The sequence below is a fragment of the Halonotius roseus genome (genome assembly GCF_006861655.1).
GTDB classification, from domain to species: Archaea; Halobacteriota; Halobacteria; order Halobacteriales; family Haloferacaceae; genus Halonotius; species Halonotius roseus.
Genome location: NZ_SESI01000004.1, coordinates 108,809 through 222,254 on the forward strand (window position 1 = coordinate 108,809; position 113,446 = coordinate 222,254).

110 protein-coding genes and 1 pseudogene (1 of these 111 only partly in view) are annotated in these 113,446 nt (G+C 63.1%); 69 read left to right on the top strand and 42 right to left on the bottom strand.

Going from position 1 to position 113,446, the window contains the following annotated elements; translation table 11 throughout:
- Positions 1-102: 102 nt before the first annotated feature.
- The gene (locus tag EWF95_RS12595; RefSeq protein WP_142444439.1) at positions 103-285 is read left to right on the top strand and encodes a hypothetical protein; all 183 of its coding nucleotides are present in this window, start codon (positions 103-105) and stop codon (positions 283-285) included.
- Here EWF95_RS12595 and EWF95_RS12600 read toward each other — a convergent pair.
- The 5 genes from EWF95_RS12600 to aspS all read right to left on the bottom strand — a co-directional run bounded on the left by EWF95_RS12600 (position 266) and on the right by aspS (position 6,134).
- Entirely contained in the window at positions 266-1,012 is a 747-nt protein-coding gene (locus EWF95_RS12600) for a 4-phosphopantoate--beta-alanine ligase (RefSeq protein ID WP_142444440.1), read from the bottom strand. The genes EWF95_RS12595 and EWF95_RS12600 overlap by 20 nt on opposite strands.
- An 81-nt stretch (positions 1,013-1,093) precedes the next feature.
- On the bottom strand, positions 1,094-3,301 hold the full coding sequence (locus EWF95_RS12605; RefSeq protein WP_142444441.1) for a hypothetical protein: 2,208 nt from the start codon (positions 3,299-3,301) through the stop codon (positions 1,094-1,096).
- Positions 3,302-3,412: 111 nt separating this feature from the next.
- Positions 3,413-4,249, bottom strand: a complete 837-nt coding sequence (locus EWF95_RS12610; protein ID WP_142444442.1) for a pantoate kinase — start codon at positions 4,247-4,249, stop codon at positions 3,413-3,415.
- A 41-nt stretch (positions 4,250-4,290) separates the two neighbouring features.
- Positions 4,291-4,692, bottom strand: coding sequence for an SHOCT domain-containing protein (locus EWF95_RS12615; protein WP_142444443.1), 402 nt, complete (start codon positions 4,690-4,692; stop codon positions 4,291-4,293).
- 137 nt (positions 4,693-4,829) lie between these two features.
- Complete coding sequence (gene aspS / locus EWF95_RS12620) at positions 4,830-6,134, bottom strand: aspartate--tRNA(Asn) ligase (RefSeq protein ID WP_142444444.1); 1,305 nt, start codon at positions 6,132-6,134, stop codon at positions 4,830-4,832.
- 115 nt (positions 6,135-6,249) lie between these two features.
- Between aspS and EWF95_RS12625 the strand changes: the two genes are divergently transcribed.
- Both EWF95_RS12625 and EWF95_RS12630 read left to right on the top strand, forming a co-directional pair.
- Entirely contained in the window at positions 6,250-7,815 is a 1,566-nt protein-coding gene (locus tag EWF95_RS12625) for a DUF790 family protein (protein ID WP_142444445.1), read from the top strand.
- 37 nt (positions 7,816-7,852) lie between these two features.
- Positions 7,853-8,086: a hypothetical protein gene (locus tag EWF95_RS12630; protein WP_142444446.1), complete on the top strand. Its 234-nt coding sequence runs from the start codon at positions 7,853-7,855 to the stop codon at positions 8,084-8,086.
- On the opposite strand, the gene EWF95_RS12635 is transcribed toward EWF95_RS12630, so the two are convergent.
- Together EWF95_RS12635 and EWF95_RS12640 are read right to left on the bottom strand one after the other, a co-directional pair.
- Entirely contained in the window at positions 8,083-8,664 is a 582-nt protein-coding gene (locus EWF95_RS12635; RefSeq protein ID WP_142444447.1) for a DUF7122 family protein, read from the bottom strand. The two genes, EWF95_RS12630 and EWF95_RS12635, sit on opposite strands and share 4 nt — an antisense overlap.
- Positions 8,661-9,569 carry an RsmB/NOP family class I SAM-dependent RNA methyltransferase gene (locus tag EWF95_RS12640; RefSeq protein WP_142444448.1) on the bottom strand — a complete coding sequence of 303 codons (909 nt, stop codon included), beginning with the start codon at positions 9,567-9,569 and terminating at the stop codon, positions 8,661-8,663. Before EWF95_RS12640 ends, EWF95_RS12635 begins: the two co-directional genes overlap by 4 nt.
- A gap of 105 nt (positions 9,570-9,674) precedes the next feature.
- On the opposite strand from EWF95_RS12640, the gene EWF95_RS12645 reads away from it, so the two are divergent.
- From EWF95_RS12645 to EWF95_RS12665, 5 genes are all read left to right on the top strand, one after another.
- A complete protein-coding gene (locus tag EWF95_RS12645) occupies positions 9,675-10,412 on the top strand; it encodes a proteasome assembly chaperone family protein (protein WP_142444449.1) in 738 nt (245 codons plus the stop codon).
- A gap of 41 nt (positions 10,413-10,453) precedes the next feature.
- On the top strand, positions 10,454-11,098 hold the full coding sequence (locus EWF95_RS12650) for a nucleotide exchange factor GrpE (RefSeq protein WP_142444450.1): 645 nt from the start codon (positions 10,454-10,456) through the stop codon (positions 11,096-11,098).
- 169 nt (positions 11,099-11,267) lie between these two features.
- Positions 11,268-13,193, top strand: a complete 1,926-nt coding sequence (dnaK, locus tag EWF95_RS12655; RefSeq protein ID WP_142444451.1) for a molecular chaperone DnaK — start codon at positions 11,268-11,270, stop codon at positions 13,191-13,193.
- A gap of 117 nt (positions 13,194-13,310) precedes the next feature.
- On the top strand, positions 13,311-13,751 hold the full coding sequence (locus tag EWF95_RS12660; protein WP_142444452.1) for a MarR family transcriptional regulator: 441 nt from the start codon (positions 13,311-13,313) through the stop codon (positions 13,749-13,751).
- A 3-nt stretch (positions 13,752-13,754) separates the two neighbouring features.
- A complete protein-coding gene (locus EWF95_RS12665) occupies positions 13,755-14,096 on the top strand; it encodes a type II toxin-antitoxin system PemK/MazF family toxin (RefSeq protein WP_142444453.1) in 342 nt (113 codons plus the stop codon).
- 21 nt (positions 14,097-14,117) lie between these two features.
- On the opposite strand, the gene EWF95_RS12670 is transcribed toward EWF95_RS12665, so the two are convergent.
- Positions 14,118-16,511, bottom strand: coding sequence for a DEAD/DEAH box helicase (locus EWF95_RS12670; protein WP_142444454.1), 2,394 nt, complete (start codon positions 16,509-16,511; stop codon positions 14,118-14,120).
- Between the two features lie 114 nt (positions 16,512-16,625).
- On the opposite strand from EWF95_RS12670, the gene EWF95_RS12675 reads away from it, so the two are divergent.
- Both EWF95_RS12675 and artA read left to right on the top strand, forming a co-directional pair.
- Complete coding sequence (locus EWF95_RS12675; RefSeq protein WP_185911786.1) at positions 16,626-17,063, top strand: universal stress protein; 438 nt, start codon at positions 16,626-16,628, stop codon at positions 17,061-17,063.
- 111 nt (positions 17,064-17,174) lie between these two features.
- Complete coding sequence (gene artA / locus EWF95_RS12680; RefSeq protein ID WP_142444583.1) at positions 17,175-18,149, top strand: archaeosortase A; 975 nt, start codon at positions 17,175-17,177, stop codon at positions 18,147-18,149.
- Between the two features lie 14 nt (positions 18,150-18,163).
- On the opposite strand, the gene EWF95_RS12685 is transcribed toward artA, so the two are convergent.
- The 5 genes from EWF95_RS12685 to tmcA all read right to left on the bottom strand — a co-directional run bounded on the left by EWF95_RS12685 (position 18,164) and on the right by tmcA (position 22,685).
- Positions 18,164-18,505, bottom strand: a complete 342-nt coding sequence (locus EWF95_RS12685; protein ID WP_142444456.1) for a type II toxin-antitoxin system PemK/MazF family toxin — start codon at positions 18,503-18,505, stop codon at positions 18,164-18,166.
- Between the two features lie 2 nt (positions 18,506-18,507).
- Positions 18,508-18,906, bottom strand: a complete 399-nt coding sequence (locus EWF95_RS13650) for a MarR family transcriptional regulator (protein ID WP_185911787.1) — start codon at positions 18,904-18,906, stop codon at positions 18,508-18,510.
- Positions 18,907-18,953: 47 nt separating this feature from the next.
- Complete coding sequence (dph5, locus tag EWF95_RS12695; protein ID WP_142444457.1) at positions 18,954-19,760, bottom strand: diphthine synthase; 807 nt, start codon at positions 19,758-19,760, stop codon at positions 18,954-18,956.
- Positions 19,761-19,826: 66 nt separating this feature from the next.
- Complete coding sequence (locus EWF95_RS12700; protein ID WP_142444458.1) at positions 19,827-20,309, bottom strand: DUF456 domain-containing protein; 483 nt, start codon at positions 20,307-20,309, stop codon at positions 19,827-19,829.
- Between the two features lie 57 nt (positions 20,310-20,366).
- Entirely contained in the window at positions 20,367-22,685 is a 2,319-nt protein-coding gene (gene tmcA / locus EWF95_RS12705; protein ID WP_142444459.1) for a tRNA(Met) cytidine acetyltransferase TmcA, read from the bottom strand.
- A 77-nt stretch (positions 22,686-22,762) separates the two neighbouring features.
- On the opposite strand from tmcA, the gene mobA reads away from it, so the two are divergent.
- A complete protein-coding gene (gene mobA / locus EWF95_RS12710) occupies positions 22,763-23,428 on the top strand; it encodes a molybdenum cofactor guanylyltransferase (RefSeq protein WP_142444460.1) in 666 nt (221 codons plus the stop codon).
- 60 nt (positions 23,429-23,488) lie between these two features.
- On the opposite strand, the gene EWF95_RS12715 is transcribed toward mobA, so the two are convergent.
- The gene (locus tag EWF95_RS12715) at positions 23,489-24,307 is read right to left on the bottom strand and encodes an RNA methyltransferase (protein ID WP_142444461.1); all 819 of its coding nucleotides are present in this window, start codon (positions 24,305-24,307) and stop codon (positions 23,489-23,491) included.
- Positions 24,304-24,891: a hypothetical protein gene (locus EWF95_RS12720; RefSeq protein ID WP_142444462.1), complete on the bottom strand. Its 588-nt coding sequence runs from the start codon at positions 24,889-24,891 to the stop codon at positions 24,304-24,306. The genes EWF95_RS12715 and EWF95_RS12720 overlap by 4 nt, the downstream gene beginning before the upstream one ends.
- A gap of 113 nt (positions 24,892-25,004) precedes the next feature.
- Here EWF95_RS12720 and folP point away from each other — a divergent pair, with 113 nt between their 5' ends.
- From folP to EWF95_RS12740, 4 genes are all read left to right on the top strand, one after another.
- Positions 25,005-26,153 (top strand): dihydropteroate synthase, encoded by a 1,149-nt coding sequence (folP, locus tag EWF95_RS12725; RefSeq protein ID WP_142444463.1) that lies wholly within the window; start codon positions 25,005-25,007, stop codon positions 26,151-26,153.
- Between the two features lie 141 nt (positions 26,154-26,294).
- Positions 26,295-27,011 carry a 6-hydroxymethylpterin diphosphokinase MptE-like protein gene (locus tag EWF95_RS12730; protein WP_142444464.1) on the top strand — a complete coding sequence of 239 codons (717 nt, stop codon included), beginning with the start codon at positions 26,295-26,297 and terminating at the stop codon, positions 27,009-27,011.
- A 56-nt stretch (positions 27,012-27,067) separates the two neighbouring features.
- Positions 27,068-28,507 (top strand): cryptochrome/photolyase family protein, encoded by a 1,440-nt coding sequence (locus EWF95_RS12735; RefSeq protein ID WP_142444465.1) that lies wholly within the window; start codon positions 27,068-27,070, stop codon positions 28,505-28,507.
- An 82-nt stretch (positions 28,508-28,589) separates the two neighbouring features.
- Positions 28,590-29,147 (top strand): hypothetical protein, encoded by a 558-nt coding sequence (locus EWF95_RS12740; RefSeq protein ID WP_142444466.1) that lies wholly within the window; start codon positions 28,590-28,592, stop codon positions 29,145-29,147.
- Between the two features lie 3 nt (positions 29,148-29,150).
- Here EWF95_RS12740 and EWF95_RS13785 read toward each other — a convergent pair whose 3' ends face one another.
- The 7 genes from EWF95_RS13785 to EWF95_RS12775 form a co-directional block, all read right to left on the bottom strand.
- Positions 29,151-32,369, bottom strand: coding sequence for a SpoVR family protein (locus EWF95_RS13785; protein WP_142444467.1), 3,219 nt, complete (start codon positions 32,367-32,369; stop codon positions 29,151-29,153).
- A 16-nt stretch (positions 32,370-32,385) separates the two neighbouring features.
- Complete coding sequence (locus EWF95_RS12750; RefSeq protein WP_142444468.1) at positions 32,386-33,714, bottom strand: DUF444 family protein; 1,329 nt, start codon at positions 33,712-33,714, stop codon at positions 32,386-32,388.
- Entirely contained in the window at positions 33,714-36,119 is a 2,406-nt protein-coding gene (locus tag EWF95_RS12755) for a kinase anchor protein (protein WP_142444469.1), read from the bottom strand. The genes EWF95_RS12750 and EWF95_RS12755 overlap by 1 nt, the downstream gene beginning before the upstream one ends.
- A 2-nt stretch (positions 36,120-36,121) precedes the next feature.
- Positions 36,122-38,197, bottom strand: coding sequence for a PrkA family serine protein kinase (locus EWF95_RS12760; protein ID WP_142444470.1), 2,076 nt, complete (start codon positions 38,195-38,197; stop codon positions 36,122-36,124).
- Between the two features lie 407 nt (positions 38,198-38,604).
- Positions 38,605-41,280, bottom strand: a complete 2,676-nt coding sequence (locus EWF95_RS12765) for a heavy metal translocating P-type ATPase (RefSeq protein WP_142444471.1) — start codon at positions 41,278-41,280, stop codon at positions 38,605-38,607.
- A 90-nt stretch (positions 41,281-41,370) separates the two neighbouring features.
- The gene (locus tag EWF95_RS12770) at positions 41,371-41,961 is read right to left on the bottom strand and encodes an AsnC family transcriptional regulator (RefSeq protein ID WP_142444472.1); all 591 of its coding nucleotides are present in this window, start codon (positions 41,959-41,961) and stop codon (positions 41,371-41,373) included.
- 184 nt (positions 41,962-42,145) lie between these two features.
- Positions 42,146-43,789 (bottom strand): DUF1508 domain-containing protein, encoded by a 1,644-nt coding sequence (locus EWF95_RS12775; RefSeq protein WP_142444473.1) that lies wholly within the window; start codon positions 43,787-43,789, stop codon positions 42,146-42,148.
- Between the two features lie 449 nt (positions 43,790-44,238).
- On the opposite strand from EWF95_RS12775, the gene EWF95_RS12785 reads away from it, so the two are divergent.
- From EWF95_RS12785 to EWF95_RS12830, 10 genes are all read left to right on the top strand, one after another.
- Positions 44,239-44,373: a heavy-metal-associated domain-containing protein gene (locus EWF95_RS12785; protein ID WP_394348588.1), complete on the top strand. Its 135-nt coding sequence runs from the start codon at positions 44,239-44,241 to the stop codon at positions 44,371-44,373.
- Positions 44,374-44,580: 207 nt separating this feature from the next.
- The gene (gene sod, locus EWF95_RS12790) at positions 44,581-45,180 is read left to right on the top strand and encodes a superoxide dismutase (protein ID WP_142444475.1); all 600 of its coding nucleotides are present in this window, start codon (positions 44,581-44,583) and stop codon (positions 45,178-45,180) included.
- Positions 45,181-45,460: 280 nt separating this feature from the next.
- The gene (gene glpK, locus EWF95_RS12795; RefSeq protein ID WP_142444476.1) at positions 45,461-47,008 is read left to right on the top strand and encodes a glycerol kinase GlpK; all 1,548 of its coding nucleotides are present in this window, start codon (positions 45,461-45,463) and stop codon (positions 47,006-47,008) included.
- Complete coding sequence (locus tag EWF95_RS12800) at positions 47,008-48,024, top strand: hypothetical protein (protein ID WP_142444477.1); 1,017 nt, start codon at positions 47,008-47,010, stop codon at positions 48,022-48,024. Before glpK ends, EWF95_RS12800 begins: the two co-directional genes overlap by 1 nt.
- A gap of 154 nt (positions 48,025-48,178) precedes the next feature.
- Positions 48,179-49,360, top strand: a complete 1,182-nt coding sequence (locus tag EWF95_RS12805; RefSeq protein WP_142444478.1) for a Cdc6/Cdc18 family protein — start codon at positions 48,179-48,181, stop codon at positions 49,358-49,360.
- A gap of 167 nt (positions 49,361-49,527) precedes the next feature.
- Positions 49,528-50,205 (top strand): TetR/AcrR family transcriptional regulator, encoded by a 678-nt coding sequence (locus EWF95_RS12810; protein ID WP_142444479.1) that lies wholly within the window; start codon positions 49,528-49,530, stop codon positions 50,203-50,205.
- A 155-nt stretch (positions 50,206-50,360) separates the two neighbouring features.
- Positions 50,361-50,690: a DUF5827 family protein gene (locus tag EWF95_RS12815; protein WP_142444480.1), complete on the top strand. Its 330-nt coding sequence runs from the start codon at positions 50,361-50,363 to the stop codon at positions 50,688-50,690.
- A 3-nt stretch (positions 50,691-50,693) separates the two neighbouring features.
- Positions 50,694-51,545, top strand: a complete 852-nt coding sequence (locus EWF95_RS12820; RefSeq protein ID WP_142444481.1) for an ATPase — start codon at positions 50,694-50,696, stop codon at positions 51,543-51,545.
- A gap of 44 nt (positions 51,546-51,589) precedes the next feature.
- Positions 51,590-52,588 (top strand): thymidylate synthase, encoded by a 999-nt coding sequence (thyA, locus tag EWF95_RS12825; RefSeq protein ID WP_142444482.1) that lies wholly within the window; start codon positions 51,590-51,592, stop codon positions 52,586-52,588.
- Between the two features lie 2 nt (positions 52,589-52,590).
- The gene (locus EWF95_RS12830; protein WP_394348589.1) at positions 52,591-53,118 is read left to right on the top strand and encodes a dihydrofolate reductase; all 528 of its coding nucleotides are present in this window, start codon (positions 52,591-52,593) and stop codon (positions 53,116-53,118) included.
- A 41-nt stretch (positions 53,119-53,159) separates the two neighbouring features.
- On the opposite strand, the gene EWF95_RS12835 is transcribed toward EWF95_RS12830, so the two are convergent.
- On the bottom strand, positions 53,160-54,710 hold the full coding sequence (locus EWF95_RS12835; RefSeq protein ID WP_142444484.1) for a sensor histidine kinase: 1,551 nt from the start codon (positions 54,708-54,710) through the stop codon (positions 53,160-53,162).
- A gap of 275 nt (positions 54,711-54,985) precedes the next feature.
- On the opposite strand from EWF95_RS12835, the gene EWF95_RS12840 reads away from it, so the two are divergent.
- Positions 54,986-55,789 carry an RIO1 family regulatory kinase/ATPase domain-containing protein gene (locus tag EWF95_RS12840; protein ID WP_142444485.1) on the top strand — a complete coding sequence of 268 codons (804 nt, stop codon included), beginning with the start codon at positions 54,986-54,988 and terminating at the stop codon, positions 55,787-55,789.
- 73 nt (positions 55,790-55,862) lie between these two features.
- Here the strand turns inward: EWF95_RS12840 and EWF95_RS12845 are convergent, their stop codons facing one another.
- A complete protein-coding gene (locus tag EWF95_RS12845; protein WP_142444486.1) occupies positions 55,863-56,312 on the bottom strand; it encodes a hypothetical protein in 450 nt (149 codons plus the stop codon).
- A gap of 103 nt (positions 56,313-56,415) precedes the next feature.
- Here EWF95_RS12845 and EWF95_RS12850 point away from each other — a divergent pair, with 103 nt between their 5' ends.
- Positions 56,416-57,195 carry a methyltransferase domain-containing protein gene (locus EWF95_RS12850; RefSeq protein ID WP_142444487.1) on the top strand — a complete coding sequence of 260 codons (780 nt, stop codon included), beginning with the start codon at positions 56,416-56,418 and terminating at the stop codon, positions 57,193-57,195.
- A 13-nt stretch (positions 57,196-57,208) separates the two neighbouring features.
- On the opposite strand, the gene EWF95_RS12855 is transcribed toward EWF95_RS12850, so the two are convergent.
- On the bottom strand, positions 57,209-57,982 hold the full coding sequence (locus tag EWF95_RS12855) for a DUF429 domain-containing protein (protein ID WP_185911788.1): 774 nt from the start codon (positions 57,980-57,982) through the stop codon (positions 57,209-57,211).
- 235 nt (positions 57,983-58,217) lie between these two features.
- Positions 58,218-58,412, bottom strand: a complete 195-nt coding sequence (locus tag EWF95_RS12860) for a hypothetical protein (protein ID WP_142444489.1) — start codon at positions 58,410-58,412, stop codon at positions 58,218-58,220.
- Between the two features lie 160 nt (positions 58,413-58,572).
- On the opposite strand from EWF95_RS12860, the gene EWF95_RS12865 reads away from it, so the two are divergent.
- From EWF95_RS12865 to EWF95_RS12890, 6 genes are all read left to right on the top strand, one after another.
- Entirely contained in the window at positions 58,573-58,893 is a 321-nt protein-coding gene (locus tag EWF95_RS12865) for a cupin domain-containing protein (protein WP_142444490.1), read from the top strand.
- Positions 58,894-59,487, top strand: a complete 594-nt coding sequence (locus EWF95_RS12870; protein ID WP_142444491.1) for a flavin reductase family protein — start codon at positions 58,894-58,896, stop codon at positions 59,485-59,487.
- Positions 59,488-59,589: 102 nt separating this feature from the next.
- A complete protein-coding gene (locus EWF95_RS12875; protein WP_142444492.1) occupies positions 59,590-60,540 on the top strand; it encodes an ABC transporter ATP-binding protein in 951 nt (316 codons plus the stop codon).
- The gene (locus EWF95_RS12880) at positions 60,537-62,489 is read left to right on the top strand and encodes an ABC transporter permease subunit (RefSeq protein WP_142444493.1); all 1,953 of its coding nucleotides are present in this window, start codon (positions 60,537-60,539) and stop codon (positions 62,487-62,489) included. Before EWF95_RS12875 ends, EWF95_RS12880 begins: the two co-directional genes overlap by 4 nt.
- Positions 62,482-63,579, top strand: coding sequence for an ABC transporter permease (locus tag EWF95_RS12885; protein ID WP_142444494.1), 1,098 nt, complete (start codon positions 62,482-62,484; stop codon positions 63,577-63,579). Before EWF95_RS12880 ends, EWF95_RS12885 begins: the two co-directional genes overlap by 8 nt.
- A 119-nt stretch (positions 63,580-63,698) precedes the next feature.
- Positions 63,699-63,959, top strand: coding sequence for an MTH865 family protein (locus tag EWF95_RS12890; protein WP_142444495.1), 261 nt, complete (start codon positions 63,699-63,701; stop codon positions 63,957-63,959).
- 104 nt (positions 63,960-64,063) lie between these two features.
- Here the strand turns inward: EWF95_RS12890 and EWF95_RS12895 are convergent, their stop codons facing one another.
- Both EWF95_RS12895 and EWF95_RS12900 read right to left on the bottom strand, forming a co-directional pair.
- A complete protein-coding gene (locus EWF95_RS12895; protein ID WP_142444496.1) occupies positions 64,064-64,573 on the bottom strand; it encodes a hypothetical protein in 510 nt (169 codons plus the stop codon).
- A 159-nt stretch (positions 64,574-64,732) separates the two neighbouring features.
- Positions 64,733-64,978, bottom strand: a complete 246-nt coding sequence (locus EWF95_RS12900) for a YhbY family RNA-binding protein (RefSeq protein WP_142444497.1) — start codon at positions 64,976-64,978, stop codon at positions 64,733-64,735.
- A gap of 236 nt (positions 64,979-65,214) precedes the next feature.
- On the opposite strand from EWF95_RS12900, the gene EWF95_RS12905 reads away from it, so the two are divergent.
- From EWF95_RS12905 to EWF95_RS12975, 15 genes are all read left to right on the top strand, one after another.
- On the top strand, positions 65,215-66,387 hold the full coding sequence (locus EWF95_RS12905) for a tubulin/FtsZ family protein (RefSeq protein ID WP_142444498.1): 1,173 nt from the start codon (positions 65,215-65,217) through the stop codon (positions 66,385-66,387).
- A 48-nt stretch (positions 66,388-66,435) separates the two neighbouring features.
- Positions 66,436-68,037, top strand: a complete 1,602-nt coding sequence (locus EWF95_RS12910; protein WP_142444499.1) for a tubulin/FtsZ family protein — start codon at positions 66,436-66,438, stop codon at positions 68,035-68,037.
- Positions 68,038-68,125: 88 nt separating this feature from the next.
- Positions 68,126-69,463: a 3-phosphoshikimate 1-carboxyvinyltransferase gene (aroA, locus tag EWF95_RS12915; RefSeq protein WP_142444500.1), complete on the top strand. Its 1,338-nt coding sequence runs from the start codon at positions 68,126-68,128 to the stop codon at positions 69,461-69,463.
- A 42-nt stretch (positions 69,464-69,505) separates the two neighbouring features.
- Positions 69,506-70,120 (top strand): hypothetical protein, encoded by a 615-nt coding sequence (locus EWF95_RS12920; protein ID WP_142444501.1) that lies wholly within the window; start codon positions 69,506-69,508, stop codon positions 70,118-70,120.
- 54 nt (positions 70,121-70,174) lie between these two features.
- The gene (aroC, locus tag EWF95_RS12925; RefSeq protein ID WP_142444502.1) at positions 70,175-71,365 is read left to right on the top strand and encodes a chorismate synthase; all 1,191 of its coding nucleotides are present in this window, start codon (positions 70,175-70,177) and stop codon (positions 71,363-71,365) included.
- A 377-nt stretch (positions 71,366-71,742) separates the two neighbouring features.
- The gene (locus EWF95_RS12930) at positions 71,743-73,641 is read left to right on the top strand and encodes a 2-oxoacid:acceptor oxidoreductase subunit alpha (RefSeq protein WP_142444503.1); all 1,899 of its coding nucleotides are present in this window, start codon (positions 71,743-71,745) and stop codon (positions 73,639-73,641) included.
- Positions 73,642-73,643: 2 nt separating this feature from the next.
- Positions 73,644-74,582 carry a thiamine pyrophosphate-dependent enzyme gene (locus EWF95_RS12935; RefSeq protein WP_142444504.1) on the top strand — a complete coding sequence of 313 codons (939 nt, stop codon included), beginning with the start codon at positions 73,644-73,646 and terminating at the stop codon, positions 74,580-74,582.
- A gap of 91 nt (positions 74,583-74,673) precedes the next feature.
- Positions 74,674-75,102 carry an HTH-type transcriptional regulator LrpA1 gene (gene lrpA1, locus EWF95_RS12940; protein WP_142444505.1) on the top strand — a complete coding sequence of 143 codons (429 nt, stop codon included), beginning with the start codon at positions 74,674-74,676 and terminating at the stop codon, positions 75,100-75,102.
- Between the two features lie 912 nt (positions 75,103-76,014).
- Complete coding sequence (locus tag EWF95_RS12945) at positions 76,015-76,404, top strand: DUF5805 domain-containing protein (protein WP_142444506.1); 390 nt, start codon at positions 76,015-76,017, stop codon at positions 76,402-76,404.
- Entirely contained in the window at positions 76,401-77,459 is a 1,059-nt protein-coding gene (locus tag EWF95_RS12950; RefSeq protein ID WP_142444507.1) for a tyrosine-type recombinase/integrase, read from the top strand. The genes EWF95_RS12945 and EWF95_RS12950 overlap by 4 nt, the downstream gene beginning before the upstream one ends.
- A gap of 195 nt (positions 77,460-77,654) precedes the next feature.
- On the top strand, positions 77,655-78,551 hold the full coding sequence (locus tag EWF95_RS12955) for a hypothetical protein (protein WP_142444508.1): 897 nt from the start codon (positions 77,655-77,657) through the stop codon (positions 78,549-78,551).
- A complete protein-coding gene (locus EWF95_RS12960; RefSeq protein ID WP_142444509.1) occupies positions 78,548-79,906 on the top strand; it encodes a YcaO-like family protein in 1,359 nt (452 codons plus the stop codon). Before EWF95_RS12955 ends, EWF95_RS12960 begins: the two co-directional genes overlap by 4 nt.
- A 24-nt stretch (positions 79,907-79,930) precedes the next feature.
- Positions 79,931-80,725: a SagB/ThcOx family dehydrogenase gene (locus EWF95_RS12965; RefSeq protein ID WP_142444510.1), complete on the top strand. Its 795-nt coding sequence runs from the start codon at positions 79,931-79,933 to the stop codon at positions 80,723-80,725.
- Positions 80,726-80,791: 66 nt separating this feature from the next.
- The gene (locus EWF95_RS12970; RefSeq protein ID WP_142444511.1) at positions 80,792-81,031 is read left to right on the top strand and encodes a hypothetical protein; all 240 of its coding nucleotides are present in this window, start codon (positions 80,792-80,794) and stop codon (positions 81,029-81,031) included.
- A 72-nt stretch (positions 81,032-81,103) separates the two neighbouring features.
- The gene (locus tag EWF95_RS12975) at positions 81,104-82,006 is read left to right on the top strand and encodes a ZIP family metal transporter (protein WP_142444512.1); all 903 of its coding nucleotides are present in this window, start codon (positions 81,104-81,106) and stop codon (positions 82,004-82,006) included.
- Between the two features lie 11 nt (positions 82,007-82,017).
- Here EWF95_RS12975 and EWF95_RS12980 read toward each other — a convergent pair whose 3' ends face one another.
- Positions 82,018-82,446, bottom strand: coding sequence for a CopG family ribbon-helix-helix protein (locus EWF95_RS12980; RefSeq protein WP_142444513.1), 429 nt, complete (start codon positions 82,444-82,446; stop codon positions 82,018-82,020).
- A gap of 224 nt (positions 82,447-82,670) precedes the next feature.
- Here EWF95_RS12980 and EWF95_RS12985 point away from each other — a divergent pair, with 224 nt between their 5' ends.
- Genes EWF95_RS12985 through EWF95_RS12995 form a run of 3 tightly spaced genes read left to right on the top strand, consistent with a single transcriptional unit; the run spans position 82,671 to position 84,076 of the window.
- A complete protein-coding gene (locus EWF95_RS12985) occupies positions 82,671-82,940 on the top strand; it encodes a glutaredoxin family protein (RefSeq protein ID WP_142444514.1) in 270 nt (89 codons plus the stop codon).
- Positions 82,940-83,479 carry a redoxin domain-containing protein gene (locus EWF95_RS12990; RefSeq protein WP_142444515.1) on the top strand — a complete coding sequence of 180 codons (540 nt, stop codon included), beginning with the start codon at positions 82,940-82,942 and terminating at the stop codon, positions 83,477-83,479. Before EWF95_RS12985 ends, EWF95_RS12990 begins: the two co-directional genes overlap by 1 nt.
- Before the next feature lie 42 nt (positions 83,480-83,521).
- Positions 83,522-84,076, top strand: coding sequence for a hypothetical protein (locus EWF95_RS12995; protein ID WP_142444516.1), 555 nt, complete (start codon positions 83,522-83,524; stop codon positions 84,074-84,076).
- 24 nt (positions 84,077-84,100) lie between these two features.
- Here EWF95_RS12995 and guaB read toward each other — a convergent pair whose 3' ends face one another.
- Positions 84,101-85,585 (bottom strand): IMP dehydrogenase, encoded by a 1,485-nt coding sequence (gene guaB / locus EWF95_RS13000; protein ID WP_142444517.1) that lies wholly within the window; start codon positions 85,583-85,585, stop codon positions 84,101-84,103.
- Positions 85,586-85,741: 156 nt separating this feature from the next.
- On the opposite strand from guaB, the gene EWF95_RS13655 reads away from it, so the two are divergent.
- The 6 genes from EWF95_RS13655 (at position 85,742) to EWF95_RS13025 (ending at position 90,618) form a co-directional block, all read left to right on the top strand.
- A complete protein-coding gene (locus EWF95_RS13655; protein WP_185911789.1) occupies positions 85,742-85,918 on the top strand; it encodes a hypothetical protein in 177 nt (58 codons plus the stop codon).
- A 5-nt stretch (positions 85,919-85,923) separates the two neighbouring features.
- A complete protein-coding gene (locus EWF95_RS13005; RefSeq protein ID WP_142444518.1) occupies positions 85,924-86,748 on the top strand; it encodes a DUF5794 domain-containing protein in 825 nt (274 codons plus the stop codon).
- A 185-nt stretch (positions 86,749-86,933) separates the two neighbouring features.
- Complete coding sequence (locus EWF95_RS13010; RefSeq protein WP_142444519.1) at positions 86,934-88,976, top strand: MutS-related protein; 2,043 nt, start codon at positions 86,934-86,936, stop codon at positions 88,974-88,976.
- Positions 88,977-89,034: 58 nt separating this feature from the next.
- Positions 89,035-89,811, top strand: a complete 777-nt coding sequence (locus EWF95_RS13015) for an alpha/beta fold hydrolase (protein WP_142444520.1) — start codon at positions 89,035-89,037, stop codon at positions 89,809-89,811.
- 137 nt (positions 89,812-89,948) lie between these two features.
- A complete protein-coding gene (locus EWF95_RS13020) occupies positions 89,949-90,215 on the top strand; it encodes an AbrB/MazE/SpoVT family DNA-binding domain-containing protein (RefSeq protein ID WP_142444521.1) in 267 nt (88 codons plus the stop codon).
- 4 nt (positions 90,216-90,219) lie between these two features.
- The gene (locus EWF95_RS13025; protein WP_142444522.1) at positions 90,220-90,618 is read left to right on the top strand and encodes a PIN domain-containing protein; all 399 of its coding nucleotides are present in this window, start codon (positions 90,220-90,222) and stop codon (positions 90,616-90,618) included.
- Positions 90,619-90,702: 84 nt separating this feature from the next.
- On the opposite strand, the gene EWF95_RS13030 is transcribed toward EWF95_RS13025, so the two are convergent.
- Genes EWF95_RS13030 through pth2 form a run of 4 tightly spaced genes read right to left on the bottom strand, consistent with a single transcriptional unit; the run spans position 90,703 to position 93,196 of the window.
- Complete coding sequence (locus EWF95_RS13030; protein ID WP_142444523.1) at positions 90,703-91,614, bottom strand: 1,4-dihydroxy-2-naphthoyl-CoA synthase; 912 nt, start codon at positions 91,612-91,614, stop codon at positions 90,703-90,705.
- Positions 91,615-91,652: 38 nt separating this feature from the next.
- Positions 91,653-92,420 (bottom strand): response regulator, encoded by a 768-nt coding sequence (locus EWF95_RS13035; protein ID WP_142444524.1) that lies wholly within the window; start codon positions 92,418-92,420, stop codon positions 91,653-91,655.
- A 56-nt stretch (positions 92,421-92,476) separates the two neighbouring features.
- A complete protein-coding gene (locus tag EWF95_RS13040; RefSeq protein WP_142444525.1) occupies positions 92,477-92,800 on the bottom strand; it encodes a hypothetical protein in 324 nt (107 codons plus the stop codon).
- Positions 92,801-92,857: 57 nt separating this feature from the next.
- Entirely contained in the window at positions 92,858-93,196 is a 339-nt protein-coding gene (gene pth2 / locus EWF95_RS13045) for a peptidyl-tRNA hydrolase Pth2 (RefSeq protein ID WP_142444526.1), read from the bottom strand.
- 107 nt (positions 93,197-93,303) lie between these two features.
- Between pth2 and dcd the strand changes: the two genes are divergently transcribed.
- Both dcd and EWF95_RS13055 read left to right on the top strand, forming a co-directional pair.
- Complete coding sequence (gene dcd, locus EWF95_RS13050) at positions 93,304-93,885, top strand: dCTP deaminase (RefSeq protein WP_142444527.1); 582 nt, start codon at positions 93,304-93,306, stop codon at positions 93,883-93,885.
- A gap of 58 nt (positions 93,886-93,943) precedes the next feature.
- Positions 93,944-94,852, top strand: coding sequence for a thiamine-phosphate synthase family protein (locus tag EWF95_RS13055; protein WP_142444528.1), 909 nt, complete (start codon positions 93,944-93,946; stop codon positions 94,850-94,852).
- Positions 94,853-94,954: 102 nt separating this feature from the next.
- On the opposite strand, the gene EWF95_RS13060 is transcribed toward EWF95_RS13055, so the two are convergent.
- Positions 94,955-95,890, bottom strand: a complete 936-nt coding sequence (locus tag EWF95_RS13060) for a sulfide-dependent adenosine diphosphate thiazole synthase (RefSeq protein ID WP_142444529.1) — start codon at positions 95,888-95,890, stop codon at positions 94,955-94,957.
- A gap of 147 nt (positions 95,891-96,037) precedes the next feature.
- Here EWF95_RS13060 and EWF95_RS13065 point away from each other — a divergent pair, with 147 nt between their 5' ends.
- From EWF95_RS13065 to EWF95_RS13070, 3 genes are all read left to right on the top strand, one after another.
- On the top strand, positions 96,038-97,051 hold the full coding sequence (locus EWF95_RS13065) for a glutathione S-transferase family protein (RefSeq protein WP_142444530.1): 1,014 nt from the start codon (positions 96,038-96,040) through the stop codon (positions 97,049-97,051).
- A gap of 144 nt (positions 97,052-97,195) precedes the next feature.
- Positions 97,196-97,366 (top strand): hypothetical protein, encoded by a 171-nt coding sequence (locus EWF95_RS13660; RefSeq protein WP_185911790.1) that lies wholly within the window; start codon positions 97,196-97,198, stop codon positions 97,364-97,366.
- A 465-nt stretch (positions 97,367-97,831) separates the two neighbouring features.
- The gene (locus EWF95_RS13070) at positions 97,832-98,458 is read left to right on the top strand and encodes an METTL5 family protein (RefSeq protein WP_142444585.1); all 627 of its coding nucleotides are present in this window, start codon (positions 97,832-97,834) and stop codon (positions 98,456-98,458) included.
- 66 nt (positions 98,459-98,524) lie between these two features.
- Here the strand turns inward: EWF95_RS13070 and EWF95_RS13075 are convergent, their stop codons facing one another.
- The 3 genes from EWF95_RS13075 to EWF95_RS13085 all read right to left on the bottom strand — a co-directional run bounded on the left by EWF95_RS13075 (position 98,525) and on the right by EWF95_RS13085 (position 100,871).
- Positions 98,525-100,219, bottom strand: a complete 1,695-nt coding sequence (locus EWF95_RS13075) for a rhomboid family intramembrane serine protease (protein ID WP_142444531.1) — start codon at positions 100,217-100,219, stop codon at positions 98,525-98,527.
- Positions 100,220-100,267: 48 nt separating this feature from the next.
- The gene (locus EWF95_RS13080; protein WP_142444532.1) at positions 100,268-100,546 is read right to left on the bottom strand and encodes a UPF0058 family protein; all 279 of its coding nucleotides are present in this window, start codon (positions 100,544-100,546) and stop codon (positions 100,268-100,270) included.
- 97 nt (positions 100,547-100,643) lie between these two features.
- Positions 100,644-100,871: a DUF7120 family protein gene (locus tag EWF95_RS13085; RefSeq protein ID WP_142444533.1), complete on the bottom strand. Its 228-nt coding sequence runs from the start codon at positions 100,869-100,871 to the stop codon at positions 100,644-100,646.
- Between the two features lie 149 nt (positions 100,872-101,020).
- On the opposite strand from EWF95_RS13085, the gene EWF95_RS13090 reads away from it, so the two are divergent.
- Both EWF95_RS13090 and EWF95_RS13095 read left to right on the top strand, forming a co-directional pair.
- Positions 101,021-102,403: an isochorismate synthase gene (locus EWF95_RS13090; RefSeq protein ID WP_142444534.1), complete on the top strand. Its 1,383-nt coding sequence runs from the start codon at positions 101,021-101,023 to the stop codon at positions 102,401-102,403.
- 233 nt (positions 102,404-102,636) lie between these two features.
- Positions 102,637-102,918 carry a hypothetical protein gene (locus EWF95_RS13095; protein WP_142444535.1) on the top strand — a complete coding sequence of 94 codons (282 nt, stop codon included), beginning with the start codon at positions 102,637-102,639 and terminating at the stop codon, positions 102,916-102,918.
- A 69-nt stretch (positions 102,919-102,987) separates the two neighbouring features.
- Here the strand turns inward: EWF95_RS13095 and EWF95_RS13100 are convergent, their stop codons facing one another.
- Complete coding sequence (locus EWF95_RS13100; protein ID WP_321167606.1) at positions 102,988-103,287, bottom strand: PadR family transcriptional regulator; 300 nt, start codon at positions 103,285-103,287, stop codon at positions 102,988-102,990.
- Positions 103,284-104,996, bottom strand: coding sequence for a helix-turn-helix domain-containing protein (locus tag EWF95_RS13105; RefSeq protein ID WP_142444536.1), 1,713 nt, complete (start codon positions 104,994-104,996; stop codon positions 103,284-103,286). Before EWF95_RS13105 ends, EWF95_RS13100 begins: the two co-directional genes overlap by 4 nt.
- 172 nt (positions 104,997-105,168) lie before the next feature.
- Here EWF95_RS13105 and EWF95_RS13110 point away from each other — a divergent pair, with 172 nt between their 5' ends.
- The 3 genes from EWF95_RS13110 to EWF95_RS13120 all read left to right on the top strand — a co-directional run bounded on the left by EWF95_RS13110 (position 105,169) and on the right by EWF95_RS13120 (position 109,387).
- On the top strand, positions 105,169-106,851 hold the full coding sequence (locus EWF95_RS13110) for a sensor histidine kinase (protein WP_185911791.1): 1,683 nt from the start codon (positions 105,169-105,171) through the stop codon (positions 106,849-106,851).
- A 48-nt stretch (positions 106,852-106,899) separates the two neighbouring features.
- A complete protein-coding gene (menD, locus tag EWF95_RS13115) occupies positions 106,900-108,657 on the top strand; it encodes a 2-succinyl-5-enolpyruvyl-6-hydroxy-3-cyclohexene-1-carboxylic-acid synthase (protein ID WP_142444538.1) in 1,758 nt (585 codons plus the stop codon).
- A 286-nt stretch (positions 108,658-108,943) separates the two neighbouring features.
- Positions 108,944-109,387, top strand: a complete 444-nt coding sequence (locus EWF95_RS13120; protein ID WP_142444539.1) for a hypothetical protein — start codon at positions 108,944-108,946, stop codon at positions 109,385-109,387.
- Positions 109,388-109,535: 148 nt separating this feature from the next.
- Here the strand turns inward: EWF95_RS13120 and EWF95_RS13125 are convergent, their stop codons facing one another.
- Complete coding sequence (locus EWF95_RS13125) at positions 109,536-110,879, bottom strand: hypothetical protein (protein WP_142444540.1); 1,344 nt, start codon at positions 110,877-110,879, stop codon at positions 109,536-109,538.
- Complete coding sequence (locus tag EWF95_RS13130; protein WP_142444541.1) at positions 110,872-112,449, bottom strand: AAA family ATPase; 1,578 nt, start codon at positions 112,447-112,449, stop codon at positions 110,872-110,874. The genes EWF95_RS13125 and EWF95_RS13130 overlap by 8 nt, the downstream gene beginning before the upstream one ends.
- A 576-nt stretch (positions 112,450-113,025) precedes the next feature.
- On the opposite strand from EWF95_RS13130, the pseudogene EWF95_RS13790 reads away from it, so the two are divergent.
- Positions 113,026-113,400, top strand: a pseudogene (locus EWF95_RS13790) (restriction endonuclease); the annotation flags it as partial.
- A protein-coding gene (locus tag EWF95_RS13740) for a hypothetical protein (RefSeq protein WP_221886661.1) crosses the window boundary here: on the top strand, positions 113,397-113,446 show its start. Its footprint extends 712 nt past the window's final position; only the first 50 of its 762 coding nucleotides appear in the window; it begins with the start codon at positions 113,397-113,399; its stop codon lies off the right edge, out of view. The pseudogene EWF95_RS13790 and the gene EWF95_RS13740, both read left to right, overlap by 4 nt.

The window sequence follows — 113,446 nt, forward strand, 5'->3', positions numbered from 1 at the left end:
GGTGACCGCTCTTTGATCACCACAAGATGTTCGATGCGCGATGATCGATAAGACGCCTGCGTCAGATGAATTTAAATAGCTGAGCAGTGAAAGAGCGTGTGTATGAGCGACGACGACCCACTCGCCAGGCCGTCAGGACGTGATTTCGGGCTGGGGCCGATCATGGTGGTACTGCTGTTGCTCGTTGCGGTCGCCATCGCTGGCGTCGTCGGACTGCTCTTTCTCGCCGAGGATCTCGTTGTGATCTCCCCGGGCACCGTCGAGGTCATAGCTCCCCGCGTCTGATCGCCGCCTCAGCGTCGGCCAAGGCCGCATCGGCATCGAACGCCGCAACGATCTCCGCTAGCTCCGCCGGTGCTGTCTCACGAAGATCGACAGCATGCTCGGTCATGTTCGGCACCGCGCGAATGATGTTGTCGACGATCGGGATGGCCGCGGTCTGGGCCGACCGCGAGAGTGGATTCAGGTCGATGACGATCTCGGTTTTCCCGAGGTCGGCGAGAGCCTCAGCGCGGTCGCCGTCCTCCAGCGGCACAACCACCACGTCGGCCGCGCCGATCCCGTCGGCATCGACTTTCGCACGTTCGTGACTCAGGTTCGGGATACGGCCGTCAGCGGTCAGTCCTTTCACCTCGTCGGCCCCGTGCTCGCGGAGATGGTCGGCGATAGCTTTCATCCGTTCTTCCGTGCGATTGAACAGATTGACTTCGATGTCGGCGTCAACGGCCGCGGCGAGATCGACGATTTCGGGGGCGACCAGCGCGGCGACGTTGCCGTTGACCGAGAGTACTGGATGGTCGGCCAGCAACAACTGTGCGGCTGCGGCGCGCTCGGCCTCGTTGGCACTTGGGATCGTTTCTTCGCCCAACAGATAGTCGAAGGCCTCGCCGCGGCCCTCGGCGATCAGGCCCTGTTTGCTCGTAATTCCTTTCTCGACGCCCTCCTCGATGCGGTGGCGCGTCAGCAACGACTCATACCGAGGGTGATCCTCGGGTACGTCGATCTCGCTCATTATCGGATATTCGACTCCGGCGGCAAAACGTTCGCTCTTCGGCGTCGACATCAGCCACGACGCATCCACCCAGCTCGCTGATCAGAGCTTGTCGGCCGCCAGTGCTTGGTCGGATCGCCGCCGCGACTGCTCGACGCGCCGTTCGCTCGCCCGCTCGATGTCGTCCGGCAGCGAGTCGCTGGCCTCCGCTAACCGCGTGGCGGCTCGCTCAAGCCGATCTTGGACGTTGGCGAGGCTCTGATCGGCCTGTCCGCGGTCGCCGGCCGCGGCGCGTTCGGCGGCCCGACGGGCGGATTCGGTGATGGCCTCAAGTGCCCGGCGCAGCCCACGGATCGCGTTTTCAGACCCCTCCAGCGTCTTGTTGCGGCCGGCTCTGTCGGAGCCACCGCGTGAGTTGGTCGTCTCATTCGTTCCGTCGCTATCGGTGGTCTCGGTGTCGTCGTCAGTGTTATCACTGTCGTCGCTGTCGCCGTCATCGCCCTCCTCGACGGCTGCGACGGCCGAACTCGTTTCTTCGGCCACATCGGCGAGATACGTTGCCAGCGAGGCCTTGCCGGTTTGGGGGTTGTCGAGTCGAACCCGCTCGTCGGCGTCGGTGGCGGCCTGGTTGACGCGGATCGCGCCGATCTCATCGTCGCTATCTCTGACTTCGGCCGTGTACGCGCCGCCACGGTGGACGTACACGGCGTCCGATCCCGACAGCGGCGCGTCGTAGAGCCGGCCGGCGAAGTCGTCCTCGACGGCGAGATCGGTGAGGTCGCTGTCGGCGTCGGCTGGATCGACTTCGAGTTTCGTCGCGTTCTCGCGGGCGACAAGCGGGATCGACCCTTCGACGCCCGCCGGCGTCACCCCGCTGTCCGCGACGCCGACCGTCTCGCTGTGCGGTTCGACGCCGGCCCCGTTGACGGTCAGTTGGTGCTCGCCCGCCGGCACGTCGTCGACGACGGCGACGCCGTTGAATGTCGGGATTGCTTCGGGGTCGCTCTCCAGCAGCGCGACGCCCTCGACGCCGAGATCGGCGGTCGTCAGCCCCTCGTTGTCGGGGGCCTCGTCGTTGCTGACGGCTTCCGAGAGGCTGGCAACGACGGTTGACGCTGAGGCCGGCGCGCCGATGGCGTCGTACCGCTCAGCCAGCGTGGCGCGGTGGTTCCGATCCGAGATGTCCTTCGCCGGCTCGTCGTACCGCGGTTGCTCCCACGGCACGCCGGTACTCGTGATGTGGCCGGCGATGGCGTCCTCGGCGAACTGGGGCACCGCGAACTCGAAGCTCAACTGCGGGCCCGTGAATGCGGTGATATGTTCGATCTCACTCGTCGGAACAAGGTCGTACTCGGCGTCAACGCTGGCCTCGGCTTCGATCTCGTCGGTTTCGTCCCGGCCAGCGTACTGGAAGACCAATCCCGTGGCTCTGGCTGGCAGTTCGCTCGGCGGCGAGGCGAGTTCGCGGAACGAGCTCACGGTCAGCCCCTCGTCGATCAGATCCTCGCGTTCGACGGCCGGCAGGCGGTCGTGTTCGTAGAGCGGCGCGCCCTCGTACTCCGGGATGAGGTAGGGGAGTCGGGAACCCTCGTCGCGGGGGAGGCCGTAGGCAATCGGGAGATCGATCACGTCCTGAATGGTCTCGATGGCACTGTTGGTGATGTCAGCGAGCGCGCCGTCGACCGAGAGACGTTGGAACCGGTCGGCGATCTCATTGACCGACAGCGCGCTGGAGTGTGAACCCAACTCGGAGAGAATACGCGGTTGGGTGTCGGGATCGGGATCAAGGAACTCGTTGTTGGGAACCTTGCGGGAATGGGAACTGGCGACGTAGAGTTGAGGCTCCTCGGTTTCGGTGTCAACGAAGACATGGAGGACTTCCCAGTCGTGCCAGTGGAAATTCGTGGTGAACTGGTCGAACGCCGAGTAGTACCAAAACTGGATGGCCGAAAGCGGCGAGTCTTCATACGAGACACCGTGGTAGAACATCGTCAGTTCGGGCGGCGTATCAGATTCTTTTGACGCCGCAGTATACTCGTTGAGCGCGTCGAAGCCGTCGACGACGACCTCGCCGTCCTGCTCGGATTCGTAGGTTCGGGGATCGGTCGGGAACCATTTCTCGGCCGCATCGAAGTACAGTGTCGGCGCGTACGCCTCGGCGAGTTCGCGGGTTCGCTCCTCGCTCAGCGTCGTGGTACTGCGATCCGGCGCGGGCTCGGTCGCCGAACAGCCGGCGAGCGACGCCGTTCCGGCGATGCCGAGCGACGTGAGGAGACTGCGACGGTTGAGGCGGAGATGCGGTGACGACATGGGTCACTGGACACGTCCTATTGTTGCAGTCGGGCGAAAAGACATGCCCCCCGTTTCCACGGGCGAACGAATAGCTCTTCTGGCGGCGTGGACGCCGTGGTTTTGGCGTCATCACCCCTCGTCGACGAGCCGAGCCCCGCAGGCGTCGGTGCGACACCGCTGTGGGTCGTAGCCGGCAGCCGAGAGCCCCTTGTCGGTCGCAAAAACGGTGTTACCGAGCATTGCCATCGCGGCATCGCCACCAACGTTGTCAACGGCGGCGATAGCGTCAGCAACATCATCGGTCAACAGATCGGCCTCCTCGGCGAACGTGCGAGACGAATCCATGAACTGCTCGACGGTCGGTCGCTCCAGCAGGCGGCTGAGTGCCGATTCGCCCGCGAGCGTGAGGTCGTCGGTGTCGCCAGCGAGTACGTCCTCGGTCGACAACCCGCCGAAGGTGACGTACTCGACGTGGGGGCGGGCCGGCAGCCCGTCGAGATGGCCGTGACTCGGCGAGCCGGGGTCGATCCGGATCGGCAGTCCGCCGCGGGCTTGGGCGACGACATCGCCGAGGCCGGTGCCAGCCTCGACTTCGGCGCAGTGGGCCATCGTGATCAGTTCGTTTTCCGTCTTGCCGCAGTCGAAGGCGGCGTTGGCGGCGAGTGCGGTGCCGAGGGCGACCGCACCGGAGACACCGAACCCCGCGCCGACCGGCAGCGACGTGGTGGCGTCGACCGCGGCGTCGACGCCGAGACGAGTGCGAACGTCGTCAACAGCCGTGATCGATACGTCGTCGCCGTTGAGTCGACAGCCGCTGCCGGGGGCGACGGTCACCTCGACGCCGTCTGAGAGCGTGATGCCGGCCCCGCGGCTGCCCGCCTGCGCGCAGGTGGCGGCCGTGTGCGCGCTGAAGAAGCCGGTGATGTGGCCCGGTACGAACGCCGTCGCCACGGGCTCGCGGTTCATATCGCTACCAGTGGGAAGGGTGAGTAATGGTTGTTGGGTTGCTACTCGCGGGCTGTCTCGCGGTCGGCCGGTTCCGGTGTCGGCTCGTCGACCGCGGTTTCGGCAGCCGAGTCGCTACCGAGCAGGCCGTCGAGTCGGCGTTCGAACTCGGCTTCGTCAATCTCGCCGCAGGCGTACTGCCGTTTGAGTGTTTCGAGCGGATCGTCGGTGTCATCGGCAGCGTCGCGCTCATCGCGCTCGGCGGCTTGCTCGTAGTAGCGCACCAGCCCGATCACCGCCGGCAACACGCCGCCGAACCCGACCGGGAAGACGACCCAAAACCACGCAAAATCGAGTGCGAGGAGGCCGAAGGCGACGAGGAAAATGAGGGCCATCGTCACACCTGCGGCGATCTGTTCAAGCGGCGACTCCTCGGTGTCGCCAGCGGTATCGCTCTCGCTCATAGCCCTCGCTACTCGGTGCGTCACAAAAAGCTGAGCGACAGAATCGCGGATCGAACTATGGACTCAGCCGCTGCCGATCCCACGAGAACGCATTCGCGCTTCGCGCTCATGGTTCTCGTTGGCTCTCAACGTCTTCGTCAGGGACTCAGACGTTGACGATCTCGCGGGAACAACACTCCCTCACGAATATTGTCGAGGCCGAGCAGCGTCATCACGAGCCGTTCGCCGCCGAGGCCGAAGCCGGCGTGCGGCGGCATCCCGTATTTGAACATCTTCGTGTAGTAGTCGAACGCCTCCGGGTCGAGGCCCTGCTGTTCGAAGCCCTCGATCAGGTGGTCGTAGCGGTGTTCACGCTGGCCGCCGGAGACGAGTTCCATCCGCGGGTGCATCAGGTCGAACCCAGTGGAAAGCTGCTCGTCGTCGTCCTGATCCATGATGTAGAACGGTTTGATCTCGCTGGGCCAGTCGGTGATGAAGTAGTGTTCGCCCACATCCTCGCCGAGGGCGACCTCGCCTTCGGTCGGCAGGTCGTCGCCCCACAGAAGTTGCTCGTCGAGTTCGCCGGTCGCGTTGATGCGCTCGATGGCCTCCTCGTAGCTGAGTCGCGGGAAGTCGCCCGTCGGCACTTCGAACTCCTCGGCGAGGCCGAGGGCTTCGAGTTCGTCCTCGCAGTTCTCGTTGACGGCTTCGTACGCTGCGGTGACGACGGCTTCGGCTACGTCCATCGCCTCGTGGTGGTCGCAGAACGCGCCCTCGAAGTCGATAGAGGTCGCCTCGTTGAGGTGCCGCGGCGTGTTGTGTTCCTCGGCGCGGAAGATCGGGCCGATCTCGAAGACGCGCTCAACGTTCGAACCGGCGATCAGCTGTTTGAACAGCTGTGGGCTCTGGTTCATGAACGCCTCCTCGCCGAAGTACGTGATCGGGAACAGTTCGGTGCCTCCCTCGGTGCCGGTGGCGACGATCTTCGGCGTGTTGATCTCGGTGCAGTCGAGGTCGCGGAACGTCTCGCGGGCGGCGTGCTGGATCTCCGCGCGGATAGTGAAGATCGCCTGTACCTCCTCCTTGCGGAGGTCGAGCGTCCGATTGTCAAGCCGCGTCGAGAGTTCGGCGTCGACCTTGCCCGATGGGTCGAGCGGGAGTTCGGTATCGGCTTCGGCGACGACCTCGACAGAGTCGGGCGTGATTTCAACGCCCGTCGGTGCGCGTGGCTCCTCGTCAACGTCGCCAGTGACCGAAATCACGCTCTCGCGGGCGACGCCGAGCCCGGTCTCGACGAGCTCGTCGTCCATCTCGTCCTTTTCGAATTTGATCTGAATCTTCCCGGTCGTATCGCGCAGGATGAGGAAGGCGATGCCACCGAGATCACGGAGTTCGTGCACCCAGCCGGCGACCGTCACCGACTCGCCTGGCTCAGCGTCGGCCGTGTAGGTTCGGTTTTCCATACCCGGATCTGTCGGTCGCTGCCCTTAAACTCGGCTGATTCCGGTTGTGCCACCACTGGTGCGGTGCGGTCTGCGCCTCGGGGCGTTTTTACCACCGCGCGACGAACGCGAGGGCGTGCTGACGAAGGATCTCCTCCGTGTCTCTCGCCGTGGCGGCCGCTACCGCCCCGAGTTCATCGGTCGGGAGCACCGCCCGCTGGCCGCCACGCTCATCGGCACCTATCAGGGCCACGTCGGCGAAACACGGGGGACGCTCGATGAGGCGGTCGAGGCCATCGAGCGTGAGGAAGAGGACTTCAAGCTCGTCCGCGGGTTCGCCGCGCTGCTCGATCGTGAAGCCGACTTCGAAACCGACGCGCTGCTACCGCCCGAACGCGCCCGCCGTGTCGCCTTTGAGGCCGCCGAAACCGTCGGCGTCGCCAGCGACGACGAACGCGAGCAGGCGATCGCACAGGCGGCTAACGATCTCGCGGTCGAGTCGACAGCGATCGAGGACTCGCTGTACGCCGACCGCGACTGCAATCAGCGGCTGGCCGCATTCGATTCGCGGTGGGATCCAGAGACACTTATCGAGCAGTACAACCTCTCGCTGGCCCAGACCGCGCTGTTCGATGCGACCGAGGTACGGCTCCGCAGCAGCGATCCACGGGCAGTGATTACGGCCGTCAAGCGGCTCGGACTGATGTACGAGATCGAACAGCCGAACAGCGACGCAGACGACGGCGACGACGTGACCGACAGTGACAGCCCGCTGGCCGATCAGCGCACAGTCGTCGTCACCGGCCCCGACCGCCTGTTCCGGCGAACACGTCGGTACGGTACCGCCTTCGCCCGCCTGCTGCGGTCGGTCGCGGCGACCAACGAGTGGGAGTTGACGGCGACTGTCGACGACCACGGCACCGACCGCGAGATGACGCTCCGCGCCGGCGACGTGTCGGTACCCGGCGTCGACCCCGTTGCCGAGCCGAGCTACGACAGCGGCGTCGAGAGCGACTTTGCCGCCCGATTCGAAGCCCTCGATCTTGACTGGGAACTCCGGCGCGAACCGGATCTGCTGGAAACCGGATCAAGCGTGATGATCCCCGATTTCGCCTTCGACTACCGATTCGCCGATTTCCGGGTCTACTTCGAGGTGATGGGGTTTTGGACGCCCGAGTACGTCGAAAAGAAGCTCGGCCAGCTGGCCAGCGTCGAGGATGTGGAACTGGTCGTCGCTGTCGACGAGTCGCTGGGCGTCGGCGAGGAGATCGCCGCCCGTGACCACCGCGCGATCCCATACTCTGGGACAGTTCGGGTGAAAGACGTTGTTGACGTGCTCCGAGAATACGAAGCCGATCTCACCGCGGCGGCCGGCGACAATCTTCCAGACGAACTCCGACCCACGGCCGACGTGATCGAACTCGATGACGTGGCCGCCGACCACGGCGTTGCGACCGACGTGATCGAGGGACGGATGTTCCCGGAGCACACCCGCGTCGGGCAATGGCTCGTTCGCCCCGAAATCCTGGCCGAGATCGGCGATGAGATCGAGGCCGGCCAGTCGTTTGCGGACGCCGAGGCGATCATCGCCGGGTACGGCGTCAGCGACGCCAGCGCGGTGCTGTCGGCGGTCGGCTACCGTGTCGTCTGGGATGGGCTCTCCGGTGGAACGCTCGAAAAGCGAGAGGCCCAAGACGACTGACACGGTTGCTTTTCCCGCGTCGTCCCGAAGCATGGGTATGGTGCTCTCCAAACTGTTTGCCTCGCGGTGGACACGGCTGTTTAGTGTACTTTCCGTCGTCGTCACCGGGCTCCGGGCAGTGCTCGGCGGGAACCGACGCCTCGGTGCGGTGTTGCTCGGCGTCGCCGTCCTCGCCTACCGCTGGTCGCCGGCTGGCATCGCGCTCACGCTGCTGTACCACCGCTACGGTGACCGAATTACGAGTCACGCGCTCAACAGCGAGACGGCCTAATCCGTCGACAGCGGCGACAACGATTCCTGATTTCCTTTTGGCACTGTCGAGCGCAACTCGCCGTAGACGTAGAGCCCAACACCGATCGGTTCGCGCTCGCCTCGCTCGACGGCGGTGCCGTCTCGCACTGGTCGGCCCTCCGGCCCGACCCCAACCGTGTGCGCAGCGATCAAATACCCCCAGTCGCCGTCCCAGTCGAGTTCCTGATCCTCGCCGCGAACGAACGCTGCGGCGGCCTCGCCGTCGATCTCGATCACGTTTTTCGTCGCGTGGCGGCCAAACCGCTGGATCGCACTCTGAGTCGGCTTCCAGTGTTCCTGTCGGGTTCGCAACACGGTCATTCCGAGCCCCTCGACGCGGATCGGCGTCGGCGCGTCGTCGGCGAAGATCCAGATCTTGCCTTTGCCTTTCTCCCAGAACGTGAACTCCGCGAAGACAGCGGGGTCGATGCCGAACCGCTCGGCGAAAAAGTCGATCACTTCCTCGCGGCTCGCCCGGCCCTCGACCTCGCGGTCGGCCGGGGTCGCCGGCAGGCGGCCGAACTGCTGGCCAACGTTTTCTCGCTCGTCGTCGCTCATGCTGTCACCTCCAGTTTCGCACAGTAGAACCCGCCGGTGTCGTTGAGATGTGGGTAGATCCGATGGGTGTCGGTCACGCTGGAATCGTAGCTGTCGTCCTCCCACTCGGTGACGCCGGAAACCGAATCGAGCGGACAGTCGAAGTCGACAACCTTGCACTCCTCGGTGTCGAGAACGTGGTCGACGACGGCTTCGTTCTCCTCTGGGGCGAACGTACACGTCGAGTAGACGACTGTGCCGCCCGGTTTGGTCGCCTGCACCGCCCGCGAGAGGATCCCCTTCTGGACTGCTGCGACGCTGTGAACGTGTTCCAGCGTCCACTGGTCGAGGGTGTCTGGGTTCTTGCGGATCGTCCCCTCACAGGAACAGGGCGCGTCAACGATCGCGCGGTCAAATTCGTCGAAGCCGAGCGGCTTCAGTGAGAAGTTCCGGCCGTCCTGTTTGGTGACGACGAGATTGGTGACGCCGAGGCGTTCGGCGTTGTGCCGCAGCGACGAGAGCCGCCCGAGATTGTTGTCGTTGCCGACGACGACCCCGCGGTCATCCATCATCGCCGACAGCTGGGTGGTCTTGCTGCCTGGCGCGGCACAGCTATCCCAAACCTTCTCGCCGGGTTGTGGATCGAGTGCGAGCGCAGGCACCGCCGAGACCTCCTCCTGGCCGTGGAGCCAGCCGTGGAAGTACGGCCAGTTGGTGCCCGGCGAGGCGTCGGGCAGCCGGAGCAGGCCGTCGTGCCAGTCGACCGGCTCGTAGACAACACCCTCGTCGTCAAGGGCGCGCCGGGCCCGTTCGGGGTCAGCCTTGATCGTGTTGACGCGGACAACCGAGGGCAGCGGTCGCTCGCAAGCCTCGAAAAAGGCGTCGGTGTCGTCGACGAGCGGGGCGTACCGCTCTAAGGGGTTCATAGCCGATCTTTCGCGGCTCCGGGTTTGTCGGTTTCGCTCCGCCGGACGTGAGGGACGCGGCGACCCGACACCAACGATTAGGTGGGTTGCGGTCGTCACCCCTGTATGGCTCGGATTGATCGCCGGCTTGACGTGTCGCTGGATGAGCCGACACTGGTCGAAGGGTTTCCCGGCGTCGGACTGGTCGGCAAGATCGTCGTCGACCACCTGATCGAGGAGCTCGGGATGGAGCATTACGCCAACGTTCACTGCGAGGGGATCCCGCCGGTAACGACCTACCAACCGGACAGCAGCGAGCTGGTGACGCCCGTCCGGCTCTACGTTGACGCCGAGCGCGACCTGCTGGCACTCCAAAGCGACGTGCCGATCAACCCACGGGCAGCCACCGCCTTCGCCGACTGTGTGACCGAGTGGTTCAACGCCGAATCCGTGTTGCCGATCTACATTTCGGGGCTCCCCCGCCAGACCGAGGCCGAACAGCCGGCACTCTACGGTGTCGGCGCGGGCGAGGGGACGGGGCGGCTCGTCGACGCCGGCATCGACACGCCGGATGAGATGGGGATCGTCTCGGGGCCGACAGGCGCGCTGTTGGCCCATGCTGTCGACCACGAGACGACCGCTGTCGGCGTCGTCGTCGAATCTGACCCGCAGTTCCCCGATCCGGATGCCGCCAAGGCCGTGATCGAACGCGCAATCGAACCGATCGCCGGCATCGAGGTCGACACCGGCGATCTCACCGACAAAGCCGCCGAGATCGAGCAGGCCCGCGAGCAGCTCCTCAAGCGGATGCAGCAGGCCAGCGAGGAGAGCAGCCGCGCCGAGCCGATCCGGATGTATCAGTAGGGTTCTGAACCCTTAAGCCGCCAAAGCGTCTGGGAACGTGTATGAGCGATGACGCAGCAGCAGTCGAGGAATCGACAGACGAAGACGACGATGCTGCGCCGGCAGGGTATGCGCCGGACGACGCCGAGAAGGGCAACGAGGTTTCTGATGTTGCCACAGCTCAGCTGGTCGACCGGATCGTCGACGCCGACCCGTCGCTGGAGGCCGAAGCGACCGAACTGCGCTCGCGGATCGACTCGCTGGCCGAGGATGTCGACGCGAAAGACGAGGAGATCGACGATCTCACCGACAAGCTCTCGCGGGCTCGCGCGGACTTCAAGAACTACAAGAAACGAACGAAAAAACAGCAAGAGGAGATGAAGGCGCGGGCAACCGAGGATCTCGTCGAGGAGCTCATCGATGTCCGCGACAACCTCGTTCGCGCACTCGATCAGGACGACGACGCCGACATCCGCCCTGGCGTCGAATCAACGCTGGAAGCCTTCGATCGCGCCCTCGAAGACGAAAACGTCGCGTTCATCTCGCCGGCAGCAGGCGAGGAGGTCGATCCCGAACGCCACGAGGTCATGCAGCGGGTCGACAGCGACCAGCCCGCCGGCACCATCGCCGATGTCTACCAGCAGGGCTACGAGATGGCCGGCAAGATCCTCCGCCCGGCACGCGTCACGGTGAGCAGCGACGAGTAATCCGAGGGTCGGCGAACTCCACAGTGGTGAGTTTGCGGTTTATTTAAACACACCGACCGGCGGGGTTGTGGCATCTCACTAATCGCACGACAGCGGTAGCTTCCCTGCGACGGTGGTGTCGGGCTGTCTAGTAACCTTTAACCGATCCAAACCGGTAGTTTGGCCCAAGATGGCCAGTGAGAAGATTCTCGGTATTGACCTTGGCACGACGAACAGCGCGTTCGCAGTGATGGAGGGTGGCGACCCGGAGATCATCGTCAACGGCGAGGGCGACCGGACGACCCCCTCGGTCGTCGCCTTCGACGACGACGGCGAGCGGCTGATCGGCAAGCCGGCGAAAAATCAGGCAGTACAGAACCCAGAAAAGACGATCCAGTCGATCAAACGCCACATGGGCGAGGAGGATTACGAGGTCGAGATCGACGACGAGAGCTATACCCCTGAGCAGATCTCGGCGATGATCCTCCAGAAGATCAAACGCGATGCTGAGGAGTATCTCGGCCACGACCTCGAAAAGGCTGTCATCACGGTGCCGGCGTACTTCAACGACCGCCAGCGACAGGCGACGAAAAACGCCGGCGAGATCGCCGGCTTCGAGGTCGAACGCATCGTCAACGAGCCGACCGCCGCCTCGATGGCCTACGGCCTTGACGACGAATCCGACCAGACGGTCTTGGTCTACGACCTCGGCGGCGGTACGTTCGATGTTTCCGTCCTTGAACTCGGCGGCGGCGTCTACGACGTGGTCGCCACGAACGGCGACAACGACCTCGGCGGCGACGACTGGGATCAGGCGATCATCGACCACCTTGCCGACGAGTTCGAGGACGACCACGGGATCGACCTGCGGGACGACCGGCAGGCACTCCAGCGACTCAAGGAGGCCGCCGAGGAGGCGAAGATCGAACTCTCCTCGCGGAAAGAAGCAAATATCAACCTCCCATTCATCACAGCGACCGATTCGGGGCCGGTGCACCTCGAAACCTCGATCACCCGAGCCACGTTCGAAAACATCTCCAAAGATCTGATCGAGCGAACGGTCGAGCCGACCGAGCAGGCACTCGAAGACGCCGACAAATCGAAAGGCGATATCGACGAGGTCATCCTCGTCGGCGGGTCGACTCGGATGCCCCAAGTTTCCGAAAAGGTCGAAGAACTCGTCGGCCAGGAGCCGAAAAAGAACGTCAACCCCGACGAAGCCGTTGCGCTCGGCGCGGCGATTCAGGGTGGCGTGCTGGCCGGCGATGTCGACGACATCGTCCTGCTCGACGTGACGCCGCTGAGTCTCGGGATCGAGGTCAAAGGCGGCCTCTTCGAGCGACTCATCGACAAGAACACCACGATCCCGACCGATGCCTCGAAGGTGTTCACCACGGCGGCCGACAATCAGACCTCCGTGCAGGTGCGGGTCTTCCAGGGCGAACGCGAGATCGCCAACGAAAACGAACTGCTTGGCGAGTTCATGCTCACCGGCATCCCGCCGTCACCGGCCGGAACGCCGCAGATCGAAGTCGAGTTCTCCATCGACGCCGACGGCATCGTCAACGTTTCCGCCGAGGATCAGGGCTCGGGCAACGCCGAGTCGATCACCATCGAGGGCGGTGCTGGCCTCTCCGACGAGGAAGTCGAGCGCATGCAGGAGGAGGCCGAACAGCACGCCGAGGAAGACGAGCAACGCCGCGAGCGGATCGAGGCTCGCAACGAGGCCGAGGGCGCGGTTCAGCGCGCCGAGTCGCTGCTTGAGGAGAACGAAGAACAGGTCGACGACGATCTCGAAGCCGACATCCGCGACGCTATCGAGGATGTCGAGGAAGTCCTCGAAGACGAGGACGCCGAAACCGAGGAACTGCAGGACGCCACCGAGACGCTCTCGGAGGAACTCCAGGAGATCGGCAAGCAGATGTACGAACAACAGGCCCAGCAGGCCCAGGCCGGCCCCGGCGGCGCGGGCGGCGCGGGCGGCCCTGAAGGCGGCTTCGGCCCCGAGGGTGCCGGCGCGGGCGGTGCTGCTGGTGCTGACGGCGAGGGCGACGAGTACGTCGATGCCGACTTCGAGGACGCCGACGACGCTGACGACGAAGAGAAAGACGAGTAAGCTGTCGCGCGCCGTTGGTCGCTAATTGATTCTTTTTTAGAGATCCGGAGTGAGTCTCACGAAACCGGCAGAGTGCAGGAAAGCATTAATGACGTACAGTGACAACAAGGGACATAAATGCCCTACCACATCGATGAACTCCGGCGAGACGAGCCGTTCCCGATTAGCCCCGAAACAAACGAACACGCCGCACTGCGGTTCCTCATCGCCAACCACGACTACGGGTTTTCACCGTCAGAGATCGCCGCCGAGACCAAGATTACCGAGGGCAGTGCCTCGAAGACGATGAGTCGGCTCCACGAGAAAGGGCTCGTCAGTCGCTCACAGGGGGCCTACTACATCGATCCTGAACGGGTCGAATCGCTTCAACGCCGATTGGAATCGCTGGACGCCGCGGTTGAGCTGTTCGACGATTCACCGGACGACGCCTACGCTGACGCCGGCTGGGAGGACGAACTCCCGGAACTCGATCCCGGCGAGGAGCCCACCAGCGGTGAGACCGACGATACCGACGCCGAGACACTCGTTTCGAATCAGGAGGCCGACGACGAGGCCTGATACATGACTTACAGCCATGGAGCGGTTGTGTCGATCCCCGATCCGTACGACCGCCGACCGTCTCGTCCTGTCGTTGTCATCTCTGACGAGCAGTGCCCGGATTACGGGGATCGCTACACCGTCGCCGCGCTGACCAGTAGCGACCGCTACGGCGAGCATCCCTACGCCGTTGCTATCGAAGCCGACGAGCCGGCGAGTGGCGAACTGCTGACCCGGTCGTTTCTCGAACCGTGGGCAACCCATCGGATCGCGCATGGCGATATCCGCGCGATGCACGCCCGCCTGAGTGCGGCGACGATGAAGCGGATCGCCACCGCCTACGCCGAAATGGTTCTGCGCGGCTGAGCCGCTGCGAGGCCGTGCCACCTACTGCTCTACTGTCGATGACGCCGCAGTCAGTTCTTCCAGAAGCGTCACGGCCGGCGATTTCGCCAGCGGTTCGTTGCCGTTGCCACACTGCGGCGACTGCACGCAGGCCGGACAGCCGTCGGCGCAGTCGCAGTCATCGATCAGTCGAGCGGTACGCGTCATCAAATCCTCGACGATGTCGAACCCAGCTTCTGTGAGACCCACGCCGCCGGGATAGCCGTCGTAGATGAAGACGGTCGCCCGGTCGGTGTGGGGGTGGTGTGGGATCGACAGCCCGCCGATGTCGCCGCGATCACAGAGCAGCATGAACGGGAACAGCGAGATCATCCCGTGCTCGGCGGCGTGGATGCCGCCGTTGAACTCCCAGTCGGAGTGCGCTTCACGGAGTTCGCGTTCGACAGCCGGCGGGACGGTGAAGTAGAGCGCCTTCGTTCGCAACGTCGTTTTCGGCAAATCGAGTGTCTCCTCACCGATGACCTCGCCGGTGCGGCGATCCTTGCGCTGAAAACCGGTGATGCGCTCGGTGACGGTGACATCGGCGAAGTGGACGGTCGCCTCCGCGTCGTCATCGGCGTCGTCATCTGCGTCAGCATCAGCGTCGCCAGGCGCGTACGGCAGTGATTTCTCGTCCAAATCTTCGTTGACGACGACCGATTTCTCCGAGAGCACCTGCGTATAGTAGTCGGCCCACGAGGGCTGGAGTTCGGCGACATCCCGGTCGAGATCGAGTGTGGTCACCTCGTAGGTCTGGCCCTGTTGGTGGTAGATCGCACCGCGGTGGGCGTCCCGGAGGGCATCGTCGAAGCCGAGCGTGGCGATCACATCGTTGTTGCGAGCGTCCATGAGGCGGATCTCGCGGTCGCCGACAGTTCGGAGGCTCATCTCGTGTTGTGGGCTGCCGTCGCCGTCGTGCAGCCAGCGGATGCCGGCGTCGGTCTCGCGGCGGTCGAGGCGGCCGTCATCGACGAGTTCGGTGACAACGTCGGCGAAGTCGTCGCCGAAGTGGATCTCGTCGTCGATCGACAGCCAGTTTTCGGCGGCGGCACAGGCGACGTGATCTGCCAGCAGTTCGCGGTTCCCGGGGTCGACGACCGCTTGCTCGGGGCCGGCCTCGAAGAATTCCTCGGGATGTTTCATCAGGTACTGATCAAGCTGATCCTCGCCGCCGACGAAGGCGACCAGCGCGGGATCGGTACCGCGACCCGCCCGGCCAGCCTGCTGGCTAGCCGACATCCGCGTGCCGGGGTAACCGTCGAGGATGACGGCGTCAAGCCCGCCGATATCGACGCCGAGTTCGAGGGCGTTCGTACTCCAGATGCCTCGGAGATCGCCGGACTGGAGATTGCCCTCGATCTCCCGACGAGTGTCGTTGTTGAGCGCGGCCTGATAAGCGCGGATCTTACCTGCGAGGTCGCGTTCACCACGATTGCGGAGTTCGTCCGCGCTCTCGGTGGCGTACTGCTCGGCGGCCTGCCGGGCGCGGGTAAAGGCGAGCGTCTGGTAACCCTGCGCAACGAGATCGACGAATAGCGATTTCGACTCGGTGTGACTCGACCGCCGGCGACCGGAGCCGTGGCCGCGCTGTGGGTCGTCGTACTCGGGCGGATTCCACAGCAGCCAATGGCGGGGCCCGCGCGCGCTGGTGTCGTCGTCAACGAGCGCGAACGAATCCGCTTCGCGGCCGGTAATCCGAGCTGCGTGTTCGACTGGGTTGCCGATAGTCGCCGAACAGCAGACGAACTGCGGGTCACTATCGTACCGCTCGCAGATTCGGTTCAGTCGCCGAAGCACGAGGGCGACCTGCGTCCCGAAGACGCCGCGGTAGCCGTGATTCTCGTCGATAACGACGGTTTCCAACGAGGAAAAGAACCACTCCCAGAGGCGGTTGGCGTAGGGCAACAACGCGTAATGGAGCATATCCGGGTTCGACAGCAGGACGGTCGGCCGGCGGTCGCGCACGTCTCGCTTTTCGCTATCCGAGAGGCGGCCCGTGTACTGGTCGACCGAGACACGGCTGCCGAAGCCGAGATCGCGGGCGAGTTCGGACAGCGTGTCGTCTTGGTCGGCGATCAGCGCATTTTGCGGGCCGAGGTAGAGAGTTCGCCCTCCGTGATCCATCGCGCGCTCGAAGGCCGGGACGGTGTAGGCGAGGCTCTTACCGCTGGCGGTTTCGGTGGCGATGACGACGTTGTCGCCGTCGCGGATCGCGTTGATCGCGGCGGCTTGGTGCTCATAGAGCCGGTCGATGCCGCGTTCGGCGAGCGCGGAATCGAGGCGGGGTTCGAGATCGATGTCGGCGAAAGCGGCCTCGCGGGGCGGGTGAGGGCGGTGGGCGACGATCTGGCCGTCGTAGTGGGGGCGGGCTCGCAGCCAGTCGACGAACTCGTTCACGACCCCTGTTTGATCCCGTCGATGCTAACGGTTGTGGTGGCTCTCCCAGCGGTGTCGTCTCCAGCCAAGCCACAAAACCGATTAATTCACAACGGGCGAGAGAAACGTAGAGACATGTACGAGACGGTGCTGTTCCCGACTGACGGCAGTGAGGCGGCAACCGAAGCCGCATCCCATGCGATCGATCTGGCGGACAAACACGATGCCGACATGCACATCCTCTACGTTGTCGACCACGAGCGCGTGAGCCAGATGGCTCCCAAACTCGGCAGCGACCACATCAAAGGGACACTCCAGGAGGAAGGCGAGCGTATCACCGACGATGTCGCCGACATGGCGAATGGCGAGGGGATCGACACGGTCGTCAGCATCCGAGAGGGCGCGCCGGGCGAGACGATCACCACCTACGCCGACGATGTTGGTGCCGAGGCGATCGTGATGGGCACCAACGGCCGCACGGGGATGGATCGGCTCCTGATGGGCAGTGTCGCCGAGCGCGTGATCCAAAGCACCGAGGTGCCGGTGATGACCGTCAAACGCGCAGCGGAGTAAGTCGACTGGTCAGTATCCACGCACACAAGGATAAGGGATTTATGAGACTGTCACCTTCCGATTGATATGACCGGTTCCCCGCTCACATGGCTCAGCGACCAGCTGTTCACCATGGGGGTGCTGTCGGACGCGCTGATCTGGGTTGTCATGCTGCTGTTTGCGGCCGCCGGGGTTACCGAGTGGTACGGCCGTCGCTCGGGGACAGATCTGATGACCCCAGCACGGACGACCGCGACGATCGCGTGGGTCGGATTCGGGCTGTTTTGGCTCAACTCGGTGCCGTTCTGGTGGTTTGAACACCAGAGCTTCGTTGAGGCCCTGCTGGCGTTGATCGGCGCGCCGGCCTGTTTCTATGCGGCCTACGAGCTCTACACCGGCCGGACGACACTATTCGTCCTCTCGCGGGCCATCGCCGTCATGGGGTTCATCTATCTTCCCTTCGAGACCATCCCGGCGATCACGGTCGGTGGGCTCTCGCTGCCAGCACCCCGCCAATACCTGATCGAGGTAACGACTGTGATCACGGGCTGGATCATCTCGGCGGCGGGCTACTCGCCCGCGCTCGTCGAGAGCCCGGAGGGGTTCATGGCGACCTACCAGTGGACGCTGAGCGACGGCCATATCTACAACGTCTATATCGTCTTGGCCTGTACCGGCCTCGGCAGCATCGCCGTCTTCAGTGGCCTGATCGCGGCCGTCAGGGCACCCCTCAACCGAAAGCTCCGCGCGCTGGCTGTCGCTGTTCCGATCATCTTCGTGCTTAACGTCTTTCGCACCGCGTTCATCTCAATCGCCGCCGGCAATCAGCTGATGCATTGGTTCCCTGATGCGGTGTTGTTCCTGTTCGGCGAGACGAACCCCTATCGCGTCTCGTTCCTTGTCTCTGACCGCATTCTCAGCCAACTCGGGGCGGTCGTCGCGCTCATGGCGATCACCTATCTCGTTGCCCGACAGCTCCCGGAGCTGTTGACCGTCTTGGAGGATGTGCTCTACCTCCTCACCGGCGAGGATCACGACCTGCAAGCTGCCTTGGAGCTGCCACGCGAGCCGGTCGCCGAACAGCCCGGTGCCCGCCACAGCGACTGACCGCAGCTCTCGATTCAGTCACCAGCTGGGATGTATGATCGCGCTGCTGCCGCGATCTTGGCGGTGAATTCAGTCGTAATCGTCCCCTGTGTGCCAACGATATGAAGATCCGTTTTCAGCGTCGCTACTGTCCACGGAAGGACGTAACTCTGCTGAGGTGGTTCCCCACGTACCCACGCCTCGCTTGGGACGGCCATACTACCGGGATGGTGGGACTGTGTTGTGAATGCGACAACGATGGCCTCCTGCTCCGGGTACGGTAGTGTCTCATCTGAGAGGATGATCCACGGGCGCGGGTTCCCACTGTCAGACGCAAACGGATCAGGTGCCCACACCACGGTGCCGCGCTCCGGCATACTTACTCCGTTTCGGTGGTTCCGTCACTGTTGTCGTCGATCGGGTCGACGGCGGTATCCATCCATGCAGCGACCGCGTTATCATCGAACCCACCGTCGACCGCGTCAGCCGTCGCCGCAGTCTGCTGGCCGGCGGCCGCCACCGCGTGTTCGCTATCGGCGATCGCCCAAAACCGGTCGCGGTGGGCGACGAGCTCGTGGTCTTCGAGCCGTTTCAGCGTCGGCCCGATGCTCCCGGCCGGCACGTCGACCGCTTCCACGATCTCACGCTGACGAAACGCGCGGTCGGCATTGGCAAGCAGGAAGCGATAGATTGCTCCCTGTGTTGTCTCCGGCGAGAGATCGGGGCGCGACGGGCTGTCCTCGTCGATCCCCTGAAACTCATCCTTTGAGATCGGCATCGTATGTACCCGTTTGTATTAGAACCTATTAGCACTTGTTGGGGATACTACGCCTCATCCGGCAGCAACGCCGTCGGAGCCCCAGCCAACGCTTCCAGCGCGTCGGCTTCGACATGATGGAGATCGCCAGGAATCACGAGGAGATGTAGCGGCTCACCAAATGATCGCTCAGCCAACGCCGACAGTCGGTCGGCAGCGACGACGGGATCGGGACCCCCGGCGCGCGCGACGACGACCGCGAGTTCATCGTGCCAGTCGGCTGCGAGCAGTTCGGCAGCGTGGTCGGCTCGCATATACGGGTCGTCGGTGTCAAGGGCCGAAAGATCACGATGGCTGTCGACCTTGATATCAAGATAGACCAGCGTATGCAGCCCGCGCTCGCGGTTGGCGTCGATGCTCTCGATCACGCTGGGCGGGACGTTGCCCGCGCCATGGAGGCCGGGAAACGGCAGCGTGACAGCTTTCCCGAATCGGTAGTTTTGCAGGCCAGTCACCCCGCTGGCGGCGGTTTCGGCGGTGACGCCGTGGATGACGCGAGTATCGATCCCGCGGTCGGCCGCCCGAACCCGGAGATCAGCGTGGGTCGTCGAGATCATCGTATCACCCGCGGTGAGAAAAGCGGCGTCGCCGTTTTCGGCCGCCTGCAGAATCGGCTCGGGGTTCTGTTCGACGCCCGCACGGTCTCGCACCTCGATCTCGGTGTCGTGGTGGGCTTCGAGATCAGCGACATCGGCTCCGAGGAGGCGGCTGGTGTAAAACTCCGCAAAGACACGGTCTGCTGCCTGGAGTGCCGCCTCGCCCTCGCGGGTGATCGAGTGCTCGTCGTACAGTCCCAACCCGATGAACGTCAACATATCCCGACAGAACACCGCAGCGCGAATAAACGCCGTGTTTGCCCACGCCCGGATCGCTGGTGTGGCTCAGAACACGACGACGGCGACGACAAAGGCGACGAGGATCGTCCCCGTCAACAGCAGCTGGGCGAATGCCGAACCCAGCACGCCCGCAGCAGTATAGACGGCCCGCCGAGCTGCGGTCTCCGCGTCGGCTCCCTCGGATAACTCCAGTGCAAAGACGGTGCCGACGATGCCGACGATGATGCCGACCGGGCCGAGCACGAACAGCAAGACGAATCCAACGACCCCCGCGATGACGGCGGTTCGGTTTGAGGAGCCACCCAACCGCGCCGCGACCGGGCCGCCGACATGATCGACGACGACCGTGCCGACTGCCGCCAGCGTCAATGCGCCAAGGGTCAGCGGGCCGAGCGGCTCGCTCCCGAACAGCGCGTACACCCAGACCCCCGCCAGCGAGAAGCCGCCGGCTGGCACCGCCGGGAGGACGCTGCCGACCATCCCGGCGAGTAGCAGCACGATGGCGACGACGAGAACCACCTCGACCATACCGACGCTGGGTCGCCGCCGACGAAAAGAGATGCGGCCGGCCGGTTATACCCCCTCTCACTCCTCGTAGCGACGCCGCTCGTCGGCGACGACATCGGTGTCGACGGCCTCACAGAACGCCTTCGCAATCGAGCCGAACGCGCGCTTGCACTCGCGCTCGGAGATGAATCCGAGTTCGTCGGCGACTGTCGCCCACGGCGCGCCCTGCAGAGCTTTCCGGACGAGCAGCCGTTCGTCGCGGGGCGACAGCGCGGCGACCGACTCGGTGAGCTGTGCCATCGCAAGCCGGCAGAAAACCTGTGGGGCGGCCTCGTAGGTGCCGGGGCCGTAGGCGACCCCCGCCAGCAGCCGCCAGCCCCGCTCGTCGAGATCGAGAGCCGGATTCGCGCCGTCCTCATCCGGCAACGTCGCCGCAGCGATCGCGCCTCGTACGACATCCGCGTCGACGCCGGACAGCGGGTCGGCCAACTGCGATGTGATCCGCTCGCGGAACCACCGGACGTGGCGGTCGGTGAGTGCGCGCCCGACAGCCGAGGTTGGCGACAGCATGAGCGCGGAGTGCTCGCCGCTGGTCGCGTTTGCCGTCACCGAAAGATGCACGGTCCGATAGCCGTTTGCCCGCCAGAACGACAGCAGCCGCGGGGTCGCGCCGAAGCCGACGCCGAACCAGTCGACCGCCTCCTGAAATTCGTTCTTACACCGCGACAGCAGCCGCGAGCCGAGCCCGCGCGACCGGGCGGCGTGGTGGGTAGCGATCCGCATGACGCGGTAGCCGACCGGCGCGACTCCATCGGGATCACGGAGCTGACTCGTCAGCACGTCCGGCAGCATGTTGCCCTGCACGCGCTCGCCGCCGTAGATCGCTGCCTGGAGGTCGCTGCTGAGGCCGCCCTCACGGGCGAGCAGCGCGACAGAGACCGGGTGGCCGTCGTGGACGAGCGCGCGGAGTTTGAGGTTCGGCGCGTCCAGTAGGCGGACGATGTCGTCGGGTTCGGTTTTGTAATGGGCGGCGACAAGCAAGCCGACGACCGCGCGGAACAATCCCTCGTCGGCAGCGAGGGCGTCGCTATCGACCCGGCGGTAACTCACGGTATCGGTCGTCGCATTGTCGACAAGCTGATCGGCTGGAGGCTCCGCATCGAGCAACAGTGCCCATGCGAGCCACGCCTCAACAGGGTCGTGTCGGGCGTATCTGATCGGCTCTTGGAGTGTCACGTCGGTCACGTTGTGGTCGGCGTCGGCCAGTCGCTCACGGAACCGAACCGCGAAGCCGCGGCCCGCACCCTCGTAGCCGTGGACGGTCGTACAGAAGCCGACCGCGGGTGCGTCGAGCAGCTGTTCCAACAGCCCGACCGGCAGCGCGGCCGCCTCGTCGACGAGGACGACATCGGGCGATGACGGCAACGCGGCCGCCGTCGGCGGCGACGCAAACCGGATCCGACCGCCAGCCGTCGTTGACAGCGGCTGCTCGGTTCGGTCGGCTGTGTCGGCGTCGTGGTCGCTTTGATCGTCGGCAGCGAGAGCGTCGAGCGTCGCCAGCAGCTCGCCGGCGCGGGCGAACAGTTCGGCCGCGTTGTCGACGCCGGGGGCGGTCACGAGCACGTCGCTGCCATCCGCGGCCAACGCGGCGGCAGCCAGCCCGGCCGCACTCGATTTGCCGCGGCCGCGGTCGGCCTCAACGACGACCGCGTTGCCCGGCGTCGCCAACGCAGACAGCCGGGCGACAGCGCGGGCCTGATCGCCTGTGAGACAAGCCTCGTAGACGGCAGCCGGAAACGGTGTGTCGGCGTAGACGCGCGGCTCGGTGGGGGGCTGGGGCTCTTGGCGGTCGATCAGCCCGTCGCGGACAACCTCGATGTCGCTGGCTGTTCGGTCGGCGGTCGATGCAGCCGATCCAGCGAGCTGTACAACGGCGATTCCGGGATGGGTGCGCAGCGTTCGAGCCAGTCGTTGCCGAAAGCGGTTGCCGATCTCGTCGCGCGAAAATGGTGGGACGGCGACCTGATCGACCAGCGCGGCGAGTCGATTCGGGAGCTCATCGAGCGTCGGCAGCACCAACACGAGCAGGCCACCCCCGTCGACCGCGCCGGTGACCTGTCCGAGCGCGTTGGCCGAAAACCCCTCGTGGCAGTCGAAGACGACGATCTCACGGGTCGTTCCCAGTAGCTTGGAGGCGTGATCGGGATGCAGTCGCTCGTAGCGAAATCCGGATTCGGTCGTGATCAGCGTGACGGCGTCGTCGACAGCGGCCGCCTCGATGGCGGTGTAGGCGGCGTCGATTCCGGCCCCACGGTCGCCCGTCAACACGAGCACGCGCCGCTCGTTGGCCTGTTCTGCGTCGGCACGCAGCCGCCTCACGAGCGTCGCCAGCTCCATACCTCGGGTTGCAGCACTGGCGGCAAGGCTCTTTCCGTCGCGGCGATGAGTAGCCACCAACTTCGATCACCCGACCAATGACATCCGACCCGACTGCCGGCACCCACTCGACCGCCAACGCCGACCGCACCGCCGTCGTCCTCGCCGGCGGCTACTCAACTCGATTCGGTGACACCGATAAGGCTCTCGCCGAGATCGACGGCAGGCCGATGCTCGCCCGTGTCGTCGCCCGCGTTGGGGCTGTCGTCGACAGCGTCGTCGTGAGCTGTCGGGACGACCAGCGGGCCGCCTTCGCGGTCGGGCTCGATGGCATCGACGACGCACCGATCCGGTTTGTCACCGATCCCGAACCCGATGGCGGGCCGCTGGTCGGGATCGTGAGTGCCTTCGAGGCGGTCGACTCTCAGTATGCCGTTGTCGTCGCCTGCGATATGCCCTTTGTCGATCCGGCGTTTATCGAATTTCTGTTTTCGCAGGCCGGCGGCCACGACGCCGTCGTTCCGGAACTCGATGACGGCCATCGCCAGCCGACACAGGCAGTCTACCGCGTCGACCGGACGGTCGCTGTCGCCGACGAGCGACTGGCTGCGGGAACCCGGAGCCTCCGTGGGCTGCTCGACGCCTTGGAGACGGTCGTGGTTCCGGCTGAAACCGTCCTTGATCACACCGACCGGCAGTCGCTCACCGATATCAACACGCGCGAGCGGTTCGAATCGGTGACCGGCTCTGCGTCCGAGCGGTGATCGGATTCAGGTCGGAGCATCCGATTCGAGGATTACGTTTTGGATCGGATCGTCCGTGGATTACGTTTCGGGGTCGCCTTCGGTTTTGTCGCTGCCATCCTCGCTATCGTCGCCAAACGGATCGGGCTCGTCGTACCGCTCTAGCAGCTCGCGGCGGTGGTCAAGCTGATCAGTTGCTTGGCGGAGCACGCCAAATAGCGTGTGAATTTCCCGGCCGGTCGGATGCGCGCGGCCGATCAGTCGGCGCATGAGCCGCTGGGTTTTCTCGCGTTTTCGCTCGTTGTAGCGTTGGGCATCGAGGAATTCGGCGAAATAGTCGTAGAACCGCTCGATATCGGCTTCCTCGGCGCGTTCGTGGTCTCTGTCGGGGAGTTGGGTCTCCTCGACGGTGAGTTCGCGGAGCTCATAGAGGACGATTGTCGCGGCCTGGCCGAGATTGAGGACTGAGTAGTCATCGCTGGCGGGAATCGAGCAGATCTGATCCAACTGCTCGATCTCCTCGTTGTACAGCCCCCGCCCCTCCCGGCCGAAGACGATGGCTGTCTTCGCCTCGACCGACCCGAGGGAGTCGGCAAGCTCGGCCGGCGTCGTGTAGGGAAACCGCCGGTGGCGGCGGCTATCCTCGCCGGTGATCGCGGTACAGCCGACGGTGTGGTAGGTAGAAACGACCTCCTCGAAGGTGATCTCCTCGGCGTTCGGCAACACGTCCTCGCGGGCGTGGCCGGCAAAGCCGTAGGCCTCGCCGTCGGGCTCCAGCGGCGGGGGATCGACCAGCTTGAGATCTGACAGCCCGAAGTTCTTCATCGCGCGGGCGATGGTGCCGACATTGCCCGGCGTTTCCGCGTCGACAACGACGACAACTGGTTCGTGGCTGCTCATTCGTCGGCGGTCGGGTAGTCGGTCTCGATGTCGCCGAGATCGTCGTCAGCGAGCGCGTCCTCGGCGGCCGCGGCCGTCTCGTCGTCAACGTACTCCCGCAGATCGATCCGTTCCGGCTCATAGCCTTCCGAAAGCATGGCGTTGAGCTCCTCGGCATCCGGCGGATCAGGAAGCGTCTCAGGATCGGTGTCAACGTGGTCGACCGATCCAAAGTCCTCCGGGGCGCGACCCCCGTCGTCGAACCACTCCTCGAAGGCATCATCAAAATCGGCGGTGCCGCGGTAGTCGCTCCCGCCGGCCTCCTGATACCAGTAGCGGAAGTCTGCCTCGTGTTCCGCACACAGCACAACCTCGTCGTTCGGTTCGCCGTAGACGATCGCCGCCTGCGTGGCGCGGTGAATCTCGTCGTCGCCGTGAATCAGCCGGCAGGCATCACACGGCTGTTCGACCAGCGAGACGAGCCGAAGGAGCCGCTGGCGATCGTCCTTTGGGATCTCCTCAAGCTGTTTGAACATCCCGTCGTCGTTGAAGATGTCAGCTTCCGCAAACCGCCAGCCGCGAAGCCCGACGTTGACCTTGCCCATACCCGCACTACCGGCGGGTCGGATAAAAACCGACTGGCTCGATCGCCGCGGTAAATCTCCATCGGTAGCGGCACGACCGGGCGGTCTATACTTCCCGCGACCCTGTCTGTGGTATGCGAACTGTCGATGCCGCCGGCCTGCGGATCGGTGACGACCACCCGCCCCGGATCATGGGCGTGTTGAACGTCAGCAGCGAATCACCCTACAAGCCGAGCGTGTTCAACAGCCCGAGCGACGCGGCCGACTATGTTGACCGCGAGCTTATCGATGAGGGGGCGGATATCGTCGATGTCGGCCTCGAATCCGCCAACAAGAAATTCGAGGTGCTTTCGGCCGAAGATGAGCTCGACCGCCTCGACACCGCCTTGGAGACCATCGAAAGCGTCTCCGGCGATGCTATTTTCTCTATCGAGACGCGCTACCACGAGGTCGCCGAGGCAGCCCTCGACGGCGGCTTCGATATGGTCAACGATATCTGTGGGTTCGCCGACCCGAAGATGCCCGAGATCTGCGAAGAGTACGATGTAGCGGTCGCCAAGATGGCCTCGCCGCCGGATCTCGAAGCTCCTGGTGCGATCGAGGATGTCGACGACATCTACGACGCACTGGCGCTCAACGGCCTCACCGACAAGACGATCATCGACCCCGCTTTCGGCGGCTGGAGCGAGGACAAAACCGTTGAGGACGACCGCGAGACCTTCCGCCGGCTGCGGGAGTTCCGCGGCTACGGCCATCCGATTCTCGTCTCTATCAACCGCAAAAACTTCCTCCGGTCGGTTGCCGGCCGCGACACCGACGAGGCCCTCCCCGTCTCGTTGGCGGCGACGGCGATGGCGGTCGAGCGTGGCGCGCATATCATCCGCACACACGACGTGGCCGAAACGCGGGACGCCGCGCTGATCGGGAAAGAGTTTAGCCGTGATCGACTCCGGGAGACCACCGAGGATGTCGCTGTCGAGGAGTTGGATATCACAACACAGCGTGAGGCCGAACGCCATCTCGATCGGTATAACGCCGCAGGCGAGGCTGCCGACGACAGCGTGACCCGAACGTTCGAACTCACCGGGCTGGCCCCCGACAGCCGCGACCGACTGCTCGATGCCGTCGGTGAGACGACGGTGACCGCTGTCAGCGGCCCGTCTGACAACGCACTGGTACTGATTGGCACGCCAGCCGGGTTCAAATCGCTCACACGGCGGATTACGGGCGACTCATCCCGGCTAGCCGCGACCGTGGAACGTATCAGCGAACGGTGCTGTTAAGAGAAAACGTATGCCGGATGATCCTAAACGAACGGATGGACGCCGGAACGGCATTTGGGTAGGGGTACTTGATGCCACTCCGGCCCATACAATATCTCAGCTGACGAGCATTCCGCTTGTCAGCGAATTTTTATCGAACCAATGAGCGACAGCCTTGCGTTCGCCGACTGGGAGCCGATCTATGAGGCGATCCTTGCGGATTTCGGTTTTGACCGGGCGGCCGACGAGTGTGCCCGCGATGTTGCCGCCGAGTTCGCCGAACCGTTCGATCACGATCGCCTCGCTGCACTCATTGGCGGGAGTGTCGCCGTCGTCGGTGCCGCACCGTCGCTTTCGGTCGAACTCGATGCGTTCAACCCCGACAGCGTCGACGCCGTCGTCGCCGCATCGACCGCGGTCGACGTACTGGCTGACGCCGACATCGAGGTCGATCTGATGGTGACTGATCTGGACAAGAACGCGTCGACAGCGCGGGAATTGACCCACGCCGGGACACCGGTCGCTGCTCACGCCCACGGCGACAACATCCCCGCCGTCCGCGAGTGGCTGCCGAAGTTCGACAGCCAGCACACACTGGTGACGACGCAGGCCGCTCCAACCGACGCTGTCGAGAACTTTGGCGGGTTCACCGATGGCGATCGTGCGGCGTTTCTCGCCGACCCGTTCGGCGCGAGTGAACTCCGATTTCTCGGCTGGGCGTTCGACGATCCGGCCGTCGAGCCGATGAAAGCGCGCAAGCTTCGATGGGCCGAACACCTGCTGTACTGGCTGGAACGCCGCCGCGGCGATCGCTTCGGCGTGCTCGACGGGCGGCGCGGGTCGCTGACGACCGACCTCACCACATTGTCGACCGGCTGACCGTCTCACGGTGTCGACTCCGCAACTTTCCTTAGCCCGCCAGCCGTGGAACGCGTATGCAACTCCACTGGCACCGCCGGGATCTCCGCGGTGTTGACAACCGCGCGCTGGCGGCCGCCGCTGACGCCGTCGACGGCGACACCGCCAGCGACACCGACGGCGTCATCGCGCTGTTCGTCTTCGACGACGCGGTGCTCGATCACGCCGGCTCGCCCCGGGTGGCCTACCTGCTGGACGCGCTGGGCGAACTCCGCGCGTGGTACCGCGAGCGCGGCGGCGACCTCCTCGTTCGTCACGGCGACCCTGAATCCGTCGTCGTCGATGTCGCCGAAGGCGTCGACGCCGACCGCGTCGTCTGGAACAAGGATTATTCGGGGTTAGCGCGCGAACGCGACGCCGCGGTTCGGCAAGCCCTCGCAGACGCTGACATCGCCCGCGAGTCCTTCCACGACGCGATCTGCCACGAACCGGGGTCGATCACGACCAACGACGGCGATCCCTACTCCGTCTTTACGTACTTCGGTCGGAAGTGGCATGACCGCGAGAAAGACGATCCCTACCCCGCTCCCGACGCTGACGCGCTCGCCGACAGCGACGCGGTCGGCGTCGATTCCGGCACGTTGCCGACGCTGTCCGATCTCGGCTTCGACGAGCCGGAAGCCGACTTGGTGACGGCCGGCACCGAGGCCGCCCGCAAGCGACTCGACCGGTTTTGCGAGGACGGCATCTATCGCTACGAGAGCGACCGCGACTACCCGACCCGGAACTCGACCTCGCGGCTCTCGGCCGATCTAAAATACGGGACGATCGGGATTCGAGAGGTCTACTGGGCCAGCGAGGAAGCCAAGGCCGACGCCAGCGACGACGAGCGTGAGGAGATCGAGGAGTTTCAGTCCCAACTCGCCTGGCGGGCGTTCTACACCCACGTCCTGTGGTTCAACCCCGAAGTCGTCGCGGAGAACTACAAGACCTATGACAACGAGATCGAGTGGGAGAACGACCCCGACCTCCTGGCGGCGTGGCAGGATGGCGAGACCGGCTACCCGATCGTCGATGCCGGGATGCGCCAACTCCGCGCGGAGGGGTTCATGCACAACCGCGTGCGGATGATCGTCGCCTCGTTTCTGACGAAGGATCTGCTGATCGACTGGCGCGAAGGCTACGACTGGTTCCGCGAGAAACTCGTCGATCACGACACCGCCAACGACAACGGCGGCTGGCAGTGGGCCGCCTCGACCGGCACCGACGCCCAGCCGTACTTTCGCATCTTCAATCCGATGACACAGGGCGAACGGTACGATCCTGAGGCCGAATACATCGCCCAGTATGTCCCCGAGTTGGATGGTGTCGATCCCGAGATCATCCACGGTTGGCACGAGGCGTCACCAACGCAACGTCACAACGCCGCACCCGGCTACCCGACGCCGATTGTCGATCACAGCGAGCGACGCGAGCAGGCACTGGCGATGTTTGAGGCCGCCCGCGGCGACGAGTGATTTAGTCGCGTCCGTCGCAAACCCACAGAAATCACCCCGACGCTACGAGGGTTGAAGTACGATCCCACCCACAGCGTGCGGTATGACGAGTGAGGGAAAGCCGACCGACACCGAGGAGAAATCCCCGTGGCTGCGGTTCGGCGAGCAGCGCGAGACGACATTCATCGACTCGGTCGCCCCGGAGATCGGGCTGGATGCCCGCAAGAACCCGGCAAAGGAGGCCGATCCGACAGCACTTGATCTCCTCGTTGATGGTGATCCGGCTGACCTCAAAACGCAGGAAACCCCGTTTTTCACCGCCGAACGGACATACGGGCTGCCGCCGCAGTATGTTGTCACGTTCAACGTAAACGACTACAAGCGGTACATCAAGAAGCAACCGTTGGATGTGCTGTTCTGGGTGCGATGGCGTGAGGAACTGTCCGGATATGGGGCTGAAGTGGCGGCGATGGAGGGCGTCTGGCGAACGCCGTTCGAACACATCCGCGAGCTGGTTGGATCAGGCGACACTCCCTGCCATAGCTACAGGCGTCGGCAGGGCGACCCTGACAACGCAAACGCATCGTATCTGTTGGATCTTCGGACGATGAGCTGTATCGGCTGTGTTATGGGCCCCTGTGAGTCCGATCGCACAGACTGACGATCACGCCAACCAGTCGTCCGGTTTCGTATCGTAATCAACACCGTCAGCTTCAATCTGTGATTTGATATCGGGCGCAAGGTCGTGTTCAGTCACCGCACCGCCGTCGTACCGCAACCGAACGCCGACCTCGGTGCCGTCGGGCTCACGGTTCTGTCGCTGTGCGCGCCGGAGCGTCGTCTCATCGTATTCGGTACGAATCGTCGCAAGATTTACTGGGCGACCCCAGAGCTCGAAAACGCGTTTGAGCGTCTCCTTTGCCTGTTGTTCGTCGAGTGCAACGCCGTTGTATTGGTGGCCCAAGAGCAGCTCGCCACGGTTTTTGAAGTTGCCATCAAGCACGACGATGGTTGGGTTCCCGAAGTTGGTAAACTGCAACAGGAGCTTCCGTTTCACCGCGTCGGCATCCGTGCTGGCAACGCGGAACTCGTCGGCGGCGGTGCTGTACTCGTAGGTGAAGTAGTTTCGATCGCGGACGAACTCCTCGGTCAGAAAGGCGTCGATGAACGTCACATCGTTGTGGCTTGCTCTGACCTCGCGCATCCGCTCCCAGCCGGCGGTGCGGTCGACCGCGTCGAGTGCTGCTGACACCGTCTCGTAGCGGTCGACATCGAACATGTAGCGAAATCGCTCCTCCAGTGTCGACCGCGAGAGGTTGCGGAGCGCGGTTCGGTGTTGGGGCCGCGAGAGGACATACTGTCGCTCGGCCAACCCCTCGTAGGTGAGCAGCTTCCACGGATATCGCTCGATATCGGGGTCGTCGTCGTCATCGCTGTCGCGGGCTGACAGCGCGCGGTCGACCATCTCGGCGTCAACGCGTGGGTCGCCGTCGGCCGCCAGCTCGGCCAACTCATCAAGCATCGCCGGGCCGGCCCCCGCGATCGCGGGATGTGGTTGGAGCCTGTCGGTGACCTCGTCGAGATCGATCCGCGAGTGGAAGTTTGTGGGGGTGACACCATCGACACGGAGTAGCTTATCGACAACATCGTTGCGGGCGGCCTGCAACTCGACGTGTGTCCAGAGCTCGAAGCCGAGCTTGTATGGGTTCAGCCCTGGCGATCCAAACACCCGAGCCATGTGATCGGCGTACGTGAGGAACTCATCCGGGCCAGCAAACCCCTCGCCGCCCATCATTGTCGCTTCCCAGTAGGAGTTGTGGTTGACGAACCCTCCACCAGCGTACCGATGTGTCTTCTCGACGGAGATGTCGTATACATCTCCGGTTCCGACCTCGATACCAACGATCTCGTCACACCACTCCTCGGTTTCAAACCACGCGAGTTCGTCAAGGTACTCGGAGAGTGCCTCGCTTTTGGCAGTGTATCCGAACCCGATCTGTGTACTGAACCGGTCGGCAGATTTGCCGGTCAGGTGAACGTGGTAACAGCCGTCGGCTTGCTCGCGTCGACGCGACAGGATGCCGAAGTTCGTCAGCAACAACTGAATCGTCTTCGACACCGACTCGCTTTTTGTGCTGAGGATCACTCCCTGTTCACCTGCGTATCCGTCCGCATCGAACAGCCCGCTGATGAACGCACCGACGACTGTCTTCGGCGACCGGCGAATCTGGCTCGGAACGATCTTGTCGGCGGCTCCCGTCCGCAGCGCGAACGCCTGTGTTAGCAATTGGACGAGGTGTGCCGAGTAGATATACGTCCGCCATCGACCATCGTCTTCGGTCACCGTCGTCGAGACGCCGAACAGCTCGTCCGCTAACCCGGCAAACTCTTCGGCTTTCGCTTTTGAGTCACACGTGAATCCGACCTGCCTGGCCGCCTCGGAAACGTGCCCGTCGCCGACGAGCAGTCCGAGGAATCGTCCGAGCGATTCGGTCACCTCATCAGGTACCGCGATGAGTTCGCTGTTTGCTACACTTTGGTTTTGCCCATCGTACGATTCCAACGCGCGTTCGATCGCCTCGGCGCGCTCGGCACGTCCCGTCCTGCGGTAGCGCATGACTGTCCAAACCGAGACACCTGCTGTTTCGGCGACATCGTTGAGTGTGGTGTGCTCTGGGTGTTGCCAATCGATTTCGACGGTGGTCGTCGGCCAGAGCCCGTTGCCTCCGGATATCTCGATCTCATCGCCGATTGTGAGGTCGCCGAGTTCACTCCACGATCCCTCGGGTGTCCGGATGCGATGGTTGTCGGAGCCGCGAAGTTCGAACCCACGACGGGTTTTGATCCTGACCGTGTCATGATCCTCAATAACGTGTGAGTCGTACACCGCTTGCTGTTCTGTCCCATCAGAGACTGCTGTCTCGGTTTCGACGACCGTTCGCATCGGAACGAGCCCTTCCTCGGTGAAAATCGGTGTTTCGGGGTCGACACAAGCCCAACCCTCGTTCATCACCTTCGTCCCCTTCTGGCCCGCAAAGTAGTAGGCCTCCTCGCGGATCGCATCGATAACCGTTGTCTCCCACGGCTCGCGGTCGACGGCCTTCCCTGTCTCGGTGTCGTACCGCTTTCCGTGATCTCGCAGGAAGGCGAGGACATCCGGTCGCGGCTCATCCGGCTCGACATCGCCGTCTTGGGCATCGAGCCATTCGTCGTCGAACACGTCGCTCTGTACCTCCGCTGAGAGATCGAGTTCGTCGATCTGTGCCTGCAGCTTGGCTCGTGTCTCATCGCTGTCGGCCGTTGGCTCGATCCCGTCGCCGTCGCGGGCGGCGTTGACCGGGCTGTGCTGGTCGATCGTGTCTTCGAGTGCGGAGACCGCATCGATCAGTCGCTCAACCTCATCGCGGTCGACATCGGGCCGCCGGCCGATCTCGGCGAGCCGCTCGGCGTTGCGCGCAAGCCGGGCGGCAGCATTTGGGCCATCCTCGCCGCGGTCGGCGTACAGCCCAAACCAGCCGTTGTTGGCAAAGAAGTCGGCGTGGGCCTCGACATGGGTGATGACGGCCTTCTGGTCGGCCATCGTGTTTGACTCTTGGAGGAAGGCGTGGCTCGGATCGTCGTTGTTGACGATCTCGAAGGCCTTGCCGAGCCCATGGCGATCCTTCTTCCGCTGGCGTTCGTAGTTCATCCCCCACCGCCAGTGGGGGTATCGCTGTTGGAACCCCCCGTAGGCGATGAGTTCGTTCATCTCATCGTGGTCGACGACCCAGTACCGAACCGGATACGGGGTGAGTCCGAGCCGTTCGGCCAGATTTCGGGCCTCTTCGGCCGGCTCGTCGAGCGTCGCGGCCTCGCGTTTGGCGTCGAGTCTGTTGTCTCTCATTGGTTGCTATTCGGTTTCATTCGTCGCTCTCTTCGGTGCTGAGTATCTCATAGATCGCATCGGTCACATCCTCGGGGCCGGTCACCCGGGCGACGGCAACGTTGCCGGCATCGCCGAGTGCCTGTTCGACCTCGTCGGCGTGTCGGGCGTTCTTGGTCTTCCCACCGGGCTGGGTTTCAACATACCCGTGCAGGTTCGCATCGATCGAACGCATCAACGGGATCACGTTCTGTTGGGTGTCGGCGCCGGCGTTCTCGGAGTCGCCGGCGGCAAACACATACCGGTTCCACTCGCTGAAGGGGTAGGATTCGAGGATCTCTTCGACCCGCTCGTAGGCACTGGAGATGCGGGTGCCGCCGCCGGACTGGATCCCGAAGAACTCCTCGCGGTCGACCTCCCAGGCCTCGGCGTCGTGGACGACATAGTGGAACTCGGCGGCGTCGTACTTGCCGGTCAGATACCAGTCTATCGGCGTGAACACACGTTCGACAAGCTCGCGCTTGGTCTCCCGCATCGACCCCGAGGCGTCGCGGATGTTCACAACGACAACGTTGCGTTCGTGTTGTTCGATGACCTCAGGATGCCGAAACCGCTCGTCCTCACGGCGGAATGGGATCGTGTCGAGCCCCTCTCGTCGGATGCGTTCGCCCACCGATTCGCGGTCGACGTCGGCCTCAAGCGTCTCGAAGTCAGGCCAGCGGGCGACCGACTCGATGGGCTCCCCACGCTCGGTCTCGATCTCGCCGGCTGCGTCGGCGATCCACGCCCGCGAGACCGGAATGTGTGACTCGCGGGCCCAGGTGAACACCTCGTCGACGCCGGCCCCATCGACAAACAGCCCTTCACGCACGTAGTCCTCGTCGAAATCCGTCGCCAGATGGCGTTTGAGGCCGCGTTTGAACAGCTCATCAACGTCGAGTGATCCCTTCGGCCCGGCCCGAGCGGTATCGGTGAACGCTCCCTCGACCTCCTCGACGACGCGTTTGCCCTTGGGTTCGAGATCGAGGCCGAGTTCCTCGTCGAGCTCTTCGGCAAACTCCTCGGGATCCATCTCGTAGTACTCGTGGTCGCCGCCCTCCTCACCGGGATCGCCGGCCTCGTCGCCCTCGTCGGGCTGTGGATTGACCGGCTGGCCGGGCTGTGGCTGGCCCCCCTCGGCTTGTCCGACACCACCAACCTCGCGTTGGTCGTACTCGAAGGAGGGGAGGTCGACGATCTTGATCGGGATGCGAACCTGGTGTGGCCCCGAGCCGCCGAGATCGCCGTGGCTGATGAACTCCGTGAGATCTTCACGGCGTGATTCGCCGACAGCGCGGAACCGTTCACGATCCTCCGGCAGCCCCATCAGCGATCACCCCTGGTAAGCGTGGTCGACGATCCATCGCCGCTGTCTTCGAGCCCAGCCCGTTTGCCGCCATCCGTTGACAGCGTTGCCCACGTCTCGCGGAGCTCGCGCATCACAGCCCGGCTGGTGAGCTCGGCCGACGCCCGGCTGTATCCCTGCTCGACCATGCGATCGATTGTCGCCGTTTTCACCTGTTCGGTCTTGGTGTCGGCCGGGGGATCAGCCCACTCGCCGGGATCGAGTTCCGGAAACCGGCGTTTTAGATCCGCGAGATCGTTGGTTGTGAGCACCGTCTGTAGCTCCGGGATCTCGTCGAGATCGACATCCTCGACGCTGAACTCGTCGCCACGGTTGCGCCACGCATACCGGGTGAGCGCGCGAATCACCTGCTCGCGCCGGAACTCGGCGACCACATCGGTCGGCTCCGTGCCGCGGTAGTCATCCTCATCGAACCGTCCGAGCGTTTCGGTCTCAAAGACCTTCATGGCCAACGCGTCCGGCGACTTCTGGCCGCGGTCGGTTGCAACCGGCTCGTCGGCATCCCACGCGTAGACGTGTTCGACATACTCGGCGACCGTTTCTGTCGAGACGGTTTCGGCCGCCAACGCGGCGTCGATCACGTCGGTCTGCTGTTGCTCGCGGACGCGCTCGGCAACCGCGGTGTGGCGGCTCTCGAACTCCTTGATCTCCCCGCGGGAGAACACCGGTGCGTCGGCCAGCCGGTCGACCATCGCCGCCAACACGTCGTGTGGCATCACGACGCGCTCGACGGGCAAGGATGGATGACCACGATCGCTTTCCTCGCTCAGGAGGTCGGCAACGACATCGCGTGTGTAGGTCACCGGGATCCCCGTTCGCCCGTCGTCGTCGCCGAAGGCCACGTCGGCGGCGGTGATCACCTCCTCATCGCGGCGAAGCTCGCCCGTCTCATACAGGCGGGCCTTTTCGATCAGATCGATATCGGCAGGGAGATCGTCGGCCTCAAGCCGGGTAATAACCGCGTACAGCGCGGCCGCCCCGACGGCATGGGGGGCAAGTTCCCGCTGGCGAGTCTGCCCGTCGTCATCGCGGACTGTTGTCCGAACTGCCGCTCTGACATGGTCGTCGGGCTCGCCCTGTCGATCGACTGCTGTGGCATCGTCGGGAGGGCTGTTGGCTCCCGATTCGCCAACCGTCACCCCAGGAACGCCGGTCTGGCCGGTGATCTCTCGTCGGAGCAGGCCGGCTTCAAGCCCGCGGTCGGTGAGATACCGGAACTCATGCCGGGTGAGGCGGCGTTTCAGTGCTTTTAGCGGGTCTGCCCCGTCCTTTTCGGCGTGACGGTCAAGCTCGGCGTCGAGATCCGGGTTTGAGATGACGATCAGCTGTGTGTCGACATCCATCCCGATCCCCTTATCGAGCTTAACGCGATTTTCGTCGGGGACGTTGAGCAGTCGCTGCAGGAGGTCAGCGTGTTGGCTTGCGTCTTCGACGATGGTGGCGACGCCGTTGCCCTGCGAGAGCACGCCGTCGTAGCTGAACGCCTGTGGGTTCTTCCGGCCGCGGGAGTCGAGTTCCCGAAGCATCCCGCTCATCCACGAGCCGACGAGTCGCTCCTTCGGTGTGCCGTCGTCCTCGGCGTGGAGCACGCCGATCCCCTGTCCAACGTCGACGACGTAGCTCGTCACCCTGAGATGATCGCGGTCGGAGACCGCCGAAAAGAGGTCACGGCGGCCCTCCTCGCGGTAAGTTGATTCCAGATAGTCGTAGGCCTCGCGGCTAAACGGATCGAGATCGATATCCGCGGCGATCGGGTAGGTCGTCTCGTCGGCGGCCGCCTCGGCGATCTCCGCCCGGATGGCATCCGGAAACACAGCCAGCGGCTGTATCTGGACGGGACTTCGGTACCACGCGGTGGCGTCGCCGCCGCTACCATATGACAGTGAGCGCGCCGAGCCACTGGTGCCGGTGACGTTCCACTCAACCGTGTACCGCCGTCCGGCATCCGTCTTCGAGAACTCCCGTAGCCCGTTGACCAGACACCGCTTGAACTCGGACTTGCCTGTGGCTGTCGGCCCATCGATCCAGACGATCTTCTCATCGTTGCCGCGGCCCGCAGCGGCCGCCCGGAGGTCGTCGACAAAGGCGTTCAGCGCGGCGGTGTTTCCCAGCACCGCGTGCTCGCCATCGTTGAACGGGTCGTCGAAAAACCGGTAGCGATCCAGCTCCTCGCCGCGTTCCTCAACCGTGCGGGTGCCCTGAGATTCGATCGCCGCGAGCAGATACCGCGGCCCGGAGGCGGCGGCGATCGGGTTCGTGAGCACCCGCTCGACGTAGGTATCGAGGCTCATCGGCGAGTCGTAGGCCTGTTGCAGTCGCTCATCGGCCGCCCGTCGGAACCGCTCGCCGTCTGTGGTGTCTGTCATCCTTACTCAGCTCCATCCTCCATCTCCGAGCGGGCAACAGCCGCGCCTGCGTACTCCAGTACTTCGGCGGCCCCATCCGCTGAGTAGCCGCGGTCGACGAGAGCGTCAACCCACGCGCTCCGCTCCTCGTCGTCGAGATCCGTCGCCGACACGAGCGCCGAGAAGTTGATGTTGTGTTTCTTATCCTCCCAGAGCTTCCGTTCGAGCGCTCGGCGCAGGCGGTCGTTGTCCTGTGGATCGAAATCCCGCCCCTCGCGGGCCCGCCGAGAGACCCAGTTCGAGACCTCCTGTCGGAAATCATCCTTGCGGTCGGAGGGGATATCGAGTTGCTCTTCGACCGCTCGGAGGAACGTCTCGTCGGGTTCGGTCTCGCGGCCGGTCAGCTCATCGTCGACGGTGGCATCGTCGATGTAGGCCATGACGTGATCCATGTACTTCTCGCCTTGGCGGCGGAGTTCGTCGACATCGTAGGCGAGGGCATGGCGAACGTCCTCGATGGCGCGTTCGCGGTACTCCTCGCGGACGGTATCGAGCAGCCGCTCGTAGCGGTCGAGATCGTCGGCCGCGATCGAGCCGTGGCCGCCGAGATTCGCCTCGAAGTGATCGAACACGGAGAGCGGCGAGAGGTATGACCGATCGCGGTGGGTCGCGTCCATGATCGCCTCGGCGATCTCGTCGCCGATGAATCGGGCGGAGACACCCTCCATCCCTTCGCCGATGTCGGCTGACTCCTCGGCGTCCTCGCGGAGCTTTCGCCGGTCGATCTCCTCGTCTTCAAGCTCGCCGTTGTAGACCTTCGCCTTCTCCAGTAGGTCGACGGTCTCGTCGGTTGGCTCTTCGAGGCGGGTCAGGACGCCAAAGAGGCCGGCCATCTGCAGGGTGTGTGGCTCGACGTGGACGTTCGGCACGTCGGCGTTCTGCAGCATCTTCCGGTAGATGCTGGATTCGCTTTCATACTCCAGCACGTAGGGGTAGTCGATGCGCTTGGTGCGGTCGTTGAACGCCTCCATCTTCTCGTCGCCGGTCTTCTCGCGGTACTCCGGCATGTTCGTCCGGCCGACGATCACCTGATCGATATCGATCCGGGGGTTGTTCTTCGGCTTGATCGTGCCTTCCTGGGAGGCGTGCAGGAAATCATAGAGAAACTCCCGCTGAAGTTTGAGGAGCTCCTCCCCGGAGAACAGCCCGCGGTTGGCGTTACAGAACGCGCCGGCGTAATCGAAGGCGCGCGGATCTGACTCGCCGTAGACGGCCAGTTTCGCGTAGTTGGTGTCGCCGGTGAGCTCGGTTTCGTCCTGATTTTTCTTATCTTTCGGCTCAAACGTCTCGATACACTCCCGGCGGTTCTCGCTGGCGACCAGCCGGATCACCTCAACGTGGTTGTCGAGGACGGCTTCCAGGTCGTCGTCGTAGTGGGCCAGCAACTCGTCCATGTAGAACTCCGAGGCAGGGTCGAGATGCTGGTCGTTGCGGAGCGTGTAGGGCGCGTCGAGGGTTTCGTTGAGATCCTCGATGACCGCCGCGCGCTGTTCGCCCGGCAGCAACACCAGCGGATCCTGGTTCATCGGTGAGCGAACCGTGTCATCGCCCGGATCCTGATCGTCGATCACCGAGCAGAGATCGGTCCACCGGAACGTGTACATCCGGCCGGCGTCGGCACGGGTGTAGGCTTCGAAGTATCGCCGGGTGAGCCAGTCAAAGTGGGATTTTCCAGAGCCGACCGGCCCCAACAGCAGTTTGATGCGTTTTTCGGGGCCGAGGCCACGAGCACCGGATTTCACCTTGTTGACAAACTCGTGGATCGCCTCGTGGATCTCCCGGCCGTAGAAGACGTTTTCGCCGTCGTGGAGTGGATCCTCGGCGGCGAGTGCGTACTCGACGAGGCCGTCGTCCTCGTCGTACTGCGTGCCGTAATGATCAAACATATCGGCGACCCGCTGGTGGGCGTTGCGTGCGATACGTGGATCGTCGTACAGTGTGTCGAGATACCAGCTAAACGAGCGGGATTCCCGAAGGTCATCAGGGATTGTCGTTTGATACTCCTTGCTGAGCCGTTCAAGCGTATGTCGGTCTGTCATTTATCTGTGGGCTCGAACTGGTGGCGAGAACGACGTGGCACACAGCGACTGACCCACCGCGAGCCGCCGACGGGATCGGCTATCTACAAGACAAACAGGTGACTGTTCGTCCCAACATACCAACTCCAGAGAGCAGCACTTCGTCAAGAACCAACACAGGGGCGTCGTTGTCTCGACCCGTATTCGAGGCTACCTAGGGGACGGGGATTGACAGCAATAAGCATGTCGTCGATTCACATGATTTCGATGAGTTGTCAGGTGCCGATTTTTCCTGGCTGTCACCGGCTGCTGTGATCACGATACGATGATGGGACACTGCTCGGCGACAACCGGATAACAACCGCGCTGAGAATGGGAGCGGGGCGAGATGTGACAGGCAGTGGTGTCCCACAATTGTACCCTGATGGCTAGCTGAACAGACCGAACAGCTTGTAGTCCTCGTCGGGCGAGTAGTTGCGGAACAGCAGGCTGTTTGTCAGCACCGACACGCTGGAAAACGCCATCGCGCCCGCAGCTAAGACGGGTTGGAGCAACCCCAGTGACGCCAACGGGATCATCGCCGTGTTGTAGCCGAGTGCCCACACGAGGTTTTGCTTGATTTTCTGGAGCGTCGCATCCGAGATCCGGATCGCCTTCACCACGTCGAGCGGGTCGTCGCGCATCAATGTCACGTCGGCGGCCTCGATGGCAACGTCGGTGCCGGAGCCGATTGCGGTGCCGACGTAGGCGACCGCCAGCGCGGGCGCGTCGTTGACACCGTCGCCGACCATCATCGCTTTGCGGCCCTCCGACTGGATCGCCTCGACTGCATCGGATTTGTCTTCGGGGAGGACGCCAGCGCGGACGTTGTCGGGGTCGATGCCGACCTGCTCGGCGACCGCCCGGGCGGTGTGTTCGTTGTCGCCGGTGATCATCATCACGTCAACCCCGCGCTCTTGCAGTGCAGCGACGGCGTCTTTCGCGCTGGGTTTGATCGTATCCGCGTCGGCGACGATGCCAGCGAGTGCGCCGTCGACGGCGACGAGCATCGCCGTTTTGCCCTCGCGTTCGAGTTCTTCCATCGTCTCGGCCGCAGGATCGGTGTCGATGCCGTTGTCTTGCAGGAGTTTGCGGTTGCCGACCAGTACTTCAACTGCTCGCGGGTCGCCACGCTCCCCGCTCGCTCGTTCGGAGCCGCTTCGCGGCTCCCGGCCCTCAACGGTCGCTCGAATCCCCTGTCCGGGGACGTTCTCGAACTCGTCGGGCTCGCCCACGTCGATGCCGCGTTCTTTCGCGCCATCGACAATCGCACGAGCGAGTGGGTGTTCGCTGCCGCTTTCCGCGGTCGCCGCCAGTCGAAGCACTTCGTCCTCACTGCGCTTGTCGCGTTCGGCGAGTTGGCCGCCATCGGCCGCCGGCTCGCCGCCGTCAGCGACTGCGTTGCCCTCGCTGTCGAAAGCGACCACATCGGTTAATTCCATTTCGCCTTCGGTGAGCGTTCCCGTTTTGTCGAAGACCACAGTGTCGACATCGCGGGCACGTTCGAGGATGTCACCGCCTTTGAACAGGACGCCGTTCTGTGCGCCGATTGTCGTCCCGACCATCGTCGCCGCTGGCGTCGCCAGGCCGAGCGCGCAGGGACAGGCGATGAGGACGGCTGAGGCGAAGACGACGACCGCGAACTCGAAGACGGAGACTGTTCCGCCGACGACACTTGGCCCGCCAGCGACCGGCTCCCACAGCGGCAGGGCATCGACGAATCCGGCCAGTACCTCAGGGAACAGGAACCACACGAATCCCCAGAATAGGGCGTTGGCGATCACGATGGGGACGAAGTACGCCGAGATGCGGTCGGCAACGTTCTGGATCTCGGGCTGCCGCGACTGGGCGTCTTTGACGGTCTGGACGATCTGCTGGAGGGCGGTATCGCTGCCGACCTTCGTCGCTTCGACGACGAGCACACCGTTCTCGTTGATCGTTGAGCCGACGACCTCGTCGCCCTCACCCTTTTCGACCGGGACTGATTCTCCCGTTACCATTGACTCATCGACCGCCGACTGGCCATCGACGACGACGCCGTCGGTCGGGATCTGCTCGCCCGGCCGAACTTTCATCCGGTCGCCGACCTCGACATCCTCCAGCGGGATTTCCTCCTTACCATCGTCGGTGATAATCGTCGCCGTATCGGCTTCCATTTCGAGCAGTTTTCTGAGCGCGTCGCCGGCCTGGCCCTTCGAGCGGGCTTCGAGGTAGTTGCCGAGCGTGATGAACACGAGGATCAGCGCGGCCGTATCGAAGTAGAGACTGCCGGCGATCAGGCCCGCGAGCACGGCGACGGAGTAGCCGTAGGCCGTCGACGACCCCAGCGCGATCAGCACGTCCATGTTCGCGCGGCGGTTCTTCACGAGAGCTTTGTACGAGTTCTTGTAGAACGGCCGCCCGAGGACGATCTGGACGGGTGTTGCCAGCAGGAACTCGACCCACCCGAACCGGACGCCGAAGACGGTCTCGGGGACGAGCGCGCCGCCGAGCAGGAACTTGTCGGCGAGGAAGAGGATGAGCGGAGCCGATAAGGCGGCTCCGAACAGCGTGAGCCGGAGCTGTTTGCGGATTTCCCCCTCGCGTGCGGCGTCGCGGGCGTCGCTGTCGCTGCTGCCGCCGCTCCCGCCGCTGTCGGCCCCGCTTTCTCGCACTGGCGAGTACCCCGCGTTCTCGATTGCGTCATAGAAGGCGTCGATGTCGGCCGCTGCTGGATTGTACCGAACCTGTGCCTCGTCAGTTGCGTAGTTCACCTCCGCCTCGATGACGCCGGGCAGTGATTCGAGGGCGTCGGCGTTGGTGTCGGCGCAGTTCGCACACGACATATCCGTAATTCCGATACTCACCGTCTCGCTGACAGCGCCGTAGCCCGCGTCGTCGATGGCATCGTAGATCGCCGCCAGCGAGACTGCCTCTGGGTCGTACTCGACGGTTGCCTCGTCGGTCGCGTAGTTAGCACTCGCTGACTGGACGCCGTCGAGAGCGCCGACGGCGTCCTCGATCGTTGCCGAACAGTTCGCACAGGACATCCCCGTGATATCGAGGGTGGTGTTGCGAGTGGTCATGGTGTCCTAGTATACGGGCTCCCTACTTACTGCGTTTTCTACTTCGAGAGTACGGCTCAACGACCGCCGAAACTTTCGACTCCAAACCGACTACGCGTCTGCGGCCAACTCCGCGTAGCGATCCGCGAAGCGCGTGTGACAGGACGAACAGCAGAAGTGGTAGACCTCGCCGTCGATGCGGGCGGTTTCACCCTCGCTGTCGACGGTGTTGCCACACTCCGCACAGGTCAGCGCGAACTCGATGCCATCGACCGAGGGCGTCCACGACACGTCGTCGACGAGCGTGACCGCGTAGTCGTCGATGGGAACGTCGTCGAACAGACCTGTGACCCACTCGCGGACGTTCTGTGCCTCGACGCGGGCGTAAAACCGCAGGTCGCCCTCGGCGGTGACGAAGACGTGTTCGACGGCGTCGGCGTTCTGTACCCGTTCGCGTGCCGCGTCGAGCGACCCCGGTGGCAGTTCACAATCGATCAGTACCGCCACGCCGGCCCGCAGCGTGGAGCGGTCGACATCGATGGTGAAGCCGTTGATGACGCCGGCCTCCTCCAGCCGCGTCACGCGGTCGGAGACGGCTGGCCCGGACAACCCCACTTCGTCGCCGATCTCGCTGAACGGCCGGCGAGCGTCGTCGGCCAGCATCGAGAGGATTTTCATGTCGGTTTCGTCGAGATCGCGCATAGCTAAACTACGGGAGCCGGATACAATACCTTTGCCCAGTGTTTACTTTGGAATCCGTTATCTCGTTCCGAATTTACCTTGGAAACCGTTGTGGATGGCCATAAAACCAACTCTCTGATTCTTCGTCAGTATGAGAGCTCTCCGAAAACCTCCCTGCAGAATATCAGCCCCCGCAATCTCCCGATCAGCTGGCTGACTCGTCAAGCGACGCGGTCGGGGTGTTGCGCTTGATGCTCTCGATACCCTCGTAAGCACGCCTCCGCTCGGTGTAGCCTTCGCCGCTGTCGGCCAGAACGTTCCCGTTCTGGTGACGGAGTCGCCAGCGGTACTCGCCGCCGGCGTCCTCGAACACTTCGAAGGCTGCACGACCGATCGCAAGCCGCTTAGCGTCGGGTGCGTACTTCTGGACACGCTCAATACCGTCTTCGGCTGCACCCTTCGAGTTGTAGCCCTCACCACTGTCGGCGATGATCTCGTCATTGCTGGCGCGGAGTCGCCAGCGGTATTCGCCAGCCGAATCCTCGAACACCTCGAATTCGAGTTCCTCAACGCGCTCGCGCAGGCGGTCGACGGCACGGTTCGCGTCGTTGCGGCGGGTGTAGCCTTCGCCACTGTCGGCGAGGATGTTCCCGTTTTTGTGGACGAGCCGCCAACGCCACTGCTCGGCGTTGTCCGTGTAGACCTCGAATCCGGTCGGATCGAACCGGAGGTAGTCCGCCGGGGCGACGAGTTCACGAACCCGTTCGACGGCGCGCTTGGCGTTACTCTTCGAGCTATACCCTTCGCTGCCGTCGCCGATGAGATTCCCGTTGTCGTGGCGAAGTCGCCAGCGGTACTCGCCGGCGGCGTCCTCGTAGAGTTCGACGGTCGCCTGGCTCTCGACTTCGCTGACTGGTTCGAACGCCTCGTCGGCGGGCGGCAGATCAGCTTCGCTTTCGATGCGCATGACTGTCGCTCCGAGCGCGTTCCGCCGGACGCTGTTGAGGCCTTTCTGTGCATTGTGTCGCTGGGTGTAGCCCTCGCCTGCGGTCGCGATGAGGTTCCCGTTACGGTGACGGAGTCGCCAGCGGTACTCGCCGGCCGAATCCTCGTACTCCTCGAAGCGACCGTGGCTCTCGTGGAGGCGGTCGATGCGTTCGGCGAGATCGGCCTCGTCCGCCTCGGTGTCTGCAAGCATCGACTGGAGTTGTCTCACGTGCTGTGCGAGGTCTGCCTCGTCGGCTGCGGCGTCACCGAGTTCTGATTCGAGGGCCTCGATCCGTCGCGAGAGGTCGTCCTCGTCGGCTTCCGCGTCGGCGAGTGAGCCGAGCAGTTCGTCGATCCGGCGTGCGAGATCCGATTCGTCCGCCGCGGTGTCACGAAGTGCTGCTTCTAGTTCTTCGATGTCGGCTCGATCCGTGATCAATGGGATGAGGAAGCCAGCGATCCCGATGATGATCAAGCCGATCGCGTAGAGAACCATGACGGCGGGGCTCCCAGTGTTAACGCTCCACTGGTCGGGGAAGACGACCGTGAACCACGCAAGTGAGATGAGACAGACGGCGAGCCCCGCGTACGCGAGATAGACGGCCTTCTTCTGGAGTGGGAGTCGGATGATGGGCCCAACGATGAGGAAGACCAGTCCCGCACCGCCGGCGAGGATACTCACCTCGCGACCAGCCGAAGCCGGCGCACTGATTAACATCAACAGGACGCCGACGATCCCGAGCAGCAAGCCGAGTGCGAATACCCAGTATCCATAGGCTTCGTCGATACTGGTCGGTTTGCCGATCCGGTCGGCGTACCACCTGATCAGTGCACTCTCCTGTGGCTGGTTCTCTGATACCATACGATAGATGGATTACACTCGGTTATAGTATTATCGAAAAAACATAATGATTTTATACACAAATTTGTGCTATCGCTTTCCAACGATTCGCTTGTGTCTACAACCGTGTTAGCAACGAAAGCGTGTGTCAGCACAGCCCGAACTGCATTACTTGGATTTGACTGTTCGTTTCAATTTCGAAAGCCGGCCGTCCGAACTCCGACAGATATCGCTGATAGTCGCTCCAACAAGGCCCCCGATAGCTCCGCCGGAACTGGCTACATTTCGATTGACTAAACCACCAACCGCAGCTCCGATCGCAGCCCCGACGGCTGCGTATTTCGCTCGGTTGAGTGCGGCTGAAATTTGGGATTTCATACGGGAATAACGTCTCCGAGATACATAAACTACGTCAGCCGATCAGGAATATCAGCACGATACATGTCGATTGCGTCGGAACGACGATACTGGTGTCCGCCTCGGTCACGGGCGTGACGGCCGCGAGTGCCGACCGCGAGGCCGCACAGGCGACCGTTGAGGGGGACGCCGCGACTGACGATCTGCTGGCGGCCGTCGAGGACGCCGGCTACGAGGCGTCGACATAACTGTCTGCTCTCCTGGCTATGTTCGCTCATCCTGCCGGGTCGACTAAGAGCGAACCCGACAGAAACACGGAATTGATTTCGATTACACGCTCACGCATGAGGTGCCGAAACCCCTTGTTTCAGCGGCCGATTCGTGGGAATTGCTACCATACAACTCCTCAAGCTTTAACAGCGTGCCACCAGTATCGATGGGTGGAGGAGATACCTATGAGCTACGAACTCGACCCGCTTCCGTACGAGTATGACGCCCTCGAACCGCATATCAGCGAACAAGTCCTGACGTGGCATCACGACACCCACCACCAGGGCTACGTCAACGGCTGGAATTCGGCCGAAGAAACCCTCGAAGAAAACCGCGAAAGCGGCGACTTCGGTTCCAGTGCGGGCGCGATCCGCAATGTGACCCACAACTCTTCGGGCCATATTCTGCACGACCTCTTCTGGCAGAACATGTCGCCGGAGGGCGGCGACGAGCCGAGCGGCGCGCTCGCCGACCGGATCGCCGAGGACTTCGGTTCGTATGAGGCGTGGAAAGGCGAGTTCGAAGCCGCAGCCGGCAACGCCAGCGGCTGGGCACTGCTCGTTTACGATACGTTCTCGAACCAGCTTCGCAACGTCGTGGTCGACAAACACGACCAGGGCGCGATCTGGGGCGGTCACCCGATTCTCGCACTCGACGTCTGGGAGCACTCCTACTACTACGATTACGGTCCGGCCCGCGGCGACTTCGTTGATGCGTTCTTCAACGTTGTCGACTGGGAGGAACCGAGTGCACGCTACGAACAGGCTGTCGAGCTCTTCGAGTAACTCGGGCGTTCACGCTATTTTTTGCGACGCTGATCGGGTAGCGACAGCACTATTTCGGGGGACGGCGCAAGCACTGCAAGGACACATGGCCCTCAACGCAGGGTGAGCGTGAGGGAATCCACGAACGAACCGAGCAGAACTCAGGTCGGCTCGCTGGCTTTTTTCGGGCGTTGGGAGCACTGAGAGGGGCTGGAACCGATATTTGAACGGTAGCTGTTGGAATTCCCTAAATTATAAATACTGAACGAACGTTCGTTCGATCGCGGAGGGATAATATCCAATGACAGAGACATACGTTGGTTCAATCGATCAGGGGACGACTGGAACTCGTTTCATGGTCTTCGATCATGATGGGCAAGTCGTATCGCAAGCGTACGAAAAACACGAACAGATCTATCCGGAGCCCGGCTGGGTTGAGCACGACCCGATGGAAATCTGGGAGAACACGAAGCTCGTCATCAACGAGGCCCTGGATAAAGAGGGGATCGACCCCGAGCAGCTCGACGCGTTCGGTGTCACCAACCAGCGCGAGACCACGATTGTGTGGGACAAAGAGACCGGCAAGCCAGTCCACAATGCACTCGTCTGGCAGGATCGTCGCACGACGAACCGCGTCGAAGAAATCCAAGACGAGTCCACGGACACGCTGACCGTCGAGACGATCCGAGAAAAAACAGGCCTCGAATGCGATGCCTACTTTTCGGCGACGAAGACTGAATGGATCCTCGACAACGCCGACCCGATCAAGCTCCAGCGATCACGACCGGAAGATGTCCGTGACCGTGCTGAAGACGGCGAACTCCTGATGGGGACGATCGACACGTGGGTCATCTACAACCTCACTGGAAATCATATCACCGACGTGTCCAACGCCTCGCGGACGATGCTCTACAACATCGAGGAGCTCGAATGGGACGACGAGCTCCTTGAGGAGTTCCGCGTACCCGAGTCCATGCTGCCGGAAGTGCGTCCATCCTCGGACGAGGACACCTATGGTTCCACCGACGCCGATGGCTTCCTCGGTGCCGAAGTGCCTGTCGCAGGCGCGCTCGGCGACCAGCAGGCTGCCCTGTTCGGCCAGACCTGTTTCGACGCAGGTGACGCCAAGAACACCTACGGAACCGGTTCGTTCATCCTCATGAACACCGGTAACGAGGCTGTCCCCTCGGATCATGGCCTCCTCACCACCATCGGCTTCCAACAGTCAGGTGGTGACGTTCAGTACGCCCTTGAGGGTTCGATCTTCATCACGGGAGCCGCAATCGAATGGCTCGAAGACATGACGCTCATCGAGGACGCTGCGGAGTCCGAGGAACTCGCCCGCAGCATCGACTCGACTGATGGTGTCTACGTCGTCCCGGCGTTCACCGGACTTGGCGCGCCTCACTGGGACGGTCGCGCACGCGGGACGATCGTCGGCATGACCCGTGGCACCCGACGCGAACACATCGTTCGTGCCACGCTCGAATCCATCGCCTACCAGACCAAAGACGTCGCCGAGGCCATGGTCGAAGACGCCGACATCGACCTGTCAAGCCTCCGCGTCGACGGCGGAGCTGTGAAGAACAACTTCCTCTGTCAGCTTCAGTCCAACATCATCGGCACGGAGATCGTCCGCCCTGTGGTTGACGAGACGACTGCCCTGGGATCGGCCTACGCCGCCGGCCTCGCCGTCGGCTACTGGGATACGGTTGACGAACTCCGCGACAACTGGCAGGTCGACCGACGCTTCCCTGTCGACGAGGACGCCGACATCGAAGTCAACTACGACCGCTGGAAAGATGCCGTCGAACGAGCCGAAGACTGGGCACAGGACGGTGGTGAATAATGGTTTCGCCAACGTTGCTTCAGTTCGGCGGGCTCACTGATCCGACACTGTTGCTTACCGCCATTGCAGGCGGGGCCTTCGGTGCTGCCATCGGTGCACTGCCAGCGTTCATCTTCACCGGCTTCATGGTGATCGCAGGTGAGGCAGTCCGCGTGCTCGGTATCGATGGTGTCGAAGGCGCGTCGGTCACCAATGCTGGTGGTTTCACGAACGTCATCGGTTTCGGTCCGCTCTTCGGCCCGCACGTCGCCTTCGCAGGCGGTGCCGCAGCCGCGGCATATGCAGCCAAGCAGGGCTACATCGACGACGGAAAGAACATCCTCTGGGCTGCCGGAACCCAGAAGATCGACGTGCTCGGTATTGGTGCGCTCTTCGGTCTCTTCGGTCACGCGCTCGTGACGATCCTGGTCGGTATCGAGTGGCCGACTGACCCCATCGCGACGACAGTGTTCCTGTCGGCAGTTGTCCACCGTGTTGCCTTCGGCTACAGCATCATCGGTGAGATCACCGGTGACGGGCTGTTCGATGTCGGTCCGTGGGAGCGCGACGAGGACGACGCACCCGGCATCTGGCTGCCATGGCAGTACAAATGGAGCGGTGTCGTCGCAATCGGTCTGATCGGCGGTCTCTTCGGTGGATACACCTTCCAGGCAACCGAGAGTGTCTTCATCAGCTTCGGTATCGCCGCAGCGAGCCTCGTGTTCCTGCAGTGTGGCACTGACAACATCCCGGTTACCCACCACATCATGTTCCCAGGTGCGTTCGGTACGATGGGTGCATCAGCCGGTATCGCCTCGGGGAGCCCGGCACTTGCGCTCATCTTCGGTGGCCTCTGGGGAGCCGGCGGCGCGCTCCTTGGTGAGGTCTGTAACCGTGTCTTCTACATGCACGGTAAGACCCACGTGGACCCACCAGCGTTCGCTATCGCACTGATGGGTATCCTCGCGGCAGCCATGACCGCGATCGGTGTCTTCGACGCCAACATCTGGTTTACCTTCGAGACGTTCCTCGGGTAAGCCACCGGCAGTCACCACACTCCTTTCACCCGTTTGGTGAGCTCGGAGCCGCTAACACTCGTCTTGTGACGGTGTTGGCTGACGTACTCTGGGTTTCCAGTCCCCGAACACAGAGACAGATCGCACGACAGACGGTTCCCACAAAGACACAGCCATGACTCTCAAAGAGCGGATCGCACGCCGACACCGGACTACCGGCGACCTCCGGCTGGTGCTCGAATCCGACGCGCTGAACCCGATTGCGCATCCGGCTGAGCCGACCGGCCGAGAGACCATTATCGAACAGTTGCTCGATGGCCTCGCTCCGGTGTTCGATGGCCACTGTCCGAGCGACTGCTACGTCTGGGGGCCGAAAGGGGCCGGCAAATCCGCGGTCGTCCGACCGCTGTTCGAGCAGTTGCGGCGACTGCTCGGCCGCAACGAAACCGAGATCTACACGACGACGCGGACGGCACCCGCTCCAAACGTGCGGTTCGTCTACGTCGACGCCCGGCGTTCTCAGTCGGCGTTCGCGCTGTTGCATACGGTCGTCGACACCGTCATCGCGGAGTCGATCCCGCGACAGGGCGTCGGCAGCGATGTCATCATCGAACGGTTCGCCGACCACCTCGCTGAGACGAACCGACAGCTCGTCGTCGCTGTCGACCATGTCGGCGAACCCGAAACCCTCTCGGTCGAAGCGGCCTTTGAGCAGTTCGACGCCTTCGGCGACGCGGTCAGCTGTCTCGCCGTCGGCCGGACGGAGCCGACCGACACCGTCGTCAGTAGCCGACCTGACATCGAGACGATCCACGTCGACGCCTACACCCAATACTCGCTGGTCGAAGTGTTGACCAACCGCGTCGCCGACGGCCGGCTTCGAACGGCGACGACGGACGAACAGCTCACCGCGCTGGCGCGGTGGGCTGAGGGTGACGCCCACGACGCCCTCGCCGCGCTGTTCGTGGCTACCGACCGAGCGGCCAAGCGCAACAGATCGACGGTCACTGACGACGATATCGCCCACGCCACGGCGACGATGCCACGTCCGGAAGTCTCGCTCGCACAGGTCCTCCTCCTGCCACCCAGCCGCCAGCAGGTGCTTCGTGCCCTCCTCGACGTTCCGGAGAGCGACCGCTCGTCGGTCGAAAACACGACTGCCGCAATCGCCGCCGCCGATACTGTTGACCTCTCGGCCGGCACCCTCAAACGCTACCTGTATGAACTCGCCGACGACGGTTTCGTCGAGCGAATCCGCACGGACGGCTCGACGAGCGGTCGGCCCCCGAGCCGCATCGAGCCGCGGTTCCCGACGCGGGTGTTCCGCCGGCTCCACGAACTCGATGAGGTGTTGTGACCGTCTCGCTGGCACTCGGCGCACCGCTCATACGGTTTGCTGTAGGAAGTTACCGTTCGACCGCCGCCCGGTGGGCGGTCGAGGCGGTAACCGTCTACAGCAAACAGTATCAATCATCCTGTACCCTGTGACAAGCTATTTCTCTTGGAGTGGACTAACAGGCTGGTATGAGCAACGAGAGCGCGTCCAGCAGGGAGCCCCCCGACACGCGTGAGGAGATTATGCATGCGACCTACAACGCGTTGCACAAACACGGGTACGCCGGCCTCTCCATTTCGCGCATCGCTGAGGAGGGCGACTTCAGCAAGTCGACGTTCTATCACCACTTCGATGACAAAGACGATATCCTGCTTTCGTTTGCCGATTTCATTATCCTCCAGTTCGAGCAGGGGTTGGATCGCGAATCGACGAGGGGCCCGATCGAGGAACTCTACCTGTTCATGAACTTCGCCCTCGGCAACCATCCACTTGCAGAGGGCCGACCTGATGCAGTCGAACGGATGGGCGTCTGGATCGAGCTCCGCTCGCAGTCGATTCATGATCCGGCGTTCGCCGAGAAATTCACCGAGACGACCGATAAGTACGTCGAGCATCTCACCGGAATCATTGCCGATGGTATCGAACAGGGAGTGTTCAACGATGTTGATGCCCGGAAAACAGCGATCTACCTGCTTACGACAGTCGATGGGGCCATTCTCCAAGTAACAACTCGAACGGACGACCTGCGGCCGGTGGTGTGGGAGCATATGAACGAGTACATCAAGGACTACGTCATTCGCGGCGACATTGATCTCGACGAGTTACCCTTCGACGCCGAGTTCGAGCTGTCTGCCGGTACGGAATAAGGGGCGGTTGGTATACGATGGGTCTCTTTTGCCCGCCCCGTTCCGCTCTTCGGGCGATTCATGTGCCGTCGTGGGCCTCTTTGCAAGCGTGACTTCTTCGACCCGTTCCGTCGGAATCCGTACCGTTTTCGGGGTCGGCACCCCTACAGGTCGGTATGCCACGCCCGAAAGACGCCTTCGACGACCTGTATCCCTGCGATTTCTACACGCCCGAAGAACTGCTTGACGATGGGATGATGTACTCCGTCTACGAGATCGCTCGCCTGCTACAGGGGCTTGAGGCCGACGCCGAGATCGACGAGGGCGTCGAGGATGTGCTGCTCGATTGGGCGATCCCGTGGATCATGCGCCACTCCGAGACCCTCGTGATCGCCGAACCGCCGACCGAGGAAGAACCCGGTTACTACGGCCTCAAAGATGAGAGTGACGACGGTGCTGACGACACCGACAGTGCTGCCGACACCGACAGCGACACAGACAACTGACCGATGAAGCTACTCGTCGCCGGCGACGCCCGCGTTGACGCCGGCAAAACGACGTTCGCCGCCGGCCTGCTGGCAGCCATCGACGGCGCGGTCGGCTTCAAACCACGTGCCGGCAACGACTACTGGTACGACCACGACGACGCCGCGGCCGCCCTCGATTCCGGTCGGCTCTACGGAAAAGATGTCGCCACGCTCGCAGCTGCTGGCGACACTGAGTTGCGTGAGGAACAGCTCAATCCTGTCCATCGCCTCTGGCGGCCGACACCCGACCGAACCGGGATGCTCGGCGAAGCCGGCCGGACGTTTCTCGTCGATCGCGTGACGACAGCCGACGAACCATCGTTCGTCGTCAACGGCGTCGCCGAGGACGCCGGACTCCTGCCCGGTCTCGTTGCCGAGTCGCTCCCGCTGGACGACGCTCCCCGCGTCGACAGCGTCGAGCGATTCAACGATGTGATGGCCGAGCGGTATCTGCCGGCCTTCGAGCGCGTGACCGACCGGATCGCCGAGACGACGCCTGCGGTCGTCGAGTCCTACGCCGACATCGCCCTGCCGGTCGACGGGATCGCCTTCGACGCGGTTGCCGTTGTTGGCCCGACGCGCGTTCGGCTCTACGACGGCGCACGCTATCTGAAAGCCTACGAGGTCGCTAGCGGAAGCGACCGCGAGGGCCAACTGGAAGAGCGCGTCGACCGTGTTGTTGGGATGATCGAGCCGGTGTCGACACGCACGCTACAGCCACTCAGCAGCGACGAGCGTGGCGATCCCGCCTGCGTCGCCGACGCCTACGCCGACGTATATGAGTCGCTGCTGGACGTGGCTCTCAGCGACCTCCAAGCCGATCGCGGCCGGTAGCGCAATACACTTGTAGCCGGCTCCGGTGGAACTACCAAGCCGCAATGCAGCAGTATCTCGATCTCGTCGCCGACACGCTTGCCGGCGGCGGGCACAAACCGAACCGCACCGGCGTCGATACCATCGCCTCCTTCAGCCAGCAGTACAAAGTCGACCTCCAGGAGGGATTTCCACTGCTGACGACAAAGGATCTCTCGGGCTTTCGCTGGAACTCGCTGATCCACGAGTTCAAGTGGTATCTGAGCGGCGAGGAACACATCCGCAACCTCCGCGAAGAAACCGGAATCTGGGACGCGTGGGCCGACGAAGAGGGCCGCCTCGACACCGCCTACGGTCGCTTCTGGCGACGGTTTCCCGTTCCCGACGAGGGCCTTGACGGCGAGGCGTGGCCCGACGACGACCACCAGTGGCGCAACGATGACGGCACCTTCGATCAGATCCAGTACGTCGTCGACACCCTCAACGAGTCGCCGAACTCCCGGCGGCTCGTCGTCTCGGCGTGGCACCCGGCCAACGCCGCGGTGAGCACGCTGCCACCCTGCCATTATACCTTCGTGTTCAACGTCCAAGGCGACCAGCTGAACTGCCATCTCACCCAGCGATCCGGCGATATCGCGCTGGGCGTCCCGTTTAATATCGCGGCCTACTCGCTGCTCACCCACGCCGTCGCCCAGGAAACCGGCTTCGAGGTCGGCGAGTTCGGCCACACCGTCGTCGACGCCCACGTCTACTGTGGCACCGACGCCCGCGGCGACTGGTACGCCGACAATCTCGATCGCCTCCAAGAGCGACTTGCGGGTGTAGAGTCCCGGGCGGACTATCTCGCTGTCCGCGACTGGCTCGAAACAGAGGCCCCCGACGAAACCGAGGAGACCGAGGGCTACGATCACGTCCCCGGACTGCTTACCCAACTGTCGCGGGAACCCCGCTCTCGGCCACGCATCGAGATCGCCGACAAACCGCTTGATTCCCTCGATTTCGAGGATATCGAACTGCTCGACTACGATCCCGCCGACGGGATCAGTTTCGCGGTCGCCGAATGACGATGACTGACACAGCCGCCGACAGCGACGACCCACCCCTCGCCCTGATCGCCGCGGTCGCCGCCAACGGCGTCATCGGCGACGACGGCGAGATGCCGTGGCACCTCCCCGAGGATCTCCAACACTTCAAGAAGACGACGATGGGCAACCCCGTCATCATGGGTCGCCGCACCTACGAGTCCATCGCCGCCCGGATCGACGGCCCGCTGCCGGGCCGACACAATATCGTGTTGAGCCGGGGCGAGCCCGATCTGCACGAGGGCGTCGTTGTCGTCGACTCGATCGATGCTGCTGTCGCCGAGGCCAACGCTGTTTGTGAACTCGATGACAACGCGGATCGCGTCTTCGTGATCGGCGGGGCGACCGTCTACGAGCAGTTTCTCGACCGGGCCGATGAATTGGTGTTGACCGAACTCGACGACGCCTACACGGGCGACACCGAGTTCCCCGAGTGGGACGACAGCGAGTGGCAGGAAGTCGACCGCGACGAGCGCGACGGCTTTGGGTTTGTCACCTATCGTCGCCGGTAGCCAGCCCTGCTGTCTGCCGTCGACGGTAGCAAAACGCCCGCTCAGTCGTTGTTTCTGGTCGTTGTGCCGATCGGTTCGCTATCGCCCATCGAGCTGTTGGCAAACGGGATCCCGTCGGCGACACCGGCCGGCCGCTGATCCTCAAGGGTGTCCCACTCGTCGGCATCGGCGGCCGGGAACGACAGCGTCACGATCGTCCCGCGCGGGGAGTTTTGTGCGATCGACATCGAGCCATCCATCCCGTCGACGATCCATTTGACCAGCCAGAGCCCAAGCCCGCTGATGTGTTCCAACGGTGTTTCGGCCTCGTTGGTGATCGCGCGCCGCTCGCCTTTCGGGATCCCGGGCCCGTTGTCGCTGATCTCGACCTGAACTCGGTTTGTCTCGTGGCGGCGTTCGACTTCGACTTCGATCTCCGGACAGCTGTTGTCGTTGTGGACGATGGAGTTGTCGAGGACGTTTCGGATCGCCGTTCGGATGAGCGTGTTGCCGATGATGGTGCTCTCGTCGATCCGCGAGCGGATGATAATGCTCGGATGCTCGTCGTGGATCGCGCTGATCTCCTCGCGGACGATCTGGGCGATGTTGATCTGGCGGAGCTGTCGGTTGACGCCGTGAAGCTGTTGGTCGATCGTCCGCACCTTATCGCCGAGATTCACCAAGGAAAGTGCCTTCTGGCGGATCGTCTCGGCGTGGTCTGTCACCTGGTCGTCGTCAGTCTGGAGCAGCATATCGGCGTGGCCGACGACGACGTTCATATCGTTCCGCAGATCGTGGCGGAGGATGCGGTTCATCACCTGCCGGCGTTGCTCAAACTGGTGGCGGTCGGTCACATCGCGGGCAGTGACGATCAGCCCCTCGACGGCCGGCAGCGACCCGTTTTCCCGCACCGAGACCTCGAACATCCGCCAGCCGTTGCCCGCTGTCTCCAGCCGACAGTGGTGGATGCTTATCTCGCTGGTCTCGGCGGCGTCTTCGAGCGCGGTTTTCAGGGTCGCCCGATCGTCGGGATGGACGGAATCGAGGAGATCAGCCGAGACGGAGATCTCACTCGGCGATTTCGTCGTCGTCTCCGTGGGATCGCTCACGTACCGCACGGTGCCATCCGAGCGGACGACCACCACCGTATCCGACGTATACCCCATCGCCGTCTTGAACTGCGATTCGATCCGGCGTTGGGCGCTGATCTCCTCGAACAACAGCAGCCGATCGGCCGCGGCCGCCGATACCGATTCCGCCGAGACAACAAAACAGCGTTCGATATCACCCTGTGGCACGACGAGCTCCACGCCGTCACTGTGTCTCCGCAGCCCCGCCTTGTCGTTGACCCCACTCGGCTCGGGTGCTGACGCCAGCGTTGCCTCCGAGAGTGATTCTCCGGGCGACAGCTCTTGGAGGTACTCGCCGAGTGGCAACCCCTCGGCGACAGGGGTATCGCCCAGCTCATCCGACAGCCCGAGCTCGGTGCGAACGGACTCGTTTGTCTGTTGGATCCGGTCGTCCGCGTCAACGACAACCACACCAGCGTCGATCGCTGAGAGAACCGCATCGGCCAGCCCGGCGTCGACGGACTCCCTTGGCGGCCGGCTCATACCAGACCACCCGCTAGGGGATGCGAAGAGAGTGTCGACAGAGTGGTATGTAAGGTTTCAAACATCTGTCGAAAGATTCCAGTTGATACTGGGTACCACATGAACATATATAATACACTCGGTCGAAATCTCCAGCTGAAACACTAGATGATGATATGTTTTTACCGAGCAGCTGTCAGTTGTGGCCGCTACCTTTGGGGCGCGGATTCGATCGGTCTGAGAGGGTGATACCGACAGCCGGATGTTTATATCCGCCCACGTCATTCCCTCCGGTAGTGTCCCTCCGCCGATTCGTTCGCGGCCAACCCAGTTGGTCGGCGATCGAGACCGTCGTTCGCGCCGTTGTTGAGCGATACGATCGGTCGCCCGCTCAGGTTCGGTTTCTGGAGGCCGACAACTGGCTGTCGACGCCGGTCGTCATCGACGACGCGCTGTTTGTCAAGGTGATCAGCCAGCAGAACACGCTGGTACACGCGCTGTTTACCACCGGCCGGAACCTGGGAGCGGTCTCCAGCGGGACGGCCGGCTTCTTCGAATCCTTCCAGTCGCCCGCCGAGATGGCACGCCACGAGCTGGAGGCAACCCGTGAGATGCGGGAACTCGGGCTCAACACCCCGGAGCCGATCGAGGCCTTCGATGTCGAAGGGTATGGCGTCGTTGTCTTCGAGTATCTCCCGGAGTTTCGCTCGCTGGATGCCCTCGACCCTGAGACCGAATCCTGGGTTGCCGAGGAGCTGTTTGCCTCGCTTCGAACCCTCCACGACGGGGGCTTGGCCCACGGCGACCTTCGGGCCGAAAACGTGTTGCTGCTGGATGACGCGCTCTACTTCATCGATGCGACAAGCGTCGACAGCGACGCACGCGAGGGGATTCAGTCATACGACCTGGCCTGCGCGCTGGCGGCCCTCGAACCGATTCTCGGCGCGCGGGCGGCGGTTGGGGCCGCCGAAGCGTCGTACTCGACGGGCGAGCTGCTGTCGGCTGCCGACTTTCTGCATTTTGTCCAACTCCGCCCGGATCATGACTTTGCGGCCGCCGGGCTCAGAAGCGAGATCGAGCACCGCGCCACCGCGGAGTAGCTGCCGCCGCCACTGTCACCCTGTCGACAACGCGTTAGACGGGAGCGATCGCGTTGAAAGCCACCGCATTCGCTTACTCCGCCGTCGATGGCACCGCATCAAGCTCCGCCAACGCGGCGTCGATCACGGCCGCCTCGACGAGGTCGCGTGTCTCGGTCATGGGGTCGTCGGCATCAGCCAACACCTCCCGGCTCCGTTCTAACAGGCGGCTTTCCATCTCGGCGTGGTCGACAGCGTCCTTCGTCTCGTTGAGCATGGCCTCGAAATCTTCTCGGAGGTCGAAGGAGGCGTAGGCGACATTGCACCGCGACAGCGGGTGGTGATCCATCTCCACTGCGAGATCACGAACCAGCTCCCAGTCGTCGGCACAAAACTGGAGCGTCACCGGGGTGACGATATCCTGCCAGGCGATCGGGCCGCTGTTTTCCATCAGCGTCACCGCCCGCGGTGGGACTTCGATCCGCCGGTCGGTCGTCGGGCTACCACAGAGACAACACGGCGTGTCGGTGCGCCCGGTAAACATACCCGTGGTAGGTGGTCGAGAGATATGGAACTTCCGGCGATGGGCACCAGATTACACAGTTGCCCCCTGGACTATAAGCGGGTTGTCGACAACGGGACAACCCATGACCGACTCGGAGTCGACGATGACCAACGAGTGGGACGGCAGCGAGTACGATGCGACCTGTGAGTTCGTCCACGACGCCGCAAGCGACCTCGTCGATGTCCTCGATCCCCAGTCCGGCGAGCGCGTCCTCGATCTCGGCTGTGGCACCGGCCACCTGACGGAAGCGATCCGCGAGCGCGGCGCGACCGCTGTCGGCATCGACAGCGCGGAGTCGATGATCGCCGAAGCCCGCGAGCAGTACCCCGACTGCGAGTTCGGCCACGCCGACGCCCGGCACTACGAGTCCGACGACTCCTTCGACGCGGTGTTCTCGAACGCCGCCCTTCACTGGATCCCCGAGGTCGACCAAGATGCCCTACTCGACACTGTCGCCGACGCACTGGAACCGGGCGGCCGTTTCGTCGCCGAGTGTGGCGGCGTCGGCAACGTTGCGGCGATCAGAGCAGCCGTCGGCGATGCGCTCGCCGACCGGGGCTACGACAGCGACAATCCATGGTATTTCCCGAGTATCGGCGAGTACGCCAGCCGGCTCGAAGCCCACGAGTTCGAGGTTCGGATGGCGGAGCTGTTCGACCGGCCGACGACGCTGGACGGTGGCGACGACGGCCTCCGCGGGTGGCTCGACATGTTCGGCGATCCCGTCTTCGGCCCGCTCTCAGAGGCCGAACAGGACGCGGTCGTCAGCGAGGTCGAGGACGCGCTCCGCGAGGAGCTGTTCCGCGATGGCTCGTGGGTCGCCGACTACCGACGGCTGCGGTTCGTCGCCGTCAAACCCTAATACGAGTCCGTCGCTACTGCTCTGCGAGCGCGACGAACGGCTCCCACGACGGTTCGATATCGGGCACGACGATCTGTTTTGGTAATCCGGCCGCGTCGGTCGGCGGTTCGGCCGGCAGCGACGTGAGTTCGTGCTGGCCGGCCGCGGCCAGCGCAAGGGCATCGATGATGTCGTCGCGTGCGACGTGTTTCCGGTAGTAGTCGTCGAGCGCGGCCTCGTAACAGGCTCGCCAGCCGTCGAGTTCGGTGTCGAAGATCCCGAACCGCGCGGCCCGCCCCGCCGTCATCGCTTTCGGCTGGGCGACTGGATACCAGTCGTTGAACGCGGCGAAACAGCACTCGGGGTGGCTCTCGACGATGTCGATCGCGGGCGATTCCTCGCGGAGCAGGCGGTCGATTTCGGCGATCTTCGTCGTGATGTTCCAGGCCTGCTTGGAGAGGCCCGAGCCGAGATGCTCACGCTGGAGTTCGTTGGCGCGGTCGTACTCAGTGTCGCTGCCCGACTCGCTGGCGTACTCGACGACCGCACGGCAGGGAACCGGAAACACCGACCGGCCGCGCGCGCCGAGTCGCTCGCGGGCGACGCTGTCGCACTTGCGTGACTCCGACTCAGGTAGGCCAATCGGCATATCGACCAAAATGCGGTCGGCGGTCGTGTGGGCGTCAACGACGGCGGCGAACTCGTCGTAGCGGTCGCTCTCGAAGCCGCCCGCCGCGGTCGGCCAAACAGCGAGCCAACCGCCGGCACAGCCATCGACGCCGACGGCGTACTCCGGTGGTGTCGTCATTGGCATTGGATTGTTGTTGTGGCTAAAGGGCCTGCCGGTCGATTTTGACGATCCGTTTCGGGATTCAAACCGAGGCACAGCAACAAGAATTGAAAGCCCTCGACGCGCTTTCAGTCCACCAGGATGGCGGTTGGTCGCCCGGTGTTTCAACGGAGCGTGTCATAGAACGATTCGCTACGGAGTTAGTTTCAACTCACTCTGCTTGGATCAGGCGGTACGTAGGTCTGCGAACTCCTCAATCAGGACTTGAGTCGCTCTGGTTTCGTTTACTCAATCCTGTTTCGATTGCAGCACCAAGTGCTACTCCGATTGCAAGCCAAAGTCCGATGTTCTCCGTAGCAGAACCGATTGCAACTCCGATTGCCATTCCGATCATCATCCCTATTCCTCTGTCTTTTCTGCTCGATCCAGACTCCTCTTCATCGCTCATGTACGATTATGCGACTGTAGCAGGTCGTAAGTCTACCGTCCCTATGTATCACCGCGACAAATCCAAGAAACATCCTATGACACGCTGTCAACGACCTATTTGCACTCTCCGACCCCCACGGCCGAAGCCTACTTTGTCGTTGCCGGTAAACCCGAAAACGATGTCCTACACGAAAGTCGAATACGAGGACGTAGAGCCGGTCGGCGGCGGTCTCCGGTTCCTCCGGGAGCCGCTGGGCTGCGAACAACTCGGAATCTCGGTGCTGGACTGCGAGCCGGGATGGAGCGGCAAACTCCACGATCACGGTGACCAACAGCAGGAAGAAGTCTACTTCCTCGTCGAGGGCGCGGCGACGATCACCATCGACAACGAGGCCGTCCCGCTGGAGGCCGGCGAGGCCGTCCGCGTCGATCCCGACAGCGAGCGGCAGATCCACAACGGCGACGCGCCGAGCCAGTTCGTCCTTGTCGGCGCGCCATAGATGCCGACACGCGACGGCGCGCCCGACGACTTCGGCTCGGCCTATCGCTTGTTGTCGACGGCGATCACACCCAGGCCTATCGGCTGGATCTCGACGACGAGTACCGACGGCGTGGCCAACCTCGCACCCTACAGCTTCTGCAATGTCGTCGCCGTCGACCCGCCGGTCGTGATGTTCGCGCCGGTCGGCCGGGACGGCGGGCTGAAACACACGCCACGGAACGTCAAAGCGACCGAGGAGTTCGTCCTCAACACGGTCACCCGCGACCTCGTCGAAGCGATGAACGCCACGAGCGCGACGCTGCCGCCCGATGAAAGCGAGTTCGACCACCTCGACATCGAGCGCGCCGAATCGGTCGCCGTCGCGCCGCCGCGCGTCGCCGCCGCCCAGATCGCCTTCGAGTGCGAACTCTACGACTGGATCGAGGTCGGCAACAGCGTTCTGATACTCGGCGAGGTCGTCCACGCCCACGTCGATGAGAACGTCCTCACCGACGGCAAACCCGACATCACGAAACTGGAGACGGTCGGCCGTCTCGCCGGCAGCTACTACGCGGCGACCGACGACCGGTTTTCGATAGAGCGGCCGCCGTAGCCGAGTGGCGACCGGCGGCGACCGGCAACTCGCTGCCCTGCCGGCTATTATCGCTGATAGCCAAGGCCGTGTGTTTTTGTACGCTGCGGTGGCACACCAGGTATGATCGAGGTGTCGGGGCTGCGGAAGACCTACGGCGATTTCGCCGCCGTGGTCGGCAGCGATTTCGAGATCGAACGCGGCAAGATCTTCGGCGTCGTCGGCCCCAACGGCGCGGGCAAAACGACGACGCTGAAGATGCTCGCTGGCCTGATCGAACCGACCGCCGGCACCGCGACCGTCGCCGGCTTCGACGCTGGCGACCCCGAGATGCGCCACCAACTCGGCTTTCTGCCCGAGGAATCGCCGCTCTACGAGGATATGACCGCTCGCTCGTATCTCCGGTTTTTTGCGGATCTCTACGACGTACCGCGCGATGTTGCGAGCGACCGCATCGAATCGACGCTCGACCGTCTCGACCTCGAATACCGCGACCGCCGACTGGGCGATGTCTCAAAGGGGATGAAACGCAAGGTCGCCATCGCTCGCTCGCTGGTCAACGACCCCGACGTGCTCATCTACGACGAACCCGCAAGCGGCCTCGACCCGCTGACGACGAACTCGGTGCTGGATTTCACCGAGGAACTCCGCGAGGACGACAAAACGGTCGTTTTCAGCGCGCACAACCTCTATCACGTCGAGAGCGTCTGCGACCGGGTCGTCATCATGAACGAGGGCCGGATCATCGCCCGCGGCTCGGTGAGCGAGATCCGTGAGGAACACGGCGACACGAGCTATCGCGTCTTCAGCGACACCGCACTCGACGGGACGGAGCCGACCGCCGACGGCCGGCATCGTGCCGTCGTCGACACGATGGCTGAGGTCGAAGAATTGCAGGACGCAGCAAAGGCGGCCGGCGGTAGCGTCACCGACATCCGCACCGACGAGCCGAGCCTCGAATCCATCTTCCTCGAACTGACGGGCCAACAGATGCCAAGTCCGCGGACGGCGGCCGACACAGCACCGGCCGACGAGCCCGCGGCCGACCGACACGAGCTGGAGGACTCGCCGTGAGTCGGGGTGATCGCCTCCGAACACGGCTCACGACCATCGGTCGTCGCCTGCGCCGGATCGGACGGATCGCCCGCTGGGAGATCGGCCAGTCGACGAACAGCTACAACCGCCGCACACTCGCTGTCGTGGCTGTGCTCGTCGTGCTCGTCGGCAGCGTTGGAGCGTCGGCCGTCGCCCTCGGCGTCGCCTCGCCGGCCCCGAACACCGACATCTACCGGGTCGGCGTCGCCGCCGACAGCCCCTACAACGCGGTCATCGAGGACAACGCCGCCCTGACCGCACGCACCCCCTCTCGGAGCGCGTTGGCGACCGGCGAGATCGACCTGCTGGTCGGCGGGGTTCGACAGCCGACCGCCGGCCCTGGGCCGCGATCGCCGACCCTGCTCGTCGAAGCCGCCGACGGTGAGAAGGGTGCGGCCGCGTTGACCGCGTTTCGCTCGGCGGTGCAATCCTACAACGACCGGGCGATGGCACTGGAAGCAAACCAAACGGCGGCCTACCCGGTTATTGTCGAACTCCAGTATCTTCCGCAGTCAACGCTTGGCCCAGCCGCACCAACGAACGCCGGCAACCTGACCGATGGAACCGACGGATCAGAGGGCGACGCTGACGAGGACACCGACACCGAGCCCGACGCCAACGACACAGCTAATGGAACGAGTGGCAGCAGCGATGGTGACACGGCCGGCAGTGGTGATTCCACCGCAGGCACGGATGACGCCGATGGCGACGCGCCGCCGGTCGCTGACGGCGGCGGTGGGTCGCTGCTCGATCGCGCGCTGTTCGGCGGCGGCACCAGCGGCTCGCCGGCGGAGATCCAGCCGCCGTTCCCCTTTGGCTCGTTGCTGCTGGCGTTTCTGTTTCTGGTGCCGATGAACTTCGTGATCCAATCCTACGGGAGCAGCGTGCTCAACGAGCGGATCAGCCGCCGTGGTGAGCTCCTGTTGGTCGCACCCGTCGAGCGGCTGGATATCGTCGCCGGCAAAACCCTACCGTATGCTGCCATCGCGGTCGCCGTCACGGCGGTCATCGCCGCGGCGGTCGGTGGGGGGTTGCTGTCGGTGGCTGCGGTCGTCCCGATCGCGCTGACGTTTCTGGCGGCGACGTTCCTCGGCGCGATGTTCGCCCGATCGTTCAAGGAGCTGACGTTCGTGACGATCACGATCACCGTCTTCCTCACGAGCTACGTGTTCATCCCCTCGATCTTCACGAACGTAACCCCGATCGCGCTGATATCGCCGCTAACACTTGTCGTCATGGAGCTACAGGGTGAGGCCGTCAGCCTCGGGAGCTACCTGTTTTCGACCGGCCCGTTCTATACGAGCACCGCCGTGTTGTTCCTGCTTGGAACGGGCGTCTACCGCGAGGAGGATATGTTCTCGCAAAAGCCGGTGCCGCTGAAGTTCCTGGACGCGCTTGATGCGCGACTGAGTGGTGTTCGCTCGGTCGGCGTGTTGACCGCGCTGTTTCTCCCCTTGGTATTCATTGCTGAGTTGTTGGCGATCGCCGTGCTGTTCGTGTTGCCGATCGAGGTGTCGATCCCGCTGTTGCTCGTGGTGATCGCCGCCGTTGAGGAGGTCGCCAAAAGCATCCACATCTTCGCCGGCTTCGAGAGCGACCGGTTCGATCGGTCGGCCTCGACCGCGCTCGTGCTCGGGGCCGCCTCCGGGGTCGGCTTCTTTGTCGCCGAGAAGTTCACCGTCGTCGCCCAGTTGGTCGGGCTGCCCGACCTACAGCTCGGGCAGGCAGCCCTCCAGCCCGCCGGCATCGGGATCACGCCGTCGACAACGCTGCTGCTGTTGGCCGGGCCGTTGGTGTTGCATACGGTGACCGCCGGGGTGAGTGCCCTCGGCGCGCGCAAGCGGCTCCGATGGTATCTGGTCTCCTTGGTCGCCGCGACGGCGATCCACGCGGCGTACAATCTCGGGGTGGTGACGCTCTATGGCTGATCGAGACCTGCGGGATCGCTGGCACGCCATCGCTGACCGGTTCAGCGATCCTCGGCTCACCATCGCCGGCCGGGAGATCCGGGTGTTGGGCCGAGAGAAGACGATCCTCCTCGCGGTGGTCATCCAGCTGTTTGTCGCCGCCTTCGCTGGGTTTCTGGTCGTTGGTCTTGTCTCGCTGTACGATCCCGGCAGCGTCGAGGGCTACCAGATCGATGCCGCCGTGACCGGCGATGCGACCAACGAGATGCTGGCGGCGATCGAAGACCGACCGGCGATCGACGGCACGCGGTACGAAACGACCAGCGAGGCCTACGCCGACTTCCAGGATGGGGCGGTGAATACTGTGTTTCAGACAACCCGAAGCGACGGCCGCATCGAGGTGGTGATGACCGCTCCTGACGGGAGCATCGAGACGACACTCGTTGTCTCGGAGGGCCAGGAGGCGTTGCGCGCCCTGGAGCGAAATCTCCGCGCCGAGCGCGCCGGCTCGCTGGCCAACCCACCGCTGCCGTTGCCGCCTGACACCGGTGGCAACCCATACTACGATTTCACCTACACGATCCTGCTGCCGCTGTTGGTGTTCCTGCCGGTGTTTATCAGCGGCTCGATCACCGTCGACTCGCTGACCGCCGAAAGCGAGCAGGGCACCCTCGAACTGCTGCGTGTCGCGCCGGTGACGATGGTCGATATCGTTGACGGCAAGTCGGCGGCGATGATCGCTATCGCCCCCATACAGGCGGTCGCGTGGCTGGGGCTGCTCTCGCTGAACGGCGTGGCTGTCGCCAACGTCGCCCCGCTGGCCGTGCTTGTGGCCGCGGTGACGGCGATCGTCGTTGCCCTCGGGGTTGCTGTCTCGCTTTTGGCCCCTGATCGGCGATCCTCACAGCTGCTGTTTTCGGTCGGCGTGTTGTTGTTTTTCGGTGGCGCGACGCTGCTGCCCGGTGGCCCGGCCAACACCGCGGCGCGGCTGGCGATCGATAGCACGACGCCGCTGACGTGGCTGTCGGTTCTCGTGTATGTGGTGGTTGGGGTCGGGGCGATCGCTGCTGTCCGCCGGCTGGCGGAGCAAATCAACCCGAACGATCTGTAGCGACCCCCCGTTGCCGCCGGTTTCGACAACCGATGGGCTCCGAACAGAGGATACCGTGATGGTCTTCATCACCTCGGAGTAATGGAGTTTACAACCCCCGAGCCACCACCCTCGTCTCAATGACAACCCCTGAGACGGAGATTCGCCGGCAACTCACCGAGGTTTTCGGAGCCGCCAGCTATCCGGTGACCGACCCCTTCGAGCTGATTCCGGTGTTGCCTGATGGCGCGGCAACAACCTTCGAGGCCGGCGATGTGACGATCGGCGCGATGGAGCTCGGCATGGAGTACGCAGAGTATCAGGAATACCCCTACGAGAGCGTCGAACCCCTTGTCGAGGATCTGATGGCCGGGCTTCATGCTAACGACGTGTTTGGGTGAGACAGCACGTCGACAGTGCGCCGCGAGCTTATCTCCTGTTGAGTCGCTGCCGGATCAGTTGATACGAGATCGGGTGAGTACCTCTCGTCTCAGGTAAGCACCAATCACTCCTCGCAGGTACACTCATGGGAGAGTGCTGCCGTGTCGACGACATGGCTGTGAACTGCCTCCGCGAGATCGAACATGGCGGTCGCATGTTGGGCGGCCGCCCCGGTATCACGTGTTCGGGCGAGCGTCCGGTTGTCGCGGTGGAGCTGTTTGAGCTGTTTGGCCGTCGTCTCGCTGAGAAGTCCGAGGTCGCCAGCCCGACCGAATGCGGCGATCCGTCCGGATCCGGGCTTTCTGATTGTCTCACCGCGGCTGTGGGCCTGGGCGTCAAGCGAGTGTTCGATCGCCGCAAACGAGAGTTCGATACCGCTGGCGTGGTAGCCGCCGGGCTCTCGAAGCGAGCGGCAGGCCGTCAGGAGCCGACAGGCCGTTCGAAGCCTGACGACCGCGGTCTTGGTATCGGTTGCCTCAACCGTGGGCTCAGATGACTCCGACTCCGGCGGTGTATCGAAGGCGTCAACGGCTCGATCAACTGCGTCACGAATCGAGGTCGGCTCCTCACCCATCGTCTGTCTGGCCCCGTTGTGATGTGGCTGCTGACTGATACGGTTCCGATTGCATAGCCGGAGGTGCTCCCGAGGGCGGGAAATGTCTTTGGGCTACGATTTGCAGGAGGGTGGTCGGTGGTGTGATCGACAGGTTCGCTATCGCCAGCGATATAGAACTCAGCGCACCACAGCGGTGTTGCCGCGTGTTTCGATCAGATCGGCGTCAACGGCGTCGACCAACTCGGCTGCCAGCGTCTCGGTATCGTCGCTTCCGCGGGCAGCGCGGAGAAACTTCACCTTCACGAGTCGTCGATCCTGTAGCTGGTCGGCCAACTCCTCGGTTACTGACTCGATCCCGTGTTTGCCGACCCAGACCGTTACATCGAGATTGTGGGCTTCTTTGCGGAGCTCATCTGAAACCATTATACACCACCTACCGGCTGACCGGGTTTCAAGCTTTAGATAGCCGAGACACGCCCAAGAGGTGACGCGAGCAACGCCATCGCTCGGCTGGGCTGCCGATCGAAGAGGGGTGATTGGGGCCGATAAAGTGCCTCGCACATATCTCCGAGTCTGACATAGGTTAATAAGTCCAGAGTCCATTCCTCCAGCCAACGTATGGTCTCACTACCACGTGGTCGACTTCAGAGGAGTCGGCAATGAAACTCGCAACGATCGGCGTTGGGAATGCGGGGAGCAAAGTGATCGACCGGATGGTCGAGTTCGAGCAGGCAACCGGGCGCGATCTCTGCCGGCATACGCTCGTCATCAACACCGCACGGACGGATCTCGCCAAGCCGGAACACGTCCCCGAGGATCGACGGCTGCTGATCGGTGAGACCCACAAGAAGGCGAAAGGTCACGGCGTCGGCGGCGACGCCGCGATCGGCGCGGAGGTGGCAAAAACGGAGATCGACGAGATTCGCCGTATCTTCGACGACGTAGAGATACACGAGGTCGATGCGATCCTCGTCGCCGCCGGCCTTGGCGGCGGAACGGGCAGCGGGGCCGCTCCGGTCGTCATCGAGGAGCTCCAGAAGATGTACGACGAGCCTGTCTACGGTCTCGGGATGCTGCCGGGCAAATACGAGGGGGGCCGACCCGCGCTCAACTCCGCACGGTCGCTGCAGTCGTTCGTCAACAAGGTTGACAACTTCATCGCCTTCGACAACGACGCCTGGCGCTCTCGCGGCCAAACCATCGAAGAGGGGTACGAGGAGATGAACCGCGAGCTGGCGACTCGGATCGTGACGCTGCTGGCAGCCGGCGAGGTTGACGAAAGCGAGGTCGGCGAAAACGCCATGGACTCAAGTGACATCATGCGCACCATGGAGGTCGGCGGTGTTTCCTCGATCGGCTACGCCTCGACCGATGTCGATACACCCGACGACGGGCTGCTCTCTCGGTTCAGTGATGAGGAAGTCTCGGATATGGAGTCGACCGATGCGGCAAAGATCAAAGGGCTTGTTCGGCGCGCGGTCAACTCCCGGCTGACCGTTCCCTGTGATGTTGCGAGTGCCGAGCGCGCGCTGATCATCTTTGCGGGGCCACCATCGGAGATCTCCCGAAAGGGTGTCGAATCCGCCCGTGATTGGCTCGAACAGGAGACCGAAACGGTCGATGTGCTCGCCGGCGACGACCCACGAACAGGTTCAGATACACTCGCGGCGGTTGTGCTGCTGTCGAACGTGACCGATACCCCACGGATCAAGGAGATTCAGGATCAGGCGGTCGACGCCCAAGATACGATCCAACAGCAGGAAGCGGTCCGCGAGGAGGAGATCGAGTCGCTGATCACCGACGACAACAATGATCTCGATCCGATCGTTTAACGCTGCCGTCCGGTTGGCGACTGACGGGTACGCAGTGGAGGGCAGTGAATGAAGCTGTCGCTGTTCGGGGTCGGCGACGCGGGTACACGGCTGGTCGACAAGCTACTGCAAGCGGAGCTTGAGGCCGGCCGGAACTTTACCGATGGCAATGTGTTGGCGTTTAACACCGCCGCCGAGGCCTTCGGCGAGACAGACACCCTCCCCGAGGAGCGACAGATCCTGATCGGTGACACCCATTCGGCGGTCAATCAGTACGTCGAACCGGACGATGACGGCCCGGATACCGACGCCGCCAGCGCGACCGACCGAGATCACTCACCGGGCGTCGCCGGCGACCCGGAGCTCGGCGCGGAGGTCGCCGACGACGAGCTCCCGGAGATTCGCCGGGCGTTAGATCTCGTCGACGACACCGAGGTTGACGCGGCGATGGTCGTCGCCGGCTTCGGTGGCGGCACCGGCTGTGGCGTCGGCAGCGTCCTCTTAGAGGAGCTCAAAAGCATCTACGAGATCCCGGTGTACGTCCTTGGCCCGCTGCCGGCAGCGTCGGAATCCGACGAGCGCGCGCTCACGGCTGCGCGAGCGGTGCGAACGTTTGTCCCGCTGGCCGATGCTGTGTTGCCGATCGATAACGACTCATGGGCGCGGAGCAGTCAGCCGGTCGCTGAGGAGTACGACGAGATCAACGAGATGGTTGCGACCCGGATCCTTTCGCTGTTTGCGGCCGGGGAATCAGATCCGGCAACGGTCTCGGAGATGCGGATCGATCCGGCCGATGTGATGCGGACGCTGGATGTCGGCGGGCTCTCCTCGATCGGTCATGCGAGCATTGAGGTCGACACGGACGACGAGGGGCTGCTCGCCCGACTGATGCAACTGCTGGGGCTTGCAGAGGAGACCCCTGACACCCAAACCGATGCGGCAACGATCAAGCGACTCGTTCGCAGCGCGCTGAGCTCGAAGCTGACACTCCCCTGTGATATCGAATCGACCGACAGGGTGCTGGTGATCCTCTCGGGGCCGCCATCAGAGATCTCCAGAAAAGGGTTCGAAACCGGCCGATACCTGCTGGAAGAAGAGACAGGCACCGTCGAGGTGCTTGCCGGCGATGAGCCGCTCCCGAACGCCTCGGAGATCACGGCCACTGTGCTGTTTTCGAATGTGACGGACGTGCCCCGAATCGACGAACTCCAGGAGCGGGCGGTCGCCTATCAGCGCGAGCAGGACGCCGAGACAGCCGTGATCGACACGACAACCTCGATCGACGGGGCGACGATGATCGCCGCCGATGACTCGGCGGCGGCAACTGACGGCGACAGCGAACAGCCCTTCGAGTTCCACGGCCCCGAGGAACAGCGCGAAAACGGTGACGGAGGCGGTGATGACGCTGTCACCGCTGACGGCGACGCGGGCGAAATGACAGATGGCGACGCGAGCGAAATGGCAGATGACGACGCGAGCGAAATGGCAGATGACGACGCGAGCGAAATGGCAGATGACGACGCAAACGAAGGAACAGATGGTGATGCGGCCGATGCCCCAACAGACACCAACTCGACCGACACACCGGCTGACACTGACACCACCGTCGAAGACGATGAGACGAACACCGCGGCAGCCACATCGTCGGACGAACACGAATCATCTTCTTGAACCCGCGGCCACCAAGCGCGCGATAGTGCCATCCGGTCGGCTCATGATGCTCCGGTAGGCTGATAGCCCCGTGGTCGTATGGGCCGGTATGGACGTTCACATCTCGCCATCATCCGTTTCGGGAACGGCGCGTGCTCCACCCTCGAAGAGCTACACCCATCGGGCGATCCTGGCGGCCGGCTACAGCGACGAGGCGACCATCTACGACGCACTCGACAGTGCCGACCCGCGGGCGACCCAACGCGCGGTCAACGCCTTCGGCGGCGATGTCACGGTGGTCGGCGACGACGGTGCCTTGCGGATCACGGGCTTTGACGGGACTCCCTATGTCCCGGATGATGTCATCGACTGCGGCAACAGCGGGACGACGATGCGGCTGGTCACCGCGACGGCCGCCCTCGCCGATGGGCTGACCGTCCTGACCGGCGATGACTCGCTTCGCTCGCGGCCGCAGGGGCCGCTGTTGTCCGCGCTCACGGAGCTGGATGCCCGCGCCGAAAGCACCCGCAACAACGGCCAGGCCCCGCTTGTCGTCGGCGACTCCCTTGACGGCGGCACGGTCGCCATCCCAGGCGACATCTCCTCGCAGTATATCTCGGCGTTGCTCATGGCCGGGGCAGTGACCGACGAGGGGATCGAACTCGAACTCACGACCGAGCTCAAATCCGCGCCGTACGTCGATATCACCTTAGAGGTGCTCGACGACTTCGGCGTGACAGCCGAACCGGTCGGCACCAACGGCGAGGATGGCGTCCGCTCGGCCGGGGCGGATGGGTTCGTCGTCGAGGGCGGCCAGGGGTACGCGCCGGCCGGCGGCGAGTACCACGTTCCCGGTGACTTCTCCTCGATGTCATACCTGCTGGCTGCGGGCGCGGTCGCCGCGAGCGACGGCGGGTCGGTCATCGTCGAGGGAGCCCAGCCGAGCGCGCAGGGTGACAGCGCGATCGTCGATATCCTCGACCGGATGGGTGCTGACATCTCGTGGCACACAGACAGAGGGACGATCACCGTCTCGGGGTCGTCGCTGTCGGGGACGACCGTCGACGTGGGCAACACGCCGGATCTGTTGCCGACGATCGCCGTGCTTGGGGCGGTCGCCGACGGCGACACCGTCATCGAAAACTGCGAGCACGTTCGCTACAAGGAGACCGATCGCGTGAGCGCGATGGCGACTGAGCTCGAAGCACTCGGCGCGTCACTCACCGAGGAGCAGGCGACGCTGACGATCCACGGCGGCGACTCCGAGCTGAGCGGCGCGACCGTCGAGGGGTATCACGACCACCGGGTGATCATGTCGCTTGCGGTCGCCGGTCTCGTCGCCGACGGCGACACAACGGTGACCGGTGCCGACCACGTCGCCGTCTCGTTCCCTGACTTCTTCGAGGTGCTGTCGGATCTGGGTGCCACCATCGATCGCACCGAGTAATCGCCCCAGCACGTTTTTGTCATCGCCTGTGATGTAGCCGATATGGATCCGGCTGGTGGACTGACACTGCTGACCGCGGGGATCCCGGGGGTTCCGGGGCCGGCAGAGCTCGTTGCGGTTGGTGATCTCGTGGTACGTGTCATTGTCGCCATCAGCTATCTGTCGGTAACGCTGTTCGTCGGCGCGATGTTGGTCTCCAACGCCGGCGAGCGAACCCGAGCTGTCGGCGAGGAAATTCGACAGCACCCCGTCGAATCTGGAGGCTTCGGTGTCGGGACAGTCGTTGCCTGCGTGGCCGGCTATCTACTCGTGGGCGTTACTGCTGCGGGGCTCGCCGAGCTTGGCGCGCCCGCCCAGGTCGGGATCCTCGTGTTGATACCACTGGTAGTCGGCGTGATCGGCCTTGTCATTGCGACCGCCCTCGGACAGCTCGTCGTCGGCATCATCCTGTTGCGCCGCTTCAGCGAGGACGGGCGACCGAATCTCTGGGGGGCACTCATTGTCGGCACGGTTGTCGTGGGGATGGCGGCGATCCTCCCGGTCGGCAACCTGGTGGGGGTTGCCGTAACCGTGCTGGCAATCGGTGGCGTGACCCGTCGACTATGGCGCGCCAACACCGACCGCCTCTCGACCCTCCGAGACAGGCTCCTAGAGTGAGCACGCTGCCGACGGACTGCAAGGTTCAAATGCTCCGGGGTCCAGAGACCGATAATGAACGGCAATCGGTTCGGCCGGCTCTTTCAGGTGACGACCTACGGCGAGAGCCACGGGAAGGCGATGGGCGTGACGATCAGCGGCTGTCCGGCTGGGGTTGATCTCGACACCGAGGCGGTACAGGCGGAGCTCGACCGCCGCAAACCCGGCCAGTCGATGATCACGACCTCTCGCGGCGAGCCCGACGATGTGACGATCAACTCCGGGCTGCAGGACGGCTACACAACCGGGACGCCGATCGGGATGGTCATCGAAAACAAGGACGCCCGCTCGGGCAAGTACGAACCCTTTGTCACCGCACCGCGACCATCACACGGCGATTACACCTACTCCGCGAAATTCGGGACGCGGAACTGGGGTGGCGGTGGTCGCTCCTCGGCCCGCGAAACGGTCAACTGGGTCGCCGCCGGCGCGGTCGCCAAACAGGTGCTCGAACAGAGCGACTACGACGTACAGGTCAAAGCGCACGTCAATCAGGTCGGCGACATCAAGGCACCCCCGGTCAGCTTCGAGGAGATGCTCGAACACACCGAGAACAACGAGGTGCGGTGTGCCCATCCCGAAACCGCCGAACAGATGCGTGATGCGATCGACGAATACCAGCAGGAAGGCGACTCCATCGGCGGCTCGGTATACTTCGAGTGTCGCGGTGTTCCCCGGGGGCTCGGCGCGCCACGGTTTGATTCGTTCCCGTCGCGGCTTGGGCGGGCGATGTTTGCGATCCCGGCGACGACAGCGTTCCAGTTCGGCAAGGGGCGTGACGCCCGAACGATGCGCGGCAGCGAGCGCAACGAAGACTGGGAGTTCGATGACGGCGACGCCCATCCCGAAACCGTCAGCGACGAGGGCGATCCCGTCCCCGTCGGCAACGATCACGGCGGCCTCCAAGGTGGGATCACGACCGGCGAACCCATCTACGGCGAGGCGACCTGGCACGCGCCGACGAGCATTCCTAAAGAGCAGACGACCGCCGACTGGGAGACCGGCGAGCGGAAGGATGTCCAGGTCGTTGGCCGCCACGATCCGGTGTTGATGCCGCGAGCGGTGCCGGTCGTTGAGGCGATGCTGAATCTGACGATCCTGGATTTCATGCTCTTGGACGGCCGAATCAACCCAGATCGACTCGACGACCAACCTGGAACATACGATACCGACTACCATCCGCGAAGCCCCGACAATACTGAGTAGTCCGACGCCGGTCACAGCGACCGGGCGGCACGGCGACGATCAAATACCATATTTCTGTCAGACTGATACTCACGGCGACACAGCGAGCGACAACCCCCTCAGCGGGTGGGTGATCGATACCAGCCGAGCGGCACACAGTGCGTACTGGTCGGAGCCACCAAATCACGGTGTTTGTCCCGTTCAGAGAGCCCTTTCGAGTTGGTGTGTGAGGCAGCCGTGTCCGATTGTGGAATCCCCTGAATTCGCCTTGCTTGTGAACGAACATCCACAATTAGCGGTTCTTCATGATCTTTCCTTGCTAATGCATAGCAAACTCTTTTACCCGGGGCTAGCATTTTCCCCATACTAGTGGCCCAGTGGGGCCGTGACAGCAACCTATGACTGATAATGAATTCATCTGGCGAATTGCCGGCGGCTCCGGAGACGGGATCGCCTCAACGAGTCAGAACTTTGCCAAAGCGTTGATGCGTTCGGGCTTGGACGTATTCACACACCGACACTATCCCTCGCGGATCCGCGGTGGTCACACCTACACCGAGATCCGTGCCGCGGCGGAGCCGGTGAAATCCCGTGGTGACGGCTACAACTTCCTGCTGGCTCTGGGTGACTCCTTTGCCCGCAACCCACAGGAGGATGCCTACTACGGCAACGAGGAGATCAAACCGCTCGCGGAGAATCTCGATGAGCTCCGTGAGGGTGGCGTCATCGTCTACGACTCGGGGCTGCTCGATGCGAGCGAGATCGAGGACTTCGACGCCCGTGTCGAGGAAAACAACTGGCACGTCTACGACATCGACCTTCGAAACATGGCTCGGGATGTCGGCCGTGAGGTCATGCGCAACACCGCCGGTGTCGGCGTGACCTGCGCGCTGGCCGGGATCGACCTCCACTGGATCGAGGAGCTCATGTCGGATGCGATGCCGGAGAAGATCCTTGAACCAAACCTCGAGATCCTGAATAAGGCTCACGACATGATCATCGAGGAGTACGATGTCGACGCCGTCGACGTGACGGTGCCGGAAGGCAGCCACGACGAGGAGCAGGTGCTTATGTCGGGCTCCGACGCCATCGCCTACGGCTCCCTCGATGAGGGCTGTCGGTTCATCGCGGGCTACCCGATGACGCCGTGGACCGAGGTCTTCACCATCATGTGCCAAAACCTCCCGGAGGTCGGCGGGATCTCCGAGCAGGTCGAAGACGAGATCGCCGCGGCCGCGCTCGCAGTCGGCGCGAGCCACGCCGGCGCGAAGGCGATGTCCGGCTCCTCCGGTGGCGGCTTCGCGCTGATGAGCGAACCGCTCGGCCTCGCGGAGATGACCGAAACGCCGGTCGTCCTCATCGAGGCGATGCGGGCCGGCCCCTCGACCGGGATGCCGACGAAACCCGAACAGGCGGATCTCGAACACGTGCTGTACACCTCACAGGGTGACTCCCAGCGCGTCGTCTTCGCACCGGGAACGGTCGAAGAGGCCTACACGCAGACGCGGCGGGCCTTCCAGATCGCCTACGAGTACCAGATCCCGGCGATCGTCCTCTACGACCAGAAGCTCGGCGGCGAGCTCGTCAGCCTCCCAGCCTCGCACTTCGACGAGGAACCCAACCCCTCGCTTGGCTCAACGCTCACCGAGGCCGAGCTCGAAGAAGCACCCCACGACGACAGCGGGAAGTACAGCCGCTTCCAGCACGATATCGAAGACGGTGTCAGTCCGCGGTCGATCCCCGGCCAGAAGGGTGGTCGCTTCCTTGCGACAGGAAACGAACACACCCCTGAGGGACATATCGCCGAAACACCGTCGAACCGTGTCGCCCAGATGGATCGGCGAACCCAGAAGCTTGAGGCGATCGCGGCTGATCTGGCCTCCCAAGACGAGAGCCACCAGACCTACTACGGGCCAGACGAGGCCACCTACGGGCTGATGACCTTCGGCAGCCAGCAGGGCACCGTCGAAGAGGCTGTCGACATGCTCAACGATCAGGGCTACTCCGTGAAAGCGCTCGGCGTCTCCGATATGGCTCCTTACCCGGTCGAGGAGGTCAGTGAGTTCATCGAAAGTGTCGACGAGGTGCTCGTCGTTGAGATGAACGCCTCCGCACAGTTCCGTGGGCTCACTCAGAAGGAGCTCGGTCAGTACGGCGAGAAGCTGTCGAGCCTTCTGAAGTACAACGGGAACCCCTTCGAACCGCTTGACATCGTCGAGGGCTTCGAAACGACGATCATCGAGGGCGGCGAGCTCTCCGGGCCCGAAACCAAATTCGTTCCAGCAGCAGGTGATTAATCATGAGTGCATTCTCAGCAATCGGTGACGGACAGCCAACCGACCAAGACGACTACACGCCGGAACTCGAACCGCAGGCCACATGGTGTCCCGGCTGCGGTGACTTCGGCGTCCTCAAAGCACTGAAAGGTGCCGCCGAGGAACTCGGGAAATCCCCCGAGGAGATGCTGTTGTGTACCGGGATCGGTTGTTCCGGCAAGCTCAACAGCTACTTCGACAGCTACGGCTTCCACACGATCCACGGTCGCTCGCTGCCGGTCGCCCGTGCGGCCAAGCTCGCCAATCCAGGCGTTGAGGTGATCGCCGCCGGCGGCGACGGTGACGGCTACGGGATCGGCGGGAACCACTTCATGCATACCGCCCGCGAGAACCACGACATGACCTACATCGTGTTCAACAACGAGATCTTCGGCCTCACGAAGGGCCAGACCTCGCCGACGAGCCCGAAAGGTCACAAGTCGAAAACGCAGCCCCATGGCAGCGCGAAGGAGCCGCTTCGGCCGCTCAGCCTCTCGCTGAACGCCGGTGCGTCCTACGTTGCCCGGACGGCCGCGGTCAACCCGAACCAAGCCAAGGAGATCCTCGTCGAGGCGATGGAACACGACGGGTTTGCCCACGTGGACTTCCTCACGCAGTGTCCGACATGGAACAAGGACGCCAAGCAGTACGTCCCCTACATCGATGTCAACGACTCCGACGACTACGAGTTCGACAAAACGGATCGGCGTGAGGCCGCCGACATGATGGCTGAAACCGAGAACGCCCTCCACGAGGGGAAGGTGCTTACCGGTCGGTACTACGTCGACAAGGAGCGGATCTCCTACACCGAAGAGAAACAGGCGATCGGCGAGATGCCGGAGGAACCGCTGGCCGAGCGGTACTTCGATGACTCCTACGAGTGGGAGCGATCCGCCGACCTGTTCCTCGACAAACACAAATAACTGTCACGAACCCCCACGCTGCGGCGTTTACGCAGTCCAAATCGGTTTTTTCGTTCGCAAGGTATTTTTTTATCGAAACGAAACCGTACGTATGAGCACGACAGCGACCGAAGACCGTATTCTCTCGGTGTTGGAGGATGATGCCCAGGCCTCCTACGCCGAGATCGCCGAGCGGGCTGAGGTGTCGAAACCCACGGTGCGGAAGTATATCCAACAGCTCGAAGAGGAGGGTGTAATCGTTGGCTACTCCGCTGAGGTCGACCCAAAGAAGCTCTCCTCACAGAGCATCGCCATGGTCGGTGTCGACGTCGCCAGCGAGCTCTACGTTGAGGCGACACGGGCACTCAAAGGGTTGGAGTCGATCGAGGCGTTGTACAGCTCCTCGGGCGACCACATGTTGATGGCGGAGGTTCGCGCTCAAGACGGAGACTCCCTCGGCGACGTGATCAGCGAAGAGATCCTCTCTATCGAGGGCGTTACCGCCGCCCATCCCTCGTTTTTGCAGGAACGACTGAAATAGTCGCTCGGGTGCTGTTGGTTTCAATCGATTTCATATCGGGGTCGATCCGGCGAAATATCTCTGCGAATTTTGTATAGCGGCATGCAATTTATGTGATGGTGGCTGGACGATCCCAACGTCCATCAACAAGCAATCTGTTGCTCTCAGTAGGTAGCGATTACCGATCAGCACTGATTGAGCACCAACTGGCGTAGTCCGGTCAGCTTTCACAGGCGAGTCTGACGATGGCTTACAATCGGGTATCGACAAGTCGAGACCGGCTGATGGTGTGGTCACTTCTGGGTACTATGACCCGAATGTCTTTCGTCGACGTTCTGCGACAGTGGGTTCGTGGCTTCAGCTGGCAGTGTCAATTGACGACAGCGCGGTAGTCGGCTGGTCGATCACTCACCCTAACCCTCGAAATACACCGATTTTCCGCGACCAGAGGTCGAAATCTGGAAGACCGAAACATCGCGCCTCAAAGGCGTTCAACAGCTCGTGTCGGCACAAGCGAACCCTTCTCCCGAATGTGCACCAGCGCGCTGACCGATTTGTGAGCCCTTAGCTGAACGCGCATCACAAGTCGATAACGACCGGGCAGCAGGCAGCTACGCCGCCAAGTCTCGGCCGCCACAGAAAATACGTTCCCACCTCCATCCCATCCAATCGGCTGAGCGTTACAGAGATCGTTGCCGATGATGACATCGATTGCGGTCACAAATCAAACCGCATCCGCAGCGACCCCGTAATGGAAGTATCCTATAGCTTCAGCATCATTTCTATCTATCGTCTTATCTATACACATAGAAGAGGTTATTTTGTCGATATATGCATATCAACACCTGTTTAGTAAATACAGATCAGCGGATAAGATCCCTTATCAGCAGTAGTGTGGGTAGATTCAAGTAGCTGTTTTGCATACCCTGTTCCATGGCTGCTGACGACCAAAGTGACCGAGCGCGTGTCGTCACCTACGTCCCGACACGACAAAAAACCGAGTGGACAGAACACGCCGAAAAGCTGGACATGAGTCAGGCGGAGTTTGTCCGAACGATGGTGCAAGCCGGCCGGAAGGATTTCACAGTTGAATCCGGAGCTGTGGAACCCACTTCTAACACCACAGACCCTTGGGGTGACGACCTCGAAACACGGGTGCTGGAGGTTCTCGAATCGAACGGGTCGCTATCCTGGGAGCAGCTGGTCGAGACACTCTCAGGTGATTTTGAGGATCGCCTCGAATCCTGTCTCGATTCGCTGCAGGCGGACGATCGGATCCGCTACAGCGGCCGCAACGGCGGCTACACGAGGGTCGACCCATGAGTACCACCGCAACCACCGACGATCCGGATGACCCGATCGCGTACTTCCTCGAAGATCTCACCTATCACGGGAAAACCGAACGCACACGCGACGCCTACGGCCGCGTACTCCGGCGGTTTGAGACGTTTCTGTCCGATGCAGATCGCAACGCGACCGGACGCCCGCTGGCTCCCTCGGAGGCAACCCACCGAGACTGCATGGCGTGGGTTCACAGCCTTCGCGGGACGGTCACCGACAGCACGATCGCCAGCTACGCCGCCTATCTCCACCGATTTTACGCCTACATGACCCAGGTTGGGGTCTTCGAGTCGAACCCGATGACGCTTGTCGTCGAGGAGCTGGATGAAACCATCGAGAAGGATCCCTCCCGGCGAGAGATCAGCATCGACCGCATGCGGTCGTTCGTCGCCGACATCCACCACCCGCTCGATCAGGCGTTGATCGTCACGCTGCTGAAAACCGGGATGCGGGTCGGTGAGCTCTGTAATCTCGATCTGCGAGATCTTGCTGTCGAGGATACAGAGATCGCGGAGGCCTTCGCCGTCGACCCGCGACCGCAGCTTGCGACCCGGCCGAACTCCCTGTATGTCGACAACGAGCCCGCGGTCGGCGCGAGCGTCAACGGCGAGGAGCGGACAGCCTCGAATAAACGCAAGCGGGCGACGGTGATCCCCGTCGATACGGAGCTTCGCGCCGTCCTCAAACGCTGGCTGGCGATCCGGCCGGACAGCCCGTCGCCGGCCGAGCCGCTGTTTGTCTACACCAGCGGTGAGTGGGGCCAGCGACTCACACCGCGGGCGGTGCGAACCATCGTTACCGACCACGCCGAGGCTGCTGGGTGGTATGACACCGGTGGCGATGCCGCTGACAACGTCACCCCGCACTACTTCCGACACTTCTTCACAACGCATCTGCGGGATCGCACGGGCGACCGTGGCGTGGTGAAATACCTCCGGGGCGACGTGGCCGACGACATCATCGACACCTACACACACAACTGGGGTGGGCAGGTCAGAGCAACCTATGAGAGCAATATCTATCGCGTATTATCATGACACAAACACGACCAGGAGGTTCGCGCTGTCCGACACCGAACTAATAAACCATATGCCGCTATAGAAAATTTCTGCGTTCGCCCGCCGACCGAGATAGGGGAGTTGAGCCGCTGAGCGCACACAGCAGGGCACTTTCCGCGAGAAATCAGCATCGACGCCCTGGATGTTATACGCCCACACGAGAACAGCACACCGATGGACTCCTATCCGGCGACGTACAGTCCGACGGGCTACGGCATCCACGACGACGAGGCGGTGGTTCGGACACCACACACGCTGAAAACCATCCAGGGTGACAACGTGACCGCGGTCTGTGAGCTGCTGGCAGCGATGGATGGAACCACGGCGGCACGCGATCTGCTCGATCGGCGGGATGAGTGGGACGCCGAAACCATCGAGTCGCTGTATGCGGCCGGGCTGGCCTACGACGCCCGAGCGATCCCGGACGAGCTTCAGGCCAACGACTGGGGAGGGTTGCTTGAGCCGATCCTTCCGGCCGTCTCGCAGGCTCGCCGCCAGGAACTCCCGGCAACGCTCACGGCACAGTCGGTTGGGGTCTTCGGCGAGCAGGAACCGGTTACTGGGGTATGTGATCGCCTGCGCGCGGCCGGCGTCTCAGTGACGACCCACGAACCGTCAGACACGCCGTCGACCGCGCCGGATGTGATCCTCCTGAGCGAAGCACTCGAACGGAGCCCAGCGTGGACGACGGCGAATGACCACTGGGCCGCCGCCTCGGCAACACTGGTGAAGACGCGGCTGACGGAAACGGGCTGGCGGCTCGGGCCGGTGCTCACGCCGACCGCCGGCGCCTGTTTGGACTGTGTGTACAGCCGCGTGGATGCGAACAAGGCAGGCGGCCGCCTCATCAGCGAGACAATCGGCGGCGACCCACCCTACCTGCGGGCCTACACCGACACCGTCACCGAGCTCATATTTCGCGCACTGCTCGGCGCGCTCCCACGGTATCTGGACGAACAGTTTGTTGTCTACGATCATTACGACGGCAATATTGAGACACCGCGTGTCTTTGCCAGCCCACACTGTGCGGTGTGTGAGCGAGCGACCCCTGCGGAGGGTGGGCATCGATGACCGAAGAGCTCACGATTACCGCGGTCGATAGCCATGTCGACACCGAGGCGGATAGCCACGTTGACACCGAGAGGCAAAGCGACCGCGAGCGACTCCAACAGATCGCGGAGCCAACGACGGGTATCATCACCGGCGTGCGGCGGGTGTCGGTGCCGCCGGATGAGCCGAGCGTCGAGAGCTACGTCGTCGAGCGGGAGGATTTCACCCCGTTTACCGATGGAAACCCAATGGGACACAGCGAGGGTGGCTGTGCGTTCACCAAGGACAGCGCGCTCGTCGCAGCCTACGGTGAGGCGATCGAACGCTACTGTGGCTGTCTCTACCGCGAGGAACACCTTCGGACAGCCGTCTTCAACGACCTCGCCGACCCCGCTCTCGATCCGACCAGGGTCGTCAACTTCGCAGCCCACCAGCGGGCAACGATGGACGGGGACACCGAGCTCTGTGGAACCGAGGATCAGATCGCGTGGGTTGCTGGTGTCGATCTCGAATCGGGGGCGACCACCCAGATCCCGGCACAGTTGGTGTATCTCTCCTATCCGCCGGCCGCCGAGCCGTTCATCCGCAACCCGATCTCAACGGGGCTGGCCGCCGGCCAGGATCGAGCGATGGCGATCGAAAACGGGCTAGCGGAGTGTATCGAGCGCGACGCGTTCATGCTCTACTATCTCACCGCCACCGAGCTGCCGCGGATCGCGCTCGATACCGTCCCACCGCGGATTCAACGCCTGTCTCGGCGTGTCACCGCCAATGGGTGTGAGCTGACGGTGTTGGACGCGACGACCGATCTCGGCGTCCCGGTCGCCATCGCGGTATGTATCGACCGCGCATGCCGACCGGCCGTCAGCGTCGCCGCGGCCGCGGGCCTGGATGCGGCGAGCGTGATCGAGGACGCGCTCGCGGAGGTGATACAGACGCGGCTAGCGACGATTCATCGGTTGGATGCCACCGACCGCACACCAGGAGAGATCGACCCCGCCGATATCGATTCGTTTGCGGAGCGGGGGCTGCTGTGGGCCGATCACGACCGGATCGCCGACCTGGCGTTTTGGATCGACAGCGAGCGAACAACATCGTTTGCTGGGTTTGCGTCCGACACGCCGACCAGCCTCGTCGATGCGGTCACAGATTCGGGGTACGACGCCTACGCGGTCGACGTGACGACACGGGAGATCGCGGCGTTGGACGTGACCGTCCAGCGGGTGATCGTCCCCCGGCTTCAGCCGCTGTATCTCGTCGAGCGGTTACGGTATCTTGGCGGGGGTCGACTCGAATCGGTTCCCGTCGAGATGGGGTATCGAACAACGCCGATCGATCCGGCTGCGATCAACACCGTCCCACACCCCTTCCCCTGACAATACCCAACACACCTCCTAACGATGCCTAATACACCCCCTACCGACACGATCCCGTTCGATGACACGGCGTTTGAGCACCTGTATGAGCTCTACCACAAGAACCTGCCACCGCTGTTGTCAGACGCCATGTTGGCCCCGAAGTCGACGACAACGCAGTCCTCGGCGTCGACCAAGGAGTACCGCCGGGCCGAGCGTGTCCCGCTTGCGTCCCCCGAAACCTCGGCTCTGTCGGCAGCCATCGCACAGCGAGCCTCGTATACCGACGCCACCGAGCGACGGCCGATCACCGACAGCGAGCTGGCGACGTTGCTGACGTACGCCTACGGTCCTATCCGCGACGCCGCTGGCGGCACGAACGCCGGCGACAGCCGTCGCCCTGTGGCCTCCGCGGGGGCGTGTTACCCGCTGGAGTTGTATCCGATCGTGCTTGATTCGCCGGATATCGAATCAGGGATCTACCACTACGCCGGCCACGAGGACGTACTTGAACAGCTCGACGCCGGCGACTACAGCGAGTGGCTTCGGGAGCACTGGACATGGATCACAGACGAGGCTGTTGCCGCAGCCATCGTGATCACAGCACGCTTAGGGTACTCAGCCGACCGGTACGGCGAGATGGCGTATCTGTTCGCCGCGATTGAGGCCGGCGCGGTCATCCAAACCCTCCAGCTGCTGGCGACCGAGCTTGGGATCGGCAGTCGCCCACACAACGGGCTGGACTACCCCGGGATCAACGAACAGCTCCAGCTTCCCAGCGATGAGTACCTGCTGTCGACGGTCGTGTTTGCCGGGCAGCCCCCCGGTGACAGCGGGTGAACACCATCGTCAACTCGTCGGCTACCGGCCCAATCATTTTACCGAAACGCGCCGAAGGCTGCTCGTATGGGAATCCAGATTCTGGATGGGCTCTCCTCGTGGGTTCGAGAACAGGTCGGGCCCGAGGCCGACAACCGAGGGGAGGCCGCCAACGAAGCCGACGGTGCTGACGACAGCGAGGCCGATATCGAGGAAGCCGATACCGACGACGATGCCGACGATACTGACACTGATGCCGGCGATAGCGACGCGCCCGCGTGCTGTTCGGCAGCCGGCAACACCGACGTAACGGTGGTCGACCCCTGAGCGGCACCCGCCGCTGTCGACCCAAACTCGGTTGCGACGGATTTATTCGCACCGAGGGGGTCGTTGTTTCCAGTGACTGCTAACTCGGACGCCAAAGTTAATAACTCGGTGCGTGCCGGGGCTCGCCTCGGGCTGCTGTCTGTCATCGGGCTTGTGGCCGCGTCCGTGGCCGCATTCGGGAGCCAGCGGTACGGGATCGCTGGTGTCGACGACTCCGTTCTGAAGGTTGTCGTCATCGGGTGGGTTGCCTGCGTGGCGATGGCCGGCGGCGCGTGGCTCGGCGCGCGGGCAAGCGAAACCGATCCCGTCGGCCTCGTCTGGGGATACGGGCTGGCCAGCGGCGCGATGATCATGAGCGCGGCGATGTTTCTCGTCCCACAGGCGATCGGCCTTGCTGGGGCGGTCGGCACGCCGCAGTTCGGCGGGATCGGCCTCGCGCTCGGCGTGATCCTCGGCTACAGCGCGCACACGATCGGCCACCGACTGACACATGTCGACCTCCCGCTGGATATCACCGCCACCCAAATTACGGTGCATGCCCTCTCGGCGGGGGCGATCATCGGCATCGTCTACGGCTCGATGCCGTCGCTCGGACTGTTGCTCGGGCTGGCGATCGTCTCACACAAGGGCCCAGCCGGCTACGCCGCCGCCCGCCGCCTCGCGCGTGACGATCGGTCGGCGGCGGTGCTGTTGTTGCCGGCGGCCGGCGTCGGGCTGACGGCGATCCCGACGGCCGTCCTGCCGGTTCCAGATCAACCGATCATCAACGCCGTTGTCTTCGGGTTTGCGGCCGGGATCTTTCTCCACGTCGCCATGGATTTCCTCCCGAAATGCGAAACCGGCAGCGAGATCGATCAGGTGCTGTCGCTGGAGGAAAACTCCCATCATCTCCTCGATCAGCTTCGAACCCATGCGGTCGCCAGCACGCTGCTGGGAAGCCTCGTCGTCGTCGCGGCGTGGGTTGCTGTCGGCTGAGCCGGAAGCGATCAGCTCATATCAGCCAGCGGGCCGAAATCGTCGACCGGCAGCACGGAGTAATCGACCGTCAGCGTATCCTTCGTAGCGCGGATCTGGCCGACGAACGCCGAGATCTCCTCTAAGGAGCCCTCAAGCACGAACAGCTCCATGCAGTGATGGCCGCCGACATGACTGTGAAAGTTCGCGGTGACAATCCCCTCGTGTTCGTGTCTGAGATGCATCATTTTCTCCTCAACGCTGGTCGTCTCATAATCGAACAACACGGTGACAACGCCCATCAGCTCGCGGCCTTCGAGCCGTTTGTCCTCGAACTCGCCCAACAGCGTCCGGCTGGCCTCGCGGACGACCTCGCTGCGACCGGTGTAGCCGTGGTCGTCGGCAAACTCATCGATCCGTTCGAGCAGCTCTTCTGGCATCGAGACGCTGACAACGCTCATATAACAACTGAGTGGCGACGAAATAATAACTATTAGCATCTTCGACCGCAATATCTCCGCCGCGTTGCTATCGCCAGTGTGACAGATAGGCACCAACAGAGGTGGATAGGCTCCCGCCGAGCTGCCGACCCAACCGCCGAGTGCAAGCTCACACGGCCGCCCCCGGTGTCACCAAGTCGGGCAACAGCGACATCTTTACCCCACTCTCAGCCCTACGGCGACCAATGAGCGACTCAGACGACACGGCACCGATCACGCTGTATCGGCTCCAGGCCTGTCCGTTCTGTGAACGGGTCGTCCGCAAGCTCGCGGACTACGACATCGACTACACCTCACGGTTTGTTGAACCGATGCACTCCGATCGCAACGCGGTCAAACGGCTCAGCGGCGCGCGAACCGTCCCCGCGATCGTCGACGACAACACCGGCGTGACGATGTCAGAAAGCGGTAACATCGTCGAGTATCTCGACAAGACGTACGGAGGTGCCGAGTAATGGATCTTGACTTCGATATCGTCGACCTCCCGGCAACCGACCACCCGACCGAGGGCGATGATGCCCCCGAGTTCACCCGCCCGCTGGTGACCGACGAATACTGGGAGGATGTGTCGCTGTCGTCGCTGCTCGATGGGGAGCCGCTGTTGTTGGTCTGTTACCCGATGGACGGCGCGTTTCCGGCGACGTACATCTGGAACGAGCTCCGGGATCGGGATTTCGAGGACACCTACCAGCTCACGATCGCCGGGCTGTCGATCTCGACGCCGTACGAGCATACGACGTTCATCGAGGAGCGCGGGATCGACACCCCGCTGTTCAGTGATCCAGCCAACGGCGTGGCCGAACAGTACGACATCGTCAACGATCTCGACGGGATGGCCGGGGTTGCCGAGCCACGACCCGCGGTGTTCCTGATCGACACCGACCAAACGGTTCGGTACGCCTGGGTTGCCGACGAGTGGCCGGCGTTCCCGCCGTACGATGAGCTTGAAGACGCCTTGGCGACCCACTGTGAGATGAAACCGCTCGGGCCGTAGGCGTCCATAACTGTCTTTCTGGGGGCACCCCTATCGATCGGTATGCAGATCCGCGATTGGCAGGACATCCTCTCGACGGTTGTCGACAGCGATCACGATCCCGAGGGCTGGCGGGCGATCGCCGGCCAGCGAGCCACGGGTGTCGGTGAGGATTTCTATCTCGGCCACCCAAACGGTGGGGTGTACCATCTCAAAACGTACGCGAAAAACCCGACCGAGCTCCGCGGCGTCGGCACGCAGATCGCCCGTAAGATCGACGACGAGATCGATCCGTTGTTGCCGCGCCGCGGCGACGACCCCGGGCGGTTTGCGATGCAACAGCCACCCAAAGATGAGTCCGACGCCGAATCGATTGCGTCACAGCTTGAATCGACCCTTCGGCACCACGCCGACGGTGAAGCCTCCGCCGAGCAGTTCTTTTCGGATGTGATGGATGCCGTCGACAGCCCGGCGTTCGGCCCGATGAAGTACGAGCTCAGCGAACGACCCGACCGCTTGGAGAACCTATCGGAGAGCTTCGAGGAGGCCGAGGAGCTGCTGAACGCGGAGCTGGATGAGCTGATCGAGGACGACGACGTTGGCCGCGGGTTCCACTGACAGCCGCCAACAGCCGTTCACCAGTTACTCGTCGGGGCTGTAGTTCGGTGCCTCGTCGGTGATCATCACGTCGTGTGGGTGGCCCTCGGTTTGGCCGGCCGACGAGACGCGGACGAACTCCGAGCGTTCCTTGAACTCGGGGATCGTTGCCGCACCGACATACCCCATCCCCGAGCGCATTCCACCAACAAGCTGGTGGAGCTCGGAGGCGAGCGTCCCTTTGTACGGGGTTGCGGCCTCGACACCCTCAGGAACGAACTCCTCGCCGTCCTCGTCGTCCTTGAGATAGCGGTCGCCGCCGCCGGATTTCATCGCGCCGACGCTGCCCATCCCGCGGTACTGCTTGTACTTCTTGCCGTTCATCGTGATGACGCGGCCGGGGGCCTCCTCGGTGCCCGCGAAATAGGAGCCAAGCATGACAGCGTCGGCACCCGCGGCGATCGCCTTGATCGCGTCGCCGGAGTACCGGATCCCGCCGTCGGCAATCACGGGTACGTCCTCCTGTGCAGCCACGTCGGCGACCTCGGCGACCGCGGTGATCTGTGGCATGCCCGCGCCGGTGACGACCCGGGTGGTACAGATCGAGCCCGGCCCGATGCCGACCTTGATCCCGTCGGCGAAATCGACGACCTCCGCGGCGGCCTCGCTGGTGCCGACGTTGCCGACGACCACGTCGGCCTCGACGGCGTCCTTGATCTCGCGGGCCGACTCGATGACGTTCAGGTTGTGGGCGTGGGCACAATCGATGAAGAGCACGTCCGCGCCGGCCTCGTCGGCGGCGGTCGCCCGATCGGTCTCGAAGGGGCCGACAGCGGCCCCACAGACCAGCTGGCCGTCGCCGTCGTGGGCGGCGTCCTGATTTTCGCGCCGCTGGAGGAGCCCCTGCATCGTGACCAGGCCGACGAGCGTGTCGTCGTCGTCGACGATCGGCACGCGCTCGATCTTGTACTCGTACATCAGCTCTAGGGCCTCGCGGGCCTCGATGTCGACGCCGGCGGTGATCACCTCATCGGTCATCGCCTCGCGTACCTCGTCGGTCTCGCCGACCTCAAGATACGGGCGGATATCGGTGCCGGAGATAATCCCGAGGACGGTATCGTCGTCGTCGACGACGGGCGCACCGGAGACACCCTCCTGGCCCATCATCGTATCCACCTCGGCGATCGTCTGCTCGGGGCTGGCGGTGACGACGTTCTCGCGATCGATCACCAGCTCGTCGGCGCGTTTGATGCGCTCGATCTCGGCGACCATCGTCTCGATATCCATGTTGCGATGGAGCACGCCGAGGCCACCCTCACGGGCCATCCCGATGGCGGTGTCGCTCTCGGTGACAGTATCCATCGCCGCCGAGAGGATCGGGATATTGAGCTCGACGTTCTTCGAGACACGGGTCGACACGTCGGCGTCGTCGGGTTCAATGCGACTCTCCTTCGGGCGGAGCAACACGTCATCGAACGTCAACGCCTCCGGTACCTCCAGTTTTTCCGAGAAGGGGCGGTCTGATTCCATATAAACCGTCGCCGTGGCCGGTGGAAAAACGTTGCGAGTCGCCCGCTCCGTGTGGTATCGCCACACTCACGTCCGCTGTGTCACGATATCGATCCGTGGCTATGGCGGTGTGTCCCACGGAACGTTTAACAGCGATCCGACCCTATCTCTCTATGTATGTACTCCCAGCTGAATCCCACGTCGCTTCGGGTTGCACAGCAGCGCGGCTCACCTGCTGGAACGAAGACATCAGCGACGTGGACGCTGTTTTCGGCGGTGCTGGGAGTCGGATTCGCTGTCGCCGGGAGCGTCCGGCGACGGGATCACCGTTCGGCCGATGGTGACGGCCCCTAACCCATATGAGCGTCTCGGAACACCCGGTTGCCCTCACCATCGAGCAGCGCGTCGGCGGTGCAACGACGCTGTTAGCGACGGTGATGGCACTGCCGCTGCTCGATGGGCTGTTTGTCGCCCTGTTGCTGGCCGGCACGCTGGAGACGCCGGGCGGGATGCTCGAAACCGGGCTGTTGGTCTTCGGCGGCTCGGCGACCGTCGCGGTCATCCTCGCGGAGTTAGACGAGGGTCGGTGGTCGATGGTGCGGTCGGTGCTGCTGATCGGCGCGGGACTGGTCCCCCTGGCCGCGCTGCAAGCCATAATCGCCCCAACCATCGAAAGTGCCCTTGAGCTGGCGATCTTCCAGCGATTTGCGGGGGTTGTCATCCTGGCGATCGCCGCCAGAACCGTCAGCGCGAAGCTGGGCGAACATCTCCCCCGCCCGGGCGTGATCATCCTGCTTGGGCTGCTCGCCAGCGTTCGGCCGGCGGCCGTGACCCTTGAGGTCGTTGTCGACGGCGAGCTGGTGGCGCGGGCGGCGATCACCGCCGCCATCGGCGTCGCCTTCGCGCTGGCGGTGGCTCTGGCCGCACCCACGCTCCGCGGCGTCGTTGATCTCGATCGGTTCCGGTTCGGGAGTGCCGTCGCCCTCGGCGTGTTTGCCCTGCCGGTTGTCGGTGTGCTCAACACCGACGCGCCGATCGCGCTGGCGGTGTTGGTCGTCTCGGGGCTGTTGGCCTACTCGCCCGATGGGGGCGAAGAGCCCGACGAGGACGCCGATGAGCCGCCGGAGTCGGCGACCGATACCGACTACGCACCGGAGGATACCGCCCGCGCGCCGTGGCTGTAGGTGCAGACCATGGCTGTAAGCGCACGCACCATGCTGTGAGCGCGAGCGACATGGCTGTAAGCGCACGCACCATGCTGTGAGCGCGAGCGACATGGCTGTAAGCGCACGCAGCGTGGCTGCGCAAGCGAGCGCGGCCGCGGCGTGACCCGTATTCTTTAGTCGTCGCCCCCGAGACTCGCAGGCGAATGGCGTTCGAATCGATCCCGGGTGTTGGCGAAAAGACCGCCAACGCCCTGGCCGAGCTTGACGATCCCGAAACCGCGTTACAGCAGGGTGATGTACTGACGCTGATGGACGCGCCGGGGATCAGCGAGGGGCGGGCGGCCGCCATCGCCCGCGGGGCGATCCGGCAGCGACACGACGATCCCGGCGGGCTGTTAGCGACCGACCAGGCCCGCGATCTGTACGACTCGATTCTCAAGCTCCTCCAAGAGCGTGCGGTCACCACCTACGCGAAAAAGCGGCTGGAAACGCTGTATCCCGCGACGAAGGAGTCCCGGATCGAGGAGGTCAGAGCGACCGTCGAGGACGCCCTCCAGCGGGAGCCGACACCCGAACTCCGCGAGGCATTGGCCGATGTCGCCCCGCTCGAATCGCCGTCCGGCCTTCGCGTCCGCGAGCGGTGTCTGGCGACGACCGACGCCGAACGGTACGCCGCCGCTCGGGAGGCGGTTCCCGAACTCTCGGCGGAGGTCGTCGACGACGGCCACGATATCGAGGAGCTCGCCCGGTCGTATTCGACGGTGATCGTGCTGGATGAGGCCTTCGCCGGCGGTGATTTCAGCGGCGACGTGCGGGTGCTGCCTGACGCACTGGAGTCGCCCGCGGATGTTGTCCCCGAACGCCTGCTGGCCTTTTTTGCCGAGAACCGTGGGACGCTGCTGGCGGCTGGCCGCGTTCATGAGGCAAGCGAGTTGGAGCCACCACTCGATCTTGATGCGCTCACCGAGAGCCTCTCGCGGGTCGACGAGGATGGCACCATCGTCGGCGATGAGGAGCTAGAGCGGTTGGCCACCGCTGTCGACGATCTCGACGCCGCGGTTGGAACCGCCGAATCCGTCGCCAACGACCATCTTCGAGACGCGATCAAAGAGCGGGATGTCACTATCGAGGGCCAGGATTTCCTCTCGTTGGTCGAACAGGGGGCCCGCGTCGACTCGCTGCTGGCGCGGGAGCTTGATGATGCCTTTGATGCCGCGCTCCAGAAGGCCCACGACCACCTCGTCGACAGCCTCGACCTCACCGGCCACGAGGCCGAGTTGGCCGACCACATCTTCGGCGGTGAGCCGACGTTTCCGGTGTCGCGGCGCGACGATGCCGTCTCGCGGCTCAACACCGAGCTGACGACCGCCCGCGACCGCCGGTCGGCCGAGCTGAAAGCCGATCTCGCCGACGAGCTTGCGGCACACAAACCTGCCGCCGAGGAGCTGGTTCGCAACGCGCTCGAACTCGATGTCGAGTTGGCGATCGCCGCCTTCGCCCGCGACTTCGACTGTACGATGCCGGAGTTCGTCGGCAACGCTGTTGACGATGATGAGGCTGCTGGCGACGATGGTGGTACCGATGATACTGATGACGCCGCGTCCAGGCCAGGATTCACCATCGAGGGCGGTCGCTCGCCGCTCCTCGATGTCGACTTCGCGGCCGTCGAGCCGGTCGATTACAGCGTCGAGGGCGTGACACTGCTATCGGGTGTCAACTCCGGCGGGAAGACTTCCCTGCTTGATCTGGTTGGGCTCATCGTCATCGCCGCCCAGATGGGGCTGCCGGTGCCAGCCGACCACGCCCAACTTTCTCGATTCTCCGAACTCCACTACTACGCCAAATCACAGGGCACACTCGACGCCGGAGCCTTCGAGAGCACGCTCCAGGATTTCGGCGATCTCGTCGCCGGTGCTGACGGCCGGCTCGTGCTCGTCGACGAGTTGGAGAGCATCACCGAACCGGGCGCGAGCGCGAAGCTCATCGCCGGCATCCTCGAAGCACTCGACCGACAGCAGACGGCCGCGGTCTTCGTCTCCCATCTGGCTCGTGAGATCCGCGAGGCTGCCGCCATCGACGTTGCTGTCGACGGGATCGAAGCCGTTGGGCTCGTTGACGGCGAGTTGGAGGTGAATCGGTCGCCCGTGAAAGACCAGCTGGCGCGGTCGACGCCCGAGCTGATCGTCGAGAAGCTGGCCGACGATGACGACGGCGAGTTCTATGAATCGCTGTTAGAGAAGTTCTGACCGGGCGATCACGACCACAATCGATCGATCCTTGTCGCTGGAGGGGACAGTCGACTGTATGGAAACGGTCACCGCAGCAGACGGCACCGAGATCGGATTCAACCGCCACGGCGAGGGCCCACCGCTGATCGCCCTCCACGGGAGTGCCTCCACCGGTGAGAGCCTCCAGCCGATCGTCTCCCAGCTTGCCGCCGACTACACGGTCATCGTCCCGGATCGACGCGGCCGCGGAGCCAGCGGCGACGGCGACGATCACAGCCTTGATCGAGAGGTCGAAGATCTACAGGCCATCGTCGACGCTGTCGACGGCGAGCCGGTGATCCTGGCCCACTCCTTTGGCGGGCTGGTCGCGCTGGCGGCCGCGCCATCGCTTACTATCAGCCGGCTCGTTCTCTATGAGCCGGCGGTCACGGTCGGCGAATCGGCCGACCCACCGCTGAGCGCGGGGGTGCGATCGCTGGCCGACGAGGGCAGCGACACCGAGGCGATGCGGCTGTTCTTCGAGGCCGGCAGCGGGATCCCAGACGTGACGGCGATGCCGTGGTGGCCCGAGCATATCAACATGGGCTGGGTCGACACGGTGATCCGAGAACTGGAGGCTGTTGAAGCCTTCGAGCTCCCTACACTTGACTTTGAGACGCCCACGCTACTACTGACTGGGGAATATGGCCCCGACCACCTCGCGGCGGGAGCCCGCGCTGTCAACGAGGCCCACGAGCAGAGTCGCCTCGTCGAAATCGAGGGGATTGGTCATCTTGGCCTGCTGTCGGAACCGGCGCATGTGGCGGAGTTAGTGACAACGTTTGCTGACGACCCCACTGCTGTCGGCCAGTAGCGATCTTCCTTACTCCTGTCGTCGCTACACGGTCGTCATCGGTATTTCGCTGATGTTCCACTGTGGGTTTCCTATCCCCATCCTCGACACCAACCATACGGGAAAATATTACGTAACACACGGTCGTATTGCTATTTATGGGAACGACAGCCGACGAACGAGGCCGGATCTATCTGCCGAAAGATGTGAGGGATCGGTACGGTGATCGCTACCGGATCGTCGAACTCCCGACGCACGTCGTGTTGCTACCGGTTGACGACGATCCAATCGAAGGGATTCACGACGCCGTCGGCGATGCGTTCGCGGACATCGATCCCGACGATATCGAGGGCAAATCGATTGCGACTGCGAAGGCCGAAATAGCAGCCGAGATCGACGACCGCGAACAACGGGCGTCAGAATAGCGGGATGTACGTCGAAACCGATTTTCTGATGGGATTGGCGAAACAGGACGACTGGCTGCAGGACAGCGTACTCGACGCGCTGGATGAGTACGAGGATATCCACACGTCGATCACTGCCTACACCGAATTTTTCATGCTCGCATACGATGAGGAGGCTGCCGACTACACCGTCGACATCGGGCGTGTCGTCGCCGACCTCGTCGAGCTAGTTCCCGTCCAACCGCCCGAACACGAGGAAGCGGTGCTCACTGCTGCGGTGCTCGCTGCCGAGCAGGGGTTCACCCCGTTCGACGCGATTCACGCCGGGGTTGCAATCGTCACCAACGAGTCGGTACTGACGACCGAGCAGGATTACGATGCTATCGAACTCGACCGGGTCCCGCTCGATGAATTCGGGTCGTAATCGAGGGGTATACTCCGAACCGAGGTCGGTTCGGCACTCGTTCCGCTGATTTTGCGGTACTTCGAGTTACAGTCGTACACCAATTCAGTAATGCCACGGGAAATCATCGAAATCCGGCTCCCGACCCTCCAAGAACGCGTCTCTCCCTTCCTTCGCCTCGTCGGTCATGTAGGCCAGCCGCGTCGCCTCGCCCGCGAAGACCTGCTGGCCCATCATGCCGTCGTCGGTCGCGTTGAACGCAAACTTGAGCATGCGCATCGCCGTCGGGCTCTTGTCGGTCATCTCGTCGGCCCACTCCAGGGCTACGTCCTCAAGCTCATCGTGCGGGATCGCCTCGTTGACCATCCCCATGTCGGCGGCCTCCTCGGCCGAGTAGGTTTTCCCGCGGAAGAACACCTCTCGGGCCTTCTTTTGGCCGATCTGTTTGGCGAGATACGCAGAGCCGAACCCGCCGTCGAAGGAGGCCACGTCGGGGTCGGTCTGGAGGAACTTGGCGTGGTCGTCGCTGGCGAGCGTGAGATCACAGATCACGTGCAGCGAGTGGCCGCCACCGACGGCCCATCCCGGCACGACGGCGACGACCGGCTTTGGCATGGTGCGGATGAGTCGCTGGACTTCGAGGATATGGAGTCGGCCGGCTTTGGCCTGCTGGACTGCGGGATCGTCGTCCGCACCGGCTTCGTCATCGTCGCGGTACTCGTAGCCCGAGCCACCCCGAACCGACTGGTCGCCACCGGAGCAAAAGGCCCAGCCGCCGTCCTCGGCGGGCCCGTTGCCAGTCAGCAGGACACAGCCGATGTTCGCCTGCTTGCGGGCGTGATCGAGGGCGGTGTAAAGTTCGTCGACCGTCCCCGGCCGGAAGGCGTTGCGAACCTCGGGGCGGTCGAAGGCGATTCTGACGGCTGGCACATCTGTCCCGCGGTGGTAGGTGATATCATCGAAGTCGAAGCGGCCGACCGCCTCCCAGCGGTCGGGATCGAAGAGAGCCGAAACCATACCGGGAGGTGGGGCGGCGAGGACAAAAAGCCAGCCGATCAGTCAGGGGCGTCGACCGCACCCGGATCGTCGCTGAGATCACGAACGAACGCGAGCACGCGTTCCTGCCCGCCGATCGTCGTGCGTTCAAGCGCGACCTCGACCGGGAACGTCTCGCCGTCGCTGGTCTGATCGCGCCACGTGAACCGTTGGGGCTCGCCGGCGGCGGCCTGCTGGATCTTGCTGTGGCCTTTGGCCGCCTCGTAGGAGGGTTCATCCGCGGAGAAGTCGCCAACGGTCATCCCGATCACGTCCTCGTGGTCGTGGCCCAGCAGCTCGCAAAACCGGCGGTTGGCGTCGACGATCTCACCGGTTTCGGGGTCGTGAACGACGATCCCGGCGGGCACCTTCTCGAATATTTCTCTGTAGTCGCGTTCAGCGCGCCGCCGGGCGACGGCCTGTTCGATCCGCCGGGCAAGCAGCTCGTACTGTCCGGTGGTGGCATCCTTCTGGATATAGTCGGTGACGCCGGCGGAGATGGCATCGCTGGCGACAGCCTCGCTGCCCTTGCTGGTGTACAGAATAAACGGGAGCTCGGGGTAGTCGGCCCGGAGCTCCCTGAGAAACTCGATCCCGTTGGCCCCGGGCATCTGGTAGTCGGAAACAACACAGTCCGGCCGATCGGCCGCAATCCGGTCGAAGGCGGCGTCAGCGTTGGCGACAGTTTCGATTGAGATCCCAGCACTTTCGCGTTCGAGACCCCGTCGTGTCAGCTCCGCAAACTGGCTGTCATCCTCGACGTGGAGCACAGAGATCGGAGCTGCCATGGTCTGTCACGCGTGTTCAACACGACTATAATAAAAAAGCACGATGTTCCGCTGCGTTACGGTTCGGTGTTGTCCGGCGGCTCAACGAGGCTGCTGTCGCCTTGGGCGCGGATCATCGCCTCCTGGAACACCTCGCCGCTATCGCGGCTGGCCGCGGTGACCCGGTGGTCGACCGTCCACCCTTTGTCGTCGTAGACGGCGACGATGGCGGCGGCTTCTGTCTGCACCAACACGCGTTCGGAGACCTCTCGGCCGCCGTGGGATTCGGCCGTGATGGGGATCGCCGTTAGGATCGCCTCATGACGCTCCAGATCGGCCAACGCGGTGGTTGGCACCGGACTGTCGGGGAAGGTATCGAGTACCGCACCCTCATCGAGCATAGATGAACCGTCAGCGGCTTGGAACTCAAATCCTGTGGCTTTCGGTCAGCATCGTTGTCAGTATAGCGAAAGGTGACCGGTAACGCCGTCGACCTGCTCCTCGTCGCCAGGGCCGACCGCGACCGTCGTCGCCGTCCCCGAATCGAGTTGCGTGTGGCCCGCATCCCGGATGACCGCGTTCGGGAGGCCCTTGACCCGTGCTGCCTCAGCCAGCTCGAAGAGGGCTGACTCGCCGTCGACCTTGACGACGACCTTCTTTTGGCCGCCACCTTTCCATGCTTTGCGTGTTTTTGGGTCGGTGTCCTCGTAAGCCGACAGCGACGCGTGGGCGACCTGGGCGGCGAGTTTGCCCTGGCCCATCCCGAGATCGGTGCGGGCGGCGATGACCTGTTTCATACCCTGTGTTGCGATGGCGTCGCCAAGAGGCTGTGGATCGGCGGTGCAAGCGATAATCGCCGGCGGATTACGTTGGTTTTTAGCCGGCTGCCCGCACTCTGAGAGGCATGATCCTCTCGGATACCGATCTGCTCGAACGCTTGGAGGCGGGTGACCTCGTCGTCGACCCGATCGACGATCTCGACACCCAAGTCCAGCCGGCGAGCATCGATATGCGTCTCGGCTCCGAATTCCTTGAATTCCAGCGCACCAACATCCCCTGTATCCATCCCGACCGCGCCGACGAGGTCGACGAGTACGTCCGCGAAACCTACGTCGAAGAGGGCGAGGAGTTCATTCTGCACCCTGGTGATTTCGTCCTCGGGACGACAAAGGAACGTGTCGAGATCCCATCCGATCTCGTTGCCACCGTTGAAGGCCGCTCATCGCTGGGCCGTCTTGCGGTTGTGGTCCATGCAACTGCGGGCTTCGTGGACCCGGGGTACCGGGGGCAGATCACGCTCGAACTCTCGAATCTCGGGGCCGCGCCGGTCGCGCTCTCGCCGGGAATGAGAGTCTCCCAGCTCGTCTTCACCGAGCTCAAATCCGAATCAACGCGCCCATATGGGGCTGAGCGCGGCTCGAAATATCAGGATCAGGACGGCCCAAAAGCCTCGAAGATCCAGGACGACCCCGAATTCGAGCTCTGAACGCCGGACGGACGACAAACCACGACACTGATATCCGTTCCCCCATGCAACACCGAGTATGAAATTCATCGAGGAACTGGTCGTCGAGGAGTTCCTGCCGACGATCCGGTCGCTGCTTGCGGAAGCCCTCCGCGACCGCGGGCTCACCCAACGCGAGGTCGCCGACGCCCTCGGCATCAGCCAGTCGGCCGTCTCGAAGTACGCCCACAGCGAGGTCGCCCACAACGAGACCATCGCGGCCGACGACCGCGTCGTCGAACTCGTCGAGCGCGTCGCCGATGGGCTGGCCAGCGGTGACATGAGCCGCGTGCAGGCACTCGTCGATATCGAGGTTATGATCCGCCGACTCGAAGACGGTGACCTGCTGGCCGACCTCCACGAGGACGCCATGCCGGAACTCGCCGAGGCTGATATCGACTTCTCGGTTCATGACCCCGATAGCCGCATCCGACAGACCGAGCAGGTGCGCTCCTCTGTCCGCCGCGGGCTGCGAACCCTGACGAGCATGAGCGGGTTTGCCACCCTCATTCCAAACGTCGGCTCGAATCTCGTTGAGTGCATGCCGGAGGCCGAAACCGTCGACGATGTGGCCGGCGTGCCGGGTCGCATCTTCGATATCAAGGGCCGCGCCACCGTCCCCGCCGAACCCGAGTTCGGCGTCAGCGAACACGCCGCCTCGGTGCTCTTGGCGACCCGCGACCACGGTGTCGACGTGCGAGCCGGGCTCAACATCGCCTACGACGAGGATCTGATCGCCGATTTCGAAGCGGCCGGCTACAGCACCGTCGAGTTCGACTCTGAGGCCAGCGAGGAGCTGGCGGCCACCATCGGCGACGCCGTCGTCGACGCCGACCTGACCGAAACATTCGTTCTCTACCAGACCGGCGGCTTCGGGATCGAAGCGATCTCCTACGTGCTCGGGCCGGACGCGCCAACGGTCGCTGGCGTCGTCCGCGACGTAGTGTAGTCGGCTGTCAACGTAGAGAACTGCAAAGGAGGGCGTACGTCAGTGGGACTTTTTGCGGTGAGCGTTGGCAACTGCGAGAGTCGTTAACTGCGAGCGTCGTCGTTAGTCGTCGGCGGGCGTCGGCGACGCCGAGAAGTCGACGGCGGCACCGTCTTTTCCGAGTTCGTCAAGCGCGACCGAGGCGGCGCGTTTGCCGGACAGCAACATCGCGCCGAACGTCGGCCCCATTCGCGGGAGGCCGTGGGTCGTCGCCGTCGCCAATCCGGTGGCGATCACGCCGTCGTGGACTTTGCCTGTCTCTTCGACAACGACATCCTCGCTTTCGGTAACCCACATCGAGTCGTGGCCGGGTGAGTCGTGGCCGGGCGCGCCGTACTCGCCGTCCTCCGATTGATCCATCCCGGTGTTGTTCTCCTTGGCGTGTTCGATACCCGGCGCGTCGAGGACGCCGCGCTCTTCCAGTTTGGAGACGACGACGGCCTCGTGGCCCGTCGCGTCGATGACGAGATCGCTCTCGACGGCGATCGGGTCGACGCAGGTGAGTTCGCGGGGAAGGGCGTGAACCGGCGTCCAGTTCATCACGATGCCGGCGACGCGGTGGTTCTCGCGGACAACGATATCCGTGAACTCGGTCATATTCTGGATCTTTGCGCCCGCGTCACAGGCGGCCTTGATCAGCGAGGAACAGGCGTGGGGGCCTTTCGCGGTGTGGAGGCCGTCGACTTCTTCGCTCTCTTGGTGGGGCACGTCGAGTTCGTCAAGTACCTCGTCGGCCGGCTCGCGGACGGTCAGCGTATTCATCAGAAAGCCGCCGAGCCAGAAGCCGCCGCCGAGATAGTTGTTCTTCTCGACGACCATCACCTTGACATCTTGTTCAGCGAGTTCCTTCGCGGCCATCAGGCCGGAGGGGCCACCGCCGACGATGATCACGTCGCTTTCGGTGAAATCCATGAACTCGTCGCTGAACTCTTCGGTGATCGCGCGGGTCACTTCCGCCTCGCCTGCGCTGCTGAAACCGCTGAACTCTGATTCGGACATACCACCTCGTAATATTTGCTTGTGGTACAAGTCGGTTGCGGTCGGGTGTCGTTGCCGACGAACCCTGAGAGCGTCGCGTTGAGACCGGTAACATGCATGTAACTCCAGCGAACGCTTTTGCCCGTCGGCCCCGTTATCCAACCACTCATGAACATGCTTGTCGACGGCGAGTGGCGAACTGATACCTTCCAGGCGACCAACGAGGAGGGAGCTTTCGAGCGACAGACGACCCCGTTCCGCGACTGGATCGCCGGCAGCGACGTACCCGACCACGTTGACGCCGAGCCCGACGAGCGGTTCGAAGCCGAGGCCGGTCGCTACCACCTCTACGTCTCGTATGCCTGCCCGTGGGCCCACCGGACGCTGCTCGTTCGCGCGCTGATGGGGCTGGAAGACGCGATCGACGTGTCGGTCGTCGACCCCTACCGTGGCGACGACGGCTGGCAGTTCAGTCCCGAAAAGGAGGGCTGCACAGAGGACAAACTCTACGGCAGCGACTATCTCCGGGAACTGTACGTCGAAGCTGACCCGGATGCGACCTGTCGGGTGACGGTGCCAGTGTTGTGGGACACGAAAGAGGAGACCATCGTCAACAACGAGTCCCGCGAGATCATTCGCATGTTGACGACCGGCTTCCGCGAGGTCGCCGAGCGGGATATCGACCTTGCGCCCGAATCGCACCGCGAGGAGATCGACGAGCTCATCACCGACATCTACGAGCCGATCAACAACGGCGTCTACAAGGCCGGCTTTGCGACCAAACAGGGCCCCTACGACGAGGCCATCGACGAGCTGTTCGACGCCCTCGATCACTACGATGAGCTGTTGGCCGACCAGCGGTTCCTCGCTGGCGACCAGCTTACCGAAGCGGATATCTGCATGTTTACGACGCTGATCCGCTTCGATCACGTCTACCATACGCACTTCATGTGCAACGTCCAGTACATCCACCAGTACGACAACCTCTGGCCGTATCTCCGGGATGTGTACCAACAGCCCGGCGTTGCCGACACGGTCGATATCGACCACATCACGGAACACTACTACACAACCCACCCCGACGTGACGCCACACGGCATCATCGCCCGTGGCCCCGATCTCGACTTCGACGCCCCGCACGACCGCGACAACCTCAGCACCCCGACCACGACACCACAGTAGCCGCGCTGTGCCGGCGTCACAGATAACGCGTAATTTTTGAACGATTGGCTATTTTAAACCGAAATCGGTAATCTGAATAAGACATTATGCGTCCAATATGAGTCCATAGGTAGTATTATTATCGCACCAATCAACAGTGATGGCATGCCGATCTGCCCCGAGTGTGACCACAGCGAGGAACCGTCCGGCGCGTGGCTGACCGAGATTCTCGACGACGAGAAACGCCATCGCGGCCGCACCATCTGTCTGATCACCTGTCCGGACTGCGAAGCCGTCCTCGGCGGCACCGACTCGGAGTGGGTTGCCGCCTACTGAGCCTGTCGCCGCGGTACTGTTCAGATTAGTGCGATTGGATTGAGAACATCTTGAAAGCCCCGACGCGCTGGCGTCGGGGGGCTCGCTGCGCGCTTCGGGCCTCCGGCCCTGCAGTGCTTGCGTCGCCCGCCTTCCGCCAGCGCGTCGCCCCTTTCAGTCCCGCCCGACTGCAGCTGCCTGGCCCACTGACGCGGGTGGGACTGAAAGGGGCCGGTGTCTCGGCGAACCCGGACGACGCAAGCACCGCAGCGCAGTGAGGAGCGCAGCGAGTCCCGGGAGCCGAGACGCCGGGGGCTTTCAAGATGGTCTCAGTTTCCTCGGCTTATTTGAACACGAACTCGCCGCGCGCCGTAGACTTTTCACGCGGTATCGAATACGGTCGGGTATGTACACCAACAGCCGCCCCGGCCGGCGATGCCGACAGCGCGACGCCGACCGGCGCGCGGCGACAGCGGGGTGGTCGTGATGGCGACCAAACGCGAACTTGAGGGCCAACTCGCCGTCGTCGTCGGCTTTGAGGATCCACAGGCCGCCCTCGAACAGTATCCGACGCCGCCGGCGTTGGCCGCCCACGTCATCCATCTGGCCGATCTCCACGACGACATCGAGGGTCGAACCGTGCTCGATCTGGGTGCCGGCACCGGGATGCTCACGCTTGGGGCGGCTCTCCGCGGGCCGGCCCGTGTCATCGCCGTCGAACTCGATGGCGGCCCGCTGGCGACGGCCGTCGAGAACCGCCGGCGGGTCGGCACGCGAACGCCGATCCACTGGCTACAGGCCGACGCCACACAACTCCCGCTGTCGATCCCCGAGCCTGTCACGGTCGTCATGAACCCGCCGTTTGGAGCCCAGGACGGTCAGGCTGGTGCCGACCGCGGCTTTCTCTCGACGGTTGCCTCGGTCGCGTCGGTGTCGTACTCGGTGCACAACGCCGGCAGCAAGGAGTTTATCGAGGCGTTCGCCGCCGACAACGGCGGCGAGGTGACCCACGCGTTCAGCGCGGCGTTTGCGGTCGACAACCAGTTTGAGCACCACGACGAGGAGCGCAGAGAGATCGATACCGAGGTCTACCGGATCGAGTGGGACAACTGAGTGGGGAAACTGAGTGGAGCTGCGTGGAGCAATCGACCGGGGGCTGTCTGGCTGCCGTGAATCGGCTCAGTTCACCTTGTTTGCGACTCGCACTGCCGTTTGGGTGCGGTTGTTGACGGCGACAAGCCGGCTGTCCTGCCGGCGGAGGGTGAGCCGGCCGAGCGTCGTCGACTCGTTGTTGGCCGGCATCTCGGCGAAGGTGTCGTCGACGCCGACGCTGAACCCGGTCGGGGTCGCGTTGAGGCTGACACGCTGGCCGGCGACGATCGGCTCGGCCTCGACGACGCCGGCGTTGTACAGCGGTCGCGTCCGATTGTCGTGGCTGAGCGTCACGCGATAGGTGGTGTCGCCGCCGACAGCCCGCCAGCCGGTGTGACGCGCCGTGACCGTCTCCTGCCAGGTGAGCCCGCCGAGGCGGATCTCCGCCGTGCCGTCGTTTGCCAACGCGGATGTACTGATCGCCGTCGACCAGATATGGCGGTCGGTGTTGCGGACGATCACCCCGGAGGTGTTGAGCCGGGTCGACTCGCCGGCCCCTTCGATGTCGATCACGTTGAGTTGACCGTTCGTGACGTTCTCGCCGTAAGTCATCTCGTAGTCTCGCACCTCGATCGGTTCGCCCGGCAGCTCGCCGTCGGCGGCGGTTGTCGCGTTGGTCGCAACCGCCGGCCCGACGAGGATCGCGCCGGCGACCACTAACAGCAACAGCCCGACCTGCCGGTTCGAGATCGTCGTTAGATCGGTCAGAAACGTCGTGGGGTTGTCGACCGCGAACTCGGCGAGAAGTGGGGTGTCGTCGGCGACGACCGCGTACATAACGAGCGTGGCCAACAGGAAGACCAACCCGAGGCCGACCGCCCGGTAGAGCACGTAGCTGTCGTTGCCGCGATACCAGTAAACCGCCCACAGCGATCGCTCGACAGCAAACAGCAGGACGCCAACCCACAGCCGACCAGCCGAGGGTCGGGCTCGTCGCGTCAGTCGCTGGTAGCCGAGCCCCACCAGAACACCAACTAACAGGCCCACCGCATGGCCCTGGATGGCGATCGAGGCAAACCACGGCGTCGAGTAGGTCGTCCCACTGGTGGCGATCTGTTCCGGGGTTTGGAACGCATCAAACAGGCGGCGGACGACGCCTTGGCTCACGCTCACCACGACGGTGAGTATCGGTGCCTGCACGAGCGCAAAGCCGGCAAACGCAAAGACGACCATCGAAAAGCCGATGATCGGGCCAAGCGCGACGGCCGCGCCGACGATCGAGCCGAGGATCGCTACCACCGGAAAAATCACGACGGCGCGAACAACGGGGTGTGTCCACGCGGCCAGCGGTCGGATTGTGGTTCGACGCGTCGTGTGATGGCCCCACAGATATTCGGCCAGCGACCCAAACAGCAGCGTGCCCAACAGATTCCCGAGCAGGTGGCTCGTGTTTGAGTGGGCGAGCCCAGCGACCAGCATCCCGGCCGGATCAAGATAGCTCCAGGCCCGAAACGGGAGGACGATCGGCTCGGCGGAGCCAAACCCATCCTGGAGGCCACCGTACACCGCAAGCAGGATCGCCATCACGATCAGCGTTCCCCACGGCACCCCACCCAGCAAGCGGTCGGTGAGGTGTCGGTACCACTCGCGCGGTCGACCCATCGCGGCGAGCCCAGCGAGGGCGACGACGAGCGCGGCGACTATCAGGAGGCGGTGAAACAGCGGGCCACCGAGCGCGTTGCCAAGGCCGACAAGGGACAGCGAGACCGGTGTGGCCGTCATCAGCCTGGCTACCGCTGGTCGGCCGGCGGCTGTGTCCGTCGGCGCACGTCAGATCTTGCCCTCGGCGTCGTCGGCGAGCTCCTTCATTCGCTTGCCCACACGGCCGGCGTTGGAGAACTCGTCTTCGCTCATCGCCGTCGCAAGGGCGTTGCCGAGGACGAACACCGCGTGTTTGTGCTCGCTTTTCGATTTGTGGACGTGATCCGGCTCCACATCGAGTTCGTCGTAGGGATCAAACAGTGAGGGGTCGACCGACTCCTGGGAGCGGAAATACTCCATGATCAGCACCATCTGCTCGTGTAGTTCGAGCAACTCGTCTTTGTGCATACCCGACCTATGGACGGTTCGGATTTAAGCGTTGTTGGGAACCGCGTGGCTGTAGCGGTGGTGAGCGGGCGAGACGGCCCCTCGCGGCGGGGCCGGATTAAAAGACGTACTCGTCGTCGTGGCCCATCATCCCATCGTCGCCCATTACCCCGTCGTCCTCAAGATCGGCGTCGTCATCCATCGGGCCGCTTGTCTTGTAGGCTTTCAGCCCCGTCGACAGCAGGTTTTCGATGGCCTCCTCGCGGTTGATAAACTCCCCTTCATCGATCAGTTGGGTGATCTGCATCTCAAGGTGTTCCGGGATGTTGATCTCGACTTTCGGCATTTGAACACCCGGTGGTTGCGGGGGTGCCCATTTAAAACTGCCGCCGCCGGTCATCCGCTGAAACAGGCCGCGATCACCGTTCGGCCTGGGGCCGACGAGAGGCCGGTGAGATAGTCACCCTCAAGGGCGACGCGACCATCTGTGGGGGTATGGAATCGCCGCACACCGCCGACCGCCCGCGGCTGGTGAGTCGGTCGGTTCCGCTCGCGGATCCCGTGCCGTCGTTCCGAACGCTGTTGGACGCGATGGAACCCCCGCGAACGGTCTGGAACGCGGCCGATGAGGCGTGTGTGGTCGCCGGCGGTGCGGCGGCGACGCTGACCGCCGACGGCGCGGATCGCTTCGATGGGATCCGAACGGCCGCCGAGCGGCTGTTCGAGACCGGCGATGTCCACGCCGGCACCGAAGCCGCCTGCCCGCGGCTGTTCGGCGGCTTTGCCTTCCATGCCGATGGAGCCGACGCTGATGACGGCGACACCCCTGGCGACAGCGACGACGACCACACCTCACCGTGGGCTGGTTTTCCGGACGCCCGGTTTGTCTTCCCGCGCGTGCAGGTCACACGAACCGACAGCGGCCCGTGGCTGACTGTCAACGCCGTCGGGCCGTCGGCGACGCCGGCCGCCGTCGAGGCGAAACTCGATGAGGAGCGCGAGCGACTGCTGGCGCATGGGGAGGGGGCGGCCGCAGGACCGCGGCCGGGGATCACCGATCGCCGGCGGACGACGACCCCGACCGGCTGGCGGCAGGCCGTCCGCAACGCGGTCGAGCGGATCGACGCCGGGACACTGCAGAAGGTGGTCCTCGCCCAAGCGCTCGAAGTTGATCTCGGTGACGATCTCGCGGTGGCCGATATCCTCGATCGACTGAGCGACAAGTATCCCGACTGTACGCGGTTTCTCGTCGAGCCCGACAGCGACCCCCCGGCGGCGTTTTTCGGCGCGACCCCCGAGCGGCTGGTGTCGTTGCGGGGTCGCACCGTCGAAACCGGCGCGCTGGCGGGGACGACCGGTCGCGGGGAGACGCCCGCCGAGGACGAGTGGCTGGCCGAGGAGCTGCTGACCGACGACAAAAACGTCCACGAACACGAGCTGGTCGCCGAGACGATCCGCGAGCAGCTGGCCCCCTTTGCGGCGTCGGTCTCGGTCGGTGAGCGGGCGATCAAACGGCTGGCGACCGTCCAACACCTCCATACGCCGATCACCGCCGAGCTGGCTGACGACACCCACGTCCTCGACGTGGTTGAGGCGTTACACCCGACGCCGGCCGTCGGCGGGCTGCCGCCGGATCGCGCCCTCGAAACGATCCGGGAGACCGAACCCTTCGATCGCGGTTGGTACGCCGCCCCGGTCGGCTGGATCGATGCCGCCGGCAACGGGACGTTCGCCGTTGGGTTGCGGTCGGCGGTGGCAACCCGGCGGCAGGCGACGCTGTTTGCCGGCGTCGGCATCGTCGGCGACAGCGATCCGGATGCCGAGTGGGACGAGGTCGAACTGAAGTTTCGGCCGATTCTCGATGAGCTGGAAGCCTAAGTGACCGTGGCAAGCGTGTCGTCGACGATCACGCTGTGCTGGTAAGCCGGAGAGACGACATAATCGTCACCGCGTTCCCGGGAGACAGAGACATCAGCACAGCTGAAAGTGAAGATAACAACACATTACATTCGAATGCAATATTTGTCAAATTTTTTGAGGCTTCAGGGACACATCGTTATTACAACCAGTGTCAACACCAAACACACCACTGAGAACCACCACAGATGCACATGAACGATCAGACCCCCACACTGTCTGGCGGTTCACTTGACCTGCCGCCGGACGTTGATGAAAAGCACCTCGAAGCCTTTGTTCGCCGCGCCAACGCCGGTGCGTACGATGAGGACGGAATCGATACGGACGAGATCGATGGGCTCTCGGCGGCAGTAACTGTCATCAAAACCGTTCTCGATGAGACACCGACAGCAGCCGCCGAGCCCGCGACGACCCCGTCGGCGACAAAATGGGCGGCAGCGGCCGGCTACGAGGACGGATCACCGGACAGTAGCTAACCGCTTGCGGCCACAGACCGAACGCCACGCGTTGGCATCGCCGGCTGCTATTCCGCAACGATCGCCTGCTCAGCCGGCCAACTGTCCGTCGGCTCGGGTTCGTTGCCAGCGGTGGCGGTGTTCGATCGCCCGCAGTGCTTTCTCGGTGAGCGTGTAGGAGTTGGTTCGCTTGTCGATGGCGGATTTTTCGAGGTAGCCCTCCTCGACGAGTGTGCTGAGGTTCTGATAGACCCGGCCCGTGTTGACATCCTCGCCGTAATACTCCTCAAGAGCCTCCTTGATGCCGAGGCCGTAGGAGGTCTCCAGATCCGAGACGATATAGAGGATGTCGCGTTGGAACGCCGAGAGATGTTTGATCGTCGGGCTCATTGGTGGCCCTCCTGGCTGAAAATGGTCGCAAAGAGCTTTCGTTGGGCACTCCGGAGGTGCTGGGTGAACGTTGCGCGAGCGATGCCGAAGCGGTCGGCAAGCTCTGTCGCGTTGGTTTCCCGTGGCTCCTCGAAGTAGCCGTCGTAGTACGCCTGCGAGAGGATCTCCCGCTGGCGGGTGGTGAGTGGGTCGAGTAGCTGTGCGGTCGTCGTGGTGTGTTCCCGGTGTGTTGTCATAGCTGTCGTCACGCTGGTGAGGGTTGTGTGTTCGAACGTCGATCTGAGGTCGGCAAGGAGGTTCGGCACGGCACTGTCCGTCGAGAGGTAGCCGGTGATCGTCCGGAGCCCGTCGTCGATGGTGATCGTCTCGAACTGCATGCCGTACTCGCGGGCGATGCTTTCCGGCGTCGGTGGGGTAACCAGAAGCCGACACTCGTGGCCGTCGGCCGTCTCCGTGGTGTCGTACAGCTCGATGTAGTCGCTGTCGGCGACGTACTCCCGGCAGTTATCCGGCACCGTGCCGGTGATATCGACGGAGTACAGCAGTTGACCGTCCTTGTGCTCGGCGACCGAGTGGATCGTACAGTCGGCGTCAGCGGGGAGCTGGCTAGCAAACGCGAGCAGCGGTTCGGTCGGCGCGTCGATCTCGATTTCCAGGATCACTGGCTCGTCGGCGATCAGCGACTCCGTCCACTCGTCGGTGCGGATGGTGTAGCTGATAAGCCGGGCGAACTCCCGGAGCAGGTCGATCCCCTCGTCGGTGATCGGCGTCTCGGCCGTGTAGGCACCGAGTACGCCGAACTGCACGCGATCGTCGCCGATCGGGACGCCGATCCCGGCCTCGAAGTCGAAGCCGGTTGTTGCCGCTGCCCACTGGTCGGCCCACGGCTCGGTTCCGTCGTCGACGGCGGCAACGGCAACGTCTTCGGTGTCGAGCGCACGGATCGCCGGATCGAACCGGTCGCCGCCGTCGCCGGAGCAATCCAACGCCTGGACGTACGTCTCACAGCCGCTGATCGCCCGTGGGATGATCCGGCCGCCCGCACCGACCGTGCCGATCCAAACGCCGCTGTAGCCGTAGTTGTCCTGCAACAGCGCGCAGAACCGGCGGTAGAGCTCCTGTTGGTTCGACATCGTCGTCAACAGATCGACGGCCGTCGTTTTGAGCTCCCGCTCCTGTTGGAGCGCGCGCCGGCTGCGATACGACCGAACCACCTTCCGGAGCTGGGCCGCAAGGATCGGCTCCTCGGGGTCATCAAAGTCCTCGCGGATCAGCTCCTTGGGGATGTAATCTGTCACCCCTTGGCTGATCGCATCGGCGGCAACCGACTCGTCGCCGCGGCTCGTCACGAGCACAAAGGGGAGTTCGGGGTGGGAGTCTCGTACCTCCGAGAGGAGTTCGAGCCCCGTCCCATCGCCCAACCGATAATCACAGACGACACAGTCGAAGGCTGTCTCGGTAAACTGTTGGCGGCCGGTCGACAGGCTTGTCGCCGTGACGACATCGAAATCCGGTGCTGTCTCCACCAACAGCTCACGCGCCAGTGTGAGCCACTGCTCGTCGTCGTCGATCAACAGGAGCTGTGCCGGTGTTGAAAGCGGATCTCTACCGGCGTGTGATGGTGTGGTGATGCCCATACGGTGGTTTGGATCGCGTGCAGCCGTGTTCGACTGTGCCCGGTTGCCGATCATCTCAGCCCGCGATTCCATTAATACAGTAACACCTTATGAAATCTATACCTCCATGTGAAGGTATTGTTCATGGTTCTCTACCTACGGAAGGTTCGCTGGCACTCAGGGTGGAGAGTATGTGATTTGTGCGGTTGCCACAAACATCTTTATCCGACAACAGAGAGATTCGGTCACGACAGTATACATGGGTGTGTTCTCCCCCACAGTCGCCGGCAGCATCATGCTCGCCGGCGGGATTATCCCGGGGTTTGTCGTCTATTGGCTCCGAACCGAGCCACAGGGGATCGTCGTCCGGTGGTTTCGGTTCGCCATGCTGTGTGGCATGGCGTGGTCAGTCTCCTTTGGACTGATCGCGCTGGTCGACACGCCACCGCTCCGGCTGGCGATCACAAACGTGTTTATCATCGCCGTCCCGTCGGCGTCGATTGCGACGTTTGCGTTTGCCTACGAGTTCACCTTTCGTGAGCCGATCCCCAGGCCGTATCTGCTGTTGTTCGTGCCCGTCGGGCTCCTGTTCGTGTTGTCGTGGTTCAATCCCGCGGAGCTGATCTATACCGTTGAAAACCCCTATCAGACAGGTGAGATCATGGTGCCGGCCGACCCCGGATCAGTTCGGTTTGTCATCGGTGTGATCGCTAGCCCACTTCTCGTGGTGATGGCAGCCGGGTTGGCGATCGGGGAAACACTGCGGGCGACGACCAGACTTCGACGGCTGCAAGCCGGAAGCGTCCTGCTTCTGATCACCGCAGCGATGGTTCCCGGGCTCATCAAGGTGTTCGAGCTTGTGCCCCTGTATTTCGATCCAACACCGATCGGCTGGTCGGTTGCGGGACTGCTGGTGGGGGTAACGATCAAGCGGTTTGATCTGTTTCGGCTCTCGCCGAACTCCCTGCGGCGGGTCGTCGACGCGCTAGGTGACCCGGTCGTCGTCATCAACTCCGAGGGGATCGTCTCGGATGCCAACGACGCGGCCACCGATGTGTTTACACTCACGCTGGGGATGACCGTCGAGGAGCTGCGGGCGGCAAATCCGCCGCTTCGGACGGTGCTCGACGGCAGTGACACCCAGGTCGAGCTGTCGACGGCTAAAACCGAGCGGGTGTTTGACTACCGCGAACTGCCCGTGCCACAGGGGTACGGCACGACCGGTCGCATCCTCTATTTCAGCGATATCACCGAGCAGGCCACCACCGCCGAGATCCTCCAGGCGAAAACTGACCGACTGGATGCGTTTGCCAGCCGCGTCAGCCACGACCTCCAGGGGCCGATCACCGTCGCGGCAAGCCACGTGAAGATCGCCCATCGTGTCGAGGATCCGACGGACGCACTCGATGAGATCGAGACGGCCCTTCAGCGCGCCGAAACGCTCATCGAAGACATCCTTGCGATGGCACGGAGCGGCCAACAGCCCGATCGTGAGTCACTCTCCCTGGAGGCGGTCGCCCACGAGGCATGGGCGATGGTAGCGACAGCCGACGCGTCGCTGGTCGTTTCGGCCGACGCAAGGCTCAGCGCGGATGCCCAACAGCTGTCACGCCTATTTGAGAATCTGTTTCGGAACAGTGTCGAACACGGCGGGGCGGCTGTGACCGTTCGGGTCGGGACGACCCCCGATGGGTTCTACGTTGCCGACGACGGCGTCGGGGTTCCGGCCGACAAACAGGGGACGATCTTCGACGAACGGGTGAGCTACGACGCCGACGGCACCGGCTACGGGCTGGCGATCGTCCGCGATATCGCCGCGGCCCACGACTGGACGATCACCGTCACCGACAGCGAATCCGGTGGGGCGCGCTTCGAGATCACCGGCGTCGACTTCGAGACCGCCGGCTTTGCGGCGACACCGGACGACCGCGGGCAGGCCGCGGAGTGAGCGTTCCGACACGCCGGACATATGAGCGTCGGCCTCGATACGTCGGCCATGACTGCACCGAATCGGAACACGCTGTGGGGGCGGGCGATCGCCGCCGAACTCGCCCGCAGCGGCGTCCGTACGGTCTGTGTCTCTCCGGGGAGCCGCTCGACGCCGCTGACGGTCGCCGTCGACGAACACGAGGAGTTGACGACGATCTCCGCGCTCGACGAGCGGTCGGCGGCCTACTTCGCCCTCGGGCGGGCTCGCCGGACTGGCGAGGTGACGCCGCTGATCTGTACGTCCGGCACTGCTGCCGCCAACTACCATCCCGCCGTTGTCGAAGCGAATCAGGCGCGGGTGCCGCTACTCTTGCTGACGGCCGATCGGCCACCGGAGCTCCGAGAGTCGGGAGCGAATCAGACCGTCGACCAGGAGAAGCTCTACGGCGACGCCGTTCGGTGGTACAAGGATCTGCCCGAGCCCGCCGCCCGGGAGCGCGCGCTGCGGTCGCTGCGAACCGATATCTGTCGGGCCCTCGGCACGGCCGAGGGGACGCCTGCCGGGCCGGTGCATCTGAATGTCCCGTTTCGGAAACCGCTGGAGCCGACGCCGGTCGAGGGCGACGTGCCCGCGGATCTCGACCCGTTGGCGGCTCTCGGCCGCGACGAGGAGACGCCGTTCGTGCGGCGAACGAGCGGGGAGCCACAGCTTGACGACCGCGATCTGCGACAGCTTGGGGAGACGCTGTCGGTCGATCGTGGGCTGCTCGTCGCTGGCCCGGCCGATCCACCGGGGCTCGATCCCGAGGCCGTGACGGCGTTTTCGCATGCGAGTGGGTTTCCGATCCTCGCCGATCCGCTCTCTGGGCTGCGCTTTGGCGGCCACACCCGTGTCGCGCCGGTGATCGGCGGCTACGATGGGTTTGTGAACACGGCGGTGACCGAGGGATGGCCCGAGCCCGAGGTCGTGGTGCGGCTGGGCGCGTCGCCGACCTCGAAGCCGCTGCGGAAGTATCTCGCTGGTGTCGACGCCCGGCAGTTGGTTGTCGATCCCGCGGGCGCGTGGCGCGAGGCGGAGTTCACCGCAAGCGATCTCGTGGTCGCTGATCCCGACCGGCTCTGTGGGCAGCTTGCACAGGTGATTCGGGGCGGGGGGTCGGCCGAGTGGCGGGATCGCTGGGAGGCCGCTGAGAAAGCCCACAGCGCGGTCGCTGGCGACGCTGACGACCGACTGTTCGAGGGCGGGATCGTCGCCGACGTGGTCGCGGGGCTGCCCGATCCAGCGACGCTCGTCGTCTCGAACAGCATGCCGGTTCGGGATCTCGATCGGTTTGGGGCGGCCGGGGCGAAATCGATCACCGCACTCGGCAACCGCGGCGCGTCGGGGATCGACGGGATCGTCTCGACAGCCTTGGGCGCGGCCCACGGGACGACCGACGACGTAACCTTGGTCATCGGCGATCTGGCGTTCTATCACGACCTGAATGGGTTGCTGGCTGTCGGGCGCGCCGAGGTCGACGCGACGGTTGTGGTCATCAACAACGACGGCGGCGGGATCTTCCATAAGCTGCCGATCGAGAACTTCGAGCCGCCGTTTACGCGGCAGTTCAAAACGCCGCATGGGCTGGACTTCGAGCCCGCCGGCGAGCTCTACGGGCTGGGCTTTTCGCGCGTCGAGAGCCGCGAGGGGTTCCGGGAGGCCTACGCCGCCGCGGCCGACCGCGAGGGCAGCGAGATCATCGAGGTCGTTGTCGACGCCGAGGACAGCCACGCGATTCGGGATGAGCTACAGGCCGAAACGGTCGACCGATATCAGGCTGAGTAAGCTGGTCAGCCACTCTGTTCGTATAAACCAGGCAACAGGTGGGTCAGCCGGCCAACCAGACCATATCCTGGCGGAATGAAAGGGCGAAGCAGGGTCGGCGAACCCCGGCGACGCAAGCACCGCAGCGAACGCAGTGAGCGAGGAGCGCAGCGAGCCGCGGGAGCCGAGCCTGCTGAGGGCTTTCTACATAGACACGCCAGTCTTTGTAGAAATTCCTGATATGAACTCTTATTCAGATACAACGTCGCAGACAACAGCTTATGATCGATCAGCCACAAGCGGGTGTATGGACGCGACGGAGACGATCTACGAGGGCGAGGCGGGCTCGGTACACAGCTCGGCGGAGGTGTCGGTGTACCTGCCGGACTCGCTGTCGATGCCGGTACCGAAGGCACTCCCGCAGGCAGTTAGTCGGAGCTTAGAGACCCCCGAGGGCGTGGTGCGGCTGGCGACCGACCCCGAGGCCGCCCGGTCGCATCCGATCCGGGCGACGCTGTTGGCGGTGCTGTTCGAGCGGCTGCCGGCGTTTCGGTTTCGGCACTCGGATGTCTCGGCGACCAGCCCCGAAACCGCGCGGGTGCCGGTACAGGTCGCCGCTGCCGGCGACAAACCGCTGGCCTGCTATCTCGCTGTCCAGGGGTTTAGCGACGCCCAGATCGCCGAGGTGATGGGCCTCGATGAGTCGACGGTGGCGACCGCCATCGATGAGGTTCACGAGCAAGCGAAGTAGCTGGACTGTCATTTTGCGATCAATTGACGGAGCCTCAATCAGCGTGAGACGAATCGATAACAGCACGGTCAGGGGAGCAGTATCAGGATCGACCGTTCTATTAGAGCGAGATGTTGGCCAAAGCTATCGAGTGGCTACCCAAACATAACTACAACAATCTGTCTAAGATTACTGGCAGAGAATCAGCAAGTTCAGATGCTTGTAGAATTCTAATCGTGTCTTGATCTTCAATTGGTGCCGTCGATCGGCTTTCGAAGTCTTGGACTACGAGCACGCCGTTCCAACCCGATCCAAATGGGGTATCAGGGTCAAACACTAATTCGTTTTCTTGGCGCAAGAATGCGAGATATTCGAGCGTCTCGGTTACTCCTTTTTTGACTGTTTGCTCGCTGGTGGAGTTTTTGACCTCAGTGATCAAGTATTCGTATCCTTCCTCATGTTGTACTTCGAGTATGATAATATCTGGCCGGTTGGTTTGCAGTTGGAACCCTTTGTCAGTGAAGTAGTTCTCAACGATTTCTCGAGCCTGACGGTCTATCTGTTCTGACCGGGTCAGTTCGGCATCCTGTTTTTCAATTGGCTCGGGAACAAACGAGAGATTTCGGTCATTGGCAGAGCTATCGTGGTACAACACGACATCGGTACCATCCTCGCTCTTAATGCGAGCGACCTCCTGTTTTCCAGATTCAATCGTTTTGACCGAGGTTTCGCTTTGCTGGTACTCCTCAATTGATTCGACATACTGGAACAGGACATAGAGTTCGAAGAGTGTTTCCTCGTCATCAGGTGTAATCAACGTCTCTTCCAACAGTTCTCTGAGAGCGTCCGGATTGCTCTCCCTGGCTCGTCTATGATCCTGTAACAACGAAGCAGCCTCTCGATAGACATCGCTACGCGACATGGCTGCTGTCTGGATCATTCGGTCTGTCGGCTCGTAGGTCTCGGGGTCACGAATACGCTTGATGTGGACGTTCCGTTCAAACAACTCTCGCATCTGCTCAACGAGCTCAAGGTTCTCCTGCCAGCGATCAGTTACCCATTCGTATTCCTGTTTGAGATATGTCTCACACTCCTCCAGGGTCGTGTAAATAATCGACAGGAGGCGTTTGAGAACGATATTTTCGTCAATATCATAGCTTTCGTGACGGTTGTCACAGACGAATAACGACTTATCGCCCGGTGCCTGCGAGGAGCGTTGTTTCATCGTCGAAGTCCAATCGATTCGCCCGGATATCTGTCCTCGCGTCGTCTGCTGGACGTTCTTCGTCTGTGTCTTGATACTCCGGAGTCGAGACGGGAGTTGTTCTACGAAATCGACGACTGCTGGGCGAAGAAGGAAATGGAGGTCAACAAGCGCGTCGAAGCTCTCGAAACGTTCATCCAGTCCTGTCGGTTTGAGTTGTGTCGTGACGTGTTGTTCAGAAATCTCTCCGTGCATCACATAGGCGAACAAATCCTCCGAGACAGCATCGATAAGCTCGGCTCTATCCATCGATTTCTATCTGTAGCATATCACGGCCGAGTTCGCTGAGTCGACTGGAATCAACAGCATCGATCTGAGAGAGTTGTTTGACGGTCGCTTCTCGGCGAGGTGATCCTTCGAGTTGAGGCAGGACGTAGTTACCGACTGCATCGGTGACAGCGCGCTCAGTGGTTCGAGAGGGTGAGTTCATGATCCCATCCAGCATGTCCCGAACGATGGCAGGACCGATTTTGCGGTCGCTTCGGCCGTCATTGAGTCTGAGCCATATTTCAGACACAGCATCGAGCACATCTTCATCCGCCGGTCTGGACAGATCCATCTCCCAAGCGTCTGCGTACTGTTCGAGTAGATCGATTCGTTCTGCTCGGGTTTCAGGCACCTGTGGGGCATCGACATGAATGAACGAAAACCGCCGCATGAAGGCGTACGACAGTTCGTACAATGAAGTCTTGTCATAGGTATTCATCGTCGCCAACAAACGCCACGAATTAGGCATGAGATACTCATGAGGTGCTGGTGATCCGGAACTGCCGTCAGCCTGTTTGACAACGATTTCGTTGCCATCGCGGCGATAGGGCAACTGTACTTCTTGTCCGGAGAGAAGTGTGAACAACTGCCCGAACGCTTTGTCGATATCAGCTCGATTGATCTCATCAATCACCAAGAGTTCGTTCTCTTGTGTGCCATCTTGTTTGAACCGCCGTAGCACCTGCCCAGTCTCGAACGAGAGATTCTCACCGTCTGTCTCCGTTGGCATGTAGCCACCAACGGTCTCGAAGGTCGACCAATCGGCTGTGGCTGTCGTCATCTCGTAGCCAGAATAGGTATCGCTGTGAGATTCTACGAGCGAATGACAGACTCGTCTAGCGATTTCAGTTTTCCCTGTTCCGGGCGGCCCGGTGAAGATGACATGCTTACCAGCTTTGAACGCTGATTCGATCTGCTCAAGGATCTCGGTTCCACGATTGTCTTGGAAATACAACCCCTCGAGAAGGTTCTCATCTACGAGATCGAAATCCGGCGTAGTGTGAATCTCAACATCTGTTGTCGTCTCTGTGATTTCGGTCTGAGTCGAACCAGTTTCTCCGGAGGCTAACGCTTCTACAGAACCGTACTTTCCTCGGATACCACCAACACCCATCTCGTTGAGTGGACTGAATCCGAGTGGATAGGAACGGTCGTATCCTGCAAGGTTATGAATCTCTTCAGAGGAGACGTTCATTTCGATCGGGGGTGCAAGATAGATGATTCTATCCCACGGATCGTCCTCAAAGTTCGACCAGACATCTCTACCAAGTGCCTCGTTCTGTTCTGTACCGAGAACTTTCGCAGAGTGCGTATACGTTCCATTTCGGTAGAAAAACAAGAAATCTCCCTGCTCAATATTTTTCCACGTGCCAGCTACTGACGGTTTTGTTCCCCATAGCCGAATGACATCACCAAATGCGTCCGGTGGTTGCTCAGTATACTGGCGGACACGATCGGCATCAATACCCTCTAAAACGCTGTTTTCGACATTTTCTAGCGCGGCATCGTTGCCGTACGGTGCTAGAAAGACCTTCGGCCCATCGTATCCCATTAGCCTTCGATTCGTCAATCACCGTTAAATAATATTTGCTGCAAGGATTCAAAACTGAAGACGGTACCACGCCCCTATGTGTTCGTGACTGAACTCACAGGGTATCGATGTCGACACTGTGTTGGAAAAGTAGGAACTGGGGTCAAAGAGGAGCCGAGTAGCTGGAAAGTGTATTCTGTTTGCCTAAGTGAGAACAGTGACTGTGGCACTGAGAGAATTGGAACGATATCTCGTAGCTCTGTGAGTCATACTGATGAAATGAACAAACGCGCTGAGAAGTTAGTCAAAACAGCGGCTGTTGAGAAATAGCATCCGCGAGCGTAGCGAGCGGTTCACTGCCGACCGCAGGGAGGCAGCACTTTTTGGTCCAGCTTTTTCAAGGAGCGGTGGCTGAACGAAGTGAGGCCACCCGACGCAGAAAAAGGTGGGCGTGAGTCGGCGTCGACGATCGAGGTTCGGTTGACCGCGCGATATAAGCCAAGCGAGGTGCAACCGGAGGGCGCACCTCGAACCGAAACGGGCGAAGCCCGTGAAGGGGAGGCGTTGGCTGATGAGGTTTCGGGGCCGGTCGATGATCGGGAGCCGGATCAGTGGGGCTACGTCGAGACCGACTCTGAGGTCGCGTTGCGAATTACGGATCTGAGCGAACGCGAGGCCGATTTGATCGAGGCGTTTGTTCCGGTGGCGATTGATGAGGCCGGCGGGTTTGCCGGATTCAGGGAGACAGCGACGAAGACGAACTCACTGGTGGATCGACTGCGGAAGCTGACGTTGCCCGCTGTCGCTGATGTCGAAAGTGGGTTAGAGAGCTACACGCAGACCAAGGAACGTGCTGAGGAGTTAGAGGCGAAAATCGAGGAGACGGACGCGTTGATCGACGAAATCGTGTATGAGTTGTACGGGCTGACCGACGAGGAAATCGAGATCGTCGAGGAGGCTGTCGGGGAGTGAGTGACGACGCCCAGCGAACGCTTGATCCGGCGGCGTTTATCGCCGA

Coding starts and splice junctions, on each gene's coding strand:
- EWF95_RS12595 (WP_142444439.1), top strand. CDS start 103: ATGAGCGACGACGACCCACTCGCCAGGCCGTCAGGACGTGATTTCGGG.
- EWF95_RS12600 (WP_142444440.1), bottom strand. CDS start 1,012: ATGAGCGAGATCGACGTACCCGAGGATCACCCTCGGTATGAGTCGTTG.
- EWF95_RS12605 (WP_142444441.1), bottom strand. CDS start 3,301: ATGTCGTCACCGCATCTCCGCCTCAACCGTCGCAGTCTCCTCACGTCG.
- EWF95_RS12610 (WP_142444442.1), bottom strand. CDS start 4,249: ATGAACCGCGAGCCCGTGGCGACGGCGTTCGTACCGGGCCACATCACC.
- EWF95_RS12615 (WP_142444443.1), bottom strand. CDS start 4,692: ATGAGCGAGAGCGATACCGCTGGCGACACCGAGGAGTCGCCGCTTGAA.
- aspS (WP_142444444.1), bottom strand. CDS start 6,134: ATGGAAAACCGAACCTACACGGCCGACGCTGAGCCAGGCGAGTCGGTG.
- EWF95_RS12630 (WP_142444446.1), top strand. CDS start 7,853: ATGGTGCTCTCCAAACTGTTTGCCTCGCGGTGGACACGGCTGTTTAGT.
- EWF95_RS12635 (WP_142444447.1), bottom strand. CDS start 8,664: ATGAGCGACGACGAGCGAGAAAACGTTGGCCAGCAGTTCGGCCGCCTG.
- EWF95_RS12640 (WP_142444448.1), bottom strand. CDS start 9,569: ATGAACCCCTTAGAGCGGTACGCCCCGCTCGTCGACGACACCGACGCC.
- EWF95_RS12645 (WP_142444449.1), top strand. CDS start 9,675: ATGGCTCGGATTGATCGCCGGCTTGACGTGTCGCTGGATGAGCCGACA.
- EWF95_RS12650 (WP_142444450.1), top strand. CDS start 10,454: ATGAGCGATGACGCAGCAGCAGTCGAGGAATCGACAGACGAAGACGAC.
- dnaK (WP_142444451.1), top strand. CDS start 11,268: ATGGCCAGTGAGAAGATTCTCGGTATTGACCTTGGCACGACGAACAGC.
- EWF95_RS12660 (WP_142444452.1), top strand. CDS start 13,311: ATGCCCTACCACATCGATGAACTCCGGCGAGACGAGCCGTTCCCGATT.
- EWF95_RS12665 (WP_142444453.1), top strand. CDS start 13,755: ATGACTTACAGCCATGGAGCGGTTGTGTCGATCCCCGATCCGTACGAC.
- EWF95_RS12675 (WP_185911786.1), top strand. CDS start 16,626: ATGTACGAGACGGTGCTGTTCCCGACTGACGGCAGTGAGGCGGCAACC.
- artA (WP_142444583.1), top strand. CDS start 17,175: ATGGGGGTGCTGTCGGACGCGCTGATCTGGGTTGTCATGCTGCTGTTT.
- EWF95_RS12685 (WP_142444456.1), bottom strand. CDS start 18,505: ATGCCGGAGCGCGGCACCGTGGTGTGGGCACCTGATCCGTTTGCGTCT.
- EWF95_RS13650 (WP_185911787.1), bottom strand. CDS start 18,906: ATGCCGATCTCAAAGGATGAGTTTCAGGGGATCGACGAGGACAGCCCG.
- dph5 (WP_142444457.1), bottom strand. CDS start 19,760: ATGTTGACGTTCATCGGGTTGGGACTGTACGACGAGCACTCGATCACC.
- EWF95_RS12700 (WP_142444458.1), bottom strand. CDS start 20,309: ATGGTCGAGGTGGTTCTCGTCGTCGCCATCGTGCTGCTACTCGCCGGG.
- tmcA (WP_142444459.1), bottom strand. CDS start 22,685: ATGGAGCTGGCGACGCTCGTGAGGCGGCTGCGTGCCGACGCAGAACAG.
- mobA (WP_142444460.1), top strand. CDS start 22,763: ATGACATCCGACCCGACTGCCGGCACCCACTCGACCGCCAACGCCGAC.
- EWF95_RS12715 (WP_142444461.1), bottom strand. CDS start 24,307: ATGAGCAGCCACGAACCAGTTGTCGTCGTTGTCGACGCGGAAACGCCG.
- EWF95_RS12720 (WP_142444462.1), bottom strand. CDS start 24,891: ATGGGCAAGGTCAACGTCGGGCTTCGCGGCTGGCGGTTTGCGGAAGCT.
- folP (WP_142444463.1), top strand. CDS start 25,005: ATGCGAACTGTCGATGCCGCCGGCCTGCGGATCGGTGACGACCACCCG.
- EWF95_RS12730 (WP_142444464.1), top strand. CDS start 26,295: ATGAGCGACAGCCTTGCGTTCGCCGACTGGGAGCCGATCTATGAGGCG.
- EWF95_RS12735 (WP_142444465.1), top strand. CDS start 27,068: ATGCAACTCCACTGGCACCGCCGGGATCTCCGCGGTGTTGACAACCGC.
- EWF95_RS12740 (WP_142444466.1), top strand. CDS start 28,590: ATGACGAGTGAGGGAAAGCCGACCGACACCGAGGAGAAATCCCCGTGG.
- EWF95_RS13785 (WP_142444467.1), bottom strand. CDS start 32,369: ATGAGAGACAACAGACTCGACGCCAAACGCGAGGCCGCGACGCTCGAC.
- EWF95_RS12750 (WP_142444468.1), bottom strand. CDS start 33,714: ATGGGGCTGCCGGAGGATCGTGAACGGTTCCGCGCTGTCGGCGAATCA.
- EWF95_RS12755 (WP_142444469.1), bottom strand. CDS start 36,119: ATGACAGACACCACAGACGGCGAGCGGTTCCGACGGGCGGCCGATGAG.
- EWF95_RS12760 (WP_142444470.1), bottom strand. CDS start 38,197: ATGACAGACCGACATACGCTTGAACGGCTCAGCAAGGAGTATCAAACG.
- EWF95_RS12765 (WP_142444471.1), bottom strand. CDS start 41,280: ATGACCACTCGCAACACCACCCTCGATATCACGGGGATGTCCTGTGCG.
- EWF95_RS12770 (WP_142444472.1), bottom strand. CDS start 41,961: ATGCGCGATCTCGACGAAACCGACATGAAAATCCTCTCGATGCTGGCC.
- EWF95_RS12775 (WP_142444473.1), bottom strand. CDS start 43,789: ATGGTATCAGAGAACCAGCCACAGGAGAGTGCACTGATCAGGTGGTAC.
- sod (WP_142444475.1), top strand. CDS start 44,581: ATGAGCTACGAACTCGACCCGCTTCCGTACGAGTATGACGCCCTCGAA.
- glpK (WP_142444476.1), top strand. CDS start 45,461: ATGACAGAGACATACGTTGGTTCAATCGATCAGGGGACGACTGGAACT.
- EWF95_RS12800 (WP_142444477.1), top strand. CDS start 47,008: ATGGTTTCGCCAACGTTGCTTCAGTTCGGCGGGCTCACTGATCCGACA.
- EWF95_RS12805 (WP_142444478.1), top strand. CDS start 48,179: ATGACTCTCAAAGAGCGGATCGCACGCCGACACCGGACTACCGGCGAC.
- EWF95_RS12810 (WP_142444479.1), top strand. CDS start 49,528: ATGAGCAACGAGAGCGCGTCCAGCAGGGAGCCCCCCGACACGCGTGAG.
- EWF95_RS12815 (WP_142444480.1), top strand. CDS start 50,361: ATGCCACGCCCGAAAGACGCCTTCGACGACCTGTATCCCTGCGATTTC.
- EWF95_RS12820 (WP_142444481.1), top strand. CDS start 50,694: ATGAAGCTACTCGTCGCCGGCGACGCCCGCGTTGACGCCGGCAAAACG.
- thyA (WP_142444482.1), top strand. CDS start 51,590: ATGCAGCAGTATCTCGATCTCGTCGCCGACACGCTTGCCGGCGGCGGG.
- EWF95_RS12830 (WP_394348589.1), top strand. CDS start 52,591: ATGACTGACACAGCCGCCGACAGCGACGACCCACCCCTCGCCCTGATC.
- EWF95_RS12835 (WP_142444484.1), bottom strand. CDS start 54,710: ATGAGCCGGCCGCCAAGGGAGTCCGTCGACGCCGGGCTGGCCGATGCG.
- EWF95_RS12845 (WP_142444486.1), bottom strand. CDS start 56,312: ATGTTTACCGGGCGCACCGACACGCCGTGTTGTCTCTGTGGTAGCCCG.
- EWF95_RS12850 (WP_142444487.1), top strand. CDS start 56,416: ATGACCGACTCGGAGTCGACGATGACCAACGAGTGGGACGGCAGCGAG.
- EWF95_RS12855 (WP_185911788.1), bottom strand. CDS start 57,982: ATGACGACACCACCGGAGTACGCCGTCGGCGTCGATGGCTGTGCCGGC.
- EWF95_RS12860 (WP_142444489.1), bottom strand. CDS start 58,412: ATGAGCGATGAAGAGGAGTCTGGATCGAGCAGAAAAGACAGAGGAATA.
- EWF95_RS12865 (WP_142444490.1), top strand. CDS start 58,573: ATGTCCTACACGAAAGTCGAATACGAGGACGTAGAGCCGGTCGGCGGC.
- EWF95_RS12870 (WP_142444491.1), top strand. CDS start 58,894: ATGCCGACACGCGACGGCGCGCCCGACGACTTCGGCTCGGCCTATCGC.
- EWF95_RS12875 (WP_142444492.1), top strand. CDS start 59,590: ATGATCGAGGTGTCGGGGCTGCGGAAGACCTACGGCGATTTCGCCGCC.
- EWF95_RS12885 (WP_142444494.1), top strand. CDS start 62,482: ATGGCTGATCGAGACCTGCGGGATCGCTGGCACGCCATCGCTGACCGG.
- EWF95_RS12890 (WP_142444495.1), top strand. CDS start 63,699: ATGACAACCCCTGAGACGGAGATTCGCCGGCAACTCACCGAGGTTTTC.
- EWF95_RS12895 (WP_142444496.1), bottom strand. CDS start 64,573: ATGGGTGAGGAGCCGACCTCGATTCGTGACGCAGTTGATCGAGCCGTT.
- EWF95_RS12900 (WP_142444497.1), bottom strand. CDS start 64,978: ATGGTTTCAGATGAGCTCCGCAAAGAAGCCCACAATCTCGATGTAACG.
- EWF95_RS12905 (WP_142444498.1), top strand. CDS start 65,215: ATGAAACTCGCAACGATCGGCGTTGGGAATGCGGGGAGCAAAGTGATC.
- EWF95_RS12910 (WP_142444499.1), top strand. CDS start 66,436: ATGAAGCTGTCGCTGTTCGGGGTCGGCGACGCGGGTACACGGCTGGTC.
- aroA (WP_142444500.1), top strand. CDS start 68,126: ATGGACGTTCACATCTCGCCATCATCCGTTTCGGGAACGGCGCGTGCT.
- EWF95_RS12920 (WP_142444501.1), top strand. CDS start 69,506: ATGGATCCGGCTGGTGGACTGACACTGCTGACCGCGGGGATCCCGGGG.
- aroC (WP_142444502.1), top strand. CDS start 70,175: ATGAACGGCAATCGGTTCGGCCGGCTCTTTCAGGTGACGACCTACGGC.
- EWF95_RS12930 (WP_142444503.1), top strand. CDS start 71,743: ATGACTGATAATGAATTCATCTGGCGAATTGCCGGCGGCTCCGGAGAC.
- EWF95_RS12935 (WP_142444504.1), top strand. CDS start 73,644: ATGAGTGCATTCTCAGCAATCGGTGACGGACAGCCAACCGACCAAGAC.
- lrpA1 (WP_142444505.1), top strand. CDS start 74,674: ATGAGCACGACAGCGACCGAAGACCGTATTCTCTCGGTGTTGGAGGAT.
- EWF95_RS12945 (WP_142444506.1), top strand. CDS start 76,015: ATGGCTGCTGACGACCAAAGTGACCGAGCGCGTGTCGTCACCTACGTC.
- EWF95_RS12950 (WP_142444507.1), top strand. CDS start 76,401: ATGAGTACCACCGCAACCACCGACGATCCGGATGACCCGATCGCGTAC.
- EWF95_RS12955 (WP_142444508.1), top strand. CDS start 77,655: ATGGACTCCTATCCGGCGACGTACAGTCCGACGGGCTACGGCATCCAC.
- EWF95_RS12960 (WP_142444509.1), top strand. CDS start 78,548: ATGACCGAAGAGCTCACGATTACCGCGGTCGATAGCCATGTCGACACC.
- EWF95_RS12965 (WP_142444510.1), top strand. CDS start 79,931: ATGCCTAATACACCCCCTACCGACACGATCCCGTTCGATGACACGGCG.
- EWF95_RS12970 (WP_142444511.1), top strand. CDS start 80,792: ATGGGAATCCAGATTCTGGATGGGCTCTCCTCGTGGGTTCGAGAACAG.
- EWF95_RS12980 (WP_142444513.1), bottom strand. CDS start 82,446: ATGAGCGTTGTCAGCGTCTCGATGCCAGAAGAGCTGCTCGAACGGATC.
- EWF95_RS12985 (WP_142444514.1), top strand. CDS start 82,671: ATGAGCGACTCAGACGACACGGCACCGATCACGCTGTATCGGCTCCAG.
- EWF95_RS12990 (WP_142444515.1), top strand. CDS start 82,940: ATGGATCTTGACTTCGATATCGTCGACCTCCCGGCAACCGACCACCCG.
- EWF95_RS12995 (WP_142444516.1), top strand. CDS start 83,522: ATGCAGATCCGCGATTGGCAGGACATCCTCTCGACGGTTGTCGACAGC.
- guaB (WP_142444517.1), bottom strand. CDS start 85,585: ATGGAATCAGACCGCCCCTTCTCGGAAAAACTGGAGGTACCGGAGGCG.
- EWF95_RS13655 (WP_185911789.1), top strand. CDS start 85,742: ATGTACTCCCAGCTGAATCCCACGTCGCTTCGGGTTGCACAGCAGCGC.
- EWF95_RS13005 (WP_142444518.1), top strand. CDS start 85,924: ATGAGCGTCTCGGAACACCCGGTTGCCCTCACCATCGAGCAGCGCGTC.
- EWF95_RS13010 (WP_142444519.1), top strand. CDS start 86,934: ATGGCGTTCGAATCGATCCCGGGTGTTGGCGAAAAGACCGCCAACGCC.
- EWF95_RS13015 (WP_142444520.1), top strand. CDS start 89,035: ATGGAAACGGTCACCGCAGCAGACGGCACCGAGATCGGATTCAACCGC.
- EWF95_RS13020 (WP_142444521.1), top strand. CDS start 89,949: ATGGGAACGACAGCCGACGAACGAGGCCGGATCTATCTGCCGAAAGAT.
- EWF95_RS13025 (WP_142444522.1), top strand. CDS start 90,220: ATGTACGTCGAAACCGATTTTCTGATGGGATTGGCGAAACAGGACGAC.
- EWF95_RS13030 (WP_142444523.1), bottom strand. CDS start 91,614: ATGGTTTCGGCTCTCTTCGATCCCGACCGCTGGGAGGCGGTCGGCCGC.
- EWF95_RS13035 (WP_142444524.1), bottom strand. CDS start 92,420: ATGGCAGCTCCGATCTCTGTGCTCCACGTCGAGGATGACAGCCAGTTT.
- EWF95_RS13040 (WP_142444525.1), bottom strand. CDS start 92,800: ATGCTCGATGAGGGTGCGGTACTCGATACCTTCCCCGACAGTCCGGTG.
- pth2 (WP_142444526.1), bottom strand. CDS start 93,196: ATGAAACAGGTCATCGCCGCCCGCACCGATCTCGGGATGGGCCAGGGC.
- dcd (WP_142444527.1), top strand. CDS start 93,304: ATGATCCTCTCGGATACCGATCTGCTCGAACGCTTGGAGGCGGGTGAC.
- EWF95_RS13055 (WP_142444528.1), top strand. CDS start 93,944: ATGAAATTCATCGAGGAACTGGTCGTCGAGGAGTTCCTGCCGACGATC.
- EWF95_RS13060 (WP_142444529.1), bottom strand. CDS start 95,890: ATGTCCGAATCAGAGTTCAGCGGTTTCAGCAGCGCAGGCGAGGCGGAA.
- EWF95_RS13065 (WP_142444530.1), top strand. CDS start 96,038: ATGAACATGCTTGTCGACGGCGAGTGGCGAACTGATACCTTCCAGGCG.
- EWF95_RS13660 (WP_185911790.1), top strand. CDS start 97,196: ATGCCGATCTGCCCCGAGTGTGACCACAGCGAGGAACCGTCCGGCGCG.
- EWF95_RS13070 (WP_142444585.1), top strand. CDS start 97,832: ATGGCGACCAAACGCGAACTTGAGGGCCAACTCGCCGTCGTCGTCGGC.
- EWF95_RS13075 (WP_142444531.1), bottom strand. CDS start 100,219: ATGACGGCCACACCGGTCTCGCTGTCCCTTGTCGGCCTTGGCAACGCG.
- EWF95_RS13080 (WP_142444532.1), bottom strand. CDS start 100,546: ATGCACAAAGACGAGTTGCTCGAACTACACGAGCAGATGGTGCTGATC.
- EWF95_RS13085 (WP_142444533.1), bottom strand. CDS start 100,871: ATGCCGAAAGTCGAGATCAACATCCCGGAACACCTTGAGATGCAGATC.
- EWF95_RS13090 (WP_142444534.1), top strand. CDS start 101,021: ATGGAATCGCCGCACACCGCCGACCGCCCGCGGCTGGTGAGTCGGTCG.
- EWF95_RS13095 (WP_142444535.1), top strand. CDS start 102,637: ATGAACGATCAGACCCCCACACTGTCTGGCGGTTCACTTGACCTGCCG.
- EWF95_RS13100 (WP_321167606.1), bottom strand. CDS start 103,287: ATGAGCCCGACGATCAAACATCTCTCGGCGTTCCAACGCGACATCCTC.
- EWF95_RS13105 (WP_142444536.1), bottom strand. CDS start 104,996: ATGGAATCGCGGGCTGAGATGATCGGCAACCGGGCACAGTCGAACACG.
- menD (WP_142444538.1), top strand. CDS start 106,900: ATGACTGCACCGAATCGGAACACGCTGTGGGGGCGGGCGATCGCCGCC.
- EWF95_RS13120 (WP_142444539.1), top strand. CDS start 108,944: ATGGACGCGACGGAGACGATCTACGAGGGCGAGGCGGGCTCGGTACAC.
- EWF95_RS13125 (WP_142444540.1), bottom strand. CDS start 110,879: ATGGATAGAGCCGAGCTTATCGATGCTGTCTCGGAGGATTTGTTCGCC.
- EWF95_RS13130 (WP_142444541.1), bottom strand. CDS start 112,449: ATGGGATACGATGGGCCGAAGGTCTTTCTAGCACCGTACGGCAACGAT.